This is a genomic window from Ornithinimicrobium sp. F0845, assembly GCF_023015765.1.
Taxonomy (GTDB): domain Bacteria; phylum Actinomycetota; class Actinomycetes; order Actinomycetales; family Dermatophilaceae; genus Ornithinicoccus.
Genome location: NZ_JALKAL010000003.1, coordinates 114,037 through 227,159, shown reverse-complemented (window position 1 = coordinate 227,159; position 113,123 = coordinate 114,037). Strand labels below are relative to the sequence as shown.

General features: G+C 70.7%; 108 protein-coding genes and 4 tRNA genes (2 of these 112 only partly in view). 42 read left to right on the top strand and 70 right to left on the bottom strand.

Annotated elements, in window-relative coordinates:
- The 4 genes in view from MWU75_RS07020 to MWU75_RS07005 are tightly spaced (at most 9 nt apart) and all read right to left on the bottom strand, a layout consistent with a single transcriptional unit that may run on beyond the window.
- A protein-coding gene (locus MWU75_RS07020) for a DEAD/DEAH box helicase family protein (protein ID WP_247089144.1) crosses the window boundary here: on the bottom strand, positions 1-718 show its beginning. 2,630 nt of this gene lie to the left of the window's left edge; 718 of the gene's 3,348 nt are visible here — the first part of the coding sequence; its start codon is at positions 716-718; its stop codon lies beyond the left edge, outside the window.
- 9 nt (positions 719-727) lie between these two features.
- Complete coding sequence (locus tag MWU75_RS07015) at positions 728-1,810, bottom strand: hypothetical protein (RefSeq protein ID WP_247089142.1); 1,083 nt, start codon at positions 1,808-1,810, stop codon at positions 728-730.
- 3 nt (positions 1,811-1,813) lie between these two features.
- Complete coding sequence (locus MWU75_RS07010) at positions 1,814-2,962, bottom strand: restriction endonuclease subunit S (protein WP_247089140.1); 1,149 nt, start codon at positions 2,960-2,962, stop codon at positions 1,814-1,816.
- Positions 2,959-4,428 carry a class I SAM-dependent DNA methyltransferase gene (locus tag MWU75_RS07005; protein ID WP_247089138.1) on the bottom strand — a complete coding sequence of 490 codons (1,470 nt, stop codon included), beginning with the start codon at positions 4,426-4,428 and terminating at the stop codon, positions 2,959-2,961. Before MWU75_RS07005 ends, MWU75_RS07010 begins: the two co-directional genes overlap by 4 nt.
- A gap of 164 nt (positions 4,429-4,592) precedes the next feature.
- On the opposite strand from MWU75_RS07005, the gene MWU75_RS07000 reads away from it, so the two are divergent.
- Positions 4,593-4,799, top strand: coding sequence for a helix-turn-helix domain-containing protein (locus MWU75_RS07000; protein WP_247089136.1), 207 nt, complete (start codon positions 4,593-4,595; stop codon positions 4,797-4,799).
- Positions 4,800-4,897: 98 nt separating this feature from the next.
- On the opposite strand, the gene MWU75_RS06995 is transcribed toward MWU75_RS07000, so the two are convergent.
- The 5 genes from MWU75_RS06995 to MWU75_RS06975 form a co-directional block, all read right to left on the bottom strand.
- Positions 4,898-4,972: transfer RNA gene (locus MWU75_RS06995), tRNA-Val, on the bottom strand.
- A 22-nt stretch (positions 4,973-4,994) separates the two neighbouring features.
- Positions 4,995-5,065, bottom strand: a tRNA-Cys gene (locus tag MWU75_RS06990).
- Between the two features lie 28 nt (positions 5,066-5,093).
- Positions 5,094-5,166: transfer RNA gene (locus tag MWU75_RS06985), tRNA-Gly, on the bottom strand.
- 76 nt (positions 5,167-5,242) lie between these two features.
- Positions 5,243-6,268: a YhjD/YihY/BrkB family envelope integrity protein gene (locus MWU75_RS06980; protein ID WP_247089134.1), complete on the bottom strand. Its 1,026-nt coding sequence runs from the start codon at positions 6,266-6,268 to the stop codon at positions 5,243-5,245.
- 19 nt (positions 6,269-6,287) lie between these two features.
- Entirely contained in the window at positions 6,288-6,725 is a 438-nt protein-coding gene (locus tag MWU75_RS06975; protein WP_247089132.1) for a MerR family transcriptional regulator, read from the bottom strand.
- 62 nt (positions 6,726-6,787) lie between these two features.
- On the opposite strand from MWU75_RS06975, the gene fdxA reads away from it, so the two are divergent.
- Both fdxA and glgX read left to right on the top strand, forming a co-directional pair.
- On the top strand, positions 6,788-7,108 hold the full coding sequence (gene fdxA, locus MWU75_RS06970) for a ferredoxin (protein ID WP_247089130.1): 321 nt from the start codon (positions 6,788-6,790) through the stop codon (positions 7,106-7,108).
- Positions 7,109-7,248: 140 nt separating this feature from the next.
- The gene (gene glgX, locus MWU75_RS06965; RefSeq protein WP_247089128.1) at positions 7,249-9,369 is read left to right on the top strand and encodes a glycogen debranching protein GlgX; all 2,121 of its coding nucleotides are present in this window, start codon (positions 7,249-7,251) and stop codon (positions 9,367-9,369) included.
- Positions 9,370-9,372: 3 nt separating this feature from the next.
- Here the strand turns inward: glgX and MWU75_RS06960 are convergent, their stop codons facing one another.
- Positions 9,373-10,266, bottom strand: a complete 894-nt coding sequence (locus MWU75_RS06960; RefSeq protein WP_247089126.1) for a PPK2 family polyphosphate kinase — start codon at positions 10,264-10,266, stop codon at positions 9,373-9,375.
- 37 nt (positions 10,267-10,303) lie between these two features.
- On the opposite strand from MWU75_RS06960, the gene MWU75_RS06955 reads away from it, so the two are divergent.
- The gene (locus MWU75_RS06955) at positions 10,304-11,035 is read left to right on the top strand and encodes a dihydrofolate reductase family protein (protein ID WP_247089124.1); all 732 of its coding nucleotides are present in this window, start codon (positions 10,304-10,306) and stop codon (positions 11,033-11,035) included.
- Positions 11,036-11,041: 6 nt separating this feature from the next.
- On the opposite strand, the gene MWU75_RS06950 is transcribed toward MWU75_RS06955, so the two are convergent.
- From MWU75_RS06950 to ligD, 5 genes are all read right to left on the bottom strand, one after another.
- Entirely contained in the window at positions 11,042-11,470 is a 429-nt protein-coding gene (locus tag MWU75_RS06950) for a hypothetical protein (protein ID WP_247089122.1), read from the bottom strand.
- Positions 11,457-11,651 (bottom strand): helix-turn-helix transcriptional regulator, encoded by a 195-nt coding sequence (locus MWU75_RS06945; protein ID WP_247089120.1) that lies wholly within the window; start codon positions 11,649-11,651, stop codon positions 11,457-11,459. Before MWU75_RS06945 ends, MWU75_RS06950 begins: the two co-directional genes overlap by 14 nt.
- Before the next feature lie 204 nt (positions 11,652-11,855).
- On the bottom strand, positions 11,856-13,058 hold the full coding sequence (locus MWU75_RS06940) for an alpha/beta fold hydrolase (protein ID WP_247089118.1): 1,203 nt from the start codon (positions 13,056-13,058) through the stop codon (positions 11,856-11,858).
- On the bottom strand, positions 13,051-14,109 hold the full coding sequence (locus tag MWU75_RS06935) for an ATP-dependent DNA ligase (protein WP_247089116.1): 1,059 nt from the start codon (positions 14,107-14,109) through the stop codon (positions 13,051-13,053). The genes MWU75_RS06940 and MWU75_RS06935 overlap by 8 nt, the downstream gene beginning before the upstream one ends.
- A gap of 317 nt (positions 14,110-14,426) precedes the next feature.
- On the bottom strand, positions 14,427-15,488 hold the full coding sequence (gene ligD, locus MWU75_RS06930; RefSeq protein ID WP_247089114.1) for a non-homologous end-joining DNA ligase: 1,062 nt from the start codon (positions 15,486-15,488) through the stop codon (positions 14,427-14,429).
- 190 nt (positions 15,489-15,678) lie between these two features.
- Between ligD and MWU75_RS06925 the strand changes: the two genes are divergently transcribed.
- Positions 15,679-16,056, top strand: a complete 378-nt coding sequence (locus MWU75_RS06925) for a DUF2500 domain-containing protein (protein ID WP_247089113.1) — start codon at positions 15,679-15,681, stop codon at positions 16,054-16,056.
- A gap of 51 nt (positions 16,057-16,107) precedes the next feature.
- A complete protein-coding gene (gene msrB / locus MWU75_RS06920; RefSeq protein ID WP_247089112.1) occupies positions 16,108-16,584 on the top strand; it encodes a peptide-methionine (R)-S-oxide reductase MsrB in 477 nt (158 codons plus the stop codon).
- A 32-nt stretch (positions 16,585-16,616) separates the two neighbouring features.
- On the opposite strand, the gene hemQ is transcribed toward msrB, so the two are convergent.
- Positions 16,617-17,360 carry a hydrogen peroxide-dependent heme synthase gene (hemQ, locus tag MWU75_RS06915; RefSeq protein WP_348647746.1) on the bottom strand — a complete coding sequence of 248 codons (744 nt, stop codon included), beginning with the start codon at positions 17,358-17,360 and terminating at the stop codon, positions 16,617-16,619.
- 126 nt (positions 17,361-17,486) lie between these two features.
- The gene (gene hemG, locus MWU75_RS06910) at positions 17,487-18,887 is read right to left on the bottom strand and encodes a protoporphyrinogen oxidase (protein ID WP_247089111.1); all 1,401 of its coding nucleotides are present in this window, start codon (positions 18,885-18,887) and stop codon (positions 17,487-17,489) included.
- Positions 18,888-19,028: 141 nt separating this feature from the next.
- On the opposite strand from hemG, the gene MWU75_RS06905 reads away from it, so the two are divergent.
- Positions 19,029-19,961: a DUF4349 domain-containing protein gene (locus tag MWU75_RS06905; RefSeq protein WP_247089110.1), complete on the top strand. Its 933-nt coding sequence runs from the start codon at positions 19,029-19,031 to the stop codon at positions 19,959-19,961.
- Between the two features lie 6 nt (positions 19,962-19,967).
- Here the strand turns inward: MWU75_RS06905 and MWU75_RS06900 are convergent, their stop codons facing one another.
- On the bottom strand, positions 19,968-20,768 hold the full coding sequence (locus MWU75_RS06900; protein WP_247089108.1) for a deoxyribonuclease IV: 801 nt from the start codon (positions 20,766-20,768) through the stop codon (positions 19,968-19,970).
- Between the two features lie 171 nt (positions 20,769-20,939).
- On the opposite strand from MWU75_RS06900, the gene MWU75_RS06895 reads away from it, so the two are divergent.
- Positions 20,940-21,617: a hypothetical protein gene (locus MWU75_RS06895; RefSeq protein ID WP_247089106.1), complete on the top strand. Its 678-nt coding sequence runs from the start codon at positions 20,940-20,942 to the stop codon at positions 21,615-21,617.
- A gap of 272 nt (positions 21,618-21,889) precedes the next feature.
- Here MWU75_RS06895 and hemE read toward each other — a convergent pair whose 3' ends face one another.
- Positions 21,890-22,891 (bottom strand): uroporphyrinogen decarboxylase, encoded by a 1,002-nt coding sequence (hemE, locus tag MWU75_RS06890; protein WP_281496963.1) that lies wholly within the window; start codon positions 22,889-22,891, stop codon positions 21,890-21,892.
- 250 nt (positions 22,892-23,141) lie between these two features.
- Here hemE and MWU75_RS06885 point away from each other — a divergent pair, with 250 nt between their 5' ends.
- The 4 genes from MWU75_RS06885 (at position 23,142) to MWU75_RS06870 (ending at position 27,631) form a co-directional block, all read left to right on the top strand.
- Positions 23,142-23,705: a DUF3000 domain-containing protein gene (locus MWU75_RS06885; protein WP_247089105.1), complete on the top strand. Its 564-nt coding sequence runs from the start codon at positions 23,142-23,144 to the stop codon at positions 23,703-23,705.
- 12 nt (positions 23,706-23,717) lie between these two features.
- Positions 23,718-25,037 carry an HRDC domain-containing protein gene (locus MWU75_RS06880; RefSeq protein ID WP_247089103.1) on the top strand — a complete coding sequence of 440 codons (1,320 nt, stop codon included), beginning with the start codon at positions 23,718-23,720 and terminating at the stop codon, positions 25,035-25,037.
- A 99-nt stretch (positions 25,038-25,136) separates the two neighbouring features.
- A complete protein-coding gene (locus MWU75_RS06875) occupies positions 25,137-26,666 on the top strand; it encodes a UDP-N-acetylglucosamine 1-carboxyvinyltransferase (RefSeq protein ID WP_247089100.1) in 1,530 nt (509 codons plus the stop codon).
- A 185-nt stretch (positions 26,667-26,851) separates the two neighbouring features.
- A complete protein-coding gene (locus MWU75_RS06870; protein ID WP_247089097.1) occupies positions 26,852-27,631 on the top strand; it encodes a glycerophosphodiester phosphodiesterase in 780 nt (259 codons plus the stop codon).
- Between the two features lie 41 nt (positions 27,632-27,672).
- Here MWU75_RS06870 and MWU75_RS06865 read toward each other — a convergent pair whose 3' ends face one another.
- Complete coding sequence (locus tag MWU75_RS06865; RefSeq protein WP_247089095.1) at positions 27,673-29,511, bottom strand: sodium:proton antiporter; 1,839 nt, start codon at positions 29,509-29,511, stop codon at positions 27,673-27,675.
- 99 nt (positions 29,512-29,610) lie between these two features.
- On the opposite strand from MWU75_RS06865, the gene MWU75_RS06860 reads away from it, so the two are divergent.
- Positions 29,611-30,900, top strand: coding sequence for a hypothetical protein (locus tag MWU75_RS06860; RefSeq protein ID WP_247089093.1), 1,290 nt, complete (start codon positions 29,611-29,613; stop codon positions 30,898-30,900).
- A gap of 6 nt (positions 30,901-30,906) precedes the next feature.
- On the opposite strand, the gene MWU75_RS06855 is transcribed toward MWU75_RS06860, so the two are convergent.
- The 4 genes from MWU75_RS06855 to MWU75_RS06840 form a co-directional block, all read right to left on the bottom strand.
- Entirely contained in the window at positions 30,907-32,901 is a 1,995-nt protein-coding gene (locus MWU75_RS06855; protein ID WP_247089091.1) for a DUF6541 family protein, read from the bottom strand.
- A complete protein-coding gene (locus MWU75_RS06850; protein ID WP_247089089.1) occupies positions 32,898-34,229 on the bottom strand; it encodes a nucleotide sugar dehydrogenase in 1,332 nt (443 codons plus the stop codon). Before MWU75_RS06850 ends, MWU75_RS06855 begins: the two co-directional genes overlap by 4 nt.
- Before the next feature lie 116 nt (positions 34,230-34,345).
- Entirely contained in the window at positions 34,346-35,404 is a 1,059-nt protein-coding gene (locus tag MWU75_RS06845) for a glycosyltransferase (protein WP_247089087.1), read from the bottom strand.
- Entirely contained in the window at positions 35,401-36,510 is a 1,110-nt protein-coding gene (locus MWU75_RS06840; RefSeq protein WP_247089086.1) for a glycosyltransferase family 4 protein, read from the bottom strand. Before MWU75_RS06840 ends, MWU75_RS06845 begins: the two co-directional genes overlap by 4 nt.
- A gap of 58 nt (positions 36,511-36,568) precedes the next feature.
- Here MWU75_RS06840 and wecB point away from each other — a divergent pair, with 58 nt between their 5' ends.
- On the top strand, positions 36,569-37,624 hold the full coding sequence (wecB, locus tag MWU75_RS06835) for a UDP-N-acetylglucosamine 2-epimerase (non-hydrolyzing) (protein ID WP_247089085.1): 1,056 nt from the start codon (positions 36,569-36,571) through the stop codon (positions 37,622-37,624).
- A 25-nt stretch (positions 37,625-37,649) separates the two neighbouring features.
- On the opposite strand, the gene MWU75_RS06830 is transcribed toward wecB, so the two are convergent.
- From MWU75_RS06830 to MWU75_RS06815, 4 genes are read right to left on the bottom strand one after another with little or no spacing between them, the layout of a single operon-like run.
- On the bottom strand, positions 37,650-38,798 hold the full coding sequence (locus tag MWU75_RS06830; RefSeq protein WP_247089084.1) for a glycosyltransferase family 1 protein: 1,149 nt from the start codon (positions 38,796-38,798) through the stop codon (positions 37,650-37,652).
- Positions 38,788-40,263, bottom strand: coding sequence for a glycosyltransferase (locus MWU75_RS06825; protein WP_247089083.1), 1,476 nt, complete (start codon positions 40,261-40,263; stop codon positions 38,788-38,790). The genes MWU75_RS06830 and MWU75_RS06825 overlap by 11 nt, the downstream gene beginning before the upstream one ends.
- Positions 40,260-42,077, bottom strand: a complete 1,818-nt coding sequence (locus MWU75_RS06820) for an ATP-binding cassette domain-containing protein (protein ID WP_247089082.1) — start codon at positions 42,075-42,077, stop codon at positions 40,260-40,262. Before MWU75_RS06820 ends, MWU75_RS06825 begins: the two co-directional genes overlap by 4 nt.
- 2 nt (positions 42,078-42,079) lie before the next feature.
- Complete coding sequence (locus MWU75_RS06815; protein WP_247089081.1) at positions 42,080-43,255, bottom strand: glycosyltransferase family 1 protein; 1,176 nt, start codon at positions 43,253-43,255, stop codon at positions 42,080-42,082.
- Positions 43,256-43,290: 35 nt separating this feature from the next.
- Here MWU75_RS06815 and MWU75_RS06810 point away from each other — a divergent pair, with 35 nt between their 5' ends.
- On the top strand, positions 43,291-44,535 hold the full coding sequence (locus MWU75_RS06810) for a hypothetical protein (protein ID WP_247089079.1): 1,245 nt from the start codon (positions 43,291-43,293) through the stop codon (positions 44,533-44,535).
- Between the two features lie 151 nt (positions 44,536-44,686).
- On the opposite strand, the gene MWU75_RS06805 is transcribed toward MWU75_RS06810, so the two are convergent.
- Positions 44,687-45,247, bottom strand: coding sequence for a GNAT family protein (locus MWU75_RS06805; protein ID WP_247089077.1), 561 nt, complete (start codon positions 45,245-45,247; stop codon positions 44,687-44,689).
- Between the two features lie 47 nt (positions 45,248-45,294).
- On the bottom strand, positions 45,295-45,912 hold the full coding sequence (locus MWU75_RS06800) for a hypothetical protein (protein WP_247089075.1): 618 nt from the start codon (positions 45,910-45,912) through the stop codon (positions 45,295-45,297).
- A 79-nt stretch (positions 45,913-45,991) separates the two neighbouring features.
- Between MWU75_RS06800 and MWU75_RS06795 the strand changes: the two genes are divergently transcribed.
- Positions 45,992-46,510, top strand: a complete 519-nt coding sequence (locus MWU75_RS06795; protein WP_247089073.1) for a pyridoxamine 5'-phosphate oxidase family protein — start codon at positions 45,992-45,994, stop codon at positions 46,508-46,510.
- A 30-nt stretch (positions 46,511-46,540) separates the two neighbouring features.
- Here MWU75_RS06795 and MWU75_RS06790 read toward each other — a convergent pair whose 3' ends face one another.
- The 10 genes from MWU75_RS06790 to MWU75_RS06745 all read right to left on the bottom strand — a co-directional run bounded on the left by MWU75_RS06790 (position 46,541) and on the right by MWU75_RS06745 (position 56,179).
- Positions 46,541-47,206: a DUF1992 domain-containing protein gene (locus MWU75_RS06790; protein ID WP_247089071.1), complete on the bottom strand. Its 666-nt coding sequence runs from the start codon at positions 47,204-47,206 to the stop codon at positions 46,541-46,543.
- 138 nt (positions 47,207-47,344) lie between these two features.
- On the bottom strand, positions 47,345-48,127 hold the full coding sequence (locus tag MWU75_RS06785; protein WP_247089069.1) for a trans-aconitate 2-methyltransferase: 783 nt from the start codon (positions 48,125-48,127) through the stop codon (positions 47,345-47,347).
- A 51-nt stretch (positions 48,128-48,178) separates the two neighbouring features.
- Positions 48,179-49,012, bottom strand: a complete 834-nt coding sequence (locus MWU75_RS06780; protein WP_247089067.1) for a hypothetical protein — start codon at positions 49,010-49,012, stop codon at positions 48,179-48,181.
- A gap of 92 nt (positions 49,013-49,104) precedes the next feature.
- Positions 49,105-49,929, bottom strand: a complete 825-nt coding sequence (locus MWU75_RS06775; RefSeq protein ID WP_247089065.1) for an ABC transporter ATP-binding protein — start codon at positions 49,927-49,929, stop codon at positions 49,105-49,107.
- On the bottom strand, positions 49,926-50,933 hold the full coding sequence (locus tag MWU75_RS06770) for an ABC transporter substrate-binding protein (RefSeq protein WP_247089063.1): 1,008 nt from the start codon (positions 50,931-50,933) through the stop codon (positions 49,926-49,928). Before MWU75_RS06770 ends, MWU75_RS06775 begins: the two co-directional genes overlap by 4 nt.
- 72 nt (positions 50,934-51,005) lie before the next feature.
- Entirely contained in the window at positions 51,006-52,082 is a 1,077-nt protein-coding gene (locus MWU75_RS06765) for an iron ABC transporter permease (RefSeq protein ID WP_247089061.1), read from the bottom strand.
- Positions 52,083-52,164: 82 nt separating this feature from the next.
- Positions 52,165-53,364, bottom strand: a complete 1,200-nt coding sequence (locus MWU75_RS06760) for a glycosyltransferase family 4 protein (protein ID WP_247089060.1) — start codon at positions 53,362-53,364, stop codon at positions 52,165-52,167.
- 9 nt (positions 53,365-53,373) lie between these two features.
- Complete coding sequence (locus MWU75_RS06755; RefSeq protein ID WP_247089057.1) at positions 53,374-54,399, bottom strand: Gfo/Idh/MocA family oxidoreductase; 1,026 nt, start codon at positions 54,397-54,399, stop codon at positions 53,374-53,376.
- 14 nt (positions 54,400-54,413) lie between these two features.
- A complete protein-coding gene (locus MWU75_RS06750) occupies positions 54,414-55,538 on the bottom strand; it encodes a DegT/DnrJ/EryC1/StrS family aminotransferase (RefSeq protein ID WP_247089054.1) in 1,125 nt (374 codons plus the stop codon).
- A complete protein-coding gene (locus MWU75_RS06745; protein ID WP_247089052.1) occupies positions 55,535-56,179 on the bottom strand; it encodes an acyltransferase in 645 nt (214 codons plus the stop codon). Before MWU75_RS06745 ends, MWU75_RS06750 begins: the two co-directional genes overlap by 4 nt.
- Between MWU75_RS06745 and MWU75_RS06740 the strand changes: the two genes are divergently transcribed.
- From MWU75_RS06740 to MWU75_RS06730, 3 genes are read left to right on the top strand one after another with little or no spacing between them, the layout of a single operon-like run.
- Positions 56,178-56,903, top strand: coding sequence for a glycosyltransferase family 2 protein (locus MWU75_RS06740; protein WP_247089050.1), 726 nt, complete (start codon positions 56,178-56,180; stop codon positions 56,901-56,903). The genes MWU75_RS06745 and MWU75_RS06740 overlap by 2 nt on opposite strands.
- Before the next feature lie 10 nt (positions 56,904-56,913).
- The gene (locus MWU75_RS06735) at positions 56,914-57,279 is read left to right on the top strand and encodes a DUF2304 domain-containing protein (protein ID WP_247089048.1); all 366 of its coding nucleotides are present in this window, start codon (positions 56,914-56,916) and stop codon (positions 57,277-57,279) included.
- Entirely contained in the window at positions 57,279-57,827 is a 549-nt protein-coding gene (locus tag MWU75_RS06730; RefSeq protein WP_247089047.1) for an ASCH domain-containing protein, read from the top strand. The genes MWU75_RS06735 and MWU75_RS06730 overlap by 1 nt, the downstream gene beginning before the upstream one ends.
- A gap of 103 nt (positions 57,828-57,930) precedes the next feature.
- Here the strand turns inward: MWU75_RS06730 and MWU75_RS06725 are convergent, their stop codons facing one another.
- The 12 genes from MWU75_RS06725 to MWU75_RS06670 form a co-directional block, all read right to left on the bottom strand.
- Positions 57,931-59,553: a glycoside hydrolase family 15 gene (locus MWU75_RS06725; protein ID WP_247089045.1), complete on the bottom strand. Its 1,623-nt coding sequence runs from the start codon at positions 59,551-59,553 to the stop codon at positions 57,931-57,933.
- Positions 59,554-59,638: 85 nt separating this feature from the next.
- A complete protein-coding gene (locus MWU75_RS06720) occupies positions 59,639-60,568 on the bottom strand; it encodes an alpha/beta hydrolase (protein ID WP_247089044.1) in 930 nt (309 codons plus the stop codon).
- Positions 60,565-61,299, bottom strand: coding sequence for a 3-hydroxybutyrate dehydrogenase (locus MWU75_RS06715; protein WP_247089042.1), 735 nt, complete (start codon positions 61,297-61,299; stop codon positions 60,565-60,567). Before MWU75_RS06715 ends, MWU75_RS06720 begins: the two co-directional genes overlap by 4 nt.
- Entirely contained in the window at positions 61,296-61,967 is a 672-nt protein-coding gene (locus MWU75_RS06710) for a TetR/AcrR family transcriptional regulator (RefSeq protein WP_247089040.1), read from the bottom strand. Before MWU75_RS06710 ends, MWU75_RS06715 begins: the two co-directional genes overlap by 4 nt.
- 11 nt (positions 61,968-61,978) lie before the next feature.
- Positions 61,979-63,667, bottom strand: coding sequence for an AMP-binding protein (locus MWU75_RS06705; protein WP_247089038.1), 1,689 nt, complete (start codon positions 63,665-63,667; stop codon positions 61,979-61,981).
- Entirely contained in the window at positions 63,664-64,716 is a 1,053-nt protein-coding gene (locus MWU75_RS06700; RefSeq protein WP_247089290.1) for a branched-chain amino acid ABC transporter permease, read from the bottom strand. Before MWU75_RS06700 ends, MWU75_RS06705 begins: the two co-directional genes overlap by 4 nt.
- Before the next feature lie 167 nt (positions 64,717-64,883).
- A complete protein-coding gene (locus MWU75_RS06695) occupies positions 64,884-65,759 on the bottom strand; it encodes a branched-chain amino acid ABC transporter permease (RefSeq protein ID WP_247089036.1) in 876 nt (291 codons plus the stop codon).
- Complete coding sequence (locus MWU75_RS06690; protein ID WP_247089034.1) at positions 65,756-66,517, bottom strand: ABC transporter ATP-binding protein; 762 nt, start codon at positions 66,515-66,517, stop codon at positions 65,756-65,758. Before MWU75_RS06690 ends, MWU75_RS06695 begins: the two co-directional genes overlap by 4 nt.
- On the bottom strand, positions 66,514-67,254 hold the full coding sequence (locus MWU75_RS06685; RefSeq protein ID WP_247089288.1) for an ABC transporter ATP-binding protein: 741 nt from the start codon (positions 67,252-67,254) through the stop codon (positions 66,514-66,516). Before MWU75_RS06685 ends, MWU75_RS06690 begins: the two co-directional genes overlap by 4 nt.
- Before the next feature lie 47 nt (positions 67,255-67,301).
- On the bottom strand, positions 67,302-68,555 hold the full coding sequence (locus MWU75_RS06680; RefSeq protein ID WP_247089032.1) for a substrate-binding domain-containing protein: 1,254 nt from the start codon (positions 68,553-68,555) through the stop codon (positions 67,302-67,304).
- Between the two features lie 406 nt (positions 68,556-68,961).
- The gene (locus tag MWU75_RS06675; protein ID WP_247089029.1) at positions 68,962-69,735 is read right to left on the bottom strand and encodes an inositol monophosphatase; all 774 of its coding nucleotides are present in this window, start codon (positions 69,733-69,735) and stop codon (positions 68,962-68,964) included.
- A gap of 137 nt (positions 69,736-69,872) precedes the next feature.
- Positions 69,873-70,421: a gamma carbonic anhydrase family protein gene (locus tag MWU75_RS06670; RefSeq protein ID WP_247089286.1), complete on the bottom strand. Its 549-nt coding sequence runs from the start codon at positions 70,419-70,421 to the stop codon at positions 69,873-69,875.
- Between the two features lie 161 nt (positions 70,422-70,582).
- On the opposite strand from MWU75_RS06670, the gene MWU75_RS06665 reads away from it, so the two are divergent.
- Positions 70,583-71,053, top strand: coding sequence for a DinB family protein (locus MWU75_RS06665; protein WP_247089028.1), 471 nt, complete (start codon positions 70,583-70,585; stop codon positions 71,051-71,053).
- 74 nt (positions 71,054-71,127) lie between these two features.
- On the opposite strand, the gene MWU75_RS06660 is transcribed toward MWU75_RS06665, so the two are convergent.
- A complete protein-coding gene (locus MWU75_RS06660) occupies positions 71,128-71,631 on the bottom strand; it encodes a hypothetical protein (protein WP_247089026.1) in 504 nt (167 codons plus the stop codon).
- 153 nt (positions 71,632-71,784) lie between these two features.
- Complete coding sequence (locus MWU75_RS06655) at positions 71,785-73,191, bottom strand: solute carrier family 23 protein (RefSeq protein WP_247089284.1); 1,407 nt, start codon at positions 73,189-73,191, stop codon at positions 71,785-71,787.
- A 195-nt stretch (positions 73,192-73,386) separates the two neighbouring features.
- On the opposite strand from MWU75_RS06655, the gene MWU75_RS06650 reads away from it, so the two are divergent.
- From MWU75_RS06650 to MWU75_RS06620, 7 genes are all read left to right on the top strand, one after another.
- Positions 73,387-74,445, top strand: a complete 1,059-nt coding sequence (locus MWU75_RS06650; protein WP_247089024.1) for a Gfo/Idh/MocA family oxidoreductase — start codon at positions 73,387-73,389, stop codon at positions 74,443-74,445.
- A gap of 88 nt (positions 74,446-74,533) precedes the next feature.
- Positions 74,534-77,986 (top strand): formate dehydrogenase, encoded by a 3,453-nt coding sequence (gene fdh / locus MWU75_RS06645; protein WP_348647749.1) that lies wholly within the window; start codon positions 74,534-74,536, stop codon positions 77,984-77,986.
- On the top strand, positions 77,986-79,149 hold the full coding sequence (locus MWU75_RS06640) for a 4Fe-4S dicluster domain-containing protein (protein ID WP_247089022.1): 1,164 nt from the start codon (positions 77,986-77,988) through the stop codon (positions 79,147-79,149). The genes fdh and MWU75_RS06640 overlap by 1 nt, the downstream gene beginning before the upstream one ends.
- Positions 79,146-80,309 carry an NrfD/PsrC family molybdoenzyme membrane anchor subunit gene (gene nrfD, locus MWU75_RS06635; protein WP_247089020.1) on the top strand — a complete coding sequence of 388 codons (1,164 nt, stop codon included), beginning with the start codon at positions 79,146-79,148 and terminating at the stop codon, positions 80,307-80,309. Before MWU75_RS06640 ends, nrfD begins: the two co-directional genes overlap by 4 nt.
- Before the next feature lie 8 nt (positions 80,310-80,317).
- Positions 80,318-80,611, top strand: a complete 294-nt coding sequence (locus tag MWU75_RS06630) for a hypothetical protein (protein WP_247089019.1) — start codon at positions 80,318-80,320, stop codon at positions 80,609-80,611.
- A gap of 52 nt (positions 80,612-80,663) precedes the next feature.
- Positions 80,664-81,176 carry an MFS transporter gene (locus MWU75_RS20225; RefSeq protein ID WP_247089017.1) on the top strand — a complete coding sequence of 171 codons (513 nt, stop codon included), beginning with the start codon at positions 80,664-80,666 and terminating at the stop codon, positions 81,174-81,176.
- Positions 81,095-81,724 carry an MFS transporter gene (locus MWU75_RS06620; RefSeq protein ID WP_247089015.1) on the top strand — a complete coding sequence of 210 codons (630 nt, stop codon included), beginning with the start codon at positions 81,095-81,097 and terminating at the stop codon, positions 81,722-81,724. Before MWU75_RS20225 ends, MWU75_RS06620 begins: the two co-directional genes overlap by 82 nt.
- Here MWU75_RS06620 and selD read toward each other — a convergent pair.
- Positions 81,717-82,724: a selenide, water dikinase SelD gene (selD, locus tag MWU75_RS06615; RefSeq protein WP_247089013.1), complete on the bottom strand. Its 1,008-nt coding sequence runs from the start codon at positions 82,722-82,724 to the stop codon at positions 81,717-81,719. The genes MWU75_RS06620 and selD overlap by 8 nt on opposite strands.
- 60 nt (positions 82,725-82,784) lie before the next feature.
- On the opposite strand from selD, the gene MWU75_RS06610 reads away from it, so the two are divergent.
- From MWU75_RS06610 to MWU75_RS06600, 3 genes are all read left to right on the top strand, one after another.
- Positions 82,785-82,880: transfer RNA gene (locus MWU75_RS06610), tRNA-Sec, on the top strand.
- A 40-nt stretch (positions 82,881-82,920) separates the two neighbouring features.
- On the top strand, positions 82,921-84,822 hold the full coding sequence (locus MWU75_RS06605) for a selenocysteine-specific translation elongation factor (protein WP_247089011.1): 1,902 nt from the start codon (positions 82,921-82,923) through the stop codon (positions 84,820-84,822).
- 215 nt (positions 84,823-85,037) lie between these two features.
- Positions 85,038-85,988, top strand: a complete 951-nt coding sequence (locus tag MWU75_RS06600; protein ID WP_247089009.1) for an RIO1 family regulatory kinase/ATPase — start codon at positions 85,038-85,040, stop codon at positions 85,986-85,988.
- Positions 85,989-86,008: 20 nt separating this feature from the next.
- Here the strand turns inward: MWU75_RS06600 and MWU75_RS06595 are convergent, their stop codons facing one another.
- Both MWU75_RS06595 and MWU75_RS06590 read right to left on the bottom strand, forming a co-directional pair.
- A complete protein-coding gene (locus MWU75_RS06595; protein ID WP_247089008.1) occupies positions 86,009-86,398 on the bottom strand; it encodes a hypothetical protein in 390 nt (129 codons plus the stop codon).
- Between the two features lie 278 nt (positions 86,399-86,676).
- Positions 86,677-86,892, bottom strand: a complete 216-nt coding sequence (locus tag MWU75_RS06590) for a hypothetical protein (RefSeq protein WP_247089006.1) — start codon at positions 86,890-86,892, stop codon at positions 86,677-86,679.
- A gap of 518 nt (positions 86,893-87,410) precedes the next feature.
- Here MWU75_RS06590 and MWU75_RS06585 point away from each other — a divergent pair.
- The gene (locus tag MWU75_RS06585) at positions 87,411-88,658 is read left to right on the top strand and encodes an MFS transporter (RefSeq protein WP_247089004.1); all 1,248 of its coding nucleotides are present in this window, start codon (positions 87,411-87,413) and stop codon (positions 88,656-88,658) included.
- Between the two features lie 73 nt (positions 88,659-88,731).
- Here the strand turns inward: MWU75_RS06585 and MWU75_RS06580 are convergent, their stop codons facing one another.
- Together MWU75_RS06580 and dxs are read right to left on the bottom strand one after the other, a co-directional pair.
- Positions 88,732-90,741: a diacylglycerol kinase family protein gene (locus tag MWU75_RS06580; protein ID WP_247089003.1), complete on the bottom strand. Its 2,010-nt coding sequence runs from the start codon at positions 90,739-90,741 to the stop codon at positions 88,732-88,734.
- A gap of 5 nt (positions 90,742-90,746) precedes the next feature.
- On the bottom strand, positions 90,747-92,612 hold the full coding sequence (gene dxs / locus MWU75_RS06575) for a 1-deoxy-D-xylulose-5-phosphate synthase (RefSeq protein WP_247089001.1): 1,866 nt from the start codon (positions 92,610-92,612) through the stop codon (positions 90,747-90,749).
- A gap of 197 nt (positions 92,613-92,809) precedes the next feature.
- Between dxs and MWU75_RS06570 the strand changes: the two genes are divergently transcribed.
- The 5 genes from MWU75_RS06570 to MWU75_RS06550 all read left to right on the top strand — a co-directional run bounded on the left by MWU75_RS06570 (position 92,810) and on the right by MWU75_RS06550 (position 97,422).
- Entirely contained in the window at positions 92,810-93,169 is a 360-nt protein-coding gene (locus tag MWU75_RS06570) for a hypothetical protein (RefSeq protein ID WP_247088999.1), read from the top strand.
- 362 nt (positions 93,170-93,531) lie between these two features.
- Positions 93,532-94,512: an ABC transporter substrate-binding protein gene (locus MWU75_RS06565; RefSeq protein WP_247088998.1), complete on the top strand. Its 981-nt coding sequence runs from the start codon at positions 93,532-93,534 to the stop codon at positions 94,510-94,512.
- A 50-nt stretch (positions 94,513-94,562) separates the two neighbouring features.
- Positions 94,563-95,531 carry an iron chelate uptake ABC transporter family permease subunit gene (locus MWU75_RS06560; protein WP_247088997.1) on the top strand — a complete coding sequence of 323 codons (969 nt, stop codon included), beginning with the start codon at positions 94,563-94,565 and terminating at the stop codon, positions 95,529-95,531.
- Positions 95,528-96,562: an iron chelate uptake ABC transporter family permease subunit gene (locus MWU75_RS06555; RefSeq protein ID WP_247088995.1), complete on the top strand. Its 1,035-nt coding sequence runs from the start codon at positions 95,528-95,530 to the stop codon at positions 96,560-96,562. The genes MWU75_RS06560 and MWU75_RS06555 overlap by 4 nt, the downstream gene beginning before the upstream one ends.
- Positions 96,559-97,422, top strand: coding sequence for an ATP-binding cassette domain-containing protein (locus MWU75_RS06550; protein ID WP_247088994.1), 864 nt, complete (start codon positions 96,559-96,561; stop codon positions 97,420-97,422). Before MWU75_RS06555 ends, MWU75_RS06550 begins: the two co-directional genes overlap by 4 nt.
- A gap of 9 nt (positions 97,423-97,431) precedes the next feature.
- On the opposite strand, the gene MWU75_RS06545 is transcribed toward MWU75_RS06550, so the two are convergent.
- On the bottom strand, positions 97,432-98,397 hold the full coding sequence (locus tag MWU75_RS06545; RefSeq protein ID WP_247088993.1) for a calcium/sodium antiporter: 966 nt from the start codon (positions 98,395-98,397) through the stop codon (positions 97,432-97,434).
- A 9-nt stretch (positions 98,398-98,406) separates the two neighbouring features.
- On the bottom strand, positions 98,407-99,126 hold the full coding sequence (locus MWU75_RS06540) for a helix-turn-helix domain-containing protein (RefSeq protein ID WP_247088992.1): 720 nt from the start codon (positions 99,124-99,126) through the stop codon (positions 98,407-98,409).
- Between the two features lie 75 nt (positions 99,127-99,201).
- On the opposite strand from MWU75_RS06540, the gene folE reads away from it, so the two are divergent.
- Positions 99,202-99,870, top strand: coding sequence for a GTP cyclohydrolase I FolE (gene folE / locus MWU75_RS06535; protein WP_247088990.1), 669 nt, complete (start codon positions 99,202-99,204; stop codon positions 99,868-99,870).
- Between the two features lie 16 nt (positions 99,871-99,886).
- Positions 99,887-101,113 carry an FAD-dependent oxidoreductase gene (locus MWU75_RS06530; RefSeq protein ID WP_247088988.1) on the top strand — a complete coding sequence of 409 codons (1,227 nt, stop codon included), beginning with the start codon at positions 99,887-99,889 and terminating at the stop codon, positions 101,111-101,113.
- A gap of 7 nt (positions 101,114-101,120) precedes the next feature.
- Here MWU75_RS06530 and MWU75_RS06525 read toward each other — a convergent pair whose 3' ends face one another.
- A complete protein-coding gene (locus MWU75_RS06525; protein ID WP_247088986.1) occupies positions 101,121-101,828 on the bottom strand; it encodes a hypothetical protein in 708 nt (235 codons plus the stop codon).
- A 104-nt stretch (positions 101,829-101,932) separates the two neighbouring features.
- Here MWU75_RS06525 and MWU75_RS06520 point away from each other — a divergent pair, with 104 nt between their 5' ends.
- Together MWU75_RS06520 and MWU75_RS06515 are read left to right on the top strand one after the other, a co-directional pair.
- Entirely contained in the window at positions 101,933-102,553 is a 621-nt protein-coding gene (locus MWU75_RS06520) for an ATP-dependent Clp protease proteolytic subunit (protein WP_247088985.1), read from the top strand.
- Positions 102,550-103,158 carry an ATP-dependent Clp protease proteolytic subunit gene (locus MWU75_RS06515; protein ID WP_247088984.1) on the top strand — a complete coding sequence of 203 codons (609 nt, stop codon included), beginning with the start codon at positions 102,550-102,552 and terminating at the stop codon, positions 103,156-103,158. The genes MWU75_RS06520 and MWU75_RS06515 overlap by 4 nt, the downstream gene beginning before the upstream one ends.
- 73 nt (positions 103,159-103,231) lie before the next feature.
- Here MWU75_RS06515 and MWU75_RS06510 read toward each other — a convergent pair whose 3' ends face one another.
- The 8 genes from MWU75_RS06510 to MWU75_RS06475 all read right to left on the bottom strand — a co-directional run bounded on the left by MWU75_RS06510 (position 103,232) and on the right by MWU75_RS06475 (position 111,020).
- Entirely contained in the window at positions 103,232-103,588 is a 357-nt protein-coding gene (locus MWU75_RS06510) for a helix-turn-helix transcriptional regulator (protein ID WP_247088983.1), read from the bottom strand.
- 116 nt (positions 103,589-103,704) lie between these two features.
- Positions 103,705-104,592 (bottom strand): VOC family protein, encoded by an 888-nt coding sequence (locus MWU75_RS06505; protein ID WP_247088982.1) that lies wholly within the window; start codon positions 104,590-104,592, stop codon positions 103,705-103,707.
- Positions 104,593-104,663: 71 nt separating this feature from the next.
- A complete protein-coding gene (locus MWU75_RS06500; protein WP_247088981.1) occupies positions 104,664-105,053 on the bottom strand; it encodes a type II toxin-antitoxin system VapC family toxin in 390 nt (129 codons plus the stop codon).
- Positions 105,050-105,304, bottom strand: coding sequence for a type II toxin-antitoxin system prevent-host-death family antitoxin (locus MWU75_RS06495; RefSeq protein WP_247088980.1), 255 nt, complete (start codon positions 105,302-105,304; stop codon positions 105,050-105,052). Before MWU75_RS06495 ends, MWU75_RS06500 begins: the two co-directional genes overlap by 4 nt.
- Before the next feature lie 141 nt (positions 105,305-105,445).
- Complete coding sequence (locus MWU75_RS06490; RefSeq protein ID WP_247088979.1) at positions 105,446-108,280, bottom strand: aconitate hydratase; 2,835 nt, start codon at positions 108,278-108,280, stop codon at positions 105,446-105,448.
- Positions 108,281-108,322: 42 nt separating this feature from the next.
- Positions 108,323-109,429 (bottom strand): BBE domain-containing protein, encoded by a 1,107-nt coding sequence (locus tag MWU75_RS06485; RefSeq protein WP_281496923.1) that lies wholly within the window; start codon positions 109,427-109,429, stop codon positions 108,323-108,325.
- Positions 109,430-109,648: 219 nt separating this feature from the next.
- Positions 109,649-110,347: a TrkA family potassium uptake protein gene (locus MWU75_RS06480; protein ID WP_247088977.1), complete on the bottom strand. Its 699-nt coding sequence runs from the start codon at positions 110,345-110,347 to the stop codon at positions 109,649-109,651.
- Positions 110,348-110,357: 10 nt separating this feature from the next.
- Complete coding sequence (locus MWU75_RS06475; RefSeq protein WP_247088976.1) at positions 110,358-111,020, bottom strand: TrkA family potassium uptake protein; 663 nt, start codon at positions 111,018-111,020, stop codon at positions 110,358-110,360.
- 50 nt (positions 111,021-111,070) lie between these two features.
- On the opposite strand from MWU75_RS06475, the gene MWU75_RS06470 reads away from it, so the two are divergent.
- Positions 111,071-113,032 (top strand): APC family permease, encoded by a 1,962-nt coding sequence (locus MWU75_RS06470; RefSeq protein WP_247088975.1) that lies wholly within the window; start codon positions 111,071-111,073, stop codon positions 113,030-113,032.
- Positions 113,022-113,123, top strand: partial view of a TRAM domain-containing protein gene (locus MWU75_RS06465; RefSeq protein ID WP_247088974.1) — the 5' portion only. The gene runs 1,197 nt beyond the window's last position; the window shows 102 of its 1,299 coding nt (coding positions 1-102); the start codon lies at positions 113,022-113,024; the stop codon falls past the right edge of the window. Before MWU75_RS06470 ends, MWU75_RS06465 begins: the two co-directional genes overlap by 11 nt.

Sequence of the window (113,123 nt, the reverse complement as noted above, 5' to 3'; positions counted from 1 at the left end):
TGGGCATCCCGGTGACCTCGTACTCGCGATCCCGGTCTTGATCCAGAGTCCAACCAGCTTCGTGCAGGAGAAGGTCGATGAACAGGTCGCGGGCGGCTGTCTCGTTGTAGTCCCTTGTGTCCGGAGCCGCCTCCGCTTGAGCTGCCGCGATCTGAGCCTTGAGCTCGGCGATCTCGGTCAGGTGCGCGGCGAGCCGCTCGTCTTTCTCGGCGAGTTCGCGGGCATGGGCCTCGTCCTGCTCCTGGAATTTCGTCGCAAGCTGGGCAACCTCCTCGCGCGATAGCGGAGCTGCCTTGGCCGCGAGCGTGGGGTCGAACTGCGCCTCCAAGGGCACCACGTTGGGCTGAGGAGAGTGGTGGTAGGACGTCCATACGACGACGTGGAACAGCTCCCGCAGCACCGCCAGTGATACATCGGGACGGATCTGACGGTTCTCGTGCACCGCTGTGTTAGCGATGCGGCGGATCGCAGTCAGCTTCTGCGTGATGCCCTGAGGCACCTTCGCTTTGAACGCGGCGTCGTTGATCTTTGCGGCGAGGTCGTCGCGGTAAGGGATCGGCAGCGAGAGGACGGTGTAAAGGTAGCCGACGAGCTCCTCGACCACGCGGCGGCTGTAGAAGCACGCGGACCGAGGGTCCGACGACAGGTACGACTCGGCCCGGGCGCAGTCGTTGTGCACTGACGGCAGCGTCTGGCGGACGAAGTCGAAGTTGCCCACGGTGGTCGGTCACTCCCCCTTGTTCTCGATGCCGAAATGGTCGGCGAGTCGCTCCAGGGTGAACTCCTGACGGAGCTTGCAGGCACTGTGCTGGCTGGCGAACATGCCTTTCTCCCAGTAGGCCTCCGTCTCGGGACGTGCGTCCAGCCACTCAACAGGTACGACCCATTCAGCCACGTCATCGTCGACCGCGTCGAAGTGGGCACGTGGCTGACCGACCAGGTCCTGCTCGGCGAGTTTCACCCAACCCTCGCCGACCTTCACAAGGGCTTCTGTCCATCGGCGTGCGGGAGCGAGCGTCTTGCCAACACCGACGTAACCGGTCCCGGGGACGTTCACCCATACGCGCGCGCCCTCCGGGAGCGACCTCATCGTCTGCGAATAGAACTTCCCGCCTCCGGCGGCCACGAAGCCGAACCTCCGGGCGTCGTCCCAACGCCGGTCGCCGCCGAACGAGACGTACCAGTCCAATCCGTTCCAGGCGGCCCGCTTGCCCTTCTTCGCCGCTGAAGCCGCTGCCGGTGTTCCTTCATCGGAAGTTGCGAGCCAGGACCGGGCGAGGTATCTGCGCCCATCGTCTTCCAAGTAGGAGAAGAAGACAGCGTTGATCGGGACGCCGAAACCACGTAGGTAGTTGACGATGCGCTCGGAGCTGCTGTCCAGCTCGGAAGCGACGACCGTGAGTTGCAGCTCGCCGTTGAGCTCATCCGGCGGAGCGCTGCCGAAGACGTCCTCGAACGCCGCTTCGAACGGCTGCTCAAGGTGCTTGTCGGCGATGTCGATTACTTCGTCGCGCGAAAGCGTCGACGCCCACGAGCCGTAATCGAGGATCTGCGCTACCACCTCGCGTGGCGTTCGGTCGCGCTTGAGCTCCAAGACGTGAAGATTGCCGTCGGTGTCGATCGCCAGTAGGTCGAGACGCTTGCCGTACGGCGTCGGCACCTCGCTGCCGATGACCAGCAGCCGCACGCCGAGCAGGGACGGGTCCCGCAGCAGGAACTGATGAAGCTCCTTCTCGGCAGGCAATGCCTTGGTTGTTAGGGGGCGCGGCTCGTCGCCGTCGATGCGCCACATCCTCATCTCGACCGGCATGGGTCAAAGCTCCCCTCGGAACGCGCGCGCCTGGAGGGAGGCGAAGAGGAGCTCGTCGGCGCTTGATGCGCCCACGATACTGGCGCGGTGTGCGCCGATGCTCTCGATGCGGGCAGCGAACTCCTCTTGGAGTGGGATCGGGGGCAGCGGCACCTCGAGTTCACGCAGGCGACCGAGGGTGATCTCGCGGAAGGTCGCGCCCTTGATCTGACCCTGAATCCAGTGCTGTGTCTCAGGGGATCGAAGGCACTCCAATAGGTAGGTTCCGACGGTCCCCTCACCAGGGGCGATTCGTGCCGTTCCTTGCGTAAGGTTGGCGCCGTCCAGCTCTGGCGGGACCAGGGCAGTCGTTCCTACGGTAGCCCGGATGCTCATGACAATGTCGCCCGCGCGAACCGTTGAACGTTCGAAACGCGCCGCTATTGCTGGATCGGTGTGTCGGAGTCCGGCCGTAGCGATCTGTCCGTCCACGAGGTCGCCCGTTCGGATGTAGGGCACACCGCCGTCGAACTCGGGCCCCGCTTGAACAATTCCGTATGTCACCAGCGTTCCCACACGGACGACTTCGGCAAGCGGAGTTGACGGCCACGATTCTCCTCCGAACATGCCTTGGAAGACTGACTGAGTGAGGGCGTCGAGGTGGGTGAGAACTCGCCGGCGCTTGGCGCGGAGGGCGTCGGCGTGGTCGAGGATCGCGGCGATGCGGCGCTGCTCGGTGAGTGGTGGCAGTGGGATCGGCATCGCATTGAACTCGGCAGCCGGCAGCGAACGACGTCGAGCTGTGCTCCCTTTCATCTTCCCAACGTAGTATTCGATCGCCCGTGGCGACTTGAGAAATCGCTTCAGATACGTGCGGTCAGCGCGCGACTCATCTCGCAGGTTCCAGACCCCGTAAGCCGGGCTCACGAGAGCGGCGTCGTGGTGAAGCTGGAAGTCGAGAACTCCCTCATTGATCGGGAATCCGACGACGAGCTGACCGCGCCTCACGACCTTATAGTCGGAGGTGTCCGAGCTGGCGATGCGCTTCTTGAACCGGTCGGTCTGCGCGACCAGGCCGCCGTGCATCGTCATCGACAGCACCGGATAATCGGTGTTCCCCGCGCGCTGCACCTTAGCGGGAGCGACCAGTTCTCCAAGCTCCACGGTCTTCACGAGAGCATCGCTTTCAACTCCGTGAGGTCCCTGGCGATCTCGTCCTCGAGGATTTCAATGTCAGCGATGATCTCCAGCGGTGCGCGGTGCTCGATGTCGTCGTAAACGATCTCCTTGTAACGGTTGAGCGATAGGTCGTAACTCTGAGCGACGATGTCAGCCTTCGGCACGAGAAAAGACTGCTCCGTGCGCGCGCGGTCTTTCTCGTCGGCGAGTCTCTCCCAACGAGACAGCACGTCGGGCAGGTCGTTGGTCTCGATCGGGGCGCGCTTGTCATCGAGGGAGAAGCCGTCAGCGCGTACGTCGTAGAACCAGACGTCGTCGGTGCCACCGGAGTTGGTCTTGGTGAAGAACAGGATGGCGGTCGAGACGCCGGCGTACGGGCGGAAGACACCGGACGGCAGTTTCACGACGGCGTCGAGCTTCTGGTCCTCGACCAGGATGCGACGCAGTTCCTTGTGGGCCTTGGATGAGCCGAAGAGCACGCCGTCGGGGACGATGACCGCAGCCCGGCCGCCGGGCTTGAGCAACTTCAAGAACAGCGCAAGGAACAGCAGTTCGGTCTTCTTGGTCTTGACGATGCGCTGGAGGTCCTTCGCGGTGGCTTCGTAGTCGAGAGAACCCGCGAACGGAGGGTTGGCCAGGATGAGCGTGTACTTGTCGGCATCCCCCGCAGCGCCCTCAGATAGGGAGTCGCGGTAGCGGATGTCGGAGGATTCAATGCCGTGCAGGAGCATGTTCATGCTGCCGATGCGGAGCATGGTGGAGTCGAAGTCGTAGCCGTGGAACATCGACTGGTGGAAGTGCTTCCGCTGCAATGAGTCGAGCAGGGCTTCGTCGTGGGTGTCGCGGACGTATTCGCTCGCGGCGACGAGGAAGCCGGCGGTGCCGCAGGCGGGGTCACAAATCTCGTCGGACGGCTGTGGCGCCGTCATCTTGACCATGAGGTCGATGATGTGGCGAGGCGTGCGGAACTGGCCATTCACGCCGGCGGAGGCGATCTTGGAGAGCAAGTACTCGTACAGGTCGCCGTTGGTGTCGCGATCGGCCATCGGGATGTTGTCGAGCATGTCGACGACCTTGGACAGCAATGCGGGTGTCGGGATGGTGAAGCGGGCGTCCTTCATGTGCTCGCTGTAGGTGGAGCCGTCCCCGCCGATCTGGGTGCCTAGGGTGCGCAGGAACGGGAACACGTCGTCAGCGATGGTTTGGTGCATCACCTCGGGCGAGGTGTTCTTGAACTGGCTCCACCGCAGATGCGACTGACCAGGCAGGAACACCGGGGCCTCGATCACGCCGTTGTTGAAGCGGGCCTTCTTCTCGGCGAGGATCTGGAGGTCGTCGAGGCGGCGGATGAAGAGCAAGTAGGTGATCTGCTCGATCACCTCCAGCGGGTTGCTGATGCCGCCAGACCAGAAGGCGTCCCAGACGCGGTCGATCTTGCTCTTCAGCTCACCGGTGATCACAGACGCAACCCTAGCTAGTGGAGCGCGGCGCTCAGACGCGGGCCATGCGGCGACCCACCGATAGAGGTGGGAAAGCGGCAGACGCTCGTGGCCACTCGCGGCTGCTCGACGGCCTTCGGGGATGAGTGCGGCCAGTCGGGCCGCCACCGACCCAGGAGACGACCATGGCTGCCACTATCACCCACAAGCTCGTGTCGCTGGCCGAGGCGGCCGACGTCCTCGCGGTCTCGACGAAGACCGTTCGCCGCTACATCGCCGACGGGCACCTCGACGCGGTTCGGCTCGGGCGCAAGACGCTGCGGATCAAGCTCGACTCGATCGAGAGGTTCATCGACGCCCGACCGGTTGGCGGGTGGCGCCGGGCTGGGTGAGTGTCCCGGAGGTGCCCAGAAGGCCCCGCTCGTTGTTCCTCGTTTGTTCCTCAGAGACAAGTCGAGGCCCTCAAAAGGGCCTCTGACCTGCGGTTATATGGTGGGCGATACTGGGTTTGAACCAGTGACCTCTTCCGTGTCAAGGAAGCGCGCTACCACTGCGCCAATCGCCCTGAAATTGGTGGTGCTGCTGCGAGGTGGCGACGGGATTTGAACCCGTGTACACGGCTTTGCAGGCCGTTGCCTCGCCTCTCGGCCACGCCACCGTAGAGGCATCTGGTGGTTGTGCCTCCGAGCGGACGACCGGTCTCGAACCGGCGACCTCAACCTTGGCAAGGTTGCGCTCTACCAACTGAGCTACGTCCGCATCTTCCCTCGGGAGTGTTCCCCTCAGGCGTCACGGAACATTAGCCGACGGGTGGGCCACGCACCAAATCCAGACGTCACGACGGGGGCGGCGTGTCGCGGCGCGGCAGCCGCTCCGGATCCTCCCGGTCCTCGATCGCCGACAGGTGCGGGGGAACCTCGTCGTCGCTGGAGCGAACCTGGTCCCACCAGTCCCCCGCCCGCTCGATGGGTCCTCGGTAGCCCTTGGTCGGCCACAACCGGCGGATCGCGGCATTGGTCGCCGCGCCGATCAGGACCGCCAGGGCGACCAGGTAGAACAGCGTCAGCACGATGATCGGGGCGGTCAACGGCCCGAAGATCGTCACGCCGCCCACCGCGACCGCTGCCCAGGCGCGCACCCCCAGGGAGCTGAGGAAGACGATGACGGCGGCCACCACCGCGCCCGGGATGTCGCGATGGAACGGGGTCTTCTCCTTCGGCGCGTAGTGGTACAGCGTGGTCAGCCCCAGCAGGGAGAGGCCAGCGAGGATGGGCCAGTATCCGGTCACCAGGAAGTCCAGCTCGTCGGGCAGCCAGTCCCTCAGCAGTCCGGGGCCGATGATCGCCAGGGGCACCAGCACGCTCGCGAACAGGATGGAGCCGAGATACAGGCCCAGGGACATCGCTCGGGCACCGACGATGCTGCGTTCGCCGCTCTGGGTGTACATGATCTGGATCGCGTCCATGAAGACGTGCAGGGCGCGGGAGCCGGACCAGAGGCTCAGCAGGAAGCCCAGGGAGAGCAGGTCGGCGCGCCCACCGGCCAGGACGTCCTCGACGGTGGGCACGATGATCTCGCTGACCACCTGGGGCGTCAGGAACTGCTCACTGAACCGCTCGATGGCACTGGTGACGGTGGCCAAAGCCCCGGGCTCGAAGCGGTCCGCGAAGAAGCCGACGCCGGCGAACAGGCCCAGGATGAGCGGCGGGAGGCAGAGGAGCATGAAGAAGGCCGCCTCGGCCGAGAGCCCGGTCACGCGGTAGCGGAAACAGATCCGGAAGACCTCGACGACCAGACGGGCAAACGGGAGCGCCCCGGGCACCGGCGCCAGCGCCCTCCGGACCCTGCGCCGCACCGTCATGGCCTCTACCGTAGGGCTGTCAGCCTCCGGTCGGGGCGTGGGTGACCGGTGCGTCCTGCAGCATCGCCCGGAAGACACACTCCGAGCGACAGGCCTGCGGACTGTCCGGACACGTCACCACCCGGTCCTGGGCCGCGGCCAGGTGGTCACGGAGGCTGATCAGGCTGGCGATCTGCTGCTCCACCTGCTGCACCTGCTCAGCGAGCAGGGGCAGCAGTGCCTCCTTGACCCCGCCGCAGGTGCCCGTCGTGGCCAGGGTCAGCAGCCGCCGGATCTCCGGCAGCTCCAGGCCGAGGCGCTTGGCCGCGGCGATGAACCCCAGTCGCTCGAGGTCCATCTCCTCGAAGACGCGGTAGCCGTTGGCCCCGCGGGTTGGCTGCAGCAGGCCCACCGACTCGTAGTAGCGCAGGGTGCTGGGCGGCACCCCGCTGCGCGTGCTGACCTCGGCGATCCGCATACCCCGAGCGTAGGCTCGCGGGCCTTGACCTTCAACCCAACTCTAAGGTTTACCGTGAAGGTGTGACCTACGTGATCGCCCAGCCGTGCGTCGACCTCAAGGACCGTGCCTGCGTCGAGGAGTGCCCGGTCGACTGCATCTACGAGGGCGACCGGATGCTCTACATCCACCCCGACGAGTGCGTCGACTGTGGCGCCTGCGAGCCCGTGTGCCCCGTCGAGGCGATCTACTACGAGGACGACGTGCCCGAGGAGTGGGCGGACTACTACCGGGCCAACGTCGAGTTCTTCGACGACCTCGGCTCCCCGGGCGGCGCGGCCAAGATGGGCGTGATCCCCAAGGACCACGAGATCGTCGCCTCGCTGCCGCCCCAGAACCAGTAGGGCCGGCACTCGGCCACAACCCCACCCACCCAGCCACCTCCTGCGGGTGGGCGCACCTTCAACGTGCGCTCACGACATACTGGACCCTGGCGAGCCGACAGTGCTGTCCGCCACGCATGTCCCCCCGCAGAAGGACCTCCATGGAAATCTGGCCAGGCAAGCCCTACCCCCTGGGCGCCACCTATGACGGCACCGGTGTCAACTTCGCGCTCTTCTCCGAGGTTGCCACGGCCGTCGAGCTGTGTCTGATCGACGACGCGGGTGCCGAGACGCGGGTGCCGCTCACCGAGGTCGACGCCTACGTGTGGCACGGCTACCTGCCCCGCGTCGAGCCCGGTCAGCGCTACGGGTTCCGGGTGCACGGCCCCTACGACCCCGACGCCGGCCACCGGTGCAACCCGGCCAAGCTGCTGCTCGACCCCTACGCCCAGGCCTTCGACGGGTCCACCACGGGCGAGCAGCCGCTGTTCTCCTACGACTTCGAGGACCACTCGGTGCTGAACGAGGAGGACTCCCTCGGCCACACCCTGCTGTCCGTCGTGGTCAACCCGTTCTTCGACTGGGGCCACGACCGCCCGCCGCGTCACGAATACCACGACAGCGTCATCTACGAGACGCACGTCAAGGGCCTGACCATGCAGCACCCGGACGTGCCGGAGGACATCCGGGGGACCTACGCGGCGCTCGGGCACCCGGCGATCATCAAGCACCTGACCGACCTGGGCGTCACCGCCGTCGAGCTGCTGCCGGTCCACCAGTTCGTGCAGGAGCGCACGCTGCACGACAAGGGGCTGAGCAACTACTGGGGCTACAACACCATCGGCTTCCTCGCCCCGCACAACGGCTACGCCGCGCACGGGACCCAGGGCCAGCAGGTCACCGAGTTCAAGACGATGGTCAAGAACCTGCACACCGCCGGCATCGAGGTCATCCTCGACGTCGTCTACAACCACACCGCCGAGGGCAACCACCTCGGGCCGACGCTCGCCTTCCGGGGCATCGACAACGCCAACTACTACCGCCTGGTCGACGACGACAAGTCGCACTACTACGACACCACGGGCACCGGCAACAGCCTGCTGATGCGCAGCCCCCACGTGCTGCAGCTGATCATGGACTCGCTGCGCTACTGGGTCACCGAGATGCACGTCGACGGCTTCCGGTTCGACCTCGCGGCGACCCTGGCCCGGCAGTTCCACGAGGTGGACAAGCTCTCGGCGTTCTTCGACATCATCCAGCAGGACCCGGTGATCTCCCAGGTCAAGCTGATCGCCGAGCCGTGGGACCTGGGCGCCGGCGGCTACCAGGTGGGCAACTTCCCGCCGCTGTGGACCGAGTGGAACGGCAAGTACCGCGACACCGTGCGGGACTACTGGCGCGGGCTGCCCTCCACCCTGGGCGAGTTCGCCTCCCGGATCACCGGCTCCTCCGACCTCTATGCGCACAGCGGGCGGCGCCCCATCGCCTCGATCAACTTCGTCACCGCCCACGACGGCTTCACGCTGCGCGACCTCGTGTCCTACAACGAGAAGCACAACGAGGCCAACGGCGAGGGCGGCCAGGACGGGGAGAACCACAACCGCTCGTGGAACGGCGGCGTCGAGGGGCCGACCGACGACCCCGAGATCAACGCGCTGCGCCTGAAGCAGCAGAAGAACTTCCTGGCCACCCTGATGCTCAGCCAGGGGGTGCCGATGATCGCGCACGGCGACGAGGTGGGGCGCACCCAGCTCGGCAACAACAACGTCTACGCCCAGGACAACGAGCTGTCCTGGGTCGACTGGGACCTCGACCCGGACGAGGCGGACCTGCTCGCCTTCACCACCGACCTCATCTCGTTGCGCATGGAGCACCCGACGTTCCGGCGGCGCCGGTTCTTCGCCGGTGACGCCGACCACGGCGGCCAGAGCGAGCTGGGCGACATCGTCTGGTACGCCCCCCAGGGCCTGATCATGGACGAGGGGGCCTGGCGCTCGCACTACGCACGGTCGATCATGGTCTTCCTCAACGGCGAGGCGATCGCCGCCCCGGACGAGATGGGACGCCCGGTCACCGACGACCACTTCCTGCTGCTCTTCAACGCCCACCACGAGCTGGTCGACTTCACCCTCCCCGAGGGCATCGACGCCACCTCCTGGACGGTCGTCGTCGACACCACGGGCGAGGAGCACCAGGGCGCCTGGGAGAGCGGCCAGACCTACCCCGTGCCGCCGCAGTCCGTCATCGTGCTGACCGGCACCCCGCAGCCCGGCACGGCCTGAGGCTCACCGGGTCTCGGCGAGCCGCTTCTTCTCCGCCTCGACGTCGAAGTCGGCCTCCGGCCACTGCAGGTCCAGCGCCCTCAGGTGCTCGCGCAGCAGCTGCTGGACGGCGAGCCGGGCATACCACTTGCGGTCTGCGGGCACCACGAACCAGGGCGCGGCCTGCGTCGACGTCTTGTCCAGGACCGCCTGGTAGGCCTCCATGTAGTCGTCCCAGTGCATCCGCTCATCGACGTCGCCGGGGTTGTACTTCCAGAACTTCTCCGGGTTCTCCAGGCGCTCGGCGAGCCGCTCCCCCTGCTCCTCCTTGGAGAAGTGCAGCATCACCTTGATGACCGTCGTGTCGTCCTCGACCAGGCCCTGCTCGAAGTCGTTGATGGTGCTGTAGCGCCGACCCCACACCGCCGGCTCGACGAGGTTGTGGACCCGCACGATCAGCACGTCCTCATAGTGCGAGCGGTCGAAGACCCCGATCATCCCCGCCTCCGGCAGTGCCTTGCGGATGCGCCACAGGAAGGGGTGCGCGAGCTCCTCCTTGGTCGGTGCCTTGAACGCCGTGATCTGGGTGCCCTGCGGGTCGACGGCGCCCACGACGTGCCGCATGATCCCGCCCTTGCCGGAGGTGTCCAGGCCCTGGATCACCAGGAGCACCTTCTCGGTCCCACCGCTCCTGCCGTGGGCGTAGAGCCGCTCCTGAAGGTCGTCCATCTCGGCGTCCGCGGCGGCGAGCGCCTCCTCACCAGCGGCCTTGTCGCCGGTGAAGGCAGGCGTCGATCGCGTGTCGACGTCGCTGAGCAGGAATCCCTCCCCCACCCGCAGCGCATCGGTGAACGGGGTGGCCGAGGCCTTCTTCTTGGCCTTGTCCTTGGACTTCTTCTTCGATGACTTCTTGCCCATCGCAGCATCCTTGCACCAGATGGGCCACCATGGGGAGATGGTGAGCATGTCGACGGGCCAGGTGTCGCTCGAGGAACTGCTCCGGCAGTATGCCGTGGGGCCGGGTCCGCTGGTCCGCGCCAACTTCGTGACCACTCTGGACGGGCACGCCACCGGGGGCGACGGCCTGTCCGGATCGATCAACTCCGCCGCCGACAAGCAGGTCTTCGACGTGCTGCGCGCCCTGGCGGACGTGGTGGTCGTGGGTGCCGGCACGATCCGCGCCGAGGGCTACGGCAGGTTGCGCACGCAGGACCCGGAGCTCCTGCGGCTGCGCCGCGACGCCGGACGGTCCGACCACCCCGTCCTCGCGGTGGTGACCGCCTCCGGTGAGCTGCCCGAGAAGGTGCTGGCGCAGGAGCCCGGCGCCGGCGACCTGCTGGTGCTCTGCGCCGAGGCTGTGGCAGCTGACCTGACCGAGCGGCTGGGCGCCGAGGCCGTGCTCGTCTGTGGCGACGACGTCGTTGAGGCGACCAGGGCGCTCGAGGCCCTGCACGCGCGTGGCCTGAACCAGGTGCTGACCGAGGGTGGCCCACACCTGCTGGGCGGCTGGCTCCAGGCCGGGGTCGTGGACGAGCTCTGCCTCACGCTGCGCCCCGTCGTGCTCGGCGGCACCGGGCCGCGGATCGTCGAGGCCGCCTCCGGGACAGGAGCCCTCGCGCGCTTCGAGCTGCACCACGTCCTGGAGATCGACGGTGACCTGATGCTCCGCTACGTCGCAGCGTCGTAGGTGCCGTCAGTGCCGACGGGACTGCACGGCATACGCGATCACCCCGACCAGCAGCTCAGCGATCAGCAGGAGCGCGAGCACCATCGCGACGTCCAGGCCGAGCGCGATGGCGATCGCCGCGGCCCCGGTCAGCGGGAACGCCGCCAGCCCGAGCACGGCCAGCGCCCGCGTCAGCACGGCGTCGTCACGCTCGTCACCCTGCTGGGTGAAGGCGCGCTCGAAGGTGGTCGCGCGATCCGGGTGCCGGGTGACCCGCCAGGCCATGACGGCCACGCCCACCACCCCGACGGCGGCGCCCTGCAGGAAGCCGGTCCCCATGTTGCCGGGGCCGTGCTCGCGCAGCACCAGCCCGAGCAGGATCACGCCGCCCAGCACGACCATCATGAGCAGCAGCACGGCGGCCTTCTGGCGGCCGGTCATCTCAGTCGTCGACATGGAAGATCTCCTCTACGGTGCGGTGGAAGTGCCGGGCGATGGCGATGGCCAGCGGCAGAGACGGGTCGTAGCGGCCCGTCTCGATGGAGTTCACGGTCTGCCGCGAGACCCGCAGCGCCTCCCCTAGCTCCCGCTGGGACAGCCCCGCGGCGATCCTGAGCTCGCGCACGTCGTTGCGCACTCCCGCCTCCCGGTGTCTAGCGTCCTTGACATGTCAAAGCTACTTGACACCTAGGTCGCGTGTCAAGTCACCTTGTCACGGCACCGGGGCATCCCGGCCGAGCCGTGCGACATATCGTGCGCGAAGCGACGTCAGGGACACGGCGCACGAAATGTCGCACGGCCACTCGCGGCCGTGTCGCGGTCGCCATACGGTCGCGCCCGGTCAGGCGAGAAAGTCGCGGACGGTCTGCTCCCACCGCTCGGCGTCGGTGTTCCACTCCCGGCAGTGCATCGGCCCGTCCCACAGGTCGAGGGTGATGAGGTCCGGCCGCTTCTCGGCGAGCTCCTCGGACGGGCCGTAGGGCACGACGTCGTCCGTGCGCGAGTGCATCAGGAGCATCGGGTGGTGCAGCTCGTCCGCGCGGGCCACCCAGTTGGTGACCGTGATGTCGAGCGGCTCGGCGACCCCGACCAGGTGGCGGGTGGCCTTGCGCCCCATGAGCAGCTTGCCCAGCATGCTCGCCGTCCGCGGGATCCGGTTGAGGTCGGCGTTGTGGGTGAGGACCACCCCCCAGTCGATGACCGGGCAGTCCAGGACCACCTTGTCCACGAACCGTGAGTAGTCCGAGCGGTCCAGCGTCTGCAGCACGATGGCACCCCCCATGGACCACCCCAGGAGGGTGACGGTCCGGGCACCCTGCCCCACGGCATACGCGATGGCGGCCTCGATGTCCCGCCACTCCGACAGGCCCAGGTTGTATCGGCCGTCGACGCTGCGCGGAGCGCCCAGGTCGTTGCGATACATCGGCACCAGACTGGTGAAGCCCAGCTCGTGCAGCACCGGCAGGCCGCGGAGCGTCTCCTCGCGCTTGGCCGAGCGGCCGTGCACCAGGACGGCCCACTGACCCGGTCGGTCGTCGGCCGAGGCGGGCGGCACGAGCCAGGCCGGCAGGTCGCCGATGTCGGAGGGGACGTGCACGTCCTCGAAGTCCAGACCGACCGCTGACCCCGGGTCGCCGCAGTAGTAGTAGCTGTTCCACCGGGCAGGGCCCGGGTCGAGGTTGCCCTCGTCGACGTCGATGAGCTCACGGACGACGGTGCGGTCGTTGGCCCGCCGCGCGGACAGGTCGCTGGAGATCACCTCGCCGACCCGCGCGTGGCCTGCGCCCCGCTCCAGCCACAACCCGTAGCGGCCGGGCGAGAGCGTGTGCGGTGCGGCGACGAGGGTGATCGTGTCGTCCCCGGCGTCGGGGTCGTCGACCGTCACGATCCAGGTGTCGTCCTTCTTCTCGTGCTCGGGCGTGACCACCCGCCGCACGAAGTAGGTCGCCACGCCGAGCGAGGCCAGGGCGGCGCTCACGGCGGCTCCCACTCCCCCGGCGGCCAGGACCGTGCCCAGCTTGGGCCGCAGCCGCACCTCAGCCACCGAGCACCTCCGCGAGGTCGAAGGAGACGGGCTGGTCAAGCTGGGCGTAGGTGCAGGACTCCGGCTCGCGGTCCGGCCGCCAGCGGACGAACTGGGCAGTATGCCGGAAGCGCTGGCCCTCCATGTAGTCGTACCTGACCTCGACGACCCGCTCGGGCCGCAGCGGGACGAACGACAGGTCCTTGCCGGCGTTCCACCGGCTGGTCTCGTTCTTGCGCGGGGTCCCCTCGAAGGTGGCCGCCCAGTTCCACGGGTGCCCCTCGATGTCGGTCACCAGCGGCTGCATCTCCTCCAGGAGCTCACGACGACGGGCCATCGGGAAACTGCCGATCACCCCGACCGATGCCAGCGTGCCGTCGTCGGTGTAGAGGCCGAGCAGCAAAGACCCCAGCGCGTCCGGGCCCGACTTGTGCACGCGGTAGCCGGCCACCACGCAGTCGGCGGTGCGCTCGTGCTTGATCTTGCTCTGGACCCGCTTGTCCGGCTGGTAGACACCTGCCGGGTCCTTGGCGATCAGGCCGTCGAGCCCCGCCCCCTCGAACTGCTCGAACCAGTCCTGGGCCTCGACGGTGTCACGCGTCAGGCGGGTCAGGTAGATCGGGGGCCGGGCTGCGGCCAGCGCACCCTCCAGCGCCGTGCGCCGCTCCTCCAGGGGCCGGTCCATGAGGTCCTCGTCGCCCAGCGCCAGCAGGTCGAAGGCCACGAAGCTGGCGGGGGTCTCGACGGCCAGCTTTCGCACCCGTGAATCCGCGGGGTGGATGCGCTGCTGCAGGGCCTCGAAGTCCAGGCGGTTGCCGCCCTCGTCCACGCAGATGATCTCGCCGTCGATGACCGCGCGCTCCGGGAAGTTGGCCAGGACCGCCTCGACCAGCTCGGGAAAGTACCTGGTCATCGGCCTCTCGTTGCGCGAGCCGATCTCCACCTCGTCGCCGTCGCGGAAGATGATCGACCGGAAGCCGTCCCACTTGGGCTCGTAGAACTGACCCTCCGGGATCCCCTTGACCGGCTTGGCGAGCATCGGCTTGACCGGTGGCATGACAGGCAGGTCCATGGCGCCAGTCTGCCCGATTGCCCCGCCCCACGCCGCTGACATTCCCGTGTCGGGTGATTCCCCCGCCCCGCGCCACCGTCCGCCCGACACGCAAGGCACACCGCCCAGGGCCCGTCGAGCTCCTTGTGTGTGGAGAAAGTGCTTCTGTGTGGGAAATGACCCCAATTTCGGGGTCATTTCCCACACGCGGGCACAAAGTCCACACACAACGCCCGGATGCGCTCGCCCGGGGCGGACCCGAGGTGACCAGAGAGCACGCGATCCAGAGCACCCGACCCGCGGCGACCAGAGTGGGCGCGCCGCCAGGTCCCCCGGCGCTACTCCCCGACGCGGTTGCCGTGCTCGTCCCAGTGCTCGGCGACCTTCTTGCTCGGCTGCACGCGCGGGGGCTCACCGGGCATCTTCGGGTGGTCCGGCGGGAAGTTCAGCTCACCCAGGCCGCGCTCCAGGTCGGCCTCCCACAGCGCGTAGGCACCGTCGATCGTCCCGGCCTCGTCGTGCAGGTGCTCCCACGCGTCGCCGTGCTCGGCCAGCCACTCCGGCACGGTCCGCACGGTCAGCTCGGCGGGGCCGATCCCGCCTAGCTGGTCCCAGGCCATCGGCACCGACACCGGCCCCCCGGGCAGCACCCGCGGAGACCATGCCGCGGCCAGGGTGCGATCCCGGGTGGCCTGGTTGAAGTCGACGAAGATGCGCTGCCCCCGCTCCTCCTTCCACCAGGCGGTGGTCACCAGGTCCGGCATCCGTCGTTCGAGCTCCCGGGCAATGCCGATCACGGCGTGCCGCACCTCGAGGAACTCCAACCTCGGCTCGATCGCGGCGAAGACGTGCACGCCACGACTGCCGGTGGTCTTGACGAACGGCGTCAGCCCCACGTCAGTCATGACCTCGCGCAGCCCGCGCGCCACCTCGACGACCTCCGCGAAGCCCAGCCCCGGCTGCGGGTCGAGGTCGATGCGGATCTCGTCCGGATGGTCGTTGTCGGCGCTCCGGACCGGCCACGGGTGGAAGGTCACCGTGCCCATCTGCGCCGCCCACACTGCGGCCGCCAGCTCGTCCACCACCAGCTGCGGGTGGCTGCGCCCGGAGGGGTAGGTCACCATCGTCGTGCGCACCCACTCCGGCACCCTCTTGGGTGGGTTCTTGGAGTAGAACACCTCCCCCTCGATGCCGTCGCGCACCCGCTGGAGCGTGACCGGCCGGTCCGCGAGCGCCCGCAGGATGGGCTCGCCCACCGCCATCAAGTATGCCGCGAGGTCGGCCTTGGTGATCGCCTCACCCGTGTCGGTGGCCGGCCACACGACCTTGTCCGGACTGCTCAGCCGCACCTCCCGCTCGCCGTCGGGGCCGGGCACGGTCAGCATCTGCGCGCTCGCCATACCCCGGGACGCTACCGGTGACCACCGACGTGCGCGCGGGGCGGACGCTACCGGTGACCACCGACGCCCGCGCGGGGCGGGGCGCCACCAGCACACGGCATACTCCTGCGTGGTGCCGGGGGAACCGATCTGCGGTGGGTAACCTCCAACACCGGACCGACCACCCGACCGACCGCCACCTGGAGGCCCGATGGACCTGCACTGGTTCCCCCTCTTCTTCGTCCTGCCGCTGCTGTTCATCGGCCTGGTCTGGGGGATCATCATCTTCGTCATCGGCCGCGGCGCGCTGAAGACCCTGCGCGAGCGCAAGGCCAACCGGGAGGCACCGCAGCTCACCTTCCCTGCGCGGGTGATCGGCAAGAGGGACGGTGTCAGCGGCGGCGGCAACAGCTCGGCGCGCAGCCACTACTACGTGACGTTCGAACGGCTGGATCTGCAGCGTCTGGAGCTGGAGGTCGAGGGTCCCGAGTTCGGGATGCTCGCGGTGGGCGACTACGGCCGGCTGACGCACCAGGGGACCTGGTATCAGGGGTTCGCCCGCGAGGTGCCCCCAGCGTCCGCGCGCTGAGTGCCGGGGCGACTCGGAGTAACGCCGAGAGCGGCGTAGTGTGGGTGAACTATGAGCGAGAACCAGACCTACGCCGTCACCAAGACCGACCAGGAGTGGCGCGAGCAGCTGACCCCGGAGGAGTATGCCGTCCTCCGCCAGGCGGGTACGGAGCGTCCGTTCGTCGGTGAGTTCACCGACACCACCACCGAGGGCGTCTACTCCTGCCGTGCCTGCGGCGCCGAGCTCTTCCGCAGCGAGACCAAGTTCGAGAGCCACTGCGGGTGGCCGTCGTTCTACGCCCCGCTGGCCGAGGACCGCGTCGAGTACCTCGAGGACAAGTCCCTGGGCCGGACCCGCACCGAGGTCCGCTGCGCCAACTGCGGGTCGCACCTCGGTCACGTCTTCGAGGGCGAGGGCTACGACACCCCGACCGACCAGCGCTACTGCATGAACTCCATCGCCATGACCCTCACGCCGGCCGCGACCAAGCCTGCGGCGGCCGCCGACCTCGGCGCGAAGTCCACCAGCGTGGGCGGCAACTTCTGAGGTCCCGCGTCAGGAACTTCTGAGATCCCGCCTCAGGGCAGGGACGCGACCAGCTGGGCGACATCGACGCGCGGGCCGGTGAAGAACGGGATCTCCTCGCGCACGTGCCTGCGCGCGTCGACGGCGCGCAGCTCACGCATGAGGTCAACGATCCGGTGCAGCTCGTCGGCCTCGAACGCCAGCAGCCACTCGTAGTCCCCGAGGGCGAAGCTGGCGATCGTGTTGGCGCGCACGTCCTTGTAGTCCCGGGCCGCCATGCCGTGCTCGCGCAGCATCGCGCTGCGCTCCTCCTGCGGCAGGACGTACCAGTCGTAGGACCGCACGAACGGGTAGACGCAGACGTAGGCCCCCGGCTCCTCGCCGGCCAGGAACGCCGGGATGTGCCCGCGGTTGAACTCTGCCGGGCGGTGGAGTCCCACGTTGCTCCAGACCGGCTCCAGCTGCAGCCCGAGCTCGGTCCGCCGCAGCCGCTGGTAGGCCGACTGCAGCAGCTCGACCGACTCCGCGTGCCACCAGACCAGGAAGTCCGCGTCCGCACGCAGGCCCGACACGTCATACAGCCCGCGGACGACGACGCCCTCGTCCTCGATGCCGGACAGCAGCACCTGCAGCTCGTGCGCCAGGTCGTCCCGGTCGTCGCCGATCGGCCCGACCGTGCGGAACACCGAGTACATGACGTAGCGGAGCTCACTGTTGATCCGCTCGGTGTCCAGGCCGGCCTGGGGGTCGTCGGCGGCTGGGTGGGGGCTGGCAGGGGCCTGCGGGTGCTCGGTCATGCCCCCATTCTCCCCGTGGGACGAGTCCGGCAACCCCCGGGGTATGCCGTGACGCCAGTCTGGTGGGCCCGCTCAGATGGTGGAGAGCTGGGTGGGGCGGGTCAGGCGGCGACTACCTGGTGGGGGTCACGTGGCGAGCACCTGGCGCGCCGCCCCGCGACCGCTCGCGATGCACGCGGGGATGCCCACTCCGTCGTAGGTGGCGCCGGCCACGGCCAGTCCCGGATGCTCGGCGACCCCCTCGCGGACCGTGGCGACCAGGTCGAGGTGGCCCACGGCATACTGCGGCAGTCCCCCGCCCCAGCGCTGGACGTGCCGGGCCACGGGCCGCGGCAGCGGGGTGCCCAGGGCCAGCGCCAGATCCGCCAGCGCGCGGTCCAGGAGCACCGGGTCGGGGTGCTGCAGCGAGGCCTCCTCGCGGTGCCGCCCGACGGAGGCTCGGAGGAGCACGACGTCCTGGCCGTCCGGGCCGGCGCCCCTGCCGTGTGTCCGCACCCAGTCCCACTTGACGGCGCTGAACGTCGCCGCCTTGATGAAGCGGCCGTCCCGTGGCGGGACGAGGAAGCCCGAACCGGGCAGGTCCGGCAGCTGGTCAGCCGGGAGGGCGTAGGTCAGCACCGCCATCGAGGCGGTCTCGACCGTGCCGAGCGCGGCGGACGCCACCGGCGCCACGTCGCGGAGCAGTCGTGCCGCCGGGGCCGGCGGAAGGGCCAGGATCAACCGGTCGGCCTCGTGCACCTCGGGGCTCGGCACCGGGCCGCTGACCATGCGCCAGGCCCCGGCAGCGCGGTGCAGCTCCCGGACGATGGTGCCGCCCCGGACCGTGACCCTCCGCTCCCGTAAGCGTTCGGCCAGGGCCGACGGCAGCTGATGGAGGCCGCCGTCGATCCCGGCGAAGACCGGGGGCCGGGTGCTGCCTGGGGCCGGCGCGGGCACCGCCCGGTCGGCCGTCGCCACGAGGGACTCCCCCGCCCGGGCTGCCGCCAGCAGTGCCGGTGCGGCTGCGGCGGCGGAGATCTCACGGGCGTGACCGGCGTAGACCCCGCCGAGCAGCGGCTCGACCAGACGGTCCACGACGGCGTCCCCGAGGCGGGCGGCGACGAGCTCACCCAGAGCCATGTCCCGGGCGGCGAGCGGCGCGGGGACCTCCGCCCGGATCCGCGCCACTTCCTCAGGCGTCAGCAGGGTTCCCAGGTCGTCCGGGTCGGCGGGCACCCCGACCACGGTCCGGCGCGGGATGGGGTGCAGTCCTCCGCGGCTCCAGATGGCGGCCGAGGCGCCGGTGGGGTGGACCATCCGGCCCCCCAGCCCGACCTCGCCGATCAGGTCGACGGCCTCAGGCCGACGCGCGAGCACCGACTCGGCCCCGACGTCGACGGTGACCCCGCCGACGGTCTCGCCGCGCAGCTTGCCACCGGGGCGGTCGGCGGCGTCGAGCACCGTCACCTCGCTGCCCGGGACGTGCTGGACGAGCTCCCACGCCGCTGCCAGACCACTGATGCCGCCGCCGATCACGAGATACCGCACGAGTGTTACCCAATCACGTCCGAAGAGTTGCCCGATCGTGACCCACGCGCCGGAACGAGTCGGCAGGATCAGGGGTCACAGGTGCGTGCCCGGCAACCGTCGGCGTACCCCCCCGCGTGTCCCTCACGAAGGAGTCCGAGGATGGCCCTCCGCACCAGCTTCCGAGCCCGGCTGTCCGCCGCCACCGGCGTGCTCGTCCTGACCCTGGCCCTGGTCTCCGGCTGCTCGACCAGCTCCGACGACGAGGGGGCCGACATGGCGGTCGAGCCCGCCGCGGACATGGCCGGCTCCGACGGCGACGGCACGGACGGCGGCGGCGAGGAAGGCGCGGCTGGAATGGCTGAAGATGGCGAGGCGGCGGCGCAGGTTGCCCAGGCCCTCCCCGAAGGCCGGATGATCGCCCGCGACGCCAGCCTGACCCTCGCGGTTGACGACGTCGGCCCTGCCGCGGCCCAGGTGCGAGCCGCAGCGGTCGCCGCCGACGGCTGGGTCGTCAGCGAGGAGGTCGAGCCGGACGCCGGCCCGGAGACGTACAACGGCTACGCGGTGCTCGTCGTCTCGGTCCCCAGCACCTCCCTGGATGCCACGCTCGACAACCTCGGTCCGGTCGGTCGGGTGACCGGGAGCACGATGAGCAGCAAGGACGTCACCACGCAGTACACCGACACCACGGCGCGGATCGAGACCCTGGAGGCGAGCATCACCCGGCTGCGGGGTCTGATGGAGGACGCGACCGGCATCGACGACATCGTCGCCCTCGAACGTGAACTGGCCCAGCGGGAGGCAGACCTCGACGCGCTGAAGGGGGTGGCCGAGGCTCTGGAGACCGACGTCGAGCGGTCCAGCATCACCGTCACCCTCCACGAGGTCGACCCACTGGCGCCCGTGGCCGAGCCGGAGGAGGCCAGCACCGGCTTCCTCGCAGGGCTGGACAACGGGTGGCGGTCGTTCCTGGGTGGCGTCACCTTCGTGCTCACCGCCCTCGGGGCGCTGCTGCCGTTCGCGATCGTCGCCGCACTGATCGCGGTGCCCGTGCTCTGGTGGCGTCGCCGGCGCGCAGCTCGCCCGGCCTGAGCCCACTCACCCGGCGACGCGCTGCCGGAGCCAGGCGATGTCCGCTCCCTGCTCCACGGCGCCGCCCGGCGTCTCCACGACGGCCGGGGCGCCCGCGGCGCGGACCACGTCGGCCACCGCGTCACCAGCAATCAGGCCGGCCCCCAGGTTGGTGTGGCGGTCAGCGCCGGAGTCGAACGCGTCGCGCGAGTCGTTGGCGTGCACGAGGTCGATGCGACCGGTGATCCCCCGCACCCGGTCGACGACGTCGGTCAGGTCGATGCCGCCGGCATGGGCGTGGCAGGTGTCCAGGCAGAAGCCGACCGTGTCGCCGCCCTCGGCCCGGCCGATCGCCTCCCACAGCCGGTCGAGCGCCTCGAGCCTGCGTGCCATCGCGTTGTCGCCGCCGGCGGTGTTCTCGATGAGCACGGGCACCGGCATGTCCAGGCCGTCGATGCACTTGCGCCAGTTGTCGAAGCCCTTCGCGGCGTCCTCGTCCACGCCCAGGTGCCCGCCGTGCACCACGACCCCCTTGGCACCGATCTCGGCCGCAGCGGTCACGTGCTGCTGGAGCAGTTTGCGCCCCGGGATGCGGATCCGGTTGTTCAGGGAGGCGACGTTGATCGGGTAGGGCGCGTGGACGTAGAGATCCACGCCAGCCGCCTCCGCAGCGGCCTTCAGGGCAGCCGGCCCGTCGGCATACTCCACCACCGGGCCCTTGTAGCTCTGCGGGTCGCCGAGGAAGAACTGCACCGCGTCCGCGCCGCGGGCCTGCGCCTCGGCGATCGGGTCGGTCTGGCCTACGTGTGCGCCGATGGGGTGTGCCATGGCCCTACCGTAAGCGCCGGAACCGACGGTCGGTCACCTCGGGCCACCACGCCCCGACAAGCACCCGGGTCGAGACGACCGGAGGGGCCGGTGCGTCCCCGGCATACCGCGCACCGCGGCACTGTTGGCCCCGGTGTGAGCACCACTGACCACGTCCCGGATGATGTCCCCGTGGACGTCCCTGTCGAACCCGATCTGCCGCGCTCGGTGCTGGGTCTGCAGCGGATGAGCCCGCGTGACCAGCTGCGCGCCGGACGACTGCCGCACCGGCTGGTCCAGCTGTTCATCGGGTTGACCATCTTCGGGCTCTCGATGGCGATGCTGATCCGGGCCGGACTGGGGATGATCCCGTGGGACGTCTTCCACTACGGCGTCGCGACGCACGTGCCGCTCAGCTTCGGCACGATCGCGATCATCGTCGCCCTCTTCGTGCTGTTGCTGTGGATCCCGCTGCGCGAGATGCCGGGGCTGGGGACGGTCGCCAACGCCATCTGGGTCGGCGTCTCGGCGGACATCGGGCTGGCCCTCTTCAGTGAACCGGAGCCGCTCGTGCTGCAGATCCTGATGATGGTGGCCGGCATCGTGCTCAACGCCTTCGCCACCGCGATGTATATCGGCGCCCAGCTCGGGCCGGGCCCACGCGACGGACTGATGACCGGCCTGGCGCACCGCACCCGCTTCAGCGTGCGCGCGATCCGGACGTGCATCGAGATCGCCGTCGTCGCCGTCGGCTGGCTGCTCGGCGGCGTCGTCGGGGTCGGGACGGTGATCTTCGCGCTCTCGATCGGTCCGCTGACCCAGGCGTTCCTGCCGCCGCTCGTGGTCAAGGTCAACCCACCCACTGCCTGACCCATGTCGTTGTGTCCCAGCCTGGCCGGGGGCGTCGTGGTGTACCGGGAGACGTGTGCGGGACACACACCAACGCAGGGCTGGTGCAAGGGACGCACCAGTGTCACGTCCCCAGGAGAGTCGCGCGTCCCGGGGTGCGGGAAGTCCTGTTCCCTACATTCAGCACGTCGCCTCGACTGACGCCCCCGCACCGTTGCGCTGGGTGGAGTCCAGAAGCGCGCCATGACGCGCTCGGTGGGGTCCAGGAGTGCACACGACGCACTCGGTGCGGGTCAGGCCAGCGAATGGACCAGCTCCACCACGCGTGTGAGCACCGTCGGGTCGGTGGTCGGCAGCACGCCGTGGCCCAGGTTGAAGATGTGGCCGGGCGCCTGCCGCCCCTCCGCCACGATCGCGCGGACCCGCTCCTCGATGACCGGCCACGGGGCGAACAGGAGGGCGGGGTCCAGGTTGCCCTGCACGGCATACTGCCCGCGGGTCCGCGCCACCGCGTCGGTGAGGGAGACGCGGTAGTCCACGCCGATGACGTCCGCCCCGGCCGCCGCCATGTCGGCCAGCAGCTCGCCGGTGCCCACGCCGAAGTGGATGCGCGGCACCCGCTCCCCCACGGCCTCGAGCACGGCGCGGGAGTGCGGCTCGACGAAGCGCAGGTAGTCCGCCCGCGGGAGCGCCCCGACCCAGGAGTCGAAGAGCTGGACCGCGGAGGCCCCGGCCTCGATCTGGACCTGCAGGAACGTGGCCGCGATCTGGGCCAGCCGGGCGCACAGGTCGCTCCACAGCGCCGGATCACCGTGCATCAGCGCCTTGGTGCGCTCGTGGTTCTTGGACGGGCCACCCTCCACCAGGTAGCTGGCCAGCGTGAACGGCGCCCCGCTGAACCCGATGAGAGGGGTCGCGCCGAGCTCGGCGACGAGGGAACCGACGGCCTCGGTGATGTAGGGCACGTGCTCCGGGGTCAGCTCCGGGATCCGGTCCAGGTCCGCCCGGGTCGCGAAGGGCTCGGCGACGACCGGGCCGGTCCCAGCCACGATGTCGAGGTCCACGCCGACCGCCTTGAGCGGCACCACGATGTCGCTGAACAGGATCGCGGCGTCCACGTCGTGGCGGCGCACCGGTTGCATGGTGATCTCGTGGACCAGCTCCGGCATGACGCACGACTCGAGCATCGGGATGCCCTCGCGCACCTTCTTGTACTCCGGCAGCGACCGCCCTGCCTGACGCATGAACCAGACTGGAGTGTGCCGTGCCGTCCCGCCCCGCGCCGCGGTGACCAGAGCGCTCTGGCGCGGGTCAGCACCGGCGGGAGCTCCGTCATACGAGGACGTGCCGGCGATCGGGACACTGGAGGCTGCGGGGTGCTCGGGCGTGGCGCGGGGCTCAGGGGTGGTCACGAGGTCCGATCCTGCCATGCGTCTCCGGGCTGTCGGCGTGGCCTGCGGGGTGTTGTCGGGGGACGCGCCTACGCTGATCGACGTGGTGAGCCGCATCCAGTCCCGGCCGCGCAGGTCGTCGGGAGGTGAGAACGTGCGGGACGACACAACCTTCGCCAAGGCGTTGGCGTCCGTGCACGCCGCCGTGCTGCGCCCGGAGGTCCTGGTCGAGGAGGTTCCCGCCCCCACCCGCCTGGCCCCGTCGGCACTCGCCCTCTCTGGAGAGGTGATCCCGAGCCGCAACGCCGACGACGAGCCGATCGCGACCGGTCGTTTCGTGCTGCTGCACGACCCGGCTGCCCCCGAGCCCTGGGAGGGCGTGTGGCGGGTGGTCACCTACGCCAAGGCGACCGTCGAGCCCGAGGTCGGCCACGACCCCTACGTCGGCCGGGTCGGCTGGTCCTGGCTGACCGACGCGCTGGAGTCCCGGGGCCTGACGTGGAGGGCCGAGGCCGGGGCGGTGACCTGCGTGCTCAGCGAGAGCTTCGGGGCGCTCTCCGACCGCGAGCCGACCGTCGAGATGGAGATCCGCGCGTCCTGGAGCCCGCAGGGCGGCCAGATCGACGCCCACCTCCAGGCCTGGGCCGACCTGCTGTGCACCATCGCCGGGCTGCCGCCGCTGCCTGAGGGAGTCGTCGCCCTCCCCCAGCGACGGTAGGGTCCCGGAGCGATGACATCCTCACAGCACCCCCACGGCGACCACCCGGAGCCGACAGCCGCTCCCGACGCTGCACCCGGCGAGCAGGAGACGACCGAGCCGATCAAGCCGCTCGAGGTGCCGGCCGACGGGGTGCCCACCGTCACGGACGGCTCGGCGGAGCTGGACGAGGTCGTCTCGGCCCTGGCCGCCGGCACGGGGCCTGTTGCTGTTGACGCCGAGCGCGCCTCGGGCTACCGCTACGGACAGCGCGCCTATCTCGTCCAGCTTCGGCGCGAGGGGGCGGGCAGCTTCCTGATCGACCCGATCGCCCTGCCCGACCTCAGCACGGTCAACGACGCGCTGGGTGACACCGAGTGGGTGCTGCACGCGGCCACCCAGGACATCCCCTGCCTGGCCGAGGTGGGGATGCGACCGAGCACCCTGTTCGACACCGAGCTCGGCGCCCGTCTGGCGGGCCGCCCGAAGGTGGGGCTGGCCGCGGTCCTGGAGCACTACCTCGGGGTGAGCCTGGCCAAGGAGCACTCCGCCGTGGACTGGTCGACCCGGCCGCTGCCCGAGCCGTGGCTGCTCTACGCCACCCTCGACGTCGAGCTCCTCGTGGAGCTCCGCGATGCCGTGGAAGCCGACCTGCTCGCCCAGGGCAAGGGTGAGTGGGCGGCCCAGGAATTCGCGGCCGAGGTCGCGTTCACCGGCAACGCCCCGCGCCAGGACCCGTGGCGCCGCACCTCCGGGATGCACAAGGTTCGCAACCGGCGGATCGCGGCCCATGTCCAGGCCCTGTGGGAGGCCCGGGACCGGATCGCCCGGCAGCGTGACGTGGCGCCGGGCCGCGTGCTGCCGGACGCGACCCTGATCGACCTGGCCGTGCGCCAGCCGCACACCCCGGCCGCACTGTCGTCCCAGAGGTCCGTCGAGGCCGGACGCTCGCGGCAGCGACGCGCCACCCAGGGGCTGGCCCGCTACCAGCGCCAGTGGCTCGAGGCGATCAGGCACGCCGGGACACTCCCCGAGGATGATCTGCCAGAGCTGGCCAGGCGCAGCGATGTGCCGCCACCCGCCCGAGCGTGGGCCGACCGTGACCCGGTGGCGGCCGCCCGCCTCGCCGCAGCCCGCGAGCAGATGGCCGAGTTGTCCGAGCACGTCACCGTGCCGGTGGAGAACCTGCTGACCCCCGAGACACTGCGCCGGGTGCTCTGGACACCGCCGGAGCAGCTGGACCCCCAGGGTGTCGACGCTGCGCTCGAGGGCTACGGCGCCCGCCCGTGGCAGCGCGAGCTGGTCACCCCACTGATCGTGAAAGCGCTGCAGGCGACCCCGGACGAGGGCTGAGGGCCACCTGAGGGCATCGTTCGAACCACCTGAGGGCGTCGGTCGAACCACCCGAGCGCGTCGGTCTCGTTATCTCACATGTGATCTACAGTGGGGTCCATGACCGAGAGCTATCTGTCCCGCATCGGCGCCCTGATCCGGGACGCGCGCCGCCACAAGGACCTGACCCAGGCAGAGCTGGCGGCGCTGCTCAGCACCAGTCAATCGGCGGTGGCCCGCATCGAGCAGGGCAAACAGAACCTCTCCCTCGAGATGCTCGCCAGGATCGGCGAGAGCCTGGACTCCGAGATCGTCTCGGTCGGCAGCGCCCTCCCTCAGAACCTCCGCATCAACGGAGGCACGCAGCTCTCGGGTGAGATCGATGTGCGCACCTCCAAGAACGCTGCGGTCGCGCTGCTCTGCGCCTCGCTGCTCAACAAGGGCAAGACCACCCTGCGCAACCTGGCCCGCATCGAGGAGGTCAACCGGATCGTCGAGGTGCTGACCAGCATCGGCTACAAGATCCGTTGGCTCCCCGACTCCTCCGACCTGGAGATCGTGCCGCCCGCGACGATCGACCTGGGCTCCATCGACGAGGCTGCCGCCCGGCGCACCCGCACGATCATCATGTTCCTCGGCCCGTTGATGCACGAGCTCGACGAGTTCGAGCTGCCCTATGCCGGCGGGTGCGACCTGGGCACACGCACCGTGGAGCCGCACATGATCGCGCTGCGCCACTTCGGCCTCGACGTCACCGCGACGATGGGCAGCTACCACGTCACGGTCGACCCCGACCGTCGCCCCGAGCGCCCGATCGTGCTCACCGAGCGCGGCGACACCGTCACCGAGAACGTCCTCCTCGCCGCCGCCCGCCACCCGGGCACCACCGTGATCCGCAACGCCTCCAGCAACTACATGGTCCAGGACCTCTGCGTCTTCCTGCAGCAGCTGGGCGTCACGATCGAGGGGCTGGGGAGCACGACGCTGACCATCACCGGCGTCCGGGATATCAACCAGGAGATCGAGTACTCCCCCTCCGAGGACCCGATCGAGGCGATGAGCCTGCTCGCCGCCGGTGTCGTCACCGGCAGCGAGATCACCATCCGGCGGGTGCCGATCGAGTTCATGGAGATCGAGCTCGCCGTCCTGGACACGATGGGGCTGCGCTACGAGCTGTCCGAGGAGTACCACTCGGCCAACGGCCACACCCGCCTGGTCGACGTCAAGACCATCCCCGGCCCCCTCAAGGCGCCGCTGGACAAGATCCATCCGCTCCCGTTCCCCGGCCTCAACATCGACAACCTGCCGTTCTTCGCGATCATCGCGGCGTGCGCCGAGGGCTCGACCCTGATCCACGACTGGGTCTATGAGAACCGCGCCATCTATCTCACCGAGCTCACGACGCTCGGCGCGAAAGTGCACCTGATGGACCCGCACCGCGTCATGGTCGAGGGTCCGACCAAGTGGCGTGCGGGCGAGATCATGTGCCCGCCGGCGCTGCGGCCCGGCGTGGTGATCCTGCTGGCGATGCTCGCCGCCCCGGGCGAGTCGGTGCTGCGCAACGTCTATGTCATCCACCGCGGCTACGAGGACCTGGCCACCCGCCTGAACAACCTCGGTGCGGACATCCAGACCTTCCGCGACATCTGACCCATTCCTGGGGAAGATCCGTAGGCTTCCCACCCATTCTGGGGAAGTTCGGTACGCCCGTCACCCGTTCTTGAGGAAGATCCGTACGCCCGTCACCCGTTCTTGAGGAAGCTCCGCACGCCGAAGCCTCATGGCGCGTCGGGCCGCAGGCACACTGAGCGCACCGAGTGGGTAGCGTCAGGTCCGTGACGCGCACTGCCTACCTGGACCACCCCGGCCCGATCCCGCTCGCGCACCGCGGCTTCGACCGGGACGGGCTCGAGAACTCGATGCGCGCCTTCCAGTCCGCCATCGACCTCGGCTTCCGCTATCTCGAGACCGACGTGCACGCGACGTCCGACGGGGTCCTGGTCGCGTTCCACGACGAAAGCCTGGACCGCGTCACGGACCGCACCGGCACCATCACGAGTATGCCGTGGGCCCAGGTCTCGCAGGCCAGGATCGGCGGCGTGGAGGAGATCCCGCGCCTGGAGGTCATGCTGCACACCTGGCCGCAGGCCCGGTTCAACATCGACATCAAGTCTGCCTCGGCCATCGGCCCCCTGGTGCGGGTGATCGAGCGCGCCCGGGCGCACGACCGGGTCTGCGTCACCTCCTTCTCCGACACCCGCCGGCGGCAGGCTCTGCGTCGCCTGACCCGCCCGGTGGCCACCACGGCCGGGCAGATCACCACCGCCCGTTTCCGTGCCGCCACCCAGGCCGCGGCCCGGTCACGAAGGTCGCTGGTCGCACGCGCGATGGGCGATGCCGACGGCCTGCAGGTCCCGGTCAGGTTCCGCAGGGTCCCGGTGGTCACGGAGGCCACGGTGGCGGCGGCGCACAGTGCCGGCAAGTTCGTCCACGTCTGGACGATCAACGACCCGGGCGAGATGAACCGGCTGCTCGACCTCGGGGTCGACGGCCTGGTGAGCGACCGGGCAGACCTGCTCAAGCAGGTGCTGACTCAGCGTGGCCAGTGGGCCTGAGGGGTCAGTGGGCCTGAGGGGGTCAGTGGGCTTGAGCAGGGTCACTCCTCCGCCGGACGTCTCGACTCGCGGGCGGGCGCCAGCGCGATAAGGGTGACGCCCGAGTCGGGCACCTCGGTGTCCTCGGTGACCACCTGAGCCCTGGTGCCGTCGTGGGTGAAGAGCAGGACCGCCTCGGGGTTGCGCTCCTGGTAGTCCTCGAGCGTGAAGGACTCGGTCAGCGCCGTCCGTCGCACGACCATGCCCGCGTCGACCCGTTCGTCCAGCTGCTCGTGGGTCAGCGCCGGCCGGAAGGGCGCCCGGGCAGAGAGCCGCTGCGCACTGGAGCTGCGGTCGTGGGTCGAGGGCGAGGCGTCCTCCCGGAGCAGCTGGAAGACGTGGGACCGCCCCAGGGTGTGCCCGAACTCGCGGGCGGCCGTGCCGTTGGTGCCGTCGTCGTCAGTGGCCGCGACGAAGCTGCCGATCCCCGCCAGGTCAAGGTCGTGGAGCGCGTAGTCGGACAGGATGTTGGTGCGCTCGGTCCGCACCCCATCCATCCGAGCGCGTTGGAGCGCACCGCTGTCCTGACTCACCAGGATGGTGGGCACGCCCAGCTCACCCAGCGCCCCGGCCGCCTGGCGCACCCAGGTCTGCGACCCGGCGAAGACCACGCCCTGCGGGTTGGTGGTCGCCAGCCCGAGCCGCTCCGCGAGACGGCCGACCCCCAGACCGTAGACCGCGACGGTGGCGACAATCGTGACGAAGACCAGCGGCACCATCCCCTCGGCCTCTCGCGCCAGCACGACCAGCGCATCAGCCCGATCACCCTGTGCCGAGTCGGCCGCATGCTCCAGCTTCAGGGCGAAGATGCTGGTCACCGCGGCCGCGACGATCCCTCGCGGGGCCATCCCGGAGAGCAGCACCCGCTCCTGCCGGGTGGTCTCGGTGCCGACCAGACCGAGCCAGATGCTCACCGGGCGGACCACCAGGATCAGGATCGCCACGAAGACCAGCGAGGTGGGCAGTATGTCGATCACCTGGGTCGGGCTGACCCGTCCGGCCAGGATCACGAACAGGATGCCGATGAGGAACACCTGCAGGTGCTCGTAGAACTCCTTCACATGCTCCAGGTGCAGCGTCGGACGGTTGCCGAGCACGATGCCCAGCACCGTCACGGTGAGCAGTCCGCTCTCCTCCTGGATCATGTTGGACCCGACGAGGCCACCCAGCGCCACGGCGATGAAGAGGGTGCCGTGCAGATAGTCGGGGACCAGGTGCCGGACCATCACGATCTCGACGAGCACCGCGAGCACGAGCGAGAAGCCGAGCGCGACCCCGATGGAGATCAACAGGGTCGCGACGGCGGTGCCGACGGCGTCCTCGCGGTTGCCGACGACCACCGCGTGATAGACGAGGAGGGCCAGGATGGCCCCGATCGGGTCGACGATGATGCCCTCCCACCGCAACAGCGAGGAGACCCTCCGCGTGGGACGCAGCTGCCGCAGGATCGGGTTGATCACGGTGGGGCCGGTGACGACGAGGATGGCACCGACCAACAGCGCGAGCTGCAGGTCCAGCCCGACCAGCCAGCCGGCCGCTGTGATCAGCGCCCAGGCGATGAGGACCGTCACCGTGCAGAGCCGCAGGACCGGCCGTCCCAGGTCCCGCACGTGCGCGACGCGCAGGCTCATGCTCCCCTCGAACAGGATGATGCCGACCGCTAGGGTGACCCCGGCGAACAGCACGTCGCGGCCCAGCACCTCGTCGGGGCTCACGTAGATGCCGCCCAGGAAGCCCACGATGAGCAGCACGAGGATCGAGGGAACCTTGACGGCCCACGCGAGCCACTGCGCGAGGGCACCGACCACGAGCACGGCACCCAGATAGACGACCGGCTCCACGGCGCTCCTCCGGGTCGACGACCATGCCGTCCTCTGTGGCGACACGGGACGCACACGCTACGCGGACCGGGCGGACCGCTCAAGGCAGACTAGGGCGCGATGCCACCAACCACCCGTCCCGACGCTGCACGGCGAGCCGGCCTGCCGAAGCCCCTGGCGGTCGCCGCCGCGGTCGTCGTGCTGCCTGTCCTCATGGCGTTCCTGGCGATCGCGCTGACCATGCTGACCCGGATGCTCGTGGAGCGCGAGCAGGACCCTGCCGTGCACTGGCCGACGTTCTGGGTGTGGTTCGTGCTGTGCACCGGTGGCGTGGCGGTCCCGATGATCGTCGCCGAGATCCGCCGCGACCGTGACCCGACACACCCGGCGACCCCGGACGGGTCAGGACTCACGCTGACCGTGCAGGAGGAGCCGACCGGTCCCGTCACCAGGGTGACGCTGGAGTCGCCGGACACCGCCCCGGTGTTCACGCTGGTCCGCGCGCACGAGCTCTCCCCCGCCGACGTCGGGCTCATGCAGCAGCTCACGACGGGGGTCTCGGGGCTGGGCGTCTCGCGCGGCGACACCCATGCGTTGAACGAGGCCGGGTTGTCCCTGGTGGCTGCGTCGACCGGCACCTTTCGCGACGTCCTCACCGAGCTCATCTGGCGTGCCCGGCGCGAGCTCCCCGACGACCAGGAGGACCTGTCCGACCCACCCAGCCCGGGCGGACCGCGCCATGACGATATATCCGGCACTGGCGGAACGCACCATGTCGACCCACCCAGCCCGGGCGGACCGCGCCATGACGATATATCCGGCACTGGCGGAACGCACCATGTCGACCCACCCAGCCCGGGCGGACCGCGCCATGCCCCGGACGGGCCGGCCCCCGCGCGGACCGAGCAGGTCGACGTCTTCCACGACCCGCACATCGCGGTTCCCCGCGGCCCGCTGCACCGGCGCGTGCAGGTCCTCACCTGGGTGCTGATCGGGCTGTATGCCGTGACGGTCGTCGCCATGCTCGTCTGGCGGGGCGTCTCGGAAGCGGGCACGGGGCCGGACATCGACGACCAGGCCTGGGCGATGAACGTCGGCCTCAGCACCACCCTGGTCGGCCCCTTCGTCATCTGGGGGGCGTTCGGCCTGCAGAACTACGTCCGCGCCCACGAGGCGCGGCACTCGACCCGGCGCATCGCTGCCCGGGCCCGGGCAGACTTCTGGTTCTTCGGGTTCTGCAGCGCCCTGGTGATGGTCTTCCTCGGCCTGCTCACCGTGGCCGGCGTGTGGGTCGGGACCGAGGGGCTCGGCCCCACGCTCATCACGGTTGCCGTGACCGGCGCGTTCGTCGGGGTCGCCCGCTGGTGCCAGCTGCGCTGGCGGTCCTGGAGCTCGATCCCCGGTCCCTGAGCGCACTCAGCCGGACGGGGACCCCGCGGCGTCGTCACAACCGGTGAAGCGCCAGATGGCCGCCTGACCGCCCTCGTCGACCAGCTCGAAGCCGGGGCGGTTGGTCGAGATGACACGCAGCCCCTGGGTGGACTCCTCCCACTTGCCGCCCTCCTCGAAGGTGAGGTCATCGACATACACGTGGGTGACCCCGAGGTCACGCACCGCCTCGCACACGTCCGGGTCGAGATACCAGATGTTGAACCGCTCGGACAGGAGCATCCGCTCGGGTGAGTCAGCGATGGGCGTCAGCTGGGGGAAGACGACGTCCACGCCGCTGCGTGACAGCAGGTAGGGCGACCCGTTGACCGGCTCCCCCAGCACCACCGCGTCATCCGGCAGCACCTCCGCGGCCCGGTCGATCATGGCCAGCTCGTCCTCGGAGTCGATCATCGTGCCCCAGGCGATCGGCCAGTGGCTGTAGACCGAGGACATGACCGTGACGTGGGTGGGCCAGCGCAGGCCGAAGGTCGCCAGCGCGACGCCGACCAGCACCACGATGGTCGTCCCGGTGATCGAGAACCGCCAGCGGTCGGCGAGCCTGCGGCAGGTCCACGCCAGACCTCCGGCGGCCAGCACCACGGCCGGTATGACGACCAGCTGGTTCAGGCGCGAAGCCTGGGTGTACCAGAAGCCGGCCAGGCCGCGGAGCACGTTCTCCGGTGGTCCCGCGGCCAGCAGGGTGAGGACCACGGAGGCGGCCAGGGCCACGACGAGCCAGCGGGCGTGCTTGCGGGTGATCGTGAGGTAGGCGCCGATGAAGACCATCGCGGTGATGACGAGGTTGACCGACTTGATGTCGTAGACGTAGATCAGCGGGTGGTCGATCAACAGGCTCCCGATGCCCGGGAAGTAGCTCTGCTGACCACCCCGCTCGTAGTCCACGATGGCCTGGACCGGCGGGAAGTTGATCAGCCAGTAGCCGCCGGCGACGACGCCGACGACCAGCAGGCCGAACACGAGGCCGACGGGGACCTGGTGGCCACGCCGCCAGTAGCGCCTCCCCTGCCGGAACAGCAGCACCGCCAGCAGCGGCGCCGCGAGCAGCACGAGTGAGAACAGCCCGGACCCGTGCGCCAGGACCACTCCGGCCGCCGACGCGGCGAAGCCCAGGCCGTGGGCCAGGTGCAGCCGCCAGGTCGGGTTGCCCCGCAGCGAGGCGATCATCAGAGCCAGCGCACCGGGCAGGCAGGCCACGCTCACCGCGAACGGCCACACACCGAGCATGGAGACCGCGATCGTCGGGAAGGCCACGTAGGTGGCGGCCACGATCGGCGTGAGCACGACCGGGAGAGCCCGCGCGGGCCAGACCACCCGGGTCAGCGCCACCAGGCTGGTCATCCAGACGGCGGTGCCGAGCACGATCGAGGAGGCGTTGGCGGCCTGCGTGACGTTGTCGAAGCCCGGCGCGATCGCCACGATCGAGTGCCACACGGACGGGTAGTACGGGGCTGCCGTGTCGGCATACATCGGCGCGAAGGCGCCCAGGCTGGAGGCGTTGCCGGTGTCCTGGATGAACCACAGTGCGTTGAGGTGGTAGACGGCGTCCCAGACCTGCAGCGGCATGTCCGCCCGCTGCATGCCCGTCATCATGGCCATCGCCACCACCCCGGCTCCGACCGCCCCCGTCACGGCCAGCCAACCGCGCTCGCTGGCGGCCAGCCGCCGCTTGCCGGCGATGACCTCACCGGCTGGGTCGGTGGTGCTGCCCAGCAGGCGACCGACCAGCAAGGCGATCAGTATGGCGACCGCGCAGCCGGCCAGGAAGGTCACCAGGGCCCAGGTGATGCCGATGATGTCGTAGCCGATGGCCAGCACGCCCGCCAGGCCCGAGGTCACCCCGCCGCCGGCGCCCAGCGCGAGCAGCCCCCGCACGCCCAGGGCGCGCAGGAACAGGTAGCCCGGCGCGAGCCAGAGCACCGCCATCATCACGATGCCGGGCAGCACCCCCCACCAGCTCATACGGTGACCGGCTCACCCCCGCCGATGGTCAGCCGGGGGACCCCGGTGAACGCGGCAGGGTCGGTGATGCGACGGCCGTCCAGGACCAGTTTGAGGCCGGGGAGGTCGGCGGCGGTCAGCTCGGCGTACTCGGGGTGGTCGGCCTGGACGATGGCGACGTCGACGGGCTCTCCGGGCCGCCCCGGGGTCCACTGGTAGGGCTCCCAGCCGTGCGCGGCGAGCTCGTCGTCGGTGAACATCGGGTCGTGCACCAGCACCTGGGCACCGCGCTGCCGCAGGGCGTCCACGGTGCCGAAGACGCCGGAGAAGGCGGTCTCCTTGACCCTGCCGCGGTAGGACGCGCCGAGGACGACGACCCGCAGCCCGGACAGGGAGCCGAGCAGGGACTCGGCGCGGGCCACGGCATACTCCGGCATGGCGGCGTTGGCCTCCCGGGCGTTGGACACCACGGTCGCGTCCGGGTCGGTGGACAGGTAGAGCCGGGGGTAGACCGGGATGCAGTGCCCGCCGACGGCGATGCCGGGCTGGTGGATGTGGCTGTAGGGCTGGGAGTTGCACGCCTCAATGACGCGCTGCACGTCGATGCCCACGGTGTCGGCGTAGCGGGCGAACTGGTTGGCCAGCCCGATGTTGACGTCGCGGTAGGTCGTCTCGGCCAGCTTCGCCATCTCGGCGGCCTCGGCCGAGCCCATGTCCCAGACGCCGTTGGGCCGGGCGAGGTCCTCCCGCTCGTCGAAGGCCAGGACGGCCTCGTAGAACGCGACCGCCCGCTGCGTGCCCGCCTCGGTCAGGCCGCCGACCAGCTTGGGATAGCGGCGCAGGTCGGCAAAGACCCGCCCGGTCAGCACCCGCTCGGGGCTGAAGACCAGGTGGAACCCCTCGTCGCTGCCCTCGGTCAGGCCGGAGATCTCCTCGATCATCGGCTTCCACCGGCCGCGGGTGGTGCCCACGGGCAGCGTGGTCTCGTAGGAGATCAGGGTGCCGGGGGTCAGGTGTTCGGCCAGGCTGCGGGTGGCCTCGTCCATCCAGCCGAAGTCCGGCTGGCCCTCCGCGTCCACGAACAGGGGCACGACCAGCACCACCGCGTCCGCACCCGGGATCGCCTCGGCATACTCCGTGGTGGCCCGCAGCCGCCCGGCGGGGACCAGCTCGGCCAGCTTCTCACCCAGGTGCGCCTCACCGGGGAACGGCTCGACCCCCTGGTTGACCAGGTCGACCACCCTCTGGTTGACGTCGACCCCGACGACCTCGTGACGCGGGTCGGCGTCGGCGAACTGCACCGCGAGCGGCAGCCCGATCTTGCCCAGGGCGACAACGGCGATCTTCATGGTTCTCCTGTGGTCGACGAATCGTCCGGCGGTCCAACGTGCAGGTCAGCGCCGGTGTTCCGGCGGGTGCCCGGGTCTGGTCCCCGGGGTCCGAGTCTAAGCGTCGTCGCGGACGCTCAGCGCGTCAGCAGCGAGGCCGCCATGAAGCGTGGGGGCGCCTCGCGGCGCAGGAGGTGGCGGAGGTCACGGGTGAGGACGGTGCCAGGGGTGCCGTGCCGGCGCCTCGCCACGGAAAGCGCCACGAGGTGCTCGGCCGGGACGAGCGGATCGAGTATGACGTCCAGCAGGCTGCGGTCCGCCCGTGACAGGACGGCGGTGTGTCCGGGCGCGGCCGCCTCGAGCCGCTCGGCGACCTCGGCCAGGTCCTGCCGCTCGGTGGGCGTCCAGAAGGCGGGGTCCGGCCGGTAGTGCACCGCGCCGAACAGGTGGATGCGGGTGACCTTGACCGCGATGGCCTCGCGGACCTCGGCGGGGTAGACGGCGAACCAGGGCTGGTCGAGCAGATGGTGGACGAAGGCGAGCTCATCGCGGATGGGTCGGGGCTCCAGGGTGACCCGGTCCGGCGCGTCCTCGCCGATGACGTAGCCGGGGCCTCCTCTCTGGCACGCCACGCGGGTCTCGAACCAGAGCCGAGTGACATAGGGGACGTCATCGCCGACCGGCAGGCCCTCGGCCAGCTCGATCCCGAGGCGCTCGCGTGCGGCGTTGCTGACCAGGCCCAGGGGTGCGCTGCGATAGCTGAGCCGGTCGGCCAGCGGGTCGGCCAGACCGCTGAGCCAAGGGCGGGCCGGCGGGGTGGGCACCACCGTCTCACCACGCAGCAGGCGGGCGATCACCGTCTCCGCGGCCATGCCGTCGGCCAGGTCGAGCCAGGCGTCGACGGCCCTCGGTTGGAGGGTGTCGTCGCTGCCCATAATCGAGACGAAGTCGCCGCGAGCGGCCCGCATCCCGGCGTTGAAGGGACCCGCCGCGGAGCGGATGCCGTCGTGGTGCTCGATCAGTCGCACGCTGTCGCGGTGCTCGGGCGCGATGCCGGGGGCGATCTGGTCGGCGTCGATGTTGTGGCACACGACGGTCACCCCGGCATGCGTGCCGTTGCCGTCGAGCACGCTGGCCACCGCCCGGCCGATCGGGCGGCTGGGGGTGTGGACCGCGATGACGACGTCGATCCTCACCGGCGGCCCCGCCCCGCGCGGTCGTAGGCGTCCTGGTAGCCGGCGGCGACCGCCGCGACGGAGAACCGCTGGCCGACGGTGTCGGAGATCTGCTGGGCGGTGAGTCCCCTGGTGCGTTCCAGGACCGACTCGACCGCGTCGGCGTAGGCGGTGGCGCTCTGGGTGGGGACGGTCTGACCGACGGCGGGGTCGATGTACTCCCCCTGTCCCCCGGTCGAGCCAACGACGACCGGGCGCCCGGCGACGAGGGCCTCGGCGCAGGACACGAAGAAGTTGTCGCCGCGGGTCGGACCGAGGAACAGGTGGGCCCGGCCGAGCTGGTCGAGCACGCCGTCCCGGTCCAGGGACCCGGTGAGCCGGACCCGGTCGGTGAGGTCCAGGATGCGTGCCCGCTCGCGGATCTCGTCCTCGAGCGGACCCTGCCCGACGAACGTCAGCCGGGCGTCATGGCCCCTGACCAGCAGCTCGGCCAGGGTGTCCACCGCCAGGAGCGGGTCCTTGCGCTCGATGAGCCCCCCGATCGAGACCAGGCGCAGGCGCCGGTCGTCCGCCGGGCGCGGCGGGACCGGGTCGGGCACCGGCACGATGCAGGGCACGACGGTGGTCAGCTTGGCGCCGCGCACCGCGCGGATCGGTGCGGCCAGGTAGTCGCAGACCGCGGTCGCCACGTCGGGCCTGGCCAGGAGCCGCTTTAACACGGGGAGCGCCTTCTGCCACGAGACCGGCAGCGTCTGCGGCGCGGTGAGGCCGGACCAGTGCTCGGTGTGCACCCACGGCGCCCGCGGTCGGCGCACCGCCAGCGGCAGCAGGCTGGAGAAGGCCATCGTGTGCACCAGGTCGGCGTGCTCGGCCAGGCCGCGCACCACCCGTCCGGCCCGCGCGATCTGGACGGGGTCGGCGGTGCCCATCGGCACCCTGGTGACCGCCAGCCCACCGATCGTGTCCCGCTCGGCCAGCCCCTCGGCATACTGCGCCGGTGGCACGAGGTGGACGAGGTGCACGTCGTGGCCCAGCCCGGCGATCGCCTGCGCGTCCCGCACCACGAAGGCGCCGGTGGAGGGGCTGCCGGGGGTCGGGAGCCAGGTGGTGACGGCCAGGATGCGCATGCCCCTCAAACTATCCGGCTTCCCGTCCCGGGGCGGCGCGGACCGTAGGGTGGGCGTCGTGAAGATCCTGAGTGTCGTGGGCGCGCGCCCGCAGTTCGTCAAGCTCGCGCCGGTGGCCGACGAGTGCCGGCGGCGGGGCGTGGAGCACGTCATCGTGCACACGGGGCAGCACTACGACCCGATGCTGTCCGACGTCTTCTTCAGCGACCTGGGCATCCCCGACCCGGACGTGCACCTTGGCGTCGGCTCCGGCAGCCACGGCCAGCAGACGGGCGCGATCCTGGGGGCGATGGACGCGGTGCTGGAGGAGCACCGGCCGGACTGGGTGCTGGTCTACGGCGACACCAACTCCACGCTGGCGGGCGCCCTGTCCGCGGTGAAGCTGCACCTGTCGATCGCGCACCTGGAGGCGGGGCTGCGCTCGTTCAACCGGCGGATGCCCGAGGAGCACAACCGGGTGCTGACCGACCACGCCGCCGACCTGCTGCTGGCTCCGACGCAGGTCGCGATGGACCACCTGGCGGCGGAGGGACTGGCGAAGCGCTCCGTGCTGGTGGGCGATGTGATGGTGGACGTGCTGATGCTGGTGCGCGAGCGGCTGGCCGACCCCGGCGCGGTGCTGCAGCGGCTCGGGCTGGAGGCCGGCGGGTTCTCGGTGGCCACGATCCACCGGGCGGAGAACACCGACGACCCGGACCGTCTCTCCGCGATCGTGACCGCCCTGCAGGAGGTGGACCACCCGGTCGTGATGCTGGCCCACCCGCGGCTGCGCGCCAAGGCCGCCGCACAGGGCCTGGACCTGGACGGCGGTTCCCTGACCACGCGCGACCCGCTGGCCTACCCCGACCTCGTCGCCGCGGTCGACGCCGCCCGCGGCGTCATCACCGACTCCGGCGGTCTGCAGAAAGAGGCCTTCGTGCTGCGCACCCCGTGCACGACCGTGCGCACCGAGACCGAGTGGGTCGAGACCGTCGAGCTGGGCTGGAACGTGCTCGTCGAACCGGGCCCGGACGTGGCCACGGCGGCGAGCCGCCCGACGCCGGCCCCCACGGACGAAGCGCCCTACGGCACAGGCGAGGCGGCCGCGGCTGTGCTGGACGCTCTCAGCCCCTGACCTAGCGCGTAGGGCGGCGAAGCGTTCACGCCTGAGCTCGCGCCGCCAGCGTGGCGACCGGCTCGGCCCAGCCGTGCACCTGCTCCTCGGCGCAGAGCACGCGTGCCGACCGGTCGCCCGCAGCCTTGGCCGCGGCGACACCCTCCGGGGACAGTGCGTTGATGGCCGCCGCGAAGCCCTCGGGCGTGAAGTCCTGGGCCACGACACCGAGGTCGTGCTCCTCCACCAGGCCGGCCATCTCCGGGCTGGGCCCGATCACCAGCGCCAGCCGGGCCTGGACGAAGTCGAAGAACTTGTTGGGCAGCGCCCACCGGAAGTTGAACGAGATCGGCGGGAGTGAGTAGACCCCGACGTCGTAGGCGTTGAGCGTCTCCACGACCTCGGCCGCCGGCACCGCGTCGTGGATCCGCACCCGGTCGCTGCCGGCAAAGCGCTCCCGCAGTGACGGGACATAGCCATCGCCCTGGTCGATGAGGTAGAGGTCGAGGGTCGCGCCGTTGGTCACCAGCGCCATCGCCTCCAGCATCACCTCCAGCCGGGTGGCCACGCCATTGCCCGCGTGCACCAGCCGCGGCGGCCACGCCACCTCGGTCGGCGCCAGGTCGTCCCGGCGGTAGGGCGCGTTCATCACGACACCGCAGGTTAGCCCGAACTCCCGCTCGTACTCCCGCGCGATCCCCCGCCCCACCGTCGTCACCGAGTCCGCCCGCGGGCCGTAGGTCCGCACCAGCCACCAGTAGTACGGAGCCACGAACAGCCGCCAGCGTCGCAGCTCCTCGTTCTGACGGGGGTGGTACTCGTGCAGATCGGCGTGCACTCCCCCGCGCGGCACCAGGTCGAGAGCCAGCGGCAGGGTGTCGATGTCGTCCGCCAGCACCACGTCATACTGCCCCTGGCACCCCTCCAGCAGGCGGGTCGCCGCCGCCACGACGGGCGAGGTGGAGTATGCCGTGGCGAACCTCCGCAGGATCAGCATCCGGCGGTCCTTGTGCCAGCTGATGGCCTCGTCCGGCAGCCGCAGATGCTCCACCACCCCCTCGGGGGCGGGGCCGTAGCCGAGGGTGGTGACGGCATACTCCTGCTCCTGGAAGAGCCGGATCTGACGCAGCACCCGGGCGTCGGAGACCAGCGGGCTGAACGACATGATCAGCAGGCTCGGTCGGTCACCGGCCACGGCGGACTCCTCGCAGGATGCGCGCATACAGGTCCGTCAGCTCCCGGGCCTCGAAGCGCCAGTCGAGTCGCTCGGCGGCCCGTCGGGACGCCGCACGGAAGGCTGCAGGATCGGCCAGCACATCGCTGATCGCCTCGGCCAGTTCGGCGGGGGTCCGGGCGTCGAAGACCTCACCGACCCCGTGCTCACGGACCACCGCGGCCGTGTCCGGCAGGTCGGCGGCCACGATGGGCAGCCCGGCGTGGATCGACTCGAACAGCTTGTTGGGCAGTGAGTAGAGGTAGGACAGCACGATGGGCCGCACGAAAACGACTGCCGCATCGGCATCTGCCAGGGTCTGCGGCACCTGCGGCCCGGGGACCTGCCCGGCCAGGTGCACCCGCTCCCACACTTCCCGCTCGGCTGCGAGGGCGAGCAGCCCCTCGACATACTCCCTGCTGCCGAACCCAAGCAGGACCAGGTGGACGTTGTCGGGCAGCAGGGTCAGCGCCTCGACCGTCTCCTCCAGGCCACGACCGCTGGTGATGCCGCCGACGTAGGACACGATCCGGTCCTGGGGCCCCAGCCCGGTCAGCTCGCGCAACCGCCCGGCGCCCGGGTCGGGCGGCGCGCCCTCCCGCAGCGGGATGTTGCGCACGAGCGTCGGCGCCACCCGCAGTCGGTAGCTGTCCTGCAGCCAGCGCGCGATCGAGGGCGAAACCGTGATGATGCCATCCGACATCGCCACCCCCAACCGCTCGGTGACTGCCTCGACGGCCGGGGCGAGCCAGCGGTCCTGCCGGACGTTGCGGCGCAGCCACAGCTCATGTGAGTCGTAGACGACTCGGGCCCCGTCCAGCGCCTTGAGCAGCATGGCGGGCGCGAGCGTGTTGCCGTCGTTGGCGTGCACCGCGTCGGGTGCGAAACCGCGGGCCTCGCGCACCGCACCGAGCCAGTAGTAGCCGAGCCGCCCCGCCTGGTAGGCCCGCATATAGGCATCCACCGCCAGAGCCTTGGTGCGCGCCGGGAGCGACTGCGGGGGCACGACGACGGCAGTATGCCGTGGCGCCGGGCCGGTGTCCGCCGATTCCTCGCCGGGGCTCGCCTGGTCGGCGGCCGTGCGGGTCGCCCCGGTCTCCGGGTCCCGCCCGCGCCAGCGCCGCCATACTCCCGCCGCGCGGGAGAAGGACCGGACCAGGTCGAGGTCGGGCGCGCGATAGATGGGGAGCCCGTCGGGGCTTGTGGCGTGGCCTGCAGGGATGCCCGATCCACGGGGCGCGGAACCGATGATCAGCACCTCCGCGCCGGCGTCGCGCAGGGTCGCGGCGGTCTTCAGGACGCGTGAGTCGGTGTCGGGGTGCCGATAGACCAACAGGGTCACCCGCGGGGGCCGCCCATCGATGTCGGGCAGGTGGACGAGCGCGTCCTCCGGCAGCGGCGGGACCTGCGGGAGCGGACCCGTCTCGTCGGTGTCCTGCCCGGTCATGAGTCTGCGCCCGTCAGCCCGGCCAGGGCCGCCTGGGTGGCGAAGTCGGGCTCGGCTGCGACCACCTCGTCGAAACTGCCCTTGGCGATCATCTGCCCGTCGCGCATGAAGCACACCTGTTCACTGTGCCGGATGGTGGCCAGCCGGTGCGCCACGACGATGACGCTGACCTCTCCCGCCAGTTCGCGGATCGCGGAGGTGACGGCTGCCTCGGTCGATGTGTCCAACGCCGAGGTCGCCTCGTCCATCACGAGGACCAGCGGGTCCGTGTAGAGGGCGCGGGCGACCCCGAGACGCTGCCGCTGTCCACCGGAGAGGTTGAGGCCGCGCTCGCCCACCTTGCCGTGGATGCCGCCGGGGCGGGACTCGACGACGTCGAGCAGCTGGGCGCGGGCCAGGGCGCGCCGCACCCGCTCCTCGTCGACCTCCTCGTCCTTCCAGGTCAGCGCCACGTTGCGGGCGACCGAGGCGTCGAACAGCGAGACGTCCTGGGGGACGTAGCCGACCCGGGCGCGCCAGCCCTGCAGCACCTGCTGCAGCGGCGTGCCCCCCACCAGCACCTGCCCCTCCTGCGGCTCGAGCAGTCCCAGGATGATGTCCACGAGGGTGGTCTTGCCCGACCCCGAGGCACCGACCAGCGCCAGTGTCTGTCCGAAGGGCAGCTCCAGGTTCACGTCGCGCACCGCGGGCCCGTCGGCATCCGGGTAGGTGAAGGTGACCTCCTCCAGGGTGAGCGAGTGCGCTCCCTCCGGCAGCGAGGTGTCCCCGGCAGCCCGCTCGGCAGCGACATACTGCTGACCACGCTCGATCTCGCGCATCACATCCTGGGCGAAGGGCAGGTTGGCGCCGGTCTGGCCCATGATCGTCTGGAAGCGGGTCAGCGAGGGCACGATGCGGAACCCGGCCACGCCGAACAGCGCGACGGCGGCCAGTGCCCCGTTCATCGGCTGCGGGTCACCTGCGCTCTGGGCCTGGACCCACCCGATCGTGCCGCCGATCCCCAGACCACCGATGAGCGCGGCCTCCAGGACATAGCGCGGGATGGCTCCCAGGAAACTCTGGTTCGCCCGGGCCTCGGAGGCGCGCTTGCGCACCGACAGCACCACCTCGGCCACCTCGGCCGACTTGTTGCGCAGGGTGACCTCCTTGAGGGAGTGCACCATCTCGCCGAGCAGGCGCACCGCCTTGTTGGAGTAGGTCCGGTTGTCCTGCCCGGCCTTGACTGCCTTCCGCAGCACCCACGTGTAGAGGATCGCCGCGACGATGCCGAAGTAGACGATGGTGGCCGTGGCCAGCAGCGGCTCGGCAACCACCAGCACGACCAGCACGGCGAGGAAGGTGAAGAGCTCACCGGACAGCTGCGCGAACGGGATCAGCACCCCGGAGACGGTCGCGCCCACGCCCACGTCGGTCGCGCGCACCAGGTCGTTGGAGTTGCGGGTCAGCCGCTCGGTCCAGGGAGCCTTGAAGGTGGTCTCCAGCAGCCGCGCACCCAGCACCTGCTCGAAGCGCGCGAACCGGCGGGTGGCCCAGTACTGCAGGGCGATCGCCAGCGCGCTCTTCAGGATGATCAGCAGGCCGACCAGGATCAGGATGTTGCGGAAGTCCGCCGGCTCGCTGAGCGTGCCCACCACAGGGAGGGTCATCTCGTTGCCGGTGAGCATGGGGGCCAGAGTGACCGCCAGCAGGCCGAGTGCGGCGACATCGAGCACGGCCAGGAGGCTCTGGAGCACCGCGAAGACGATGATGAACCTGCGCGTGCCCGCCGGCAGCACCGCCAGCAGTTGCCGCACGGTGCGGAACAGCGTGACCATCCTCAGCCGCTCTGGTCGGTCGACTCTTGCACGGGCTCGGCCCGGCGTGCGGCCCGGTCCGCGAGGTGTTTGACCGGGGTGGTCCATCCGACCACCTGCTCCTCCGCGCAGAGGAGCTCCGCGGCCCGGTCGCTGTTCTCCTTCACGGTCTGCACGGTGTCCGGCGTCAGGGCCTCGATCTGACGGGCCACCGCCTCCGGGGTGAAGTCTGCGGTGACGAAGCCGATGTCGTGCTCGCGCACCAGCGCAGCCATCTCGGGGCTGGGGCCGGTCAGCACGCCGAGCCGTGCCTGGACGAAGTCGAAGAGCTTGTTGGGCATCGCGTAGCGGTGGTTGAAGGAGATCGGCGGGAGGATGTGGATCCCCACGTCGAAGGCGTTGAGCGTGGCGACCAGCGCCTCGGTGGGCACGGCGTCGTGCACGGCGACGCGCGGGTGTCCCGCGAACCGCTGGCGCACCTGCTCGACATACCCACCACCGGAGTCGACCAGGAAGAGATCCAGGGTGGTGTCGGTCCGCACCAGGTCCATCGCCGCCAACATCGTGTCGAGTCGAGCGGGCGTCGCACCCCCCGCGTGGACGAGCCGGATCGGGTCGCCCACCGGACCGACCGGCAGGTCAGCCCGGTGCGGTGCGTTCAGCACGATGCCGCAAGGGACCCCGAACTCGCGCTCGTACTCCTTGGCCAGCTGCGCCCCGACCGTGGTCACCGAGTCGGCCTGCCGGACGTATCTGCGGATCAGGAACGCCAGGTAGGGGGCGATGAACCACCGGAACCGCCAGAACTCTTCCTGCTGACGCGTGGCGTACTCGTGGAGGTCCGCGTGCACCCCTCCGACGGGCTTGAGCCCGACCGCGATCGGGACCGTGTCGACGTCGTTGGCCAGGATGACGTCGAACTCGCTGTTGCCGAGCACCCCCCGGACGTGGCGGGTGATCGCCAGCCGGTCATAGGCCTGCTGGAAGCGTCGCGTCAGCAGCAGACTGCGATCCAGTTGTTTGGCCGTGATGTTGCCTGGGATCTCGTGGTGGGCCACGACACCCTCGGGGGCGGGCCCGTACCCGCAGGTCGTGACGGCATACTCCGTCGAAAAGAGCTTGATCTGACGGAGCAGCCGCGCGTCCCGGAACAGGTGCGAGTACGACATGATGAGCAGTCGGGGGCGGGTGTCGGTCACGCGTCGCATCTTAGTCAGGCGGGTACTCTCGGCCTGTGGCTGCGCTGCGAGGACCTGCACAGTGGGCCTACCGCAGCTTCCAGGCACTCCCCGGTCCCGTGCGCGCCGCAGGCGAGACCGCACTGCGCCTGAAGGCCGAGCACGAGGCCAGGAAGCTGACCGGATTCGGACCCGCCCCGCGACGTCTGCTCATCGGTCCGCTGAACACGGCCGGGCAGGCAGAGCGCTGGGCGCGGTCCGCGGAGCAGGTGCCCGGCGTCGCGGCCCGCAGCATGGCCGTCGAGCGCCGGGTCCGGGGGTTCACCGGCTATGGCTATGACACGGACTGGTTCCTCAGCCGGAAGGTCCAGCTGCGGGGCATGCGGCCGTATCAGGACCAGGTGCTGGGCCTGACCCACGTGCTGGCCGAGTCGGGGCGTGCGATCCTGGACGCGCCCCTGGACCGCACCATCCTCGAGGATCTGCCGCGCCTGCGGGAGCACGGCGTCGAGCCTGGCCTGCTCATCCACGGCTCGGAGATGCGGGACCTGCACCGGCACGCCACGGCATACTCCCACTCGCCGTTCCGTGGGGAGTGGGACGAGCGGTGGCACCGGATGCAGGCCACCGTCGAGCGGACCCGGGCGATCGTCGAGCGGTTCGACGGGCCGGTCTTCGTGACCACGCACGACATGCTGGACTTCGTGCCGGGCGCCTCGCTGCTGCCGGTCGTGGTCGACGTCGACAGGTTCACCGTCGGGTCCGGACGGCCCGGCGTGCCGGTCCTGGAGCGGGATCGGCCGGTCGTGCTGCACGCCCCCACCAACCCCCGGCTGAAGGGCACGGAGATCGTCGAGGGGGTCCTGCACGGTCTGGAGGACGAGGGTCTGGTGACCTACCGCAAACTCGAAGGCGTCCCCAACCAGCAGATGCCCGGCTTCCTCGCCGAGGCGGACATCGTGATCGACCAGATCGCGCTGGGCAACGCTGGCACCCTCACGGCCGAGGCGACCGCGGCGGGGCGGCTCGTGATCGGTCACCTCGCGCCGGAGGTCCGGGATCGGATGGCGGAGTTCGACGCAGAGGGGGTCGGCGCCGCGGGACTCGACGCCGAGGCTGTGGGCCCGCCGATCGTGGAGGCCGACCCCGACACCCTCGAGGAGGTGCTGCGGCAGGTGCTCGGTGACCGCACGGCATACCAGCAGGTCGCCGACCGAGGGCCGGCGTGGTCCCGCCGCAACCACGACGGCACCCGCGCCGCCGCAGTCCTGGCCACCTGGCTCGCGCCGCCGACCAGGTGATCCTGACGCTGAGGCGGCGGCAAACGGCAGGCCAGAGATCGGTGCGAGCAAGAACGGCTCCGTGCGAGGTCCATGCGCTCGCACCGACCCAGATCCGCTCGCACCGCCCCTCCCGGCGCCGACCAGACCAGTGCCGCGGCGCACGCCTGCATCACCCGAGGAGGTCGTCTCGGGTGAGCCCGAAGACGACCAGGTCCACCCGTCCCTCAGGCGTGAAACCCGCGGAGCGGAGCACCCCCTCCGGCTCGAAGCCCGCCGCCAGGGCCGCGCGTTGCGAGGCCACGTTGCCGGTCGCCGCGCGGATCTCGACGCGTTCCACGTCCTGCTCCTGCAGCGCCCAGCGCGCCAGGAGACCCGCGGCGCGGCCGGCCAGGCCCTGGCCGCGACGGTCCGGGGAGATCCAGTAGCCGATCTCCACCGTCTGCTCCCGCCAGTCGACGCCTATCAGGTCGACCATCCCGGCGAGCTCGCCGTCGACCTCGATCGCCGAGATCAGCCCGGTGCCCTCGCGCAGCACGGTCGGGGCCCTCGTCTCGATGAACGAGATCGCCTCAACCGGGCCGTAGGGGCTCGGCAACGGCAACCAGCGCACCGTCTCCTCGTCCGTGCAGGCCGCCACGACCCGGGGCACGTCCGCGAGCACGGGGCGCCGCAACCGGAGACCATCCCCCTCCAGGACCACGTCGTCGAAGGCCCGTCGCTGCGTTGCCATGCGCGGAGTCTACGGAGCAGATCGCGCGTGCCTCGGCATACTGCCGATCAGCCGGGGAACGCCCGGCCGCCGGCCAGCTCGACCAGCCGTGCAGCGACCAGGTCGAGGTCGGCCCGCAGCTGCTCGATCGGGGCGGAGGGCAGCACGTCGTCCCAGTGCGACAGGAAGGTCCCGCGCAGCTGCCGCATCCCCGTCGGCCGGGCGAACAGCCACCAGTGCAGGTGCTCCTGCCCGTCGCCCCACCGGGCTGCCTGGATACGCGGCACGTCGAGCACGTCGCAGGCGGCGCGCTCGATGAGGGTTAGCAGCTCGCCCATCCGGGCGGCGGACGGGAGCGGCAGGTCAGCCAGGTCCGCGTGGACACGCGGCATGAGGAAGGCCGCGAACGGCAGGGCCCTCGGCTCGGCCGGCACCCCGAGGATCGCGTGCTCGTCCTCCCAGAACACGTAGGTGCGGTCCCCCGCCGCGAGCTTGTCGCAGATGAAGCAGCCCTCGCCCCCGAGGCCCCTGCGTGGCGGCTCCTGTGCCGGTGGGTCCAGTGGCTTGGGCGTCAGCTCTCCCTCGAACGGCCAGCTCGACCACTGCGCCCAGTCGGACGACCGGCGGCCGGACCTCTCGATCTCGGCAGAGACTCTCTCGAACCACTCCTGACTGGACTCCGGCATGTCAGGCAGTATGCCGTGCGCCGGCGAGAGTGCGTACGCCCACCGATGAGTTCCGATCCGCGGGCAGGTCAGCACCCGCATGACCACGTCCGCGACACCGCGCGTCGAGCAGCTCGACGCCCGCTTCAGCGAGGCCACGGAGGCACTGCCCTGGGCCGCCGCAGAGACCCTCCTGACCACGGCGGAGCTGTACTGGCTCACCACCGTCCGAGAGGCAGCCCCCGAGGGGCCGGTGCCGCACACGACCCCCCTGGTCGGACTGTGGCACCAGGGCGCCTTCATCTTCTGCACGGGTGGTGGCGAGCAGAAGGCGCGCAACCTGGAGCGGTCACCGGCCGTGAGCCTCATGACAGGGGTCAACACGTGGGCCGAGGGCACCGACGTCGTCGTCAGCGGCACGGCGACACGGGTGACCGGAGGGGTGCTGAGAGACCTCGCGGACGCCTACCGCGCCAAGTACGGCAACGACTGGGACTTCTCAGTGGACGAGGAGTTCTTCGACCCCGACGGCGACCGGGCGCTGGTCTTTCGCGTCGCGCCCGCACGCGCCATCGCGTTCACCAAGGCCCCCCACGGACAGACGACCTATCACTTCTGAGGCGTTCTGTGCGACCTGGTCGAGCCCGCTCTACAGCACCACCCACAGCAGGACCACCAGCACGATCAGCACCACCGCGACGGCGGCCGCGGTGCGGCTCACGGACCAGCCGGTGCGGCCCTGCTCCACGGACGGTTCGCTGGCCTGCACCGTCGCGGGCCCCGCGGAGACCCGCCGCTCCCGGTCGATCCGCAGTTGGCGCCACTGGGCCACCATCTCGTCCACGTCGACACGACCGGCGACGGCCGGTGGGTTCGGGCCGACCACGGGCTTGCGACGGTCCTCGAGGACCCGCTGGTTGTAGTCCTCCAGCCGCTCCCGCACCGCCACCTCGTCGGAGATCCCGGCCAGGGACTCGGGGAACCCGCGCCGCTCCTGGCGCAGCGCCATCACGGTCGGGAGGGCGGAGCTGAGGTCGAGCTTCTCCCGCTCGATGAGCCCCTTGACCCACCAGTCCGGGTCGTTCTGCTCCAGGTTCTTGATCGGCTTGCCAGCGCCCGGCAGGTTGTCGAACTCGCCGCGCCGCAGGGCCTGCTCGATCTCCAGGTCCACCCACGAGTGGATCTGCTGGACGTTCATCCGCGGCCGCGCCTGCTGCGCCTGCGTCCGGCGCTCCCGCTCCCGCGCGTCGGCCTCGGTCTCTGCCCCGACCTCCCCGTCGGGTCGCTGTCCCGGTGTGCCACTCGGCATACTCATGCGTCCCATCCCTCCGGCCGGTGCTTCCTCGGCAGTCGGTCGCCGTCCCACGGCTCGTCCGGCCAGGCGCCCGGCAGCAGGAGCGCGAAGTCACTGATCCGGTCAGCCACGATGCCTCCCTCCGTGGGGCCGTCCAGTCTACAAATTGGTCCTGTGGGCCACCACGAAGATTCGCCGGAACGGCAGCACGGTGCCGACGTCCTGACGCGGATAGGCCTCGCGCAGCGCCGCCTTGTACTCCGCCTCGAACTCCCCGCGCACCTCGTCCGGCAGCGCCTGCAGGACCGGCCGGGCGCCCGTCCCGGAGATCCACTCGAACACGGGGTCCTCCCCCGGCAGCACGTGCAGATAGGTGGTCTCCCACGCGTCCACCGTCCACCCGGGCCGGCTGAGCAGCGCCAGGTAGTCGGCCGGGTCCAGGACCGCGGCGCGCGGCCCCAGGTCCTGGGTGAAGCGGGAGTATGCCGGGCGTGCTGCGGTCTCCCACAGCAGCCGGTGGCTGGGCGCGGCGAAGTTGCCCGGCACCTGGAAGGCCAGGGCGCCGCCCGGCGCGATGTGCTCGGTCCAGGGCAGCAGCAGGTCGGCGTGGCCGGGGACCCACTGCAGCATCGCGTTGGAGACCAGGACATCCACCGGACCCTCGGGGCTCCAGTCCGCGGCGTCCGCCACGGCATACTCCGTGAGCGGGTCCGTGTTCTGCTCCTCCGCCCGCGCGATCATCTCCGGGGAGGAGTCGAGCCCGGTGATGCGTGCCTGCGGCCAGCGCGCCCGCAGCACCGGGGTCAGCTGCCCGGGGCCGCAGCCCAGGTCGACGACCGTGCAGGCCTCGCTGGTGATCCGGGAGACCAGGTCGACGAAGGGCCGGCCGCGCTCGTCCCCATAACGCAGGTACTGACCGGGATCCCAGGTAGCCGTCGTCATGCTCACCATCCAATCAACCGCCGCGACGGCGATGGGCAGCGGCCGTGGCTCTCAGCAGGAGATGGCGCCGAGCTCCGCAAGACCAGCCAGGTCACCGTCGCCGTACTCGGTCGTGAAGCCCCCGCGGGCGTGCATCAGCTGGCGAGGGTCCTCGACGTGCCCGAGCCCGACGAGGTGACCGAACTCGTGGTCCATGACCGCCTGCCGGATCGCCCCGGAGCGCATGCGGTCGTAGGCATCGACGTCGAGGATGACGAACCCTGTCACATAACGCTCCCTGCCACCGCCAAAGGGCGACACGCGGTAGCTGCCACCCACCCCGGCGATGTCACCGGCCAGGTCGGGGGCCTCGGTCTCGTCGGCCCACATGACGAGCACCGGGTCGTCCATCCCCATGTGCTCGAAGTCCCGGTCGTCCGTGGTGCCGACGAGCTCGAACTGCAGGCCCGTCGCGTCGCTGGTGCGGGCCATCGCCGTCTCGACCAGCTCCCGGTGGTCGTCGGGTGCCCCCTCGGGGTTGATCGCCACGCTGATGACCCGGCACGGGTTGTAGCCCACAGGCTCGTCCGAGTCGGGCTGGGTCGCCATGAAGCTGAACTCCCCGGGTCCGGTCGGGATGTCGCGGGCGGGCAGCAACCGCTCCGGGCTGGTCCCGAGCAGCTCGTGCACCCGGTCGGGGAAGACCCCCGGCTGCATGGCGAAGACCGCCGACACGGTGACGGCCGCCAGCACGATGAGGGCGACCACCCCGGACGCCCGTGAGGGCTTGCGCGGCGGCGGGGACACCGGGCCGTAGGAGCCCATCCCGTAGGTCTGGTCCAGCCAGTCCAGCTCGCGCAGGCGGCGCTCCATCTCGCGCTGCCTGCGCCGCCGTGACCCGAACATGCCAGCAGTATGTCGCGCGCTCCTGACAGCACCCCATCTCACCTGATCCTCGGTGGCGAACCGCCCTGTGGTCCGTGGCCGCCTGCCCGGAATCAGGCCTGGGTCCTCTCGAGAGCTGACGGATCAGAGGGTGACGACGCTCGTGCCGGCCCGCGGGGGCTGAACACCAGCTGGAACCCGTCGTCAAGCAGGATCCGCCGCACGTTCACCTCATAGACGGGAGCCAGGGTTTCTGGGACCAGGACCTCATCCGCGGCCCCCGAGGCGGCGATCCGCCCACCCTCCAGCAGCACAACGCGGTCGCAGTAGGTCGCGGCCAGGTTGAGGTCGTGCAGGACCACCACGACGGTGTGTCCTGCGTTGATGGCGAGGTCCCGAACAAGGTCCAGCACCTCGTGCTGATAGCGCACGTCGAGGTGGTTGGTCGGCTCGTCGAGCAGCAGGTGACTCGCTTCCTGGGCCAGAGCCCGCGCGATCAGGACCCGCTGCCGCTCGCCACCCGAGAGCCCCTCGAAGGGGTGGTCGGTCAGGTGCAGCGCCCCGACCCGCTCCAGCGCCTCGGCCGCGATGGCATGGTCGCGCTCACGGTTGGCGGCGAAGGCCGAACGGTGCGGCGTGCGACCCAGCAGCACCATGTCGGACACGAGGAGCGGCAGGTCACCCGGCGACTCCTGCACGACGACGGAGATCTCGCGCGCGACGTCCCGGGTCTTGCGCCGTCCCAGGTCGACGCCGTCGAGCAGGACCGCTCCCGTCTGGGGCCGCAGCGCGTGGTAGAGCGTGCGGAGGAGCGTGGTCTTCCCACTGCCGTTGGGACCGACCAGGCCCAGCACCTGACCGCCGACGGCCTGCAGGGAAACCTCCGCAAGGGCTCTCCGACTCCCGTAGGAGAAGGACACTCCGTCAGCGGTGATCACGGGTGGAACCGGTCGACGATGCGCTCAAGGCCGTCCACGGCCAGCGGGCTCGGCGGCTCGGTGAAGTTGAAGAGCTGCACCAGGACCTCATCCTCGACGATGGCGGTGATCCCGTCGGCGCCGGGCAGCGCCGTGACGGCATCCTTCACCGGACCGGGCTCACCGTCGGAGTAGAGGAGCACCAGGACGTCCGGGTCCCGTCCGACGAGTTCTTCGACGCTCACCTCGAACACCCTCTCATCCACGTCGGCGAAGACGTTCTCAAAGCCGGCCGCGGTCAGCTGCGGGTGTGCCATCGAGCGGGTGCCGTAGGCGTAGGTCGTGCCGCCGCCCACGGTGGGGTACAGCACCGCGGCGGTGCGGGTCTCCCCCGCCGGGACGGTCTCGACGATGGCCTCGACGCGCTGCCGCAGCGCAGCCGCCTGGTCGGCGCCACCACCGGGAACGGCGAACACCGCCCCATAGACCTCCATCTGCTCGTAGATGTCCTCGAACTGCGGGGCTGCATCTGCACCACCAGTTGGACACAGGGCCGGCTCCTCCAGCACCGAGATGCCCGCGGAGCCGAGGGTGGTCCGGTCGAGGTTCTCGACCTCTCCGAAGATCAGGTCGGGTTCCTGCGCGAGCACGACCTCCCGGGAGATCTGCAGGTGCCCGCTGGGGTCGAGCTGGTCGGTGAGCAGCGGCACGTCCGCCAGCTCGGATCGGGTCTCCTCGTCGTAGTACTCGTCCGGGTAGGCCCCTGCGCGGCTGATCACCCGGTCCATCACCCCGAGCTCGTGCAGATAGATGACCGGCCAGCTCTTCAGCAGCAGCACCTGCTCCGGCGGCGCCTCGAGGGTCACCTCCGCGCCGCAGTTGGTGAGCGTCAGGGGGAACCCGGTCCTCGCCTCCTGTCCCTCGCTGTCGTCGACCTCGGACACCACACCGCAGCTGGCCAGCCCGAACACCAGGGTGGCCAGGACGACAGGTGCGGCACGGCGGGCCGTCGGACGGTGGGTCATCTTCTTCTCCAGTCGGGGTCAGTGTGTGGCTGGGCATCGATCGGGTGGGTGTCGGACGAGGCCAGCACGTCCTCAGGTGGTTCGATAGAGACTGCGGATGAGGTAGAGCAGGAAGGGTGCGCCGACCAGTGCGGTGATGATGCCGATCGGCAGTTCCCGGGGTTGCAGCGCGGTGCGAGCCAGCAGGTCCGCCCAGGCCAGAAAGATGCCACCCATCAGCGCGGCCGCCGGCAGCGACCAGGCGTGAGCGGCCCCGGCCAGTCGCCGGGCCAGGTGCGGGATCACCAGGCCGACGAAGCCGATGCTTCCCGAGGCCGCCACCACGACACCCACACAGAGGGACACCAGGAGCAGCAGCTGCGTCCGGAACCGGGTCGCCGAGACACCGAGGATGTGCGCGGTCTCGTCGCCGATGGCCAGTGCGTCGAGCCTGGTGCCCCACGCGGTGAGCACCCCGATGGTCAGGATGACGACGACCACGACGATCAGCAGGGGGACGCCCCAGGAGGCCAGCGCCAGGGAGCCCAGCAGCCAGAACATCACCGACCGTGAGCCCTCGGCCGACCCGGACATGAAGATCAGGAAGCTGGTCAGCGCCGACAGCGCATAGCCGACGGCGACGCCGGCCAGGAGCAGCCGCACCGAGGTGACCGTTCCTGCAGCCCGGGCCACGAAGAAGACCAGCAGGGAAGCCGCCAGTGCACCGAGGAAGGCACTGCCGGTCAGGGCGTACTCGCCGAAGCCGAGCCCGAACCCGAACAGGATCGAGAGGGCGGCCCCGGTTGACGCACCCGAGTTGATGCCGAGCAGGTAGGGGTCGGCCAGCATGTTGCGCACCATCGCCTGCAGCGCCATCCCGCAGACCGCCAGACCGGCACCCACGGCCACGGCGAGCAGCACCCGCGGGAACCGCCCCGCCCACACGATCCCCTCCGCGGTCGCGTCCCAGGTGGGGTCGCCGACGGCGAAGAGCTTGCCGGCCAGGATGCGGGCCACTGTCCCGGGATCCACGGAGACGGGGCCGAGTGCGGTCGTCGCCAGCACCGTCACGCTCAGCAGGGTCAGCAGGACAGTGACCAGAATGGTGTTGCGGCGACTGCGCCGCAGCCGGCCCAACGGGTCCGCTGCTCGCCGCACTGTCATCACCATCGCGAGCTCCCTCAGTGGCGTGGGCGTGGTCGGAGGTCAGAGCTGGTCGTGCTCGACCGGATCAGGGCCTCAAGGGCCGAGGCTACTGTTCGCTGCCCGTGGGGCGAGCGGCGCCGCCTGCCAGCACCGCCTGAGCGGCCTCCGCCCCGGTGCGGGACAGGGACCGGTGCTCGCGCACCCACGCAGCCCGTCGCTCACGATCACCCTCCGCGGACCGCGCCGACAGCACCCGGACCATCGCCGCGGCCACCGGCCCCACGGCATACTCCACCGCCTCGCCCAGGTCGTGCTCCCGCAGGTCGTCGGCAGCGGGCCCGGGGCCGGCGTAGACGACCGGGGTGCCGCAGGCCAGGGCGGCCAGCACCTTGGTCGGATAGGCGAAGTCGTAGCCGAGACCGGGCTTGATGGAGACCAGCGCACCCGCCGCCGCCCGCTGCCAGGCCGCGGCCTCCCCGGGCGGCACGAGGGGCCGCAGCTCGATCGCGCCCGTCGGGAGCTGTGCGGCGACCCGCTGCAGCGCCGGCCACGAGCTGCCCTGCCCGAGGTAGACCAGGCGGGCACCGGGCACCTGGCGCAGGACCTCCCGCATCGCCTCGGCGAAGACCTCGGCGCCCTGCCACTCCGAGGCGGTCCCGGCATAGACCAGGAACGGCGCCTCCGGCGCGTCCGCGGGGGGCGGCCCGTCGGGGCTGAAGACGGTGGTGTCGATGCCGTTGCGCACGACCGTCACCGGGTCGGCGCCGAGCTCACGCACCCGGTCGGCGACCCCGTCGGAGACCGCCAGCACCTGCGCCGCGCCGCGCAGGGCGAACTGCTCGACGGCGCGCAGCAGGGACACGACAACCGCGGGCGCACCGACGGACTCCGAGGCGTCGGACCACACGTCGGCGGCGTAGTAGACATAGGGCACCCGGGTCCCGACCAGCGACCGCAGACCTGTCACGGCGCGCACGACGGCCCCGGTCGTCGGAGGTGGCTCGACCAGCACCACGTCCGGTCGGGGCGTCACGAGCAGCCGGACAGCCGCCGGCAGGTCGAACGAGAGGTACTGCAGGTAGCCGCGCACGTAGCCACTCGCGTCCCGCAGCACCGGGGCGCGCTGGACCCGGGCGCCCCCCACCACGGAGGCGTCGTCCGCGGACCGGCCCGGCGGAGGGTCGCTGGTCAGCACACGCACCTGGGCGCCGCGGGCGACCAGCGCCCGGACGACCTCGGTCAGCCGGAAGGTCGCGGCCGCGGCCTCCGGGGCGAAGATCCTGGTGACCAGGGTGACGCGCACCATCGACGCAGGTCAGAGGGTCACGGTCGTGCCGCTCGCGGCGGACTCGAGCACCGCCTCGACGACCTTGAGCGCGTGCACGCCCTCCGACATACTGACCGCCTCGGAGGGACGTCCCCAGAGCCGGTCGCGGAAGTTCTCCTGCTCCACCCGCAGCGGCTCGCGCTTGGCGATCGCGTAGCGGATCGAGTCGCCCTCGGAGACCCCGCGGAAGACCGCCACCCGGTCCCAGCTGGAGGCCACGTCCCCGTTCTTCACGAAGGTCAGGTCACCGGAGAGGGTGTTGGCGATGAACGAGCCCTTCTCCCCCGTGGCGACCGTCTCCCGGATCTTCAGCGGCGAGAGCCAGTTGACGATGTGGTTGACGATCGTGCCGTTGGCCAACCGCCCGGTGGCCACCACCATGTCCTCATGCTCCCGGCCCGAGCGGTGGGTCACCTGGGCGCTGATCATCGAGTATGCCGACTGGGCGATCCAGGCGGTCAGGTCCACGTCGTGGGTGGCCAGGTCCTTGACCACCCCCACGTCCGCGATCCGCGCCGGGAACGGCCCCTGCCTGCTGGTGGTGATCTGGTACAGGCTGCCCAGCTCACCGGCCTCGATCCGGCGCCGCATCTCCAACAGCGCCGGGTTGCACCGCTCCACATACCCCACGCACCCCACCAACCGGGCCTCCTCGAAGGCCGCGGCCACCCGCTCCCCCTCGGCCACCGTCGCCGCGATCGGCTTCTCGATCATCGCGTGCACCCCCGCGGCCGCCAGCGCCAACCCGACCTCCTCGTGCAGATAGGTCGGCACCGCCACCATCGCCGCGTCGATCCCCGCCGCGACCAGCGCCTCCACGTCCGGCAGCACCTCCAGCCCGCGCGCCACCCCATGGGCATCACCGTGCGCGTCGGCGACCGCGACCAGCTCCATCCCCTCCACCTCACGGATCACCCGCGCATGGTGGCGACCCATCGAGCCCAACCCGATCAGACCCATCCGGATCGGCTGCCCCTCCGGAATCACACCACTGGTCACCTCCTGACCCGTCATGTCCTGCCCGCCCATCAGGCTCCCGCCCCCACCGCAGCCGACACCGCCGCGGCGATCCGCTCCAGGTCATCCTCGCTCAGCGACGGGTGCACCGGCAGGCTGATCACCTCAGCGGCCGCCCGCGCCGTCTGAGGCAGCTCATGCGCCGGGGCGAACCGGTGCAACGAGACCAGCTCGTGGTTGGGGATCGGGTAGTACACCCCGCACCCCACCCGGTGCTCCTCCCGCAACGCGGTCACCACCGCGTCCCGCTCCGCACCGCTGGCCCCGGCCAGACGGATCGTGTACTGGTGATACACGTGCGTGCACCCCTGACGCACCGGCGGCACCACCACACCGGCGACACCACCCAGGGCCGCGTCCAGCCACGCCGCGTTCTCCTGGCGCCTGGCCGTCCACCCCCCGACCTTGCCCAGCTGCACCCGCCCGATCGCCGCATGGATATCGGTCATCCGGTTGTTCAGCCCCACGATCTCGTTCGCGTACTGCTTCTCCATCCCCTGGTTGCGCAGCAACCGGATCCCCCGCGCGATCTCCTCATCCTCACACGCCACCATCCCGCCCTCCCCCGAGGTCATGTTCTTCGTCGGATACAGGCTGAACATCGCGAAGGTGCCGAAACTACCCACCGGCGCCCCGTCATACTGCGCCCCGTGCGCCTGCGCAGCGTCCTCGAACAGCTGCACCCCCGCATCCTCAGCCACCTCCAGCAGACCCCTCATCTCCGCCGGGTGACCATACAGGTGCACCGGCATGATCGCCGCCGTCGCATCCGTCACCGCCGCCCGCACACTCTCCGGGTCCAGGTTGAACGTGTCCGCCTCGATATCGGCGAACACCGGAGTCGCCCCCGTCAACGCCACCGAGTTGGCCGTCGCCGCGAACGTGAACGAGGGCACGATCACCTCATCACCCGCCCCGATCCCCGCCGCCAACAGGCCCAGGTGCAGCCCCGAGGTCCCCGAGTTCACCGCCACACACGTGCGCCCCCCGACCAGCTGATCAGCGAACTCCTGCTCAAAGGCCGCGACCTCCGGCCCCTGGGCAACCATCCCCGAACGCATCACTCGGTCAACAGCCTCCCGCTCCTCATCCCCGATGATCGGCCTCGCCGCAGGGATCATGGCCGGTTCACTCATGTCGTCACCTTCCGAAGGGTCTGCTCGTGCTCTTCGTATGCCGTGCCCGTCACCGGGCAGGACCAGCGCCCCTCCCCCTCGTCCCGCAGCGGGTGGCCGGCCTCGCCAACCCAGCCGATGCGCCGGGCGGGGACCCCCGCGACCAGCGCGTGGTCCGGCACGTCCTTGGTAACCACCGCCCCGGCCGCGACCGTCGCCCACCGACCAATCGTCACCGGCGCCACGCACACCGCGCGCGCACCGACCGAGGCGCCGCGCCGGATGGTGACGCCCACCGGCTCCCAGTCCGACGCGCTCTTCAGGCTGCCGTCGGGGTTGATCGCCCGGGGGAAGGTGTCGTTGGTCAGCACCACCGCCGGCCCGATGAAGACCCCGTCCTCCAGGACGGCCGGCTCGTAGACCAGTGCGTAGTTCTGCACCTTGCAGTGGTCGCCGAGCCGCACGCCGGTGCCGATGTAGGCGCCGCGCCCGATGATGCAGCCCTGCCCGAGGACGGCTCCCTCGCGCACCTGCGCGAGGTGCCAGACCGACGAGCCGTCGCCGACGGTGGCCTCGTCGGAGACCTCGGCGCTGTCGACGATGCGCGTGGTCACCGGTGTCCTCCAGGGTGTGGGTGCGAGCGTGGGAGACAATGCACGCATGAGCCTAACGCCACCCGACGCTGGCTCGGTTGCCGACGGCACCGCCCACCATGAGCCGATCGAGGACGCCTGGCTCGTCATCCCCCTCTTTAACGAGGCGAGCGTGCTCCGTGAGGTGATCACGGAGGCGCGCAAGACCTTCCCGCACGTGGTGTGCGTCGACGACGCGTCCACCGACGGCTCCGGGGTGGCCGCTCGGGAGGTGGGGGCCGCTGTCGTGACCCACCCCTTCAACCTCGGGCAGGGTGCGGCGCTACAGACCGGCATCGACTACGTCCTGCAGACCACCGACGCGCAGTATGTCGTGACCTTCGACGCCGACGGCCAGCACCGGGTGGAGGACGCCGCGGCGATGGTCCGCCGGGCCCGCGAGGAGGACGTCGCGATCGTCTTCGGCTCACGCTTCCTCGACGGCCGGACCAAGCCGGGCCTGCTGCGGCGGATCATCCTCAAGGGCGCGGTCTGGATCACCAACCAGCAAACCGGCCTGCGGCTGTCCGACGCGCACAACGGGCTGCGGGTGATCCGGCGGGACGCCGCCCAGGGTCTGCACCTGGCGCAGAACCGGATGGCGCACGCGACCGAGATCGTGCTGCAGCTGTCCCGGACCAAGCTGCCGTGGGTGGAGCACCCGGTGCTCATCGTCTACACCGACTACTCCCGCGCCAAGGGACAGTCCCTGATCAACTCCGTCAACATCCTGATCGACACGATCATCAAGTGAGGACCTGCCGATGCTGGACCAACCGCTGATCAAGGTCATCCTGCTCGTCGGGATCGTCGGTGTCACGGTGCTGCTGACACGATCCACGGCCGGTGTCCGCCACCAGGCGGTGCGCCGCCTGCTGCTCGTCGGCTTCGTGCTTCTGGCGGCCATGGCCATCCTCTTCCCGCCGCTGCTCACCCAGGTCGCGCGGTTCGTCGGCGTCGGTCGTGGCGCCGACCTGCTGCTCTACGGGCTGACCATCACCTTCCTGGGCTATGTCGCCGCCAGCTACCGTCGGATGCGTCAGTTGGAGCAGCAGAACACCATCCTGGCGCGGCAGCTGGCCCTCAACCACGCTGTCCACGAGGCCCGACACCGACCGAAGGACTCCTGATGACCGACGCCAACCCAACGACCGGCGACGACCACTCGGTAAGCAACGACCACCCGACCTCCGGCGACCGGCTCCAGTCCTTCTGGGACGACGCCCGGCTGCGCGCCAAGGTGAACCGGGTCCCCGGCTACCTCGGCGTCAACGCCCGCGAGTCCCTGGTGCCCCCGGCGTGGTCCTTCGGCGCAGGTCCCGACGACGCGGACGAACTCCTCGCACTCGTGCTCGCCGGCACCAAGACCGCGACGTCGTCAGCGGTCCGGGACTACGAGGACGGCGAGGAGGTCATGCCCTCCGAAGGCGACCTGTCGATCATCACCGATGGCGCGGGACACCCTCGTGCGCTGATCCAGACCACCTCCGTGCGCACGGTGCCCTTCGGTGAGGTCGACGCCGCGCACGCAGCGGCCGAGGGCGAGGGCGACCTCAGCCTGGAGCACTGGCGCGACGTGCACCGCCGCTTCTTCGAGAACTCCGCCGATGGCGCCCCGGTCACCGACGACCTGCCGGTCCTGCTGGAGGAGTTCACCGTCCTCTACGCCGCCGACTGAGCCCAGGCGCGTCTTCGAGCGCCTCCCGGTTCCTCGGGCTGGTTGCAGTCGGCCCTCAGAACGCGAGGGCGCTCGAAGACGGGAGTCAGGAACGGGCGCCCGGTCAGAGCTCGGCCAGCGTCAACAGCACCAGGGCACTGGTCCAGCCGAGCGGGCTTGGGCCGCCGGCCATGCCGTCCGGCCCGACCTTCTCCGGCAGCGACCCCGAGGGGGCCCGGTGCGCGTCGAGCCAGTCCAGCCAGTGGCGCGCGATCGCGTCCTGCCCGTCGGCGGCGGCGGTATATGCGACCAGCGCAACCTCGGGCGTCCAGCTCACGCCGTCCTGCTTCCACGCGGTGCCCGGCGCCAGACCGCCGGCCGGTCGCAGCGCCCCCTCCTGGTAGCCGAGCCAGGCCTCACGCGCCCCGGGCAGCGGTTCAGGGTCGAAGGGTGGCAGCAGCATCGTGGTCGCGGCGTCGAGTCCGCCGCCGTCCCCGCCCCGCTCGAAGTCCGGGCCGAACGACTCACCCAACACCCCGCGGAAGCTCTCCGCCGCCGCTCCGACCACGGCTGCCCGGTCCGGCAACCCGGCGGCCTCGTAGTCCGCAGCCGCAGACCGCAGCCCCGACGCCAGCGGCGCGTTCGCACCGAGCAGCCGGTCGAAGGTGGCCCGCTCCCAGTAGTCCGGGCTCGCCGCCGCCAGCCGCGACCCGCCGCCCGTGGCGCGCAGCAGCTGATCGGTGCACCGGTCCCGGAGGTCGGACACCCGCGGGGGCAGGTTTGTGACCAGCCCGGTCTCGTGCACGGCCCACAACACCCAGCCGCATCCGTCCACCTGCGCACCGCGGGCGTCCTCGACCACGCGCCCGCCGTCGGACAGATACCGCGCGTCGAAGCCGTAGAGCGGGTCCAGATAGAGGCCGGAGACCAGCTCCAGCAGTCGCACGGCGTCATCCGCGTGCCCGGACCGGGCCAGAGCCACGGCCACGAACGCACCGTCCCGCGGCCAGAAGTAGTCCCACTTCGCCGCCGGCCCCGCCACCGGCAGGAGCCCCTTGTCCAGACCCCGGGTCAGCAGGGCCAGGTCCCACAGGGCGACCCGCGCCATCTCCTCGTATGCCGTGCCCTCACCCGGGAGGGTCCCCTCCGTCATCCACGCCCGCACCGCCGGCGCGGGCACGTCGGACTCGTGGAACCCCTCGCCGAGCAGCTCCCCCTGCGGCGCGGGCACCCCGGCCGCCGCGATCTCCTCGGGCTCGGCCGCGGGCCGCAGCGTCACCACTGCCAGCATCGCCAGGACGCAGACCGTGAGGACGGGCGTCACCACCCGCACGGGTCGGCTCGACCGAGCCAGCAGTCGGGCGGCCAGCAGCACCAGTCGACCGAGGAGCGCGCCCACGCCGAGCCCGATCCAGGCGTGCACCACGTCGCGGGCGGAGGCGGCCTGCGCGACCTGGGGCACGGCATACTGCCAGACCTCGACGAGCACCGGGAGCACCGCGACAGCGACGAGCCAACCCACCCGTCGGCAGAGCAGCGCCCCCGCCAGGACCATGGGCGCGATCAGCAGCAACCGAGGGTCGGCCTGACCCCACGTCCAGGGCCACAGGAGGTGGTCGACGTGCGGGTCGAAGGATCGGCCGAGGCCGCGGACCGGGCCGCCGCGGGGCGGCAGCGCCGTCAGTGCCACGAACCACCCGAGAACCGCCACGACCGCGACGCGCAGGGTCACGGCTGCGGAGGTCACGCAGGCACACTACGTGCGCCGACGCGCAGCACCCGCGACTCGTTATCGGATCGTCACCGGAGGCAACCGGATCGTCACCACGGCGTCAGCGGGACAGCGCTGCACGCACGTGCGGGACCACCTGGGCGATGCCCCGGGGCAGCATGACGATCGTGTAGTGGTTGACATCCTCGACCACCGCCACCTCGAGGTCCGGGTGCTCGGCCGTCCAGCGCTCCCGAGCGGCCTCCGGATACAGCGGCGGCACCTCGTCCATCAGCCCGCGCGGGGCGATCAGCCACGCGGCCGGGTGCCGGCGGCCCGCCAGCGCCCGGACCAGCGAGTCGCCGTCGACGAGTTCACGGATGTCCTCGTCGAGCGCCTCGGCCCGGGTCGCGGGGCGCAGCACGCCGTCCTCGGACACCAGGTCGTAGTCGACGTAGGCGCTGGTCAGGTCGGTCCACTCGGTGAAGGCCGGGTGGGTGCGCCACATCTCGCGGTATGCCGTGTGGTCCGGGAAGGTCATCGCCAGCCGCTCTGCGGCGGGCCCGAGGATCGCCTGCGCCAGCGCCTCCGGCGGCACGCCGGGCGCCGGGAGCAGGGGCATCCCGCCGTCCACCAGCACCAGGTCGCTGACCTTCTCCGCGTGCCGGTCCGCCAGCACCAGGGACACGAACGCGCCCATCGAGTGGCCGACCACGACTGCCTGCCCGACCCCGAGGTGGTCCAGGACGGCCGCGACGTCGTCGGCGTGGCTCGGCATGCCGTAGGGCGGGGGCAGGTCGCGGGAACGCCCGCGGCCCCGCAGGTCCGGTGCGATGACCCGCACGTCGGGCATGGCCTCGGCCAGCAGCGGCCAGGCGACGTGGGAGGCGGTGATGCCGTGGATCGCCAGCACGGTCGGGGCCTGCGGGTCGCCGCCGGCCGGCTCCCAGACCCCGACGTGCATGGAGCCGCCGCGGACGGGGACCTCGTGACTGCGGTAGCGGTCGCCGACGACCGCGGCCAGCGACGGGAGGAGCTCTGTCGTGGTCACTGTGCCGTCCACCCGCCGTCCATCGCGTAGGAGGTGCCGCTCACCATGGCCGCGGCGTCACTGGCCAGGAAGCTGGCGAGCGCACCGACGTCCTCGGGGTCGATGAGCTTCTTGATCGCCGACCGGGTGAGCATGATCTTCTCGACCACCTCGTCCTCGGGGATCCCGTGCGTGGCGGCCTGGTCGGCGATCTGCTTCTCCACCAACGGTGTCCGGACGTAGCCGGGGTTGATGCAGTTGGACGTCACCCCGTGCGCGGCACCCTCCAGGGCGGTCACCTTCGAGAGGCCCTCCAGGCCGTGCTTGGCCGAGACGTAGGCGACCTTGAACTCCGAGGCGCGCAGCCCGTGCGCGGACGACACGTTGATGACGCGCCCCCAGCCCTGGGCGTACATGTGCGGCAGGGCGGCCCGGACCAGCAGGAAGGGCGCCTCCAGCATCAGCCGGTGGATGAGCCGGAAGTCCGCCGGGTCGAACTCGTGGATCGGGGCCACCCGCTGGATGCCGGCGTTGTTCACCAGCACGTCGCAGTCCAGCCGCAGGTCCTCCAGAGCCGCCGTGTCGGACAGGTCGATGCTCCAGGCCTCGCCGCCGATCTCTGCGGCCAGCGCCTCGGCGGCCGGTGCATCCCGGTCGGCGACGACGACGTGCAGACCGTCCTTCGCGAGCTGCCGGGCGACCGCGGCACCGATGCCGCTGGCCCCGCCGGTGACCACTGCCTTGCGCGTCATGCCTGGGTCCCTTCCATTCTTGGGGAGGTTTTGTCCGCCCCCCGCGCATTTTTGGGGAGGTTTTGTGCGGTCGGCGCCAGGGCCCCCTGGATCACGTCCATCAGACCCTCGTAGACCGGCGCGGGGATCCCCTCCGCGTCCTCCCACAGCACCCACCGCATGCCGATCAGCTCACCGGCACCCATCAGGGCCCAGGCGGCGACGACCGGGTCCACGTCGCGGATCTCGCCGCGTTCCCGCGCCGCCGCGAGCCCGGTGGCGTAGCCGTCGACGATGTTGTCGTAGTGCCGGCGCATCGCCTCGGGCGAGACGAACTCGGCCTGCCGGATGATGCGGTAGAGCGCGGGGTGCTCGGCGGTGAAGGCGAAGAAGGCCCGGAAGCCCGCGCGCTCGGCCTCGATCCGGTCAGAAACGCCCGCCGAGGCCTCGCTCATCGCCATCCGCACACGGTGCGAGAGGTCGTCCACGACCTCGTCGAAGATCTCCTTCTTGCCCTCGAAGTGGGTGTAGAAGGTGCCGAGGGCGACCCCGGCCTCCTCGGTGATCTTGACGATCGACGCCTCGGGGTAGCCGACCGTGGCGAACACGTGCTCGGCGGCCTCCAGCAGCTTGGCGCGGGTGCGGGCACCACGCGGTGTGCGGGCGGTCCGGTCCACGGGCTGCGCCACTCCCCCAGTCCTCATGAGCGTCCTCCGTATGTCGTGTGCGCACCGTGGTCCGCGGCTCCCGGGCCGTCGGTGGTCACCGTCTCCTCGGCCCGCAGGGCGCGCTCGAGCGCCTCCTGACGGGCCACCTTGCCGAGCGCTGCGTAGGGCAGCTGGCTGACGAAGTGCACGGCGGTCGGCACCTTGAAGGCGGCCAGGCGCTCCCGGCAGTGCTCGGTCAGCTCGGCCGCGTCGGTTACCACGCCGGGGCGCCTCACCACCAGGGCGACGCCGCGCTCGCCCCAGCGCTCGTCCGGCACGCCGACGACCACCACGTCCTCCACGGCCGGGTGGGTGCGCAGGGCGGCCTCGACCTCGGCCGGGGCGACGTTCTCACCGCCGGTGATGAAGATGTTGCGCAGCCGGTCGACGATCCGCAGGTAGCCCGCCTCGTCCCGGGTCGCCACGTCACCGGTGGCCAGCCAGCCGTCCCGCCAGATCGCGCGCGTCGCCGCCTCGTCCCGGAAGTAGCCGGCGAACATCCCGGGCCCTCGGACCAGCAGCTCGCCGGTGGCCGGACCGTCCAGGTGCTCGCCGGTCGCCGGGTCCGCGAGCTGGACCTCGACGTGGGGGTAGGGCACACCGGCCCAGCCGAGCCGCTCCATCGCCTCGCGCGGCGGCACGCACAGCACGTTGGGGCCCGCCTCGGTCAGACCGTAGCCCTGGGTGAGCGCGACCCCGTGCTCGTGGAAGATCCGCAGCAGCGGGGCGGGCATGGGGGCTCCCCCGACGACGGCGCTGCGCAACGAGCTGAGGTCGGTCCGCGCGAAGTGCGGGTGCTCGGCCAACCGCGCGTAGTGCGTCGGGACGCCCATCATCGTGGAGACCTTGTGCTCGGCGATCAGGCAGAGGGCACGGCCGGGGTCGAAGGACCGCTCGAGCACGACCGTGGCCCCCATCCACCAGGCCAGGAGGGGCTGGATGTTCCAGCCGCCGACGTGGAACTGCGGCAGCACGCTGAGCACCACGTCGGTCTCGTCCAGCTCCAGGGTGCGCGAGAGCGAGAGGTTGGTCCAGAAGCACGAGGCGTGGGTGAGCACCGCCGCCTTGGGCCGGGCCGAGCTGCCGGAGGTGAAGACCATGAGCAGCGGGTCGTCGTCCTGCACCGGTCCCGCCTCGCCCAGCGGGAGCCCCGCCCGACCGGCGGCCGCGGCGGGGAGCCGGCCCTCGGCATACTGCGCGGGGTCGTGCCCGCTGTGCCAGGGCGTGGGGGCGGGGGCCTCCACACCGACCTGACCGACGTATGCCGTGGGGACGGGGGCGGCGGTGCGCGACAGGGCGCCGCGGGCCAGGGTCTCGGTCTCGTCCTCGATGAGCAGGACCGCCGGGTCCGCCTGGGTGAGCTGGTCGGCGAGCTCGGTGGCGGTCAGCCGCCACGACAGCGGCACCAGCACCAGGCCCTCGCGGGCGCAGGAGAAGAAGGCGATCACGTGCTCCGCGCTGTTGCCCACCAGCGTCGCGACCCGGTCGCCGCGCCGGTAGCCGGCACGTCGCCACGCCTGGGCGAGCGCCCGGGAGCGCTCGTCCAGGTCGCGGTAGGTCAGCTCCACCCCGCGGTCCACGATCGCGGCCCGGCCCGGGCGGAGCCGGGCGCGGTCGGCGGGCCAGCGCCCCAGGGTGTGCGGTCCCGGGGCGCCGTGGGTGGTGGTCTGGTGAGGCGTCATCGCTGCTGATCATCCTCCTGCACCAGGGCCTCGGGGGTGCGTGCCTGCTCGTCGAGGTCCGCTGCGGAGCGCCGCGAGAAGAGGGCCCGCACCCGCAGACCCAGCCCGGCCAGACCGCCGGGCAGGAACATGACCACGAGCACGAAGATGGTGCCGAGGATGAACATCGGCTCGGACAGCGGGATCCGCAGCACGGCCGGCAGGTTCTCGATGGCGGGCAGCTGGGCCAGGACCGCCAGGCGCTGGCTGAGGATCACGTAGACGAACGCGCCCACGAGCGCGCCCCAGCGGGAGCCGACGCCGCCGAGGACGACCATCAGCAGCAGCGAGATGGTGAACTCGGCGCTGGTGATGTGCGGCACGGCGCCGGAGTTCAGCAGCAGGTGGACCATGCCCATGGCGGCCGCGATGACGGAGGCTGCCACGAAGATCGCCAGCTTGACCAGGAACGGGCGCATGCCCAGCACCTGGACGCGCAGCTCGTTCTCCCGGACCGCCTCGGCGACGTGGCCGGCGCGGCTGCGCTGCACCCAGGTGACGACGACGAACGCCAGCACGAGCCCGGCCAGCGCGAGCCAGTAGAGGTTGCGGGTGTCGGCGACCCCGACCAGCCAGTCCGGCACGTAGTCGGTGGGCAGCCGCAGGCCCTCCTCGCCGCCGGTCAGGCGACCGGGGTCCTTGCGGACCAGCACGAAGCCGGCCTGGGCGAAGGCGAGGGTGACCATGGCGAAGGGGATGCCGGTGACCTGCAACGAGATCGCGCCGAGCAGCGTGGACAGCACGACGGCTGCCACCACGATCAGGAGGGCGGCCGGCACGAGGCCGAGCTCCAGGTGCTCCATGACGATGCCGAGGCCGTAGGCGCCGATCGCGAAGTAGAGCGCGTGACCGAAGGAGAGCAGCCCCGCCACCCCGAACAACAGGTGGTAGGAGAGCGCGGCACCGGCCATCACCATCGCCAGCGCCAGCATGTGCAGCGTGCCCGGTGTGTAGGTCGCGCCGGGCAGCACCCCCGGGAGGGACAGGTTGAGCAGCGGCAGGCAGGCCATCAGCACGACCAGGCCGAGCGGCACGATGAGCCCGAGAGCGCGCGACCTCAGGTCGCCGGCGGGGGCGGTGTCCAGCGGGGGCCGGGCGGCCGTGCGCATCTCGTCCACCTTCTTCTCGACCGACTTCTCGGCGCTGGTCTCGTCCGTGCCCCTGGTGTTCATGGTGGTCATGCCTTCCTCCCCATGAGTCCGGACGGTCGGGTGAGCAGCACCACGGCGAGCAGGATGACGACGGCGAAGTCGCCGGTGCCCGACAGGTAGAAGTTGGCGAACTGTTGCAGCAGGGCCACGAGCACGGAGGCGATCGCGGCACCCAGCAGCGAGCCGAGGCCACCGATGACGGTGACGATGAACGCGAAGATCAGTAGGGTCTGCCCCAGCAGCGGGGAGACGTAGCCGAAGTAGTGCGAGGCGAGCACCCCGCCCAGCCCGGCGGCCGCACCGCCGATGGTGAAGACCAGGGTGAACGCGGTGCGCACGTCGATGCCCAGGGCGGTGACCATCGAGCGGTTCTCGACGCCGGCGCGGATGATCATGCCGTAGCGCGTCTTCTTCAGGAACAGCACGATCGCCACGAGCACGGCCACCGCGGCCAGGATCGCGACGAACCGGTCGTTGGGCACGTTGGCCCCGGCGATGTTGGTGGTCTCGTTGAGCCAGGCCGGCGCGGAGGGGAACCGCGGGTCGGTGCCCCAGATGCCGTCGAACAGGGCGACGGCGGCCAGCGCGAGGCCGACGGTGACCAGGACCTGCTCGATGTGCCGGTTGTAGAGCCGCTGCACGAGGATGCGCTCGGTGAGGGCCGCGAAGACGGCGCCGGCGAGGGCACCGACCAGCAGCGACACCGCGAAGCCAGCCCAGGTGGTGGCGCCCATCGCGTTGGCGATCTCGAAGCCGAGGAAGGCCCCGAAGGCCAGGAAGACGCCGTGGGCGAAGTTCAGCACGCCCATCAGGCCGTAGATCAGGGACAGCCCGCAGGCGACCAGGAAGTAGATGGCTCCCAGGCCCACGCCCGTGATGGCCAGGAGAATGACGGTGCTCATGCAGCTCCCTCCGCACCGGTGTGCACGCCCAGCAGGCGCTGCGTGGCCTCGGGGTCGTTAAGGAACTCGGCGGCGGGTCCGTGGTGGACGCTGCGCCCGCCGGTGAGGACGACGGCGTGGTGCGCCAGCTCGCGCACCACCTGGAGGTTCTGCTCGACGAGGAGCACGGGCACGGCCTCGGCGGCGCGGGCCAGCACCTTGCCGACCTCCTGCACGAGCCGGGGGGCCAGGCCCTTGGTGGGCTCGTCGACGAGCAGCACCCGGTTGTCGTTGAGCAGCGCGCGGGCCAGGGAGACCATCTGCTGCTGACCGCCGGACAGGGTGCCGGCGGCCTGGCCGGCCCGCTCCTTGAGCTCGGGGAAGAGCTCGTAGACCAGGCCGTAGCGGTGGTCGTGCCCGGGACGCTCGGCGATGCGCAGGTTCTCGCTGACGGTCAGGCCCGAGAAGACCTCGCGGTCCTCGGGCACGTAGCCGACGCCGAGCTGGGCCACCTTGTGGGTCGGCAGCGAGGCGATGTCCTGACCGTCGAGGGTGACCGTGCCGGACCGGCTGATCAGGCCCATGATCGCCTTGATCGTGGAGGTCTTGCCGACCCCGTTGCGGCCCAGCAGCGCGGTGACACCGGCCGCGGCGACGTCGAGGTCGACGTGCTCGACGACCTGCTGCCCGGCGACGTGGGCCTGCAGCCCGCGCACGGACAGGACCGCGTCGGTGACCGTCTCGGTGGTGACGGGGTCAGGCCGGGTGGCGGACGTCATACTGACTCTCCCAGGTAGGCGCTCTGGACGGTGGGGTCGGCCATGACCGCCTCCGGGGTGTCCAGGGCGAGCAGGTGCCCGAAGTGGAGCACGGCGACGCGCTCGACGAGGCCGAGCAGGACCTCCATGTGGTGCTCGACCATCAGCACGGTGCACCCGTGGTCGGTGTGCAGGCTGCGGATCACCTCGGTCAGCCCGGCGACGTCGCCGGAGGCCACGCCGGCCATCGGCTCGTCGAGGAGGACGACCGAGGGGTTGGTCGCCAGCAGCATCGCGATCTCCAGCTTGCGCTTGTCGCCGTGCGGCAGGTCACCGGCCCGGTGCGCTCCACGGTGGGCCAGGCCCACCTCGCCGAGCAGGTCGCGGGCGCGGCTGCTGGCGCGGTCGTTCCGGCGGGGGAACGTGAGCAGCGACAGCGCGCGGCCCTCGGCGACCTGGGCAGCCAGGCGGACGTTCTCCTCGACCGAGAGGGCGGGGAAGATCGAGGACGTCTGGAAGGTCCGGCCGAGCCCGGCGACGGCACGCTGGGTGACCGAGCGTCCGGTGACGTCACGGCCGTCCAGCAGCACGGTCCCGCTGGTCGGTGTCATCACGCCGGAGACCAGGTTGAACAGCGTCGTCTTGCCGGCCCCGTTGGGACCGATGACGCCGACGATCTGACCGGTCGGCACGGTGAAGCTGATGTCTTCCAGGATCTGCGCCCCGCCGATGCGCAGGGACAGGTCCCGGACCTCCAGCGCGGGAGCGGCGGTGGCCGCTCCCGCGCTGGTGGGCTGGGGGGCCGTCACTTGCCGGACGCCTCCGGCGGTGCGACGTCCGCGCCCGGCACGACCGAGAGGAGCTCGGGCTTCCAGGAGTCACCGTCGGCGACCAGCTTGGCGGTGTACATGTCCTGGATGAGGGCGTGGTCGCTCTCGCGGATGGTGTAGTCACCCTTCGGGCCCTGGAACTCCCAGCCCTCGAGCGCGTCGATCATCGCGTTGACGTCGTTCTCACCCTCGGTGAGCGCGTGGACGATCATCTGGCCGGCGACGAAGCCGTCGGGGCTGAACAGGTCCGGCGTGCTGCCGGCCGCCTCGATGGCCTCGACCATCGCGTCGTTGATCTCGTTGTCCGGCGCGCCCGGGAAGTAGTGGTTGAGGAAGCTGATGTTCTCGGCGACCGGGCCGTAGGCGTCGAAGGTGACCGAGTCACCCAGACCGGTGACGACCGGGGCGACGTCGAAGACCTCCTGCTGCTCCAGCGACTGCCACATGTTGGCGGAGGTGGCGCCGGCCCAGGCCACGAAGATCATGTCCGGCTGCGCCTCCTTCAGCTGCGCGGCGAAGGGGGTGAACTCGGTGGCGTCCTCGGGCACCAGCACGCTGGAGACCTCGGCACCCTCGCCGCCGAGGACCGCCTCGACGGCGGCCAGGTTGCCCTGCCCGAACGCGTTGTCCTGCGCGAAGACGACGACCTTCTGGCCCTCGCCGTCCAGGAACGCGCCGGCGGTGGCGACGTCCTGCAGGCTCTGCCGGCCGGAGCGGAAGGTGTAGTCGTTGACACCGGTCAGGGCGTCGACGGCGGCCGGCCCGGAGATGTAGAGGATCTCGTTCTGCTCGGCCTGCTCGGCCATCGCGACCGCGATGCCGGAGACGATGGTGCCGCCCAGGATCTTGTAGTCCTGGCCGATGAGGTCCTTGGCCGCGGCCACGGCGGTGTCCGGGACACCGGTGTCGTCGCGGTAGGTGATCTCGATCTCGCGACCGTCGATGGCGCCGCTGCCGTCGGTGGCGTAGTCGATGCCGGCCTCCAGACCGGCCTTGTACTGCTCACCGTAGGCCGCCAGCGGACCGGTCTCCGAGTAGATGATGCCGACCTTGAACGGCTCGCCGCCGCCGGCGTCCTCCGCCGTGGCCGCGCTGTCGTCGGTCGCGCCGCCGCCGGGGGTGGTTTCGTCGTCGTTGTTGCCGTTGTCGTCGTCGGAGGCGGACGGGGCGCACGCTGCCAGCGCCAGGACCGCGGCCACCGACAGGGCCATGAGGGACTTGCGGGACATCGAGCACTCCTTTGTGTGACTCTCCAAACCTGAAAGGTGATTCAGGTTTCGGCGAAACGCTAACGGCGGGGCCGTGGGAAGTCAACGCGACACAGGTCACGATGTGGTCACGACGCACACCCGAGCGTCCTTGTGGCGCGCCGCCCGCCCTACCGAGCGCGTGCATCGCGTCGTGTCGCGGACCGTCAGCCCCGGCGTCGTGTCGCGGACCGTCAGCCCCACCCAGGCGTCTTCGAGCGCCTACGTGATCCTCGGGCTGGCTGCAGTCGGCCTCAAGAACCAAAGGGCGATCGAAGACGGCGGGCGGGCGCCGGGTGCCGTGGCCGTCGCCGCAGCAGGTCGCGTTCGTGCTCGCCAAGCCCACCGCTCGACACACAGAGGAGCACCGCGTCGCGCGACGAACCCCCTACGGGATCAGGGGCACCAGCACGTCATACAGCTCCCGGCTGGCGGCACCCACGATCCCCCGCGCAGGAATCGTCCTGGCGTCGTAGGCCTCGCCGTCGAAGGTGCCCAGGAAACCGCCCGCCTCGCTGACCAGCAGCGATCCCGGCGCGTGGTCCCACGGCTGCCGCCCCCGGTAGACGATGTAGTCTGCGGCCCCCTGCACGAGCATGGGGTAGTCGACGGCGCAGCAGACCCAGGTGAGTTCCATCGGCGGGAACTCCCCCAGGCTCGTGCCGATCCACTTGCGATACGAGGTCACGCCCCGGGGCTCCGCCGGACTGGCCACCGACGGCCGGGTGAGGCGCTCCCCGTTACGGAAGGCGCCGGCGCCCTGCTCGGCGACGTAGGCCACCTGGTGCTGCGGCTGCCAGATCCAGCTCCGTACCACGTGTGGTCCCCGGAGCTCGGCCACCATCACCCCGTGGTCCTTGCTGCCCCTGACGAAGTTCTTGGTGCCGTCGATCGGGTCGACGGTGAAGGCGTGCGGAGCCGCGGCATAGGCGGTCAGGACGTCAGGGTTCTCCTCGAAGTGCTCCTCGCCCAGCACCACGGCCTCCGGGTAGGCCTCCCGCAGCCTGCGGGTGATGAGGACCTCGGCCTCCCGGTCGGCGACGGTGACCAGGTCGCCCGGGTTCTTCTCCAGGACCTGGTGGTCGGCGAGAGCCCGGAACCGGGGGTTGATGACCTCCTCGGCCACCTCCTGCAGCAGGGCCAGCACCTCGTCCGTGTCCACGCCCTCAACGTAGCTCAGCACCCGAGGGGTCACCCGCCCGGTGCTGCCGGGCGTCGGGCACGGGGGTGCCCGAGCGGTCGGCGTGGACCGGGCACGGTCACCACCGCTCCCACCGGTGCTGTCCGACAGGGCCGCAGTCAGTCGGAGAGCGCCTCGCGGTGCATGGCGGCCAGACTCGGGTAGTGGCCGATCGACTCCCGCAGGCCCGCGCGCTCCTCCTCGGTCAGCGCCCGACGGACCTTGGCCGGAACGCCCGCGACGAGCGAGCCGGGCGGCACCTGCGTGCCCTCGAGCACCACGGCACCAGCGGCCACGAGGCTCCCGGCACCGATCACGGCACCGTTGAGGACGACCGACCCCATGCCGACGATGGTCCCCTCCCCGACGGTGCACCCGTGCAGGACCGCGGCGTGCCCGACCGAGACGTCGTCGCCCACCACCGCCGGGAAGCCCACATCCGCATGGATGACCGCGTTGTCCTGGAGGTTGGAGTTCTGCCCGATGGTGATGTCCTCGGCGTCCGCGCGCACGGACGCGCCGTACCAGATGCTGCTCCCGGCACCGATCCGCACCCGCCCTGAGACCACACTCTGCGGCGCCAGCCAGGCGTCCGGATGGATGTCGGGCACCCGGTCCCCCAATGGCAGCACCAGTCCGCCGGAGGGCCTGGTCTGCCCGGCACTCATCGGTGCATCCGGCCGGTGATCGGGCGAGTCAGTCATGAGGTCAGTATGCCGGGGGCCGGGTCGTCGCCCTCAGCCGCCACTCGCCGGTCGGGTGCCGACACTAATCGCGCGACACGTCCTGCCCCGGCGGGACGGATCGTCGGTCTGACTAGTCTGTCCGCGTGGCCTTCTACACCGCCGACGAGCGTGCCGTCCTCGAGGGTTTCGTCGACACGCAGCGCGAGGCGATCGCAACGCTGCTCGACGGACTCAGCGAGGAGGAGGCCCGCCGCCGGCTGGTGCCCTCACTCACGACACCGCTGGGTCTGGTCACGCACGCCACCTACGTGGAGAAGGTCTGGTTCCACCACCGGGTGCAGGGCCTCTCGCGGGTCGAGGTCGGCATCCCCGAGACGGTCGACGAGAGCTTTCTGGTCACCGACGAGCACACCATCGCCTCCGTGCTGCAGGACTATCGGGCCGCGTGCGAGGAGTCGCGGCGCATCGCCTCAGCCCACGAGCTCGACGCACAGTTCTCCGGACCGCACGGGCGGCTGAGCCTGCGCTACCTCTACGGGCACCTGATCGCCGAGCTGGCCCGGCACGCCGGCCACGGCGACATCCTGGTGGAGCAGCTGCGCGCGGCACGGTGAACCGCATCAGAGGCTGCGGCCAGACGCAGACGGGTCGGGGAGGGCGCCGTCTGGCCGGGCGGACGACCTCACGTCTACTCCCCGTAGAGAACTTCCTGCGGTGGCATGTGAGGGCACCTGCCCTGGATCGCGAGCGGAACCCCGCCCGGAACCCCAGCATCAGGCGTCCAGAAGCCGGACTCTGGCGCATAGCTCGCGCGGAAGGCTTCCAGCGAGATCACGTCCGTGACCTCGTAACCCTCGCCGGCCAGGCACGGGATGGTCTCCTCGACCATCCAGTCGTACATGAGGGCCAGTTGCTCGGCGGAGTAGGGCTGCTGATAGGCCATCAGCCGCGGATACTGCGCGGCGCAGGTGAACTCCGCGAGAGCAAACGCGTCTGACTGCTCGGCCGGGGTGTCCCACCGCACCGCCTGGTCGTCGTTGCTCGTGGGAGGGAAGCCAGCCTGCGTCAGGCACTCCACGTGCACGGCGAGCCACGCGTCGTCACCGACCTCGCGGATCAGGTCGACCTCGGGTCTCTCGCCGTCCAGGTCGGCGATCTCCCAGAGTGCGTCGAGCAGGTCGTCACGGGTCACCGGTGGGAACGACGCGTCCGAGTCGCCCGGGCCGCCTCACCGGCAGCGCTCCATCCACCTGGTCGCCGTGTCATCGGGCATGCCCCTCTCCCGCGTGAGCCAGCCAGTATGCCGTGAGCCGGCCCCTCCTGGCCACGCCGGTGAGCACTCGGGTCACCGGGGGTGGGGGTTCTGTCCGGTCGGATCATGCTGGCCCAGATCCTGCAGGGTCGGATCGTGCTGTGCCGGGTCCTGCCAGCTGGGCCGCGCGAACTCCGGCTCGGGGTTGGTGGGGCCACCGACCTGCAGGTGGTCGCCCTCGCTGGCGACCGCGCCGGTCAACCTGTTGATGGCATTCATGCCGTGGTAGAGGATCAGGGCGGCGGCCGTCCCCAGCGCGATGCCCTCGAAGACCAGGTCACCGGCGGTCCAGCTGTAGTTGGCGATGCCCACGATGAGCGACACCGCACCGGTGGTCAGGTTGATCGGGTTGCCGAAGTCGACCCGGTGCTCGACCCAGATCCGGAAGCCGAGCACGCCGATCATGCCGTAGAGCACCGTCGCCGCACCGCCGAGCACCCCCACGGGGACGGTCTGGATCGCGGCACCGAACTTGGGCAGGAAGGCCAGCCCGACCGCGGTGAGTCCGGCGACCCAGTAGGCGGCGGTCGAGTAGACCTTGGTCGCCGCCATGACCCCGATGTTCTCGGCATAGGTCGTCGTCCCCGACCCACCACCGGCACCGGCGAGCGTGGTGGCCAGGCCGTCGGCCATCAGCGTGCGGCCGAGATAGGGGTCCAGCGCCTCGGAGGAGTTGTCGGTCATCTGGGCCACAGACTTCACGTGCCCGATGTTCTCGGCGACCAGCACGAGCACCACCGGCAGGAAGAGCCCGACGACGTTCCAGTGGATCTCCGGTGCCATGAACTCCGGCGCCCCGAACCAGCCCGCCTCGCCGATCGCGCCGGTGTCCACCTCCCCGCGGACGGCAGCCACGGCATACCCGACGAGCACACCCAGCAGGATCGACAGGCGACCCAGCAGACCGCGGAAGAGCACCGTGCAGAGGACGATCGCCAGCAGCGTCGCGAAGGCGGTGGTGGGCGCCTCCTTGACGTTGTTCCAGGCAGCGGGCGCGAGGTTGAGGCCGATCAGGGCGACGATCGCGCCGGTCACCATGGGCGGCATCAGGCGGCTGATCCACCCGTGCCCGACCGCCTGCACGATGAGGCCGATGAGGAACAGCGCCGCACCCGCCATGACGATGCCGCCGAGCGCACCGGCCGGCCCGTGCTGGGTCTGGGCGGCGGCGATCGGGGCGAGGAAGGCGAAGGACGAGCCGAGGTAGGACGGCACCCGGTTGCCGGTGATGAGCAGGAAGAGCAGCGTGCCGACACCGCTGAACAGCAGCGTCGTGCTCGGCGGGAAGCCGGTGATCAGCGGCACCAGGAAGGTCGCGCCGAACATGGCGACGACGTGCTGCATCCCGATCCCGATGGTGGGCGCCCAGGCCAGCCGCTCCCCAGGGGCCACCACCTGGCCGGGCTCGATGCGATATCCGTTACCGTGCACGCGCCACAGGCTCACGCGGGTCTCCTCAGCAGTCGTGGGTGACGGCAACGCCGTTCGTATGCCGTGGGCCGGGTTGGAGGGGTCAGCCCGCGTGATCCTATCCCCCATTTTGATAGTGGTTTTGTAGGCCCGCCACGCATTTTGGTAGTGGTTTTGCAGGTCGCCTGGCCTGCCCGACGCGGAACCCGGTCTAGCGTTGCGCGCGTGATCACCTCGCTTCCGGTCAGTCGCGTCCCGGACCCCTCGCTCGCGCCCCCTCTGCGCTGGGGCATCCTCGGACCGGGAGGCATCGCCCACGCCTTCGCGCGCAGCGTGCAGAAGCACTCCCGGCAGCAGCTCGTGGCCGTGGGATCTCGCTCCCCCGAACGAGCCGAGGCGTTCGCCGCGGAGTTCGAGATCCCGCGGGTGCACACCAGCTACGAGTCACTGGTCGCCGACCCACAGGTCGACGTGGTCTACGTCGCCACGCCCCACTCCCACCACCACGCGCAGGCGCTCCTGGCGATCGCCGCGGGCAAGCACGTCCTCGTCGAGAAGGCCTTCACCCGCAACGCCACCGAGGCACGAGAGGTCGCCGACGCAGCCACGGCCGCCGGCGTCGTGGCGCTGGAGGCGATGTGGACCCGCTTCCTCCCCGGGACCGACGTGCTGCGCCAGCTGCTCACCGACGGTGCGCTCGGCGAGGTCGTCTCGGTCACTGCCGACTTCGGGCTGCGGATCCCGCCCGAGGACGCCGTGCGGTTGCACGATCCGGCCCTCGCCGGCGGTGCGCTGCTCGACCTCGGGATCTATCCGGTCTCCTTCGCCTCCCTGGTGCTGGGACCACCTGAGCAGGTGACCGCCACGGGCCAGCTCACCGCGGCCGGGATCGACGAGCACGTCCGGGCCGTGCTGCGCGCGGGTGCGGCCGAGGCCGTCCTGACGACCTCGCTCACCGCGCGGACGCACACCACGGCCCAGGTGATCGGCACCCTCGCCCGGGTCGACCTGCCGGCCGACTTCTACACGCCCGTCCCGCTGAGGGTCAGCACCGGCCACACGACCCTGACGGCCGATCCCGGCCGGATCCTCGGCCACGAGGGCCTCGTCTACCCCGCGGCCCACCTGGCCCAGCTCGTCGCGGACGGGACCACGGACTCGCCGCTGCTTCCGCTGGAGGAGACGATCGGCATACTGACCACGACCGACGAGATCCGCCGCCAGATCGGCGTGGTCTACCCCGGCGAAGTCACCCCCTCGCCCGCACCGGCCCCCACCCCCTGACGCCCGCGACCCGCCCGGTCTACGCGTCCACGTGCCGAAAACCCCCGGGCCCCGCTACGGTGAGCAGACACTCGGCGTGGAGGATGACATAGCTCCCAAGGACTCGACCTTCCTGGGCTGGCCCGTCCTGCGGCAGTTCGCCACCGGCGACCTCCTGGGGCGCGGGGCGGCGGTGACCTCGCGGCGCACGCGGGAGGTGGAGGCGCGCACCACGACCGCCGACCGCGTCGTCAAGAGCGTCTGCCCCTACTGCGCCGTCGGCTGCGGCCAGAACGTCTTCGTCAAGGACGAGAAGGTCGTGCAGATCGAGGGCGACCCCGACTCCCCTGTCAGCCGGGGGCGACTGTGCCCCAAGGGAGCCGCCAGCGAGCAGCTGGTCAACTCCCCCACCCGCCAGACGCACGTCCTCTACCGCGCGCCCGGCGGGACCGAGTTCCAGCGCATCGAGCTGGACAAGGCCATGGACATGGTGGCCGACCGCTACCTGCAGGCCCGCGAGAACAAGTGGCAGGAGCTCGACGACAAGGGCCGGCGCCTGCGCCGCACGATGGGCATCGCCTCGCTCGGGGGAGCCACCCTCGACAACGAGGAGAACTACCTCATGAAGAAGCTGTACACAGCTTCCGGGGCGATCCAGATCGAGAACCAGGCCCGCATATGACACAGCTCCACGGTTCCCAGTCTGGGATCCTCGTTCGGTCGTGGCGGCGCCACCCAGTCCCTGCAGGACATGGCCAACGCCGACTGCGTCATCATCCAGGGCTCCAACATGGCCGAGTGCCATCCCGTGGGCTTCCAGTGGGTCTCCGAGGCCAAGGCACGGGGCGCGCGCGTCATCCACATCGACCCCCGGTTCACACGCACCTCGGCGATCGCTGACACGCACGTCCCCCTGCGGGCCGGCACCGACGTGGTGCTGCTCGGCGGCCTGATCAACCACGTGCTGACCAAGGAGCTCTACTTCCACGACTACGTGGTCTCCTACACCAACGCCGCGACGCTCATCAACGACGACTTCGTTGACACCGAGGACCTGGGTGGCATCTTCTCCGGCTTCGACCCCGAGACCGGCACCTATGACATCTCGTCCTGGTCGTATGCCGAGCGCGAGGCTCCCGAGGGCACCTCTCCCGAGCCCGGTGGTCCCGCGGGCGATGGTCCCGCGGGCGGTGCCTCGATCGGCGGCGAGGCCCTGGACGGCGGGGCCTCCTCCGAGGGTCAGATCGACGAACCCGCCGGGGACGAGCACGGCGCCAGGCAGCGGGCGCGGGCGGCCGGACACGAGCTGGGGGCCGCGGGTGCAGCGCTCTCGCACGCGAACGTCATACGGGATGAGACCCTGCAGCACCCACGTTCGGTCTTCCAGATCCTCAAGCGCCACTACGAGCGCTACACGCCGGAGATGGTGCAGGAGGTCTGTGGCATCCCGGTCGAGCTGTTCGAGGAGGTGGCGAGCGCGCTCACCGAGAACTCGGGCCGGGAGCGGACCACCTGCTTCGCCTACGCACTCGGCTGGACCCAGCACAGCCTGGGGGCGCAGTTCATACGGACCGCCGCCATACTGCAGCTGCTGATGGGCAACATGGGCCGGCCGGGTGGCGGCATCATGGCGCTGCGCGGCCACGCCAGCATCCAGGGGTCCACCGACATCCCGACGCTGTTCAACATCCTGCCCGGCTACCTGCCGATGCCGATGGTGGGTCAGCACGACACCCTGGAGGACTACCTGGCCTCCATCGCCTCCCCGCTGCAGAAGGGCTTCTGGACCAACGCCGATGCCTACACCGCCAGCCTGCTCAAGGCCTGGTGGGGTGAGGCGGCCACGCCCGAGAACGACTTCTGCTACGACTACCTGCCCAGGCTGACCGGCGCGCACGGCACCTACCAGACCGCCCTGGCCATGCTCGAGGACGAGGTCGAGGGCTACTTCGTGCTGGGGCAGAACCCGGCGGTCGGGTCGGCGCACGGCAAGATGCAGCGGATGGCGCTGACCCACCTGAAGTGGGTCGTGGTGCGCGACTTCCAGCTCATCGAGACCGCGACCTTCTGGAAGGACTCCCCCGAGATCGCCACCGGCGAGCTGCGCACCGAGGACATCGACACCGAGGTCTTCTTCTTCCCCGCGGCCAACCACGTGGAGAAGTCGGGGACCTTCACCCAGACCCAGCGGATGCTGCAGTGGCGCCACCAGGCGGTCCACCCGCCGGGCGACGCCCGCAGCGAGCTGCAGTTCTTCTACGACCTGGGCAAGCGGATCCGCGAGCGGCTCGCCGGGTCAACCGACGAGCGGGACCGCCCGCTGCTCGACCTGACCTGGGACTACCCGGTCGACGAGCACGGCGAGCCGGACGGCGAGGCCGTGCTCAAGGAGATCAACGGCTACCACCTGGCCGGCGACAACGCCGGGGATCTGCTCGACAGCTTCGTGCAGATGAAGGCCGACGGGTCGACCTCGGGCGGCTGCTGGATCTACACCGGGGTCTTCGCCGGCGGCATCAACCGCTCCGACCGGCGGATGCCCCCCGAGGAGCAGGACGAGATCGCCTCCGAGTGGGGCTGGGCCTGGCCACTGAACCGCCGGATCCTCTACAACCGCGCCTCGGCGGACCCGCAGGGCCGCCCGTGGAGCGAGCGCAAGAAGTACGTCTGGTGGGACGCGGACCAGCGCAGGTGGGTCGGCAAGGACGTGCCCGACTTCCCGGTCGACCGCGATCCCTCGTTCCGGCCCGACCCCGACGTGGGCGGTCCTGCGGCGATCGCGGGCGATGACCCGTTCATCATGCAGGCCGACGGCAAGGGATGGCTGTTCGCGCCCAAGGGCATGGTGGACGGTCCGCTGCCCACGCACTACGAGGCGCAGGAGTCCCCCGTCCCGAACCCGCTCTACCCCCAGCAGAGCAACCCCAGCCGGCTCATCTACCCGCGCAAGGACAACCTGTGGGCGCCGTCCGGCCGCCAGCCGGGGGCCGAGGCCTACCCCTACGTCTTCACGACCTACCGGCTCACCGAGCACCACACGGCCGGCGGCATGAGCCGGTGGCTGCCCTACCTGTCCGAGCTGCAGCCGGAGATGTTCTGCGAGGTCTCCCCCGAGCTCGCCGAGGAGCGCGGGCTGACCAACGGCGAGTGGGCCACGATCATCTCCCCGCGGGCCGCGATCGAGGCCCGGGTGCTGGTGACCGACCGGATGACACCGCTGACGATCAAGGGCCACACCGTCCACCAGATCGGCCTGCCCTACCACTGGGGCGTCGGCGGCGACGCCGTGGTCGAGGGGGACGGCGCCAACGACCTGCTCGGCATCGTGCTGGACCCCAACGTGCAGATCCAGGAGTCCAAGGTGGGCTCGTGCGACATACAGCCCGGTCGTCGTCCCCGCGGTGAGGCGCTGCTGCGTCTGGTGGCCGAGTACCAGTCGCGCTCCGGCGCCACCACCGAGACCGGCAACCAGCGGCTCTCCGACGCCCCGGCCGAGATCGAGCAGCGCCGGGCCGCGGTGGCCCGGAGCGACACCCCGCCCGACCTGGAAGGAGACCGCTGATGGGTTACCTCGCCCGCCAGCTCGGCGGACGCACGGACCCCGCCCCGGACGCCGGGTGGGAGGAGCCGCCGAGCCGCAAGGGCTTCTTCACCGACACCTCGATCTGCATCGGCTGCAAGGCCTGCGAGGTCGCCTGCAAGGAGTGGAACGCCCTCCCACTGGACGGCCTCGAGCTCTCCGGCAACTCCTACGACAACACCGGTGGGCTGGGGGCCAGCACCTGGCGGCACGTCGCCTTCGTCGAGCAGAGCCAGGACCGCATCGAGGCCGCCCGTGAGTCGGGTCGCCGGCTGGTCGATCTCGGTATGCCGTCAGTCGGCGCCCCCTCCGCCGCACCGGGGGGCTCCCTCCCGGACCGGGCAGGATCTCCCCAAGAAGGCGCGGGCGGCGGGCAAAACCTCCCCAAGAATGGGATGCCCGCGGGCTACGGGACGCTGCCGGCGCCGCCGGAGGACCACGGGCCCTCGCTGGGTGACCTGCTGACCGAGAAGGACGCCGTCGAGAACGGCGCCCACGGCACCACGGTCGACGGGACGCCGATGGTCGGCCCGCTGCCGGAGTTCCGCTGGCTGATGGCCTCCGACGTGTGCAAGCACTGCACCCACGCCGGGTGCCTGGACGTGTGCCCGACCGGCGCGCTGTTCCGCAGCGAGCACGGCACCGTCGTGGTGCAGGCCGACATCTGCAACGGCTGCGGCTACTGCGTGGGCGCCTGCCCGTTCGGCGTCATCGAGCGACGGACCGACTCGGCCGCCTCGGTGCGCGCGGACGGCCACGTGCCCAACGTCGGCGTGGCCCAGAAGTGCACGCTCTGCTACGACCGGCTGCAGCACGACCAGAGGCCCGCCTGCGCCCAGACGTGCCCGACGACCTCCATCAGGTTCGGCGAGCGCGAGGAGATGGTGGCCGCCGCCCGCGAGCGGGTCGTCCAGCTCCACGAGCAGGGCTTCACCGAGGCCCGGCTCTACGGCGCCAACGAGGATGACGGCGTGGGCGGGACCGGCTCGGTCTTCCTGCTGCTGGACGAGCCGGAGGTCTACGGCCTCCCGCCGGACCCGGTCTGCGCCACCTCCAAGCTGGCCGAGATGTTCCGTATGGCGGGCTGGGCGGGCACCGGCCTGCTGGCCGCCGCGGCCGCCGCGTTCCTGGGGGGTCGCCGGTGACCACCTCTCCGTTCGACAGCTACCGGCCGCCGGAGGAGGGGCGCCGGCGCCGACGGCGCAGCGGGGTGCGGGGGGCCGTCTCCGGGGCGGTCTCCGACGCCGCCCAGGGTGTCGCTGACCGAGCGGGCCGCGGCACCAGCTGGCTGAACCGCGACGGCGGGGGGCGGCGCGAGGCGCCCGCGGTGCCAGACGCCGAGTTCTCCAGCTACTACGGGCGAGGTGTCATCAAGCCGGTCCCGTGGGACTACAAGATCCCCGCCTACCTGTTCGTCGGTGGTGTCGCGGCCGGCTCTGGGCTGATCGCCACCGGGGCCGCCGCCACCGGCCGCGAGCTCCTGCGGCGCAACAGCCGGCTCACCGCGATGGCGGGCGTCGCGGTCAGCGGGGCCTTCCTGGTGGCGGACCTCGGCCGGCCCGAGCGCTTCCTCAACATGATGCGCACCGTCAAGCTCACCTCGCCGATGTCGGTCGGCACCTGGATCCTGTCCGGCTTCGCCGCGTTCAGCGGGGTGACGACGGCCACGGAGGTTGCGCGCCTGGTGCCGCACCCGGAGCACGGACCGCTCGGCGTCATCGCGCGACTGCTGGACGCGGTCGATGCCCCTGCCGCGGTGGGACAGGCCTTCTTCGCCCCGCCGCTCGCGGCCTACACCGCGGTCCTGCTCTCTGACACCGTGGCGCCGGTCTGGTTCGAGAGCCGGCGCGAGCTGCCGTTCGTCTTCGTCGGCTCCGCCGCCCTGGCCTCCTCCGGCGTGCAGATGGTGCTCACCCCGACCTCCCAGACCGGACCCGTCCGGCGGTTCGCGCTCCTGGGGGTGGCCACCGAGCTGGTCGCGATGCACCGTCTGGAGGAGCACCTCGAGGAGCTGGAGCTGGATGAACCCGTCCGGACCGGCGAGGCGGGAGCCAAGCTCAGGCTCGCCAAGGTCCTCACCATCGCCGGGGGCCTGGGCACCCTGCTGGCCGGACGCAGCCGGGCGGTGGCGGTCGCCTCCGGCCTGGCGCTGGCCGGCGCCTCCGCGCTGACCCGGTTCGGGATGGTCGAGGCCGGCATCGAGTCGGCCAAGGACCCGAGGTTCACCGTCGGCCCGCAGAAGCGACGTCTCGAGGAGCGCCGGGCCGCCGGCACCGTCCACGACAGCACGGTCACCGTGCGATAGGAGTGCGCATGGCCACGACACCGGACACCACCGAGGCACCGGCCTCCACGGCAGGCGGCAACCGCCTGCTGATCCTCGCGGGGGGCGTGCTCGTCCAGCTGGCGATCGGCGCTGTCTATGCCTGGAGCACGTTCAGCAAGGCGATCCAGGCGGAGCCGTCCGCGATCAACCTGACGCCGGTGCAGGCCACGCTGCCGTTCACCGTGGCCATCGGGATGATCTTCGTCGGCAGCTTCCTCGGGGGACGCGCGCAGGACAAGCGCGGGCCGCGGATCGTCGCCCTCGTGGGTGTCACTATCTAGTCGCTGGGCATCATGCTGGCCAGCTTCGCGCGCGACGCAATCCGACCTGTGGATGCTCATCCTCGGCTACGGCGTGCTGGGCGGCTTCGGTCTCGGGCTGGCCTACATGGTGCCGATCGCGATGCTGCAGAAGTGGTACCCCGACAAGCGCGGCCTGATCACCGGCATCGCCGTCGGCGGCTTCGGCTTCGGTGCGGTCATCACCTCTCCCCTGGCCCAGCAGATGATCGCCGGCAGCGCCGACTACCAGCAGTACCCCACCAAGGTCTTCCTCTGGCTCGGCATCGCCTACCTGGTCGCCGGGGTCCTGGGCGCCTCGGTCTTCCGCAACCCGCCCGAGGGCTACACGGTGCCCGGTGCGGCGGCGCCCGCCGCCCTGGCGACGACCTGCCCACGCCCGCAGCCGCGGGGGAAGACGTGCCGGCGACTGAGGCCGCGGAGGCCCCCCCGGCGGACCCCGACCGTCAGCCGGCGACCGCACCCGTGGCGCGCAAGAACGCCGCTGGTCACGACTTCACACCGCAGGAGGCCCTCAGCACGCCCCAGTGGTATCTGCTCACCCTGATCCTGACCATCTCGGTCAGTGCCGGCATCGCGCTGATCTCCATCGCGGCCGACACCGCCACGGACGTGGCCGGTTTCACCGCGGCGGGCGCGGCGACCCTGGTGGGCGTCATGGGGCTGTTCAACGGTGGCGGCCGCATCCTGTGGGCCGGCATCTCCGACAAGATCGGCCGGATGCCTGCCTTCCTGGGGATCCTCATCATCCAGGGTCTGGCCTTGCTCGCGATCCCGCACGCCGGCAACGTCGCGCTGTTCTACATCCTGGCCGCCGTAATCTACACGTGCTACGGCGGTGCGTTCGGCACGATGCCGTCCACGGCCGGTGACTTCTTCGGCGTCAAGCACGCCGGCGCCATCTACGGCCTGATGCTCATCGGCTGGTCCATCGGCGGCATCATCGGCCCCATGCTGATCTCCTGGCTCGTCGGCGAGGACGGTGCCTACGTCCTGGGCTACACCGTGGTCGGCATCATGGCCCTGGTCGGCGCGATCCTGCCGTTCATCGCCAAGCCCCCGAAGCACCCGGACGGCACCTCGGCGGTCAGCTGACCTCGATGAGTATGCCGTCGCCGAGGCTGCCGGCCGCCACCGTCTCCCCCACGACCGGCGCCCCCGGGATCTCGCCGACGACAAGCAGCCCGCCGGAGGTCTGGGCGTCGGCCAGCAGGATCAGCTCGTCCTCGCTGATGCCGGGACCGGCCGCGACGTAGGGTCGCACCCAGTCCAGGTTGCGACGGGACCCGCCCGGCACGTGGCCGGCGGCGAGCGCCTCACGCGCCCCCGCGACATAATGCACGGCGCCGGCGTCGACCCGGGCGGCCACGCCGGAGGCACGGCACATCTTGTAGAGGTGGCCCAGCAGCCCGAACCCGGTGACGTCCGTCGCCGCGCGCACGCCGGCCTCGAGGGCGCCCGCCGCCGCGTCCCGGTTGAGCGCGGTCATGCTCGCCACCGCCTCAGCGCTCACCTCGCCGGTGGCCTTGTGCCGGTTGTTGAGCACGCCGACGCCGAGCGGCTTGGTCAGCGAGATCGGCAGCCCGGCCTCGGCGGCGTCGTTGCGCATCAGTCGCTCGGGGTCGGCAGTGCCGGTGACGGCCATGCCGTAGATCGGCTCCGGCCCGTCGATGCTGTGCCCGCCGATGACCGGGCAGCCGGCCTGCGCCGCGACGTCGAGACCGCCGCGCAGCACCTCGCGCAGCAGCTCGATCGGCAGGGCCTCGCGCGGCCAGGCCACCAGGTTGATCGCCATCACCGGCGTGCCACCCATCGCGTAGATGTCGGAGATCGCGTTGGCCGCGGCGATCCGGCCCCAGTCGTAAGCGTCGTCGGTGACCGGCGTGAAGAAGTCTGCCGTGGACAGCAGGGCCGTGCCGCCCTCGATCCGCACCGCTGCGGCGTCGTCACCGTCGTCCAACCCGACGAGCACCTCCCCGGCACCTTCCGGCACGGGGACCTGCAGACCGCTGATGATCTCCTCGAGCTCGCCGGCCGGGATCTTGCACGCGCAGCCGCCGCCGCGCGCGAACTGGGTCAGGCGGATGGGTTCCATGCCGACAGCCTGCCACCGGGGCCGGCGTGGCTCGACCCCGACCCCGCTAGGCTGATCGACGGAGGCGTCTGGGTTCCTGGTGGGCCCCCCGGTCTTCAACACCGGTGAGACCGAGCATCTCGGTCTGGCGGGTTCGATTCCCGTTCGCCTCCGCCAGACGTTTGCCGGGTGGTCCCGGCACGGGAAGGGAGCGCGGGTGAAGAGGGTGCTCGCCACCGCCGGGCACGTCGACCACGGCAAGTCCACGCTCGTGCGCGCCCTCACCGGACAGGACCCCGACCGGCTCGCGCAGGAGAAGGCACGGGGCTTGACCATCGAGCTCGGGTTCGCCTGGACCACCCTGCCTAGCGGCGCGGACGTCGCGTTCGTCGATGTGCCAGGGCATCAGCGCTTCTTGGGCACTACCTTCGCTGGGCTGGGGCCCACTGCCGCGGTGATGTTCGTCGTGGCCGCGGACCAGGGCTGGCAGGCGCAGAGCGCCGAGCACCTGGCCGCGATCCACGCCCTGGGCATCCGGGACGGCGTGCTGGTGCTCACCCGGTGCGACCTCGTGGATGACGAGCAGCTCGCCACCACCCGGGATGAGGCGGTCCGTCACCTGGATCAGGCCGGTCTCACCCTCCCGGTGTGCCAGGTCTCCGCCATGACCGGCGAGGGCCTGGACGGCCTGCGCGCGGCCCTCGACGACCTCGTCGCCCGGATGCCCGCACCGGACTCCGACGCACCCGTGCGGCTGTGGTGCGACCGCTCCTTCACAATCGCAGGCGCCGGCACCGTGGTCACAGGCACGCTCGGAGCGGGCACCCTGCGCACCGGCGACCGGCTGACCCTCCTGTCGGCGCAGCACCAGCGCGAGGTCGTCGTGCGCGGGCTGCACAGCGAGGACGTCGCGCACGACTCGGTGGGTCCGGTCTCACGGGTGGCGGTCAACCTGCGGCGGGCCGACCCGGGCGAGGTGGGCCGAGCCTCGGTGCTGATGGCGCCGGGGGCATTCGCCGTTGCGCAGGTCATCGACGTCCGGCTCGACCCCGTGGAGGCCTGGCCTGGCAAAGGACGGCAGAGCGAGCCCGGGCATGATGGGCCGAAGCGCCCTGGTCGGGTCGCGGCGCACCTGCCGGCTCGCGCGGTGCTTCACGTGGGGACGGCTGCCCAGCCGATCCACGTGCGGCCCCTTGCTGACACGGACGGCACAGCGGGGCACGCACGCCTCACCACCGACGAACCCCTGCCGTGGCACGTCGGTGACGTCGCGGTCCTCCGCGACCCCGGTGACCGGCGCCTCTGGTCGGTGCACGTCCTCGACGTCGACCCGTTGCCGCTGCGGCGGCGCGGCGCCGCGCGCCACCGCGGCGAGGAACTCAACGCTCCCAGATCGCCCGCCGACCTCCGCCTGCGCTCCCGCTCCGCCGAGCACCCCACCGTCCTGACCAGGCTGGGACTTCACGGCCCCTCGGCCGGCGAGCGCGTCGGCTCGTGGTGGGTGGACACCTCGGCCCTGGCGCTCTGGCAGAAGCGACTGGCCCGACACGTCCGTGACCACCACGCTCAGAACCCGCTGAGCCAGGGCGTCCCGGTGAGCGAGGCCGGGCAGGCCCTCGACCTGCCCGATCACCTGCGACCAGGTGCGGATGGCGGGTCCCTCCCCCACGACCTGCCGCCGCTGGCACCGGACCTCGTGCGCCACCTGGCCCGGACCGCCGGACTGACCATCACGGACGGTCGCGTCCGGACCCCGGAGGCCGGAGGGCTCGGCGCCGCGGAGTCGGCGGTCGTCGCCGTCGAATCGCGCCTGCGAGACAACCCCTTCGCCGCACCGGAGCGCGACGAGCTCACCGCCCTCGGCCTGGGCCCCCGTGAACTGGCGGCCGCAGCTCGCCAGGGCAGGCTGCTGCGGCTGCCCGATGACATCGTGCTGCTCCCCGACGGTCCGGCACGGGCGATGCGCGAGCTCGCCGCGCTGAACCAGCCGTTCACCCTCAGCGCGGCACGCCGAGCTCTCGGGACGACCCGTCGGGTGGCGGTGCCATTGCTGGAGCACCTCGACGCCCGTGGCTGGACGCGCCGCCTCGACGGCCAGCTCCGCGAGGTCGTGCGCTGAGCCGTCACTGAGGCTGAACCGCACACAGCTCGTCGCCGCACTCCCCCTCGGCGAAAACCAGTTGCGGGGCGCCCAGGCCTCGGCCAGCCTGGTTGAGGCAAGGCATCAGCCGTGCACGGATCGGCCGCAGCCTGCGGCCCAGAGGAAAGGAGGAGACATGTCCACGACTGTCTTCGGCGTGCTTACCGCCCACCTTCCCTCTCCCAGGAGTTCACGTGCACTCACCGCACCAGGACCTCGCGTCCACCAGTAGCACCCCGCGCTCCGCCGAGCGCACCAGCACCACAGGCCAGAACGGCAACGACCGCTGGGCCGACATCGATCCGTTCTTCACCTTCGACTACGTGCCGCTCGACGGACCCGACGACCGTCCCGCGGACGGACCACGCCACGAACCCACCCACGACGACGGACCACGCTTCACCACCTACTGGGACGTCGAGAAGGGCTGCCGCGGCCCCGACCCTCTCCCCGACTGGGTGGTGACCGATTCCGGCGCCCTCGACACCGAACTCGGCATCCTCAAGACCGGCAAGGAGGCCGACGTCTTCCTGCTGGAGCGCACCGCCCCGGACGGCACCGGCGTCGTCATGGCGGCCAAGCGCTACCGCGACCTGGACCACCGCAGCTTCCGCCGCAGCTCGGCCTACACCGACGGCCGCACCGCGCGCCGCAGCCGTGACCGGCGCGCGCTGTCCCGCAAGACCGACTGGGGACGCGCCGTGGCCGCGAGCCAGTGGGCGGTCGCCGAGTGGGACGCATTGTGCCGCTACTGGTCCGCCGGACTTCCCGTCCCCTACCCGGTCCAGATCGACGGCACCGAGATCCTCATGGAGCTCATCGAGTATGACGGAGCACCCGCCCCGCGGTTGTCGCAGGTCAGGCCGGGGGCCGGGTTGCTCGAGGAGTACTTCGTCCAGCTCCGCACGGCGATCTCGGTGATGGCCGCCGAGGGCGTCGCCCACGGTGACCTCTCGGCATACAACATCCTCGCCGCCGGTGACCGCCTGGTCATCATCGACCTCCCACAGGTCATCGATCTGGTCGCCAACCCCAACGGGCCCGAGTTCCTCATGCGGGACTGCCGCAACGTCTGCTCGTGGTTCCGAGCCCGCGGGCTGGACGTCGACCCCGTGGCGCTCTTCGAGGAGGTCAGCCCGACCTGACGCGGTCGGCCCGACGTGAGCTACGGGGTCGACTGCTCCGGGTACAACACCGACTCTCCCGGGCTGACCGAGCAGACCTCCGCCAGGAACTCGTTGGACGAACTGATCCTCCCCTGCGCCTCGGCGGCGCTCAATTGGTCCCGCAAACCACGGTCTCCGACCGGATGCCACGCCTCCGGTGCCGCCAGGAAGGTCTCCTTCGTCGGAGGATCCGCTACCTCGAACCCGTTCGACGCGAGACAGGGCAGGAACTCGGCCACCCAGTAGTCGTACAGCGCCTCCCACTGTCCCCGGTCATACGGCTCGAGGTAGATCTCGCCGATGGGATACGACGCGATGCAGACGTAACGATCTAGGTCGAACTGCTGCTGTTGTGAGCGGTGGATAGAGAACGAACCGTCAGGATCCATGGCCCACCCCCTCTCCACGAGGCACTCGTCGACCACCGCCTTCGACTCCTCAGGCGAAACCGTGCGCACTTGGCGTCACGTCCGGAGGATCCGTGATCCCGGCGGCCTCCGCCACCTCTGCAAGGTTCTCCTGCCAGACGCCAGCACCACTGGGATCCTCTCCGTCGCCAGAAACTCGGCCGACTTGAGAGCCACACGCGGTCAAGATGACGGCCGCGAGGAGGCCCGCCACGGTCGCCGGAGCTACCGACCGTCTTGCGTCTTGCTCACCGGGGGCACTACATGTCCGCAAGACTCTTCTCCGGGCAGGCATCACGGGCGGCGTTGGCCTCGGCGGGCGCCAGGTCCATCGCCGGGTCATAGGGCGGCTGCTCGCTGCCACCCTGCTGCAGCAACTTGTAGTGCTCGATGTAGGTCTGCCTGCTCGGAGCCTCCGCCGGCTCCCAGCCGTTGGCACGCAGGCACTCCCCACGCTCCAGCTGAAGGTCATACATCCGACTCAAGTCGTCATCCGAGAACACCACGGGCTCCGGGAACCCCGCCAGGTCGTCACACTCCTCCCAATTCTCCAGTAGGTCCTCCTCGCCGCCTGGACCGGGCGGAATGTCTATCTCGGACTCACCGTATGGCAATCGTGTGACGACGAAACCACGCTCCTCCATGCACTGATTCGATCGCTCCACTGCCGCATCGCCCTGGGCCTGGATCGCGTTGAAGTCAACGTCACTCGGACTCGCGGACTCCTGCGTGAGGGCAGGTTACGACTCAACACCTGCCGGCAAAGACGCCGGGCCCGTCGGCTCAGCCGACTGCGGACCCGATCCGCTGCACGCCACGAGGAGGAGCGACCCACACCCCACCCAGCGACCATGCCCGACGGATCATGTCCACTGGTCTACATGGTGCGCACCTATGTCGTCAACGGCGCAGCACCTGTTGCATTCCGCCCACACCGGTGTCGCACGCCGACCATCCGTCGCGAGGGCCGCCACAGAACTGTTTGACTGTGCACATGGCGAGGGGTGCGCGCGTGTTCAGCTATCCCGCCTTCGTCCGCCTGTGGATCTCGGACACCGTCAAGTGGCTCGGACTGTTCACCTCCGGCCTGGCCCTGCAGCTGCTGCTCATCCAGGACCTGGGTGCCGACCAGGCGGACCTGGGCCTGGTGCGCTCAGCCCAGTGGCTGCCGATGCTGTTGTTCGGGCTGCTCGCCGGTGTGCTCATCGACCGGGTGCGGCGCCAGCCCGTACTGGTCGTCGGCGACGCGGTCTGCGCGGTCGCCTTCGGCACGGTCGGCGTGCTCGGCCTGACCGGAGACCTGACCGTGCCGCTGGTCGCCGCGCTGATGTTCGTCGTCGGTCTGGCCTCCCTGAGCGCCACCGCGGCGCACCAGTCGTTCCTGCCGCGGCTCGTGCCCACGGTCGAGCTGCCCCGTGCCAACGCCCGCATCGAGCAGTCCATGACGGCCGCTGAGTCGGTCGGTCCGCTCCTGGCGGGCGTGCTCGTCCGGGCCCTGTCCGCGCCGATCGCCATCCTCACCAACGCCGTCACGTATGCCGTGTCAGCCGTCGTCCTGTCCACCATCCGCACGACCGAGCCTGCCCCCGCCCCGCGCGCCGACCGGCACCTCGGGCGGGAGCTGGTCGAGGGCGCCCGGTGGGTCTACCGGCACCGCACCCTGATGCCCTACGCCGTCGGCCTGCACACCTGGTTCTTCTTCAACTCGGCCGTGATGACGATCCTGGTGTTCTACGCCTCGCAGGAGCTCGGTCTCGACCCCGTCGCGATCGGCCTCGTGCTCGCCAGCGCGGGAGTGTCCGGGGTGATCGGGGCCGGTTTGGCACCGAGGCTCTCCGAGCGGTTCGGCCTGGGGGTCGTGGTGTGCCTGGCCGGCTGGACCTCACCGTTGGCCTTCCTCATGACGGCGCTGACCCCGACCGGCGGCACCGGAGTTGTCGTGCTGGTCGTGGCCCAGCTGATCTACGGCGTGGGCAACGGACTGCGCGGCCCGTTGGAGATGAGCTATCGCAACGCGGTCACGCCCGACCGGCTCAGCGCACGCATGAACGCCACGATCCGCTCCCTCAACTGGGGCACGATCACGGTCTCTGCGCCCCTGGCCGGGTGGTTCGCCGTCACCTACGGCAACAGACCGACCATCCTGGTGTGCGTGGCCGGCCTGGCCGTGGCGGCTCTCATCCCCACGGTCTCGCCGTTCCTGCGTGCACAGATGCCCGAGGACGAGCCGGAGCCCGCCTGACCGGGTGCCCCGGTTCTCGTGGGTCAGCCCCGTGCGCTCCAGCGACATCCAGGTTCCCCACGAGATCCGGCCATCACCGCAGCGAACCGGCCGCGACAGCCGCCCCCACGGAGGCCAGACCCTCCGCAGAGATCAGGCCCAGCTCGTGCGCCCGGGCCGCGGCCTCGTCATACGTGTCGAACAGCCAGATCCCCTCCTCCGCCAGCGCCGACCGCACGTCCTCCCCCGCGCCCGTCACGTTGTGGATGAACACGGCCCGCACGTGGTCGGGGTCCCGCGCCAGCATGGCCCGTCCGACGTCGACGTCCGCCTGACCGTTGTCACCGATGAAGACCACCTGGCACTCCGGGAACAGCAGCCGGGACCGGTCGAAGTTGATCATCTTGCGCTCGGCGATGCGGCCCTTGGTGGCCAGGTTGAGGATGTGGCCCGTCATCACCGAGTGCGGCGGCAGCCCCAGGCCGGCCAGGCCGTTGCGGGTGTAGCTCTCGACCAGCCCCCGCGGGTCGCTGGGCCGCGCGGTGATGAAGGTCAGGTCGCCGGGTCGGCTCGGATTCTGCGCCGCGCCCCGGTCCAGAGCGTGCAGGAACGCCACGGCACCCGGATAGACGGTCCCCCGCGGATAGCGCCGGTCGTGCAGCATGCACAGCACCGTGTCGTCGATGTCGCACAGGATGCGCAGGTCCTCAGACTCGAGCCCCGCTGCCTCCCGGGCGATGTGCGCCAGGATCTCCTCGCGCACCACCTCATCGTCGATGTCGTCGAAGACCAGGTGGTCGAGGTCGTGGTAGCCACCGACCGTATTCGTCCGCGTCTTGAACGCCTCCAGCTCCGCGCCTCGCAAGGAGAGGATGATGTCGCGGACCGCCAGCTCGTGGCTCCGCGGCGTCGGCCCGGTGTGCAGCGCGCGCACGAGCCGCGTCAGCGTCGGGACCGAGAGCTCGTCCCGCCGCTCCCGGGTCAGCAGGTCGAGCAGGGCGGTGCGGTGGTCGGGTCCGAGCACCCGGTCGTCCATCGAGCGGACCAGGTCCGACAGGTCGAGCTCACCGAGCAGGTCGTCCAGCTCCCCCACGGGAGTATGCCGCAGCGCACGCAGGATCCGCCCCTCACCTGCGCGTCTGGTCCAGCCGCGCATGAGGCGAGCGACCTGGCCGGCCCGGGCCGAGCGGGGCGAGCGCACGGTCAGGACCTGCTGCTCCACCGAGATGTCGAGCTCGAGCACGTCCGGGTGCGGGTCCCCGTCGACCTGGATGGTCACGGGCGTCTCGCTGAAGATCCGGAGCGCGCGGGCCTGGCGGTAGGCCAGGCCCGGCACGTCCCGGCGGAAGCCAACGAGTCCCTTGAGCGCGATCGGCGCCCAGTGCAGCAGCGTCCGGGGCGCGACCTGGACCAGGTCCAGCACCCCGTCGTCGACCTCTGCGTCAGCGACGACGGTGATGCCCGCCGGGATCAGGCCGCAGTTGCCGACGAGCAGGCTCCAGGCGGACACCTCCTCCCGCGGGGCACCGTCGACCTCGAGCCGGAGCGGCAGCAGCGGCTTGCCGAGCCGGCGGATCCCGGGCTCGAAGTAGGCCAGCCACCGCACCCACCGCTTGAGGTCCTGCCGGGTGGCGGCCACCGTGGCCGCGTCGTGCCCGATGCCGACCAGCACCAGGAAGTGGTGCGGCGGGGACTCCACCGGACCGGCCGGCCCCAGCTGCACGTAGCGCGCCGTGCCGACGTCCACGGCCCGCTCCCCTCCCTGCAGCGCGACGCGCACCATCTCCTGCACCCGGTGGCGCGGGAGCCCCAGGTTGCGGGCGAACAGGTTGGCGGTGCCCAGTGGCAGGATCCCCAGCGGCACCCCCGTGCCGGCCAGCACCCCGGCGACGTTGCGGACCGTCCCGTCACCCCCGCCGACGACGACCAGGTCGGCCCCCTCGGCGAGCGCGGCGCGCGCCTGCTCGGCCCCGGGCGAGATGACCGTCGTGTAGTGCACGAGCGGGTCCGGCCAGCCCAGCCCACGGCATACTCGGTGCAGCTCGGCCTGGGCCGCCCAGGCGCGGTCCGCGGCTGGGTTGAGCACCGCGGCGACCCGGGTCATCGGTGCTAGTCGCGCAGGCGCTCGGTGAGCGAGGTCGCGATCGTGTCCGGCGTCAGTCCGATGCGCTCGAGGACCTGACCGCGCGAGCCGTGGTCGAGGAACTGCTTCGGTATGCCGTAGGTCCAGACCGGGACCGGGTTGCCGGCCGCGCGGACCCGGGCGGCGATGGCCGAGCCGATGCCGGTGTCGACCAGGTTGTCCTCCACGACGGCCACCGCCGGGGACCGGCCGACCAGGTCGAGCAGGTCGTCGCTGACCGGCAGCACCCAGCGGGGGTCGACGACCTTGGTCGAGATCCCCTGGGCGCCGAGCTTCTCCGCGACGGCGAGGGAGACCCCCGACATGGCCCCGACCGAGACCAGGAGCAGGTCGGGGTGCTCGCTCTCGCGCAGGATGTCGACGTCGCCGTGGGCGCCGACGGCCTGGACCGGGTCCGCGACGCTGCCCTTGGGGAAGCGCAGCACGGTCGGGCCGTCCTCGACCGCGACGGCCTCGCGCAGCGCCACCCGGATCTGGGCGCCGTCGCGCGGGGCGGCCAGCCGCAGCCCGGGCACGATCGAGAGCAGGCCCATGTCCCACATGCCGTTGTGGCTGGCGCCGTCGGTGCCGGTGACGCCGGCCCGGTCGAGCACGAACGTGACGCCCTGCCTGTGGAGGGCGCAGTCCATCAGCAGCTGGTCGAAGGCGCGGTTGAGGAAGGTCGCATAGATCGCGACCACGGGGTGCATCCCCGCGAAGGACAGGCCGGAGGCCATGGTGACCGCGTGCTGCTCGGCGATGCCGACGTCGAAGACCCGCTCGGGGTAGGCCTGGGCGAAGCCGGAGAGCCCGACTGGGATCAGCATCGAGGCGGTCAGCGCCACGATGTCCTCGCGCTCGTCGGCCAGGTCGAGCAGCTCGTCGCTGAACTCGTCGGTCCAGGAGCGCCCGGACAGCTCCAGCGGCAGGCCGGTCTCGGGGTTGATGACGCCGACGGCGTGGAACCGGTCGGCCTCGTCGCTGGTGGCGGGCGTGTAGCCGTGGCCCTTCTCGGTGATCGCGTGCACCAGCACGACACCGCCGAAGTCGTGGGCGCGCCGCAGCGCGGTCTCCATCGCCGCCAGGTCGTGGCCGTCGACGGGGCCGAGGTACTTCAGGCCCAGGTCCTCGAACATGCCCTGCGGGCTGACGATGTCCTTCAGCCCCTTCTTGACGCCGTGGAGCGTCTCGTAGGTCCGTCTGCCCACGACCGGCGTCTTGTGCAGCACCCGCTTGCCCCAGGACAGGACGTTCTCGTAGTTCTTGGTCGCCCGCAGCGAGGCGAGGTAGTCGGCCATGCCGCCGGTGGTCGGCGCGTAGGAGCGCTCGTTGTCGTTGACGACGATGACCAGCGGGAGGTCGGGGTTGGCGGCGATGTTGTTGAGGGCCTCCCACGCCATCCCGCCGGTGAGCGCCCCGTCACCGATGACCGCGACAGTATGCCGATCGGTCTCGCCCCGGAGCTTGCGTCCCGTCGCGATGCCGATCGCCCAGGACAGGGAGGTCGAGGCGTGGCTGTTCTCGACGACGTCGTGGCGGGACTCGGCGCGGCTGGGGTAACCGGAGATGCCACCCTCCTTGCGGAGGGTGCCGAAGTCGTGCCGCCCGGTGAGCAGCTTGTGCACGTAGGACTGGTGCCCGGTGTCGAAGACGACCGTGTCGCGCGGGCTGTCGAAGACGCGATGGATGGCCATGGTCAGCTCGACGACACCCAGGTTGGGCCCCAGGTGGCCGCCGGTGCGGGACACGGAGTCGACCAGATAGCTGCGGATCTCGGCCGCGAGGTCGGTGAGCTGGTCCGGGGACAGCCGGCTGAGGTCGGCTGGCCCGGAGATGCTGCTGAGCAGACCCACGATGTGTCAGTGCCTTTCTCCGGGGACGTGGCCACCGAGTCTACGGCTTTCCCCCACCTCGACCGAGCGCGCCCGGCTGCGCCACCCACCCCGACCGGACGCGCCGGACTGCGCCCCAGGCCCGACCGAACGCGCCCGGGCTTGCGCCACCCACCCCGACCGGACGCGCCGCCCACACTTGGTCGTACACTCGTTCTATGTCAGGACCTCCCGGGTGGCCAGAGCGAGTGCCGCCCACCGGTGTGCCCGGGTGGGAGGAGGCAGCAGTCTCGTGGTTGCTCGACCAGTGCCCTGCTGACTACCGCGCCTACCGTGCCTGGCGTCGGCACCCGGTGGCCCTGGCCTGGATCAGCGTCCGGCACCTTCAGGCTGAGCTGGATGCGATGCGGGGGGCCTGGCGCGATGTCCGTGCCGACCTCGGGCCCCTCCTGCCACCGGGCTCGATGGGGGACGTGCTCGGATCCCTCACCCAGGAGGGGCTGCGGCTTCGAGCGGCCCTGCGCGGCGCTGAGCTGCTCCTGGAGGCCATGCGGGTGCGCGCACCGATCCGCTCCTGAGCCAGCACTTGGCCACGACCCCCACGCGCCCGGTGGACCACAGGAGCACCGCCCCACGCGATGCTTCTCTGTGTGTCAAGCGGTCGGGCCGGCTGCCCGCGACAACCAGTGCCCGGCTGACGTCTTCGAGCGCCTACTGGTTCTTGTGGTCGACTGCAGCCAGCCCGAGGATCACCAAGGCGCTCGAAGACGCCTCGGTGGGGCTGGCGGTCGCGACACGACCGGAGATCTACGCCCCACGCGCTCGGTCGAGGGGGTGAGGAGCTAGTGTGAGATATGCGACATGACTTCGTTTGCTAAATGGTGGAATACGTAGTTAGGTTTGCCTTACCTGACCATCGTCACAGCATCGGAGCACGCATATGACTCGGCGCCACCTCACCGTGCCGGCCCTAGGCCTCATCGCAGCCCTCACCCTCAGCGCCTGCGGAGGCGACAGCGCCGCGGACGACGGCAACGGCGAGGCGGCGGGCGGCGAGACCGTCTCGATCACGGACTCACAGGGCCGCACGGTCGACGTCCCGGTCAACCCCGGCACGGTCGTGGCGACCGACTGGAGCGTCATCCGCACCCTGTCTGACCTGGGCATCGAGGTCGACGCCGTGCCCGCGGCGAACTCCGCGCTGCCGGACGACATCGCTCAGTACGCCGGCGGGGACGTCCCGACCATCGGCACCCTGCAGGAGCCCGACTACGAGGCCATCAACGAGCTCGAGCCGGACCTGATCATCATCGGCTCCCGCAGCGGCACGCCCGAGGTGCTGGCGGAGATGGAGAAGATCTCCCCCAACGTCATCGACATGTCGGTCCGGTTCGAGGAGTCCTCCCAGCAGATCCCCGCGACGGAGGAGCGCGTGGTCCAGCTCGGCTCGATCTTCGACAAGGAGACCGAGGCCCAGGAGCTCATGGACGACCTCACCGCCCAGATCGAGGAGGTCGGCACGCAGGCGGCCGCGACCGGTGAGACCGCCCTGTTCGTGCAGGTCTCCGGCGGCACGGCCAGCGCCTACGGCCCCGGCTCGCGCTTCGGCATCGTCTACGACGCCTTCGGCTACACCCCGACCGACGCCCCGATCGACGAGGAGGGCTCGCACGGTCAGGAGATCAGCCAGGAGTTCTTCACCGAGTACAACCCCGGCGTCCTGCTCGTGCTGGACCGCGCCGCCGCGATCGGCTCGGACGAGGCCCCGGCCCTGGAGGTGCTCAACAACGACCTGGTCAATACCACGGACGCCGCCACCAACGACAAGATCCACGTCGTCGACGGCTTCGCCTGGTACCTCGCCACTGCCGCGCCGAGCTCGATCCAGCAGATGATCGACGACGTGAAGGCCACCCTCTGAGCGCGACCACGACAACCACCCGCCCCGCCCCGGCGCCGAGCCGGGGCGGGGTGCGTGCCGTCCACGTGTGGATCGCGGCGGGCGTCCTGCTGGTCGGCAGCTACCTCTCGCTCGGCATCGGAGCCGCCAGCAGTGTCGGGGTGGCCGACCTGTTCCCACCCACCGCCGATGAGTGGCACATCCTGGCCACCTCGCGCATCCCGCGCCTCATGGCGATCCTGATGGCCGGCGCCTCGCTGTCGGTCGCCGGCCTGATCATGCAGCGGATCACCGCCAACCGGTTCGTCTCCCCCAGCACCTCGGGCACCGTCGAGGCAGCCGTGCTCGGCATCCTCATCGCGACCATGCTGTTCAGCTCCACCTCGCTGGTCGTCAAGATGCTGATCGCCATCGTGACGGCCATCGCGGGCACGATGGTCTTCCTGCAGATGCTGCAACGGATCCAGCACCGCGAGGGCATCGTGGTCGCCCTCGTCGGGCTCATGTACGGCGGCGTGCTCGCCGCGATCACCACGTTCGTGGCCTACCAGCGCGACATGGTGCAGTACCTCGACATCTGGACGACCGGCTCGTTCTCCGGCATCCTCGAGGGCCGCTACGAGCCGCTCTACATCGTGCTGCTCGTCGGTGTCATCGGCTACCTGTTCGCCGACCGGTTCACCGTCATCGGGATGGGTGAGTCCTTCGCCACCAACCTCGGCCTGAACTACCAGCGCATCCTCTATATCGGCCTCGTGGTCGTGTCCGTCATGGCCGCGGTGGTCGTCGTGGTCGTCGGCGCGATCCCGTTCCTCGGCCTGATCGTGCCCAATGTGGTGACTCTGCTGCTGGGCGACAACGTCAAGAAGGTGCTGCCGCTCACGGCCCTCGCGGGGGCCGGCTTCGTCCTGGCCTGCGACGTCGTCGGCCGCACGGCGATCTACCCCTACGAGCTGCCCGTCGCCACCATCGCCGGGGGCATCGGCGGGGTGGTCTTCATCTGGCTGATCATGCGCTCTGCCAAGGGGGCGTCAGTATGACGTTCCTCCAGGCCCGCAGAGACCGCACCACCCGCGTCGCGGCGGCGCTCGAGCACGCCAGCCCCGAGGAGCGCCGGCGGCGCACCCGCATCCGGGTGATCCTGGCCGTCCTCGGGTTGTTGTGCGTCGTCGCCGTGGTCGCCTACCTGACCTACGACGTCCGCGGCTCCTGGGACTACGCCATGGACCTGCGCACCCGCCAGGTCGGCTCACTGGTCGTCGTCGGCGCGGCGGTCGGCGCCTCGAGCCTGGTCTTCCAGACCATCGCCGGCAGCCGGATCCTGACCCCCAGCGTGATGGGCTTCGACGCCCTCTACCTGCTGGTGCAGACGATCATCGTCTTCTTCTTCGGCAGCGCGACCTTCCTGATGATGGGCGTGGCCGAGCGGTTCCTGATCAACGCCGGGGCGCTCGTCCTCTTCGGGATGCTGCTCTTCCGCTGGTTGTTCGGCCGCAACAGCCGCAACCTGCTGGTCCTGGTGCTGGTCGGCATCGTCATCGGCTCGCTGTTCAACTCCCTGACGTCGCTGGCCTCGCGCGTGCTCAGCCCGAACGACTTCCTCACCCTGCAGGACGTCATGTTCGCCACCTTCAACACCGTCGACGGCGACCTGCTGTGGATCGTGGGTGCCGTCTGCGTCGTGGGGCTGCTGGCCCTGGTCCCGCTGCTGCGCTATCTCGACGTGGTCGACCTGGGCTATGACAGTGCGATCGCCCTCGGCCTCCCCTACCACCGGGTGGTCACCCTGACCCTCGCCGTGGTGACCCTGCTGGTGGCGGTCTCCACCGCGCTGGTGGGCCCGATGCTCTTCCTGGGCCTCATCGTCGCCAACCTGGCGCGGCAGGTGGTCCCGAGCCATCGGCATACTGACCTGGTCCTGGGTTCGGTCCTCGTCGGGATCCTGGCTACCGTGGCCGGACAGTTCGTCGTGGGCCACCTGATGGACAACGGCACCACGCTCAGCGTCGTCGTTAACCTGGTCGGCGGCATCTATTTCATCCTGCTCCTGATGAGGACGGTCCGACTGTGATCAGCGTGCGCGACATCACCCACCGCTACGACAAGCAGGTGGTGCTCGACGAGGTGGGCCTGACCCTCCCCGTCGGTCAGCTCACCTCGATCGTGGGGGCCAACGGGGCCGGCAAGTCCACCCTGCTGTCGGTGATCAGCCGCTTGATCAAGCCGGAGCGGGGCACGGTCTTCATCGACGACCTCGACGTGCAGACGGCCGGGGCCGACGCCATCTCCAGGCGGCTGGCGGTCCTGCGTCAGGACAACCGGATCACCGCCCGGCTCAGCGTGGTGGACCTGGTGCGCTTCGGCCGCTTCCCCTACAGCAAGGGCCGGTTGACCCCGGAGGACCACGTGGTCGTCGACGAGGCGCTGGACTACCTCGACCTGCAGCCCCTGCGGGACCGCTACCTCGACCAGCTCTCCGGCGGCCAGCGCCAGCGTGCCTACATCGCGATGATCCTCGCGCAGGACACCGACTACATCCTGCTGGACGAGCCGTTGAACAACCTCGACATGAAGCACTCGTCGTCGATGATGACGCTGCTGCGCCGGGCCGCGGACGATCTGGGCAAGACGATCGTGCTGGTGCTGCACGACATCAACTTCGCCTCGTGCTTCTCCGACCACATCGTGGCGATGCGCGACGGCAAGGTCGTGGTGCAGGGCACGCCCGCCGAGATCATGCAGCGGGAGACCCTGCGTGAGGTCTTCGACATGGACATCCACGTGCAGGACCTGAACGGCATGCGCCTCGGGATCTTCTGGACCACCGGCGCCCCGGTCGGGCCGCTCCCGCTGGCCGGGCAGCCCGAGACCGACGGGAGCCCCGGGCAGGCGCAGGACGAGCAGGCGGCCGAGTTCGCCTGGCGCGCCTGAGTCCGGCGGCTAGGTGCGCGCGACCACCAGGTAGGCCAGGTAGGCCAGGTAGAGCACGACGAAGACGACGCCCTCCGTGCGCGAGACCCGGCGGCCGGTCCGGAAGACCGGCAGGCACAGGAGGGCGACGGCGGCCATCAGCGGCAGGTCGACGCGCACCAGCTCCCCGCCGATGCTGATGGGGGCGACGAGCACGGTGACGCCCAGGATGAAGGCGATGTTGTAGACGCTGGAGCCGATGAGGTTGCCGATCGCGATTTCGCGGTTGTTGCGGACGGTCGACACCAGGGTGGTGGCCAGCTCCGGCGCCGAGGTGCCGATCGCGACGACGGTGAGGCCGATCAGTGCGTGGGACACGCCGAGATCGCGGGCCAGCCACGACGCACCCCGCACCAGCCAGTCAGCGCCGAGCACGATCACGGCTATGCCCAGCAGCAGGACGGCCAGGTCCGCACCGACCTGACCGGCGACCCGCCTCCTGGACGGCATCCACTCCTTGGTGATGACCTGCGCGCGGTTGGCGGCTCGCTGCCGCAGGCTCAGCTGGACCACGATGGCGGTGTAGGCGACGGCGATGACGAGCAGCAGGAGCCCGTCCAGGCGGGAGATCTCGCCGTCGAGGCTCATCGCCACCAGTGCCAGCGCGGCCAGGGCCATGGCCGGGACGTCGAGCCGGAAGGTCTGCGCCCCCATGGCGATCGGCCGGATGGCCGCGCTCAGGCCCAGGATGAGCAGCAGGTTCACCATGTTGGTGCCGGCGATGTTGCCGACGGCCAGCGCCCCCACGTCCCGGAGCGAGGCGTCGATGCCCACCGCCAGCTCCGGCGCGGAGGTGCCCACCGACACGACCGTGATGCCGACGACGATCGGTGGGATGCCGAGCCTGCCGGCCAGCTGCGTGCCGGCGCGCACCACGGCCTCGGCGCCCACCACCAGGGTGACCAGTCCCAGCAGGATGAGCAGCTCGGAAGTCACCGGGCCACGTTAGCGAAGCGCACCCGGATCGACATGTCGTTCCCGGGCGCGCAGGACCACGCAGCACCGTCCGGGCGCCGGCTCGAGACATGCCTCCAGGCAGGGCGGCTCGAGGTGCTGGGCCATGCTGTCGAGCATCGCGTGGTTCATCCCGCACACCAGCTCGGTGTGCTCCTGGGCCAGCACGTGGAATGGACAGTTGCCCAGCGTGATCCGCTGCTCGACCTCCCGGGGCTCGAAGCCGGCCTCCGCCAGCACGACCATCACCCGTGCGACGATCTCCTCGGTCGTCAGGGCGGCCCCCACCCGCGTCGCGAGCCCCCGACCCTCGCGAGCCGCCACCTCGTGCAGGACCTCCAGGACGGGCTCCCCCGAGCGCGCCGCGGCGTCCACGGCGGCCGCGAGCAACCGGCCCGCCAGCTCGTAGTCCCGGGCGGGCAGGGAGACCGCGACCTCCGCACCCGAGCGCCGGTAGCGCTTGGCGGGCCTCCCGGCGCCGGGCCCGGTCCGCTCCCCCAGCCGCTGGTAGTCCACCTCGAGCAGCCCGTCAGCCGCCAGCCGGTCCAGGTGGAACTTGACCCGGTGGTGCGGCAGGCCCGTGGCGGCAGCCGCCTCCTCACGCCCCACCGGCTCGTCCCTGCTGCACACGTAGCGGTAGAGCTCGCGCCGCACCGGCTCGGCCAGCGAGCCGATGCCGGCCACCGCACGGTCGAAGTCTGCCTCGGCCACGATCTCCTCCTCTTGACGGAACCGTCTCGACGGGTCTAACGTCGAGGCTACTCTCTTTTAGAATGGTGGGCCAGTATGACGACGAGCACAGACCTCTCCCGGTCCCCCGGGGACCGTGGGCTGAGTGAGGGCGGGTCGCGTGGGAGCGAGGCCGAGCCCGTCCAGCTCGTGGACGACCGGATCGAGGGCCACCGACTCGAGCGCGACCGCATCGACCGGGCGGCACGGGCCGCGGCAGAGTTCCTCGCCGCGCTCGGGGTCGACTGCGACCGGGAGGGCATGCAGGTCAGCCCTCGGCGGATGGCCCGGGCCTACGCCGCGATGCTCACCGCCCGGCCCTTCGAGATGACGACCTTCGACAACGACGAGGGCTACGACGAGCTGGTGCTGGTCCGCTCGATCCCGGTCCAGTCGCTGTGCGAGCACCACTTCCTGCCGTTCACCGGCATCGCCCACGTCGGCTACCTGCCGGGGTCGCGGATCCTCGGGCTGTCCAAGTTCGCCCGCGTGGTCGAGATGTTCGCCCGCCGCCCGCAGGTCCAGGAACGGCTCACCCAGCAGGTCGCCGAGTGGATCGACCACGAGCTCCAGCCGCGCGGGGTCGGCGTCGTCATCGAGGCCGAGCACAGCTGCATGACCCTGCGCGGGGTGCGTGCGACCGGCGCGACGACCCGCACCTCGGCGCTGCGCGGCACCCTGCGCGAGTCGGCCGCGCGCGCCGAGTTCCTCAGCCTGATCACCTGACCGAAAGGACCCTGTCATGTCCACCCCATCCGCCCCGTCCGCAGGCGTTGTCGTGGTGGGGGCCGGCCTGGCCGGCGCCCACGTCGTCACCTCGCTGCGCGAGCGGGAGTATGCCGGGCCGCTCACCATCGTGGGCGACGAGGACGAGCTCCCCTACGAGCGCCCACCCCTGAGCAAGGGCTACCTGCAGGGGGCGGACGAGATCGACGGCGTCTACGTCCACCCCCCGCAGTGGTATGCCGAGCACGACGTGACCACCCGCCTCGGCGACGCTGCGGTCGCCATCGACTGCGAGGCCCACGAGGTCCAGCTCGCCAGCGGCGAGCGCCTCCCCTACGGCACCCTCGTGCTGGCCACCGGGGCCGAGCCGCGGCGCCTCCCCCTGCCGGGGGCCGACCTGGAGGGCGTGGTGACGCTGCGGCGGATCGCCGACAGCGACGCCCTGAAGGAAGCGATCGCCGAGCACCGGCGGATCGTGATCGTCGGCGGCGGGTGGATCGGCCTGGAGGTCGCGGCCGCGGCACGGCTGGGCGGCTCCGAGGTCACCGTGCTCGAGATGGCCGACCTCCCGCTCCTGCAGGTGCTCGGGCCCGAGGTCGCCCAGCACTTCGCGCAGCTGCACGCGGGCCACGGGGTGGACCTGAGGACCGGGGTGACCGTCTCGGAGATCACCGGCGACGGTGGCCGGGTCACCGGGGTCGTCGTCGACGGGGAGACGGTCCCCGCCGATCTCGTGCTGCTCGGCGTGGGGGCCGCCCCCAACACCGACCTGGCTCTCGCGGCGGGCCTGTCCGTGGGCTCCGGCATATTGGTCGACGAGCACCTGCGCTCGGTCGACGACCCCGACGTCCTGGCGGTCGGTGACGTGGCCGAGGCACGGCATACTGCCTCGGGCGGGACCCTGCGGGTGGAGCACTGGGACAACGCGATCCGGCAGGGCAAGCTCGCGGCCGCGACGATCACCGGCGGCGACGAGGTCTATGACTGGGCGCCCTACTTCTACACCGACCAGTTCGACCTGGGCATGGAGTATGTCGGGCACGGCAGCGCGGACGACGACGTGGTAATCCGAGGCGACCTGGCCTCCGGTGAGTTCATCGCGTTCTGGCTGCGCGACGGCGTCGTGAGCGCGGCGATGAACGTGAACATCTGGGACGTCAACGACGACCTGCGGGAGCTCATCGGGCGCGAGATCGCCGCAGAGCGGCTGGCCGACAGCGGCGTCGCGCTCACCGACCTGTGAGCCCGCGCTACAGCAGCAGCACGGCGATCAGGAAGGCGCCGACCCCGGGGAGGCGCCAGCGCCCCGGGACCTGACCGCGGGCCCCGATGAGGAGGAAGACGGGCACGGCCACCACCATGGCCGGGCTCAGCGCGAACCACACCCAGGCCCACCGGGTGGCCAGGCGGGGCTGGGGTGAGTTCAGCACGAGGAGGAGGAAACTGATCAGGAGCAGCCCCATCAGGTAGCCCGCCGCGCCGCGCAACTCCCACCCGCCGACCGTGGTGTAGATCCCGTCTGAGGGTGTTGCCCACACGACCTCCACGTCGGGCGAGGACTGCCGCAGCGCGTCGGTCACGTCGCCGATGATGAAGTCGCGGGCGCGCGGGTCGAAGCCCTGCGAGCGCAGCTCGTCGACCGAGTTGCTCTGGAGGACCTCGGCGGAGCTGCGGTGCCAACCCTCCCGCCACTCGAGCCGGACCGTCGAGGCTCCCACCACTCCCTCGGTGTAGCTCTGCGGTGCACCGACGGCCCCCACGACACGCACCTGGGTGACGGCGCCGCGCTCCAGGCCGGAACGCAGGTCGTCGTAGGACTCGAGCCGGAACCCCGTGAGGGCCGTGGTCACGACCGTCACGGCATACAGCCCGAGCACCAGCCAGCGGGCCAGCTGCCACGCATCCAGACTCCGATGACTCGTCCCCACCCCCTCGGGGGCAACCGTCGTCGTTGCCATGCGGCGACCTTACGGACAGGCTCCGGTGAGTCACGGCATACTCGCCCGCTGCTCACAGCAGCGCGCCCTTCCGCCTGAGGCGGTGCGCAGCGCACGCTGGCGACATGAGCACGCAGACACTCGACCCCGCCCAGGGGCTGGACCAGGAGATCCACCGACAGCTCTTCGACCGCCGCACGCTGGTGCTGGGCGAGGCGCTGGAGGAGCGGAACAGCAACCGGCTGTGCACCGCGCTCCTACTGCTGGCCGACGCCGACCCCCGCGCGGACATCCGGCTGCTGATCAACTCGGTCGGCGGCTCGGTCCCCGGGATGCTGGCGATCCGCGACTGCATGCGGATCATCCCCAACGACGTGGTGACGGTGAACGTCGGGATGGCCTACAGCGCCGGACAGTTCCTGCTGTCGGCAGGGACGAGCGGCAAGCGGTTCGCGATGCCACACTCCAAGGTGCTGCTGCACCAGGGGTCGGCCGGCATCGGCGGCACCGCGATGGACATCGCGATCCAGGCCGACGACCTGCGGCACACCCGCGACACCGTGCTGGGCTGCATCGCCGAGGACACCGGGCAGTCGGTCGCGCGCGTCGAGGAGGACTCCCGGCGGGACCGGTGGTTCTCGGCGCAGGAGGCGCTGGACTACGGCTTCGTCGACGCGATCGTGGGCTCGCTGGGCGAGGTGATGCCGGACCGGACCTCGCCGATCGGGCTGGGGGGTGCACGATGAGCACCTACTCGATCCCCTACGTGACGACCCAGAGCCCGCGCGGTGAGCGCACGCTCGACATCTACAGCCGGCTGCTGGCCGACCGGATCGTCTATCTGGGCACCGGCATCGACGAGGGCGTCGCCAACGCGGTCATCGCCCAGCTGCTGCACCTGGAGAACGACAACCCGGACGCGCCGATCGCGCTCTACCTCAACTCGGTCGGCGGCTCGATCCCGGCCACCCTGGCGATCTATGACGCGATGCAGTTCGTCCGGCCGCGGGTCGACACCACGTGCGTGGGTCAGGTGGTCGCCAGCTCGGCGGTCCTGCTCGCCGGCGGTGCCGCCGGTCACCGCTCGATCCTGCCCCACGGGCGGGTCGTGATCCACGCGCCTGCAGCAGAGGGACGGGGCACCGTGCCGGATCTGATCCTGGAGGCCGACGAGGTCGAGCGGGTGCGGCGGATGCAGGAGGAGATCCTCGGGCTGCACACCGGCCACTCCGCCGAGCAGGTGCGGTCCGACACCGACCGCGACCTGATCCTCACGGCGCAGGCCGCCGTCGACTACGGCGTGGTGGACCAGGTCCTCGCCTCCCGCGAGGTGCCGGCGCTGAGCGCGTGACGAGGTCAGCCCACGCTGCCCGCAGGACAGGTCCGCCTGCCCGCAGCACAGGTCAGGCTGCCAGCAGCACAGCTCATGCAGCCAGCAGGGCGGGTCCGCTCCCCCGCACTCCGGGCTGGACGAGGGTGAGCTGCGTCCCTGCCCGCCGGGTCAGGTCGACCACCGTGAGGTCGAGGGCACCGGCGAGTGCCTCAAGCATCTCCGAGGACGGGTCCTTCTTGCCGCGCTCGAGCTCGGAGAGGTACTGCGGCGAGAGTCCGGCCCGAGCGGCGACGTCCGAGATGCGCTCGCCGCGGAACTCACGCTCACCGCGGAGCTGGCGTCCGAGCGCCTCGCGCCACAGCAACGCCGGGCCGCGGCGCGCAGCACGGCCGCGGTTCCCGAGACGTCCCGGGTCCTGACGGTCGGGCAGACGCACCACGTTTCCCATGACCCGACGCTATCGCCGGCAAGCCCCCGCCGGGAGCGATTTTCACTCTCGGCGAAGAGCCCGCCACAACCTGAGCGAGGCGCAGGAGCGGCGCGGCCACGGCATACTGCCCGAGGTCAGTCGGCGACGCGGACGTTGATGAGGTTGGCCCAGGGGTCGTCGAAGGAGACCGTGCGGCCGTCGTCGCGGGTCTGCACCCCGTAGTGCTTCATGCGCTCGGTGAGGGCGCCGATCTCGTCGGCGGTGGGCACGATGATGTCGACCTGACCCAGGCCGAGGGTGCGCTGGCGACGGCCGGCGCCGCGGGAGTTCCAGACGTTCATCGCCATGTGGTGGTGATACTTCCCGGCGGAGACGAACAGCGCCTGGTTGCCCAGAGCGGCGGTGGTCTCGAAACCCAGCTTGTCGACGTAGAAGCCCTTCGCGCTGGCGACGTCACCCACGGAGAGGTGGACGTGCCCCACGATGGCGCTGCCGAGCGTGGTGGGGTCGTCCAGACCACGCTCGCTGAGGTGCTCGCGCAGGAAGGCGTTGGGGTCGAGGTAGAGCGTGGACATCTCGACCTGCCCGTGGGTCCAGCTCCACTGCGTCCGGTCACGGTCCCAGTAGAGCTCGATGCCGTTGCCCTCGGGGTCGTCGAAGTAGAAGGCCTGGCTGACGAGGTGGTCGCTGGAGCCGACGAACTTCACGCCCGGGTACTGCGCGGCGGTCGCGACGGCAGCGGCCAGCGCCTCCTGGGTGTCGAACAGGATGGCGGTGTGGAACAGCCCGGCCTGGCCGGGGCTGGCCGCCTTGAGGGCGGGGCTGTGCCGCAGGATGACGACGGGCTCGGTCCCGCGACCGAGGGTCACCTGGGGGCCCTCGCTGGAGAGCACGGTGAGCGCGATCGCGTCACGGTAGTAGGCGGTCATGACGTCGAGGTCGGCGACGTCCAGGGTCACCGCACCCATCGACGTGTCTGCGGCGAGCAGGTCCTTCGGGGCGAGCAGGTCGGGCGTGGCCATGGCGCATCCTCCGTTTGATTGATGTTTCAAGTATTACAACAGAGGCGCGCTCCCGTCCATTCCCGGCGGCATCATGCCGGAGCGACGACGTCGAGGCCCTCCTCCCTGGCAGCACGAGCCATCCGGTCGTCATACGTCACGATCACGGGGGTCTCGACGGCGATGGCGGTGGCGAGGTGGATTGCGTCGAGGGTCCGCAGGTAGCTCTGGGGCAGACTTGCGGCCTGGTGCAGGATCGGCTCGGTGACCGGCACGACGTCGAGCCCGTCGAGCAGGGTCATGACCACGGTCGGGTCCAGGGCGAGGCGCTGGGCGAAGCGGCGAAGGTCCACCACCGCCAGCGCCGAGACCAGGAGTGCCCCCTCCGCACCCTCGTCGAGCCAGCGCGTCAGTGCGGCCGACTCAGCCTCCTCGATGACCACTTTTGCCAGGGCGGACGTGTCGAGCAGCACACTGGTCACAGGCGATCCTGACGCAGGTCATCCAGGATGCTCTGCGATGACTCGGCGCGAGTGACGCGTGGGATGGCGCTCCAGCCGCCGTGTCGCCTGGCCTTGCGTGCGACCAAGTGCTCCAGTGGCGAGGCGGTCGCCGGCACCAGCCGCCCGATCACCTCACCACTGCTGGTGACTGTGTAGGTCTGGCCGGCGCGAAGCCCGCGCATGATCTCCCCCGAGTTATTGCGAAGCTCCCGCTGGCTGATCGTGGTCATGATCGACCGTAGCGCGCCTGTAGCACGTCCGCGGTGTGGCCAAGGGCTGTTCGGGCTGTCCGACATCTGTCGCAGGCGGACACGAAGGGCGGCCCCGCACCGATCACTCGGTGCAGGGCCGTCGCGGGTGGTGCGTGTCAGTCAGGCAGAGACCAGCGAGCGCAGGACGTACTGCAGGATGCCGTCGTTGCGGTAGTAGTCCGCCTCACCGGGGGTGTCGATCCGGACCAGGGCGTCGAACTCAACCTTCTCGCCGCTCTCCTTCTCGGCCACCACGTGCACGGTCTCGGGGATCGAGTCGTTCAGCGCGGTGATGCCGGTGAAGGCGAAGGTCTCGGTGCCGTCCAGGCCGAGGCCGTCGGCGGTCTGGCCCTCGGGGTACTGCAGCGGCAGCACGCCCATGCCGATCAGGTTGGAACGGTGGATCCGCTCGTAGGACTCGGCGATGACCGCCTTGACCCCGAGCAGCAGGGTGCCCTTGGCCGCCCAGTCGCGGGAGGAGCCGGAGCCGTACTCCTTGCCGGCCAGCACGACCAGCGGGACGCCCGCCTCCCGGTAGGCCGCCGCGGCGTCGAAGATGGAGACGGCCTCGTCGGAGTCGCTGAGCAGGTTGCGGGTGAACCCACCCTCGACACCGTCCAGCAGCTGGTTCTTGAGCCGGATGTTGGCGAAGGTGCCGCGGATCATGACCTCGTGGTTACCACGGCGCGAGCCGTAGGAGTTGAAGTCACGCCGCTCGATGCCGTGGTCGGACAGGTAGCGACCGGCCGGGCTGTCGGCCTTGATCGAGCCGGCCGGGCTGATGTGGTCGGTGGTCACCGAGTCACCCAGCTTGGCCAGCACGCGGGCACCCTCGATGTCCTGCACCGGCTCGGGCTGCGCCGCCATCCCCTCGAAGTACGGGGGCTTGCGGACGTAGGTGGACTCGTCGACCCAGTCGAAGGTGTCACCCTCCGGCGTCGGCAGGCTCTGCCACCGCTCGTCACCGGCGAAGACGTCGGCGTAGTCCTCGGTGAACATGTCCCGGCTGATCGAGTTGGCGATGACCTGCTCGACCTCCTCGGCGTCCGGCCAGATGTCACGCAGGTACACCTCGTTGCCCTCGGTGTCGACGCCCAGCGGCTCGGTCTCGAAGTCGAAGTCCATCGTCCCGGCCAGGGCGTAGGCGATCACCAGGGGCGGCGACGCCAGGTAGTTCATCTTGACGTCGGGGTTGATCCGGCCCTCGAAGTTGCGGTTGCCCGACAGCACCGAGGCGACCGACAGGTCGTGCTCGTTCACGGCACGGCTGACGTCCTCGATGATCGGGCCCGAGTTGCCGATGCAGGTGGTGCAGCCGTAGCCCACCAGGTGGAAGCCGAGCTTCTCCAGGTAGGGCCACATCCCGGCCTTGTCGAAGTAGCCGGTGACCACCTTGGAACCGGGCGCCATCGAGGTCTTGACCCACGGCGGGACGGTCAGGCCCCGCTCGACGGCGTTCTTGGCCAGCATCGCCGCACCCATCATCACCGAGGGGTTGGAGGTGTTGGTGCAGGAGGTGATCGAGGCGATGACCACGTGACCGTGGTCGACCTCGCACGCCTGGCCGTCGATGGTCACCGGCACCGGGTTGGTCGCCCGGGTGACGCCCGCGGCCAGCGGCGGGGAGTGGACCGGGCGGCCGGCCTCCTGGGACTCCTCGTGAACATCGTGCGACGGGGAGTCGGACGCCGGGAAGGTGTCGCGGAGCTCCTGGTCGACCGCACTCTTCTCGATGCTGTTGCCGTTGAGCACATAGTTCTTCAGGTCGGCGTGGAACTGTCGCTTGGACTCGGTCAGCGCGATCCGGTCCTGCGGGCGCTTCGGGCCGGCGATCGACGGGACGACGGTGGACAGGTCCAGCTCGAGGTACTCGCTGTAGCGGGCCTCCGGAGTGTTGTCCTCCAGCCACATGCCCTGCTCCTTGGCGTAGGCCTCAACGAGCGCCACCTGCTCCTCGGACCGGCCGGTCAGGCGCAGGTAGTCCAGGGTGACGCCGTCGATCGGGAACATCGAGACGGTGCACCCGAACTCCGGGCTCATGTTGCCGATCGTGGCCCGGTTGGCCAGCGGCACGGCGGCCACGCCGGCGCCGTAGAACTCCACGAACTTGCCGACCACACCGTGGTCGCGCAGCTTCTCGGTGATGGTCAGCACGACGTCGGTGGCGGTCGTGCCGGCGGGGATCTCACCGGTGAGCTTGAAGCCCACGACCTTGGGGATGAGCATCGAGACCGGCTGGCCGAGCATGGCCGCCTCGGCCTCGATCCCGCCCACGCCCCAGGCGAGGACGCCCAGGCCGTTGACCATCGGCGTGTGGGAGTCGGTGCCCACGCAGGAGTCCGGGTACGCAACCAGCACGTCGGGCTCCTCCGCCGACGCTCGGGTCATGACGGTGCGGGCCAGGTGCTCGATGTTGACCTGGTGGACGATGCCGGTGCCCGGCGGGACGACCTTGAAGTCCTCGAAGGCGCTCTGCCCCCAGCGCAGGAACTGGTAGCGCTCCCCGTTGCGCTCGTACTCGATCTCGACGTTGCGCTCGAAGGCGTCCGGACGCCCGAACACGTCAATGATCACCGAGTGGTCGATGACCAGCTCCGTCGGCACCTGCGGGTTGATCTTGGCCGGGTCGCCACCCAGGTCGGCCATCGCCTCGCGCATCGTGGCGAGGTCGACGATGCACGGCACACCGGTGAAGTCCTGCATGAGGACGCGCGCCGGGCTGAACTGGATCTCGGTGTCGGGCTCGGCGGTCTCGTCCCACTGCGCCAGCGCGTTGATGTGGTCGGCGGTGATGTTCTGGCCGTCCTCGGTGCGCAGCAGGTTCTCCAGCAGCACCTTCAGGCTGTAGGGGAGGTTGGCCGCGCCCTCGAGGTCGGTGATGCGATAGATCTCATAACTGGCGTCACCTACCTGGAGGGTGCCCTTGGCCCCGAAACTGTTGGTCGTGTCGCTCACGCCGACTCCTCTCAGATTTATCTTGACGTCAAGATAGTTCTATCACAGAACCGTCCTCAGGGCCCAGTCTCCCGCACCTGAGGTGGGACGTCCACGGAAGGTGCCTAACCCGGAGGGATGTTGTGCTGGAGAGATGTTGTGGTTGTGTCGGAAGAGGTTGTCGGGGTCGTAGGCGGCCTTCACGGCGCGCAGGCGCTCCCACGTCGCGGGCGGATAGGCGTCGGCCGCAGAGACCGGGCCGGGACTGCCCACGAAGTTGATGTATGCCGTGTGGTCACCCTGGTCGAGCGCCGCCAGCAGGCCGTCGGCCCACTCCGCAGCCGCGCCCAGGTCCCCCGGCCCGGGCGCCACGCAGGCGAGGTAGCTGACGATGCGGCGGTCCCGGAAGCCGAAGGCCGTCGCGTCGTCGGCGACGTCGCCGATCGCACCGCCGAGGACGCGGAACTGTGCCAGCCGACCCGGGCCCGGCCCGTGGGCGACGGCCTCGATGATGGCGCCCGCGAGGTCGACGTCGACCCGGTCCAGGAAGTTGGTGCGGGAGACGAACGGCGTGGGTGGTATCTCCTCCCAGCCCAGCAGGTCGGCATACTGCGCCGGGCGGATGAGGTCGGCCAACGGCTCTGCGAGCGCCCGGAAGGGAGCGATCGCCTGCTCGGCCTCGCCGGGGGGACCGACGTGGACGACGGTCGCCAGGAGCACCGGTGAGCCGTGGTGCTGGGCGTCGACGAACGGCAGCGGCGGGCAGGGCATGACCGTGGCGATCGTGGTCAGCTCCCGGGGAGCCTGCTCCGCGGCGGCGAGGAACCCGGCGAGGACCCCCGGTCTCGCCGGCAGCACCAGCGGTCCCCCGGTGGTCTGACTGACGTCGTCCAGGCGGAAGGTCATCTCCGTGACGACCCCGAAGTTGCCGCCGCCCCCGCGCAGCGCCCAGAAGAGGTCGGGCTCGTGGTCGGCGTCGACGGTCCGGAGCTGACCGTCCGCGGTGACGATCTCGGCGGCGAGAAGGGCGTCGATCGTCATCCCGTAGCGGCGGCTGAGCAGCCCCATGCCGCCTCCGAGCGTGATCCCGGAGATGCCCACGGCCGCGGACCGCGAGGACGACGCCCGCCTCTCGAGCCGCGTCCACGACCGCGCACACGTCAGCAGCATCGAGCGCCTGCACGACGGCGAGCGGACGGGCGTCGACCGCTCGGGCCTCCACCACCCTGGCGGTCTCGTAGTCAGCTCCCTGCTCCGGCGTGATCACCCGGCCCCGGACCGCGGCACGGATCCTGGCCACCAACGCGGGGGCTCTGACGAGGTCTGTGGATGTCATCCGCCCACGGTCGCACCAGGCACCGACAGTCGCACGGGAATTTCTCGTGCGACTCAGCCGTCGTCCTCGTCGTCGCGGACCGGTTGGGTGCGGCTCTCCGGGTTGAGGGTGAGCGCCAGCTGGTGCTCGGCCTCCGGCGGGCAGATGAAGAGGATCTCGTCGCCGGCCTCGATCGCCTCGTCCGGGCCGGGGGCGATCGCCTGCCCGTCGCGCAGGATGGTGATCAGGGAGGTGTCCGGCGGCAACGGCACGTCGCCGACCCGCGCCCCGACGTAGGGGCTGGTCTCGGGCAGGGTCAGCTCCACCATGTGCGCCTCACCGTGCTGGAACTCGAAGAGCCGCACGATGTCCCCGACCGAGACGGCCTCCTCGACGAGCGCGGTCATCAGTCGCGGGGTCGACACGGCCACGTCCACGCCCCAGGCGTCGTTGAACAGCCACTCGTTGCGCGGGTTGTTGACCCGGGCGACGGTGCGCGGCACCGCGAACTCGGTGCGGGCCAGGAAGGACACGACGAGGTTGACCTTGTCGTCACCGCTGGCGCACACGACGTGGTCGTAGGTCTCCAGCCGCGCCGTCGTCAGCGTGCTGATCTCGCAGGCGTCGCCGATGATCCACTCGGCCGCGGGGACCATCGAGGTGCGCTCGTCGGTGGCGTCCCGGTCGATGATCAGGACGTCGTGCCCGTTGTGGATGAGCTCGCGGGCGATCGAGCGACCCACGCTGCCCGCGCCGATCAGGGCTACCCGCACGACCGCCTCCTCACTCCCCCGGCTGGACGGTGTCCAGCCGGTGCTCCAGCTCGGGCAGGGTCCCGCGACGCGCCACCAGGTGCAGCTCGTCCCCCTCCTGGTAGACCGTGTCGACGCGCGGGATGATCGCGTCGCCGAGGCGGGTGACGAAGGCGACCCGGCACCCGAAGGTCTCCTCGATCTCGGTCAGTCGCCGCCCGATCCAGTGGGCGTTCACGTGCACCTGGCCCAGCACCAGCGCGCCGCTGGGGTCGAAGTAGTCCGGGGTGCTCCCCTCCGGCAGCAGGTGGTGCAGGGTCTGGTCCGCTGCCCAGCGCACCGTGGCGACGGTCGGGATGCCGAGCCGCTGGAAGATCTCTGCGCGCTTCGGGTCGTAGATCCGGGCGACGACCCGCTCCACCCCGAAGGTCTCGCGGGCCACGCGCGCGGCGATGATGTTGGAGTTGTCGCCGCTGCTGACGGCTGCGAAGGCGTAGGCCTGGGGCACGCCGGCGTCCTTCATTACCTCCCGGTCGAAGCCGACACCCTTGACCCGCCGCCCCGGGAAGTCCGGCCCTAGACGCTGGAAGGCCGCCGGGTCCTGGTCGATGACCGCGACCTCGTGGCCGCGGGTGAGCAGGCTCTGCGCCAGGGTGGCCCCTACCCGGCCGCAGCCCATGATGACGAAGTGCACGGTGCCGACGCTACCCCGCCGGACGTCCCGATGTCCCTAGAGTGGCCAGCATGGAGTCGGGCAACCTGCTGAAGCGGGTCCTCATCGGTCGCGCGCTGCGCACCGACCGGCTCAGCGACACCCTCCTGCCCCGCCGGCTCGGCCTGCCGGTCTTCGCCAGCGACGCCCTGTCCTCCGTGGCGTATGCCGTGGACGAGATCGTGCTGACTCTCGCCCTGGCCGGCGGCGCGGCGATCTACTTCTACTCCTGGGAGGTCGGCGTCGCCGTCGGCCTGGTGATGCTGGTTATCGTCGCCTCCTACCGCCAGACGGTCCACGCCTACCCCGGCGGCGGCGGGGACTACGAGGTGGCCTCGGACAACCTCGGGCCGCAGGCGGGCCTGGCCGTGGGCTCGGCCCTCATCGTCGACTACACCCTGACCGTGGCGGTCTCCGTGTCGGCCGGTGTGCAGAACGCGGCCGCGGCCCTGGGGTTCCTCCGCGGCTACGAGGCCGCCGTGGCGGCCGGTCTGATCGCGCTGCTCACCCTGATCAACCTGCGCGGTGTCCGGGAGTCCGGACGGGCGCTGGCGGTGCCGGTCTACGCCTTCCTGGGGGCGCTCGGCATACTCATCGCGGTGGGGGCGACCCAGTTCCTCACCGGCACCCTCGGCCGCGCCGCGAGCGCCGACTACGAGCTGCTGCCGGCCGAGGGCTACGAGGAGGTGACCGGCCTCTTCCTCGTCTTCCTGCTGCTGCGCGCCTTCGCCTCGGGCTCGGTGGCCCTCACCGGCGTCCAGGGCGTGGCCAACGGGGTGCCAGCCCTGCAGCGCCCCAAGAGCCGGAACGCCGCCTCCATCCTCGCGGTGATGGCCGCCTGCTCGATCACCATCACCGTCGCGGTCCTCCTGCTGACCCGCGAGACCGGCATCCAGCTGGCCGTCGACCCCGAGCAGCAGCTCCGGCTGCAGGGTGAGCCGGTCGGCCCGGACCACGTCCAGGACACCGTCCTCGGTCAGCTCTCCAAGGTCGTCTTCGGCGTAGACAGCCCCGGGGTGCTCCTGGTCGCGGTCACCACCGGCGTGATGCTCGTCGTGGCGGCCAACACCGCGTTCAACGGTTTCCCGGTCCTGGCCTCCCGCCTGGCCCGCGACCGCTTCCTGCCCCGCGGGCTGGTCAGCCGCGGCCAGCGACTCACCTACTCCAACGGCATACTGCTGCTGGCAGCGGCCGCCGCCGCGCTCGTCCTGGTCTACCGGGCCACCGTCACCGAGCTGATCCAGATGTACATCGTCGGGGTGTTCATCTCCTTCACGTTCAGCCAGGCGGGGATGGTGCGGCACTGGAACAGGCGGCTGCGCACCGAGGTGAGCCTGCGTCAGCGCGTCGGCATCATCCGCAGCCGCACCATCAACCAGGTGGGCGTCGCCGTCTCGACGACCGTCCTGGTGATCGTGCTGCTCACCCGCTTCACCCACGGGGCGGGCGTCGCCCTGCTCGCGATCGGTCTCATCTGGATGGGGATGACCATGGTCTACCGCTACCACCGCACGATGGACAACGAGGTCTCGCTGCCGGCCGAGGGCACGGACGAGAGCCAGGTGGTGCCCTCCCGGGTGCACGCCCTGGTCTACGTGCCCCGCCTGGATCGCCCGACGATGCGGGCGCTCGCCTACGCCCGCGCCACCCGGCCGCCCACGCTCGAGGCGATCACCGTGGACGTCGTCCCCGAGACCACCCAGGCGCTGCGCGAGGAGTGGACCCGACGGGAGCTGCCGGTCACGCTGCGCACCCTGGACTCCCCCTACCGCGAGCCCGTGCGGCCCGTCCTGGACTACGTCCGCCGGGTGCAGCGGGACCGTCCCCGGGACGTCGTGATCGTCTATGTCGCGGAGTATGTCGTGCGCGAACGTTGGTGGACCCGGCTCGTCCGCGACCGGATCCTGGAGCGACTGCGCAAGGGTCTGCTGCGCACCCCCGGCGTGATGCTGGTGACCGTGCCGTGGCAGGGAGAGGGCGTTGATGAGCGGTGAGGAGGGCGTGACCGTCGGGGACGCTCTGGTCCTCGAGGTGGGTCCGGTGGCGCACGGCGGCCACTGCGTCGCGCGCCACGAGGGACAGGTC

What these genes read in the sequence shown, in the direction of transcription:
- MWU75_RS06520 (WP_247088985.1), top strand. Translation starts at nt 101,933, where the DNA reads ATGAGCACGCAGACACTCGACCCCGCCCAGGGGCTGGACCAGGAGATC.
- MWU75_RS06580 (WP_247089003.1), bottom strand. Translation starts at nt 90,741, where the DNA reads ATGACCCGGGTCGCCGCGGTGCTCAACCCAGCCGCGGACCGCGCCTGG.
- MWU75_RS06530 (WP_247088988.1), top strand. Translation starts at nt 99,887, where the DNA reads ATGTCCACCCCATCCGCCCCGTCCGCAGGCGTTGTCGTGGTGGGGGCC.
- MWU75_RS06805 (WP_247089077.1), bottom strand. Translation starts at nt 45,247, where the DNA reads ATGGCAACGCAGCGACGGGCCTTCGACGACGTGGTCCTGGAGGGGGAT.
- MWU75_RS06760 (WP_247089060.1), bottom strand. Translation starts at nt 53,364, where the DNA reads ATGGTGCGCGTCACCCTGGTCACCAGGATCTTCGCCCCGGAGGCCGCG.
- MWU75_RS06750 (WP_247089054.1), bottom strand. Translation starts at nt 55,538, where the DNA reads ATGAGTGAACCGGCCATGATCCCTGCGGCGAGGCCGATCATCGGGGAT.
- MWU75_RS06780 (WP_247089067.1), bottom strand. Translation starts at nt 49,012, where the DNA reads ATGTTCGGGTCACGGCGGCGCAGGCAGCGCGAGATGGAGCGCCGCCTG.
- MWU75_RS06730 (WP_247089047.1), top strand. Translation starts at nt 57,279, where the DNA reads ATGACCGACGCCAACCCAACGACCGGCGACGACCACTCGGTAAGCAAC.
- MWU75_RS06585 (WP_247089004.1), top strand. Translation starts at nt 87,411, where the DNA reads ATGGCGAGGGGTGCGCGCGTGTTCAGCTATCCCGCCTTCGTCCGCCTG.
- selD (WP_247089013.1), bottom strand. Translation starts at nt 82,724, where the DNA reads ATGGAACCCATCCGCCTGACCCAGTTCGCGCGCGGCGGCGGCTGCGCG.
- MWU75_RS06765 (WP_247089061.1), bottom strand. Translation starts at nt 52,082, where the DNA reads ATGGTGATGACAGTGCGGCGAGCAGCGGACCCGTTGGGCCGGCTGCGG.
- glgX (WP_247089128.1), top strand. Translation starts at nt 7,249, where the DNA reads ATGGAAATCTGGCCAGGCAAGCCCTACCCCCTGGGCGCCACCTATGAC.
- MWU75_RS06570 (WP_247088999.1), top strand. Translation starts at nt 92,810, where the DNA reads ATGTCAGGACCTCCCGGGTGGCCAGAGCGAGTGCCGCCCACCGGTGTG.
- MWU75_RS06980 (WP_247089134.1), bottom strand. Translation starts at nt 6,268, where the DNA reads ATGACGGTGCGGCGCAGGGTCCGGAGGGCGCTGGCGCCGGTGCCCGGG.
- folE (WP_247088990.1), top strand. Translation starts at nt 99,202, where the DNA reads ATGACGACGAGCACAGACCTCTCCCGGTCCCCCGGGGACCGTGGGCTG.
- MWU75_RS06880 (WP_247089103.1), top strand. Translation starts at nt 23,718, where the DNA reads ATGACATCCTCACAGCACCCCCACGGCGACCACCCGGAGCCGACAGCC.
- MWU75_RS06670 (WP_247089286.1), bottom strand. Translation starts at nt 70,421, where the DNA reads ATGAGTGCCGGGCAGACCAGGCCCTCCGGCGGACTGGTGCTGCCATTG.
- MWU75_RS06505 (WP_247088982.1), bottom strand. Translation starts at nt 104,592, where the DNA reads ATGGCCACGCCCGACCTGCTCGCCCCGAAGGACCTGCTCGCCGCAGAC.
- MWU75_RS06905 (WP_247089110.1), top strand. Translation starts at nt 19,029, where the DNA reads ATGGCCCTCCGCACCAGCTTCCGAGCCCGGCTGTCCGCCGCCACCGGC.
- MWU75_RS06485 (WP_281496923.1), bottom strand. Translation starts at nt 109,429, where the DNA reads ATGCTGCTGACGTGTGCGCGGTCGTGGACGCGGCTCGAGAGGCGGGCG.
- MWU75_RS06770 (WP_247089063.1), bottom strand. Translation starts at nt 50,933, where the DNA reads ATGACCCACCGTCCGACGGCCCGCCGTGCCGCACCTGTCGTCCTGGCC.
- MWU75_RS06960 (WP_247089126.1), bottom strand. Translation starts at nt 10,266, where the DNA reads ATGGGCAAGAAGTCATCGAAGAAGAAGTCCAAGGACAAGGCCAAGAAG.
- MWU75_RS06510 (WP_247088983.1), bottom strand. Translation starts at nt 103,588, where the DNA reads ATGGGAAACGTGGTGCGTCTGCCCGACCGTCAGGACCCGGGACGTCTC.
- MWU75_RS06850 (WP_247089089.1), bottom strand. Translation starts at nt 34,229, where the DNA reads ATGAAGATCGCCGTTGTCGCCCTGGGCAAGATCGGGCTGCCGCTCGCG.
- MWU75_RS06975 (WP_247089132.1), bottom strand. Translation starts at nt 6,725, where the DNA reads ATGCGGATCGCCGAGGTCAGCACGCGCAGCGGGGTGCCGCCCAGCACC.
- MWU75_RS06800 (WP_247089075.1), bottom strand. Translation starts at nt 45,912, where the DNA reads ATGCCGGAGTCCAGTCAGGAGTGGTTCGAGAGAGTCTCTGCCGAGATC.
- MWU75_RS06515 (WP_247088984.1), top strand. Translation starts at nt 102,550, where the DNA reads ATGAGCACCTACTCGATCCCCTACGTGACGACCCAGAGCCCGCGCGGT.
- MWU75_RS06705 (WP_247089038.1), bottom strand. Translation starts at nt 63,667, where the DNA reads ATGACGCCTCACCAGACCACCACCCACGGCGCCCCGGGACCGCACACC.
- MWU75_RS06735 (WP_247089048.1), top strand. Translation starts at nt 56,914, where the DNA reads ATGCTGGACCAACCGCTGATCAAGGTCATCCTGCTCGTCGGGATCGTC.
- MWU75_RS06840 (WP_247089086.1), bottom strand. Translation starts at nt 36,510, where the DNA reads ATGCGCATCCTGGCCGTCACCACCTGGCTCCCGACCCCCGGCAGCCCC.
- MWU75_RS06555 (WP_247088995.1), top strand. Translation starts at nt 95,528, where the DNA reads ATGACGTTCCTCCAGGCCCGCAGAGACCGCACCACCCGCGTCGCGGCG.
- MWU75_RS06680 (WP_247089032.1), bottom strand. Translation starts at nt 68,555, where the DNA reads ATGTCCCGCAAGTCCCTCATGGCCCTGTCGGTGGCCGCGGTCCTGGCG.
- MWU75_RS06875 (WP_247089100.1), top strand. Translation starts at nt 25,137, where the DNA reads ATGACCGAGAGCTATCTGTCCCGCATCGGCGCCCTGATCCGGGACGCG.
- MWU75_RS06900 (WP_247089108.1), bottom strand. Translation starts at nt 20,768, where the DNA reads ATGGCACACCCCATCGGCGCACACGTAGGCCAGACCGACCCGATCGCC.
- MWU75_RS06755 (WP_247089057.1), bottom strand. Translation starts at nt 54,399, where the DNA reads ATGACGGGTCAGGAGGTGACCAGTGGTGTGATTCCGGAGGGGCAGCCG.
- MWU75_RS07000 (WP_247089136.1), top strand. Translation starts at nt 4,593, where the DNA reads ATGGCTGCCACTATCACCCACAAGCTCGTGTCGCTGGCCGAGGCGGCC.
- MWU75_RS06695 (WP_247089036.1), bottom strand. Translation starts at nt 65,759, where the DNA reads ATGAGCACCGTCATTCTCCTGGCCATCACGGGCGTGGGCCTGGGAGCC.
- MWU75_RS06740 (WP_247089050.1), top strand. Translation starts at nt 56,178, where the DNA reads ATGAGCCTAACGCCACCCGACGCTGGCTCGGTTGCCGACGGCACCGCC.
- MWU75_RS20225 (WP_247089017.1), top strand. Translation starts at nt 80,664, where the DNA reads ATGCTCATCCTCGGCTACGGCGTGCTGGGCGGCTTCGGTCTCGGGCTG.
- hemQ (WP_348647746.1), bottom strand. Translation starts at nt 17,360, where the DNA reads ATGACCGAGCACCCGCAGGCCCCTGCCAGCCCCCACCCAGCCGCCGAC.
- MWU75_RS06925 (WP_247089113.1), top strand. Translation starts at nt 15,679, where the DNA reads ATGGACCTGCACTGGTTCCCCCTCTTCTTCGTCCTGCCGCTGCTGTTC.
- MWU75_RS06590 (WP_247089006.1), bottom strand. Translation starts at nt 86,892, where the DNA reads ATGTATGACCTTCAGCTGGAGCGTGGGGAGTGCCTGCGTGCCAACGGC.
- MWU75_RS06785 (WP_247089069.1), bottom strand. Translation starts at nt 48,127, where the DNA reads ATGACGACGGCTACCTGGGATCCCGGTCAGTACCTGCGTTATGGGGAC.
- MWU75_RS06795 (WP_247089073.1), top strand. Translation starts at nt 45,992, where the DNA reads ATGACCACGTCCGCGACACCGCGCGTCGAGCAGCTCGACGCCCGCTTC.
- MWU75_RS06715 (WP_247089042.1), bottom strand. Translation starts at nt 61,299, where the DNA reads ATGACGCGCAAGGCAGTGGTCACCGGCGGGGCCAGCGGCATCGGTGCC.
- MWU75_RS06525 (WP_247088986.1), bottom strand. Translation starts at nt 101,828, where the DNA reads ATGGCAACGACGACGGTTGCCCCCGAGGGGGTGGGGACGAGTCATCGG.
- MWU75_RS06950 (WP_247089122.1), bottom strand. Translation starts at nt 11,470, where the DNA reads ATGTCGACGACTGAGATGACCGGCCGCCAGAAGGCCGCCGTGCTGCTG.
- ligD (WP_247089114.1), bottom strand. Translation starts at nt 15,488, where the DNA reads ATGGCGAGCGCGCAGATGCTGACCGTGCCCGGCCCCGACGGCGAGCGG.
- MWU75_RS06790 (WP_247089071.1), bottom strand. Translation starts at nt 47,206, where the DNA reads ATGAGTATGCCGAGTGGCACACCGGGACAGCGACCCGACGGGGAGGTC.
- MWU75_RS06595 (WP_247089008.1), bottom strand. Translation starts at nt 86,398, where the DNA reads ATGGATCCTGACGGTTCGTTCTCTATCCACCGCTCACAACAGCAGCAG.
- MWU75_RS06820 (WP_247089082.1), bottom strand. Translation starts at nt 42,077, where the DNA reads ATGGTCACGCTGTTCCGCACCGTGCGGCAACTGCTGGCGGTGCTGCCG.
- MWU75_RS06860 (WP_247089093.1), top strand. Translation starts at nt 29,611, where the DNA reads ATGCCACCAACCACCCGTCCCGACGCTGCACGGCGAGCCGGCCTGCCG.
- MWU75_RS06700 (WP_247089290.1), bottom strand. Translation starts at nt 64,716, where the DNA reads ATGGCCTGCCTGCCGCTGCTCAACCTGTCCCTCCCGGGGGTGCTGCCC.
- MWU75_RS06745 (WP_247089052.1), bottom strand. Translation starts at nt 56,179, where the DNA reads ATGCGTGCATTGTCTCCCACGCTCGCACCCACACCCTGGAGGACACCG.
- MWU75_RS06935 (WP_247089116.1), bottom strand. Translation starts at nt 14,109, where the DNA reads ATGGACCTGCCTGTCATGCCACCGGTCAAGCCGATGCTCGCCAAGCCG.
- MWU75_RS06630 (WP_247089019.1), top strand. Translation starts at nt 80,318, where the DNA reads ATGGCCACGACACCGGACACCACCGAGGCACCGGCCTCCACGGCAGGC.
- MWU75_RS06825 (WP_247089083.1), bottom strand. Translation starts at nt 40,263, where the DNA reads ATGACCGGGCAGGACACCGACGAGACGGGTCCGCTCCCGCAGGTCCCG.
- MWU75_RS06640 (WP_247089022.1), top strand. Translation starts at nt 77,986, where the DNA reads ATGGGTTACCTCGCCCGCCAGCTCGGCGGACGCACGGACCCCGCCCCG.
- MWU75_RS06495 (WP_247088980.1), bottom strand. Translation starts at nt 105,304, where the DNA reads ATGACCACGATCAGCCAGCGGGAGCTTCGCAATAACTCGGGGGAGATC.
- MWU75_RS06470 (WP_247088975.1), top strand. Translation starts at nt 111,071, where the DNA reads ATGGAGTCGGGCAACCTGCTGAAGCGGGTCCTCATCGGTCGCGCGCTG.
- msrB (WP_247089112.1), top strand. Translation starts at nt 16,108, where the DNA reads ATGAGCGAGAACCAGACCTACGCCGTCACCAAGACCGACCAGGAGTGG.
- MWU75_RS06855 (WP_247089091.1), bottom strand. Translation starts at nt 32,901, where the DNA reads ATGAGCTGGTGGGGGGTGCTGCCCGGCATCGTGATGATGGCGGTGCTC.
- MWU75_RS07015 (WP_247089142.1), bottom strand. Translation starts at nt 1,810, where the DNA reads ATGCCGGTCGAGATGAGGATGTGGCGCATCGACGGCGACGAGCCGCGC.
- MWU75_RS06565 (WP_247088998.1), top strand. Translation starts at nt 93,532, where the DNA reads ATGACTCGGCGCCACCTCACCGTGCCGGCCCTAGGCCTCATCGCAGCC.
- MWU75_RS06690 (WP_247089034.1), bottom strand. Translation starts at nt 66,517, where the DNA reads ATGACGTCCGCCACCCGGCCTGACCCCGTCACCACCGAGACGGTCACC.
- MWU75_RS06955 (WP_247089124.1), top strand. Translation starts at nt 10,304, where the DNA reads ATGGTGAGCATGTCGACGGGCCAGGTGTCGCTCGAGGAACTGCTCCGG.